The 110,989-nt window shown below is 69.0% G+C and carries 107 protein-coding genes and 2 tRNA genes (2 of these 109 only partly in view); 51 read left to right on the forward strand and 58 right to left on the reverse strand.

Annotated elements, in window-relative coordinates; all coding sequences use genetic code 11:
- Together JTJ31_RS01405 and JTJ31_RS01410 are read right to left on the reverse strand one after the other, a co-directional pair.
- On the reverse strand, positions 1-588 hold the 5' portion of the coding sequence (locus tag JTJ31_RS01405; protein ID WP_207536811.1) for a protein-methionine-sulfoxide reductase heme-binding subunit MsrQ. Its footprint begins 237 nt before the window's first position; only the first 588 of its 825 coding nucleotides appear in the window; its start codon is at positions 586-588; its stop codon lies beyond the left edge, outside the window.
- A 2-nt stretch (positions 589-590) separates the two neighbouring features.
- Positions 591-1,490 carry a mitochondrial fission ELM1 family protein gene (locus tag JTJ31_RS01410; protein ID WP_207536812.1) on the reverse strand — a complete coding sequence of 300 codons (900 nt, stop codon included), beginning with the start codon at positions 1,488-1,490 and terminating at the stop codon, positions 591-593.
- Positions 1,491-1,544: 54 nt separating this feature from the next.
- Between JTJ31_RS01410 and JTJ31_RS01415 the strand changes: the two genes are divergently transcribed.
- The 4 genes from JTJ31_RS01415 to JTJ31_RS01425 are packed head-to-tail and all read left to right on the forward strand — an operon-like array spanning position 1,545 to position 5,653.
- The gene (locus JTJ31_RS01415; RefSeq protein ID WP_207536813.1) at positions 1,545-2,270 is read left to right on the forward strand and encodes an orotate phosphoribosyltransferase; all 726 of its coding nucleotides are present in this window, start codon (positions 1,545-1,547) and stop codon (positions 2,268-2,270) included.
- A 16-nt stretch (positions 2,271-2,286) separates the two neighbouring features.
- Complete coding sequence (locus JTJ31_RS01420; protein ID WP_207536814.1) at positions 2,287-3,933, forward strand: peptide ABC transporter substrate-binding protein; 1,647 nt, start codon at positions 2,287-2,289, stop codon at positions 3,931-3,933.
- Positions 3,918-4,838, forward strand: a complete 921-nt coding sequence (locus JTJ31_RS24430; RefSeq protein ID WP_236019758.1) for an ABC transporter permease — start codon at positions 3,918-3,920, stop codon at positions 4,836-4,838. The genes JTJ31_RS01420 and JTJ31_RS24430 overlap by 16 nt, the downstream gene beginning before the upstream one ends.
- The gene (locus JTJ31_RS01425; RefSeq protein ID WP_328805634.1) at positions 4,835-5,653 is read left to right on the forward strand and encodes an ABC transporter permease; all 819 of its coding nucleotides are present in this window, start codon (positions 4,835-4,837) and stop codon (positions 5,651-5,653) included. Before JTJ31_RS24430 ends, JTJ31_RS01425 begins: the two co-directional genes overlap by 4 nt.
- Here the strand turns inward: JTJ31_RS01425 and JTJ31_RS01430 are convergent.
- A complete protein-coding gene (locus JTJ31_RS01430; protein ID WP_207536816.1) occupies positions 5,631-8,576 on the reverse strand; it encodes a bifunctional [glutamine synthetase] adenylyltransferase/[glutamine synthetase]-adenylyl-L-tyrosine phosphorylase in 2,946 nt (981 codons plus the stop codon). The two genes, JTJ31_RS01425 and JTJ31_RS01430, sit on opposite strands and share 23 nt — an antisense overlap.
- A 23-nt stretch (positions 8,577-8,599) precedes the next feature.
- Between JTJ31_RS01430 and JTJ31_RS01435 the strand changes: the two genes are divergently transcribed.
- Positions 8,600-12,172, forward strand: coding sequence for an AsmA-like C-terminal region-containing protein (locus JTJ31_RS01435; RefSeq protein ID WP_207536817.1), 3,573 nt, complete (start codon positions 8,600-8,602; stop codon positions 12,170-12,172).
- Positions 12,169-14,418 (forward strand): xanthine dehydrogenase family protein molybdopterin-binding subunit, encoded by a 2,250-nt coding sequence (locus tag JTJ31_RS01440; protein WP_207536818.1) that lies wholly within the window; start codon positions 12,169-12,171, stop codon positions 14,416-14,418. The genes JTJ31_RS01435 and JTJ31_RS01440 overlap by 4 nt, the downstream gene beginning before the upstream one ends.
- On the opposite strand, the gene JTJ31_RS01445 is transcribed toward JTJ31_RS01440, so the two are convergent.
- From JTJ31_RS01445 to JTJ31_RS01455, 3 genes are read right to left on the reverse strand one after another with little or no spacing between them, the layout of a single operon-like run.
- On the reverse strand, positions 14,384-15,247 hold the full coding sequence (locus tag JTJ31_RS01445) for a transglutaminase family protein (protein ID WP_207536819.1): 864 nt from the start codon (positions 15,245-15,247) through the stop codon (positions 14,384-14,386). The genes JTJ31_RS01440 and JTJ31_RS01445 overlap by 35 nt on opposite strands.
- 8 nt (positions 15,248-15,255) lie before the next feature.
- Complete coding sequence (locus tag JTJ31_RS01450; protein ID WP_207536820.1) at positions 15,256-17,688, reverse strand: circularly permuted type 2 ATP-grasp protein; 2,433 nt, start codon at positions 17,686-17,688, stop codon at positions 15,256-15,258.
- Entirely contained in the window at positions 17,678-20,998 is a 3,321-nt protein-coding gene (locus JTJ31_RS01455) for a transglutaminase family protein (RefSeq protein ID WP_207536821.1), read from the reverse strand. The genes JTJ31_RS01450 and JTJ31_RS01455 overlap by 11 nt, the downstream gene beginning before the upstream one ends.
- 116 nt (positions 20,999-21,114) lie before the next feature.
- On the opposite strand from JTJ31_RS01455, the gene JTJ31_RS01460 reads away from it, so the two are divergent.
- Positions 21,115-22,128 carry an aminotransferase class V-fold PLP-dependent enzyme gene (locus JTJ31_RS01460; protein WP_207536822.1) on the forward strand — a complete coding sequence of 338 codons (1,014 nt, stop codon included), beginning with the start codon at positions 21,115-21,117 and terminating at the stop codon, positions 22,126-22,128.
- Here JTJ31_RS01460 and JTJ31_RS01465 read toward each other — a convergent pair.
- Complete coding sequence (locus JTJ31_RS01465; RefSeq protein WP_207536823.1) at positions 22,115-22,891, reverse strand: enoyl-CoA hydratase/isomerase family protein; 777 nt, start codon at positions 22,889-22,891, stop codon at positions 22,115-22,117. The genes JTJ31_RS01460 and JTJ31_RS01465 overlap by 14 nt on opposite strands.
- Before the next feature lie 105 nt (positions 22,892-22,996).
- On the opposite strand from JTJ31_RS01465, the gene JTJ31_RS01470 reads away from it, so the two are divergent.
- Entirely contained in the window at positions 22,997-23,536 is a 540-nt protein-coding gene (locus JTJ31_RS01470) for a GNAT family N-acetyltransferase (RefSeq protein ID WP_207536824.1), read from the forward strand.
- Here JTJ31_RS01470 and glpD read toward each other — a convergent pair.
- Genes glpD through phnD form a run of 5 tightly spaced genes read right to left on the reverse strand, consistent with a single transcriptional unit; the run spans position 23,520 to position 28,383 of the window.
- Entirely contained in the window at positions 23,520-24,983 is a 1,464-nt protein-coding gene (gene glpD, locus JTJ31_RS01475) for a glycerol-3-phosphate dehydrogenase (RefSeq protein ID WP_207536825.1), read from the reverse strand. The two genes, JTJ31_RS01470 and glpD, sit on opposite strands and share 17 nt — an antisense overlap.
- Positions 24,984-24,993: 10 nt before the next feature.
- Positions 24,994-25,794, reverse strand: a complete 801-nt coding sequence (phnE, locus tag JTJ31_RS01480) for a phosphonate ABC transporter, permease protein PhnE (RefSeq protein ID WP_207536826.1) — start codon at positions 25,792-25,794, stop codon at positions 24,994-24,996.
- Positions 25,791-26,558: a phosphonate ABC transporter, permease protein PhnE gene (phnE, locus tag JTJ31_RS01485; protein WP_236019759.1), complete on the reverse strand. Its 768-nt coding sequence runs from the start codon at positions 26,556-26,558 to the stop codon at positions 25,791-25,793. Before phnE (JTJ31_RS01485) ends, phnE (JTJ31_RS01480) begins: the two co-directional genes overlap by 4 nt.
- The gene (gene phnC, locus JTJ31_RS01490) at positions 26,555-27,313 is read right to left on the reverse strand and encodes a phosphonate ABC transporter ATP-binding protein (RefSeq protein WP_328805635.1); all 759 of its coding nucleotides are present in this window, start codon (positions 27,311-27,313) and stop codon (positions 26,555-26,557) included. The genes phnE (JTJ31_RS01485) and phnC overlap by 4 nt, the downstream gene beginning before the upstream one ends.
- On the reverse strand, positions 27,310-28,383 hold the full coding sequence (phnD, locus tag JTJ31_RS01495) for a phosphate/phosphite/phosphonate ABC transporter substrate-binding protein (RefSeq protein WP_207536827.1): 1,074 nt from the start codon (positions 28,381-28,383) through the stop codon (positions 27,310-27,312). Before phnD ends, phnC begins: the two co-directional genes overlap by 4 nt.
- 140 nt (positions 28,384-28,523) lie before the next feature.
- Between phnD and msrA the strand changes: the two genes are divergently transcribed.
- The 5 genes from msrA to JTJ31_RS01520 are packed head-to-tail and all read left to right on the forward strand — an operon-like array spanning position 28,524 to position 32,366.
- Positions 28,524-29,093 carry a peptide-methionine (S)-S-oxide reductase MsrA gene (gene msrA, locus JTJ31_RS01500; RefSeq protein WP_207536828.1) on the forward strand — a complete coding sequence of 190 codons (570 nt, stop codon included), beginning with the start codon at positions 28,524-28,526 and terminating at the stop codon, positions 29,091-29,093.
- 3 nt (positions 29,094-29,096) lie between these two features.
- The gene (gene msrB / locus JTJ31_RS01505) at positions 29,097-29,516 is read left to right on the forward strand and encodes a peptide-methionine (R)-S-oxide reductase MsrB (protein WP_207536829.1); all 420 of its coding nucleotides are present in this window, start codon (positions 29,097-29,099) and stop codon (positions 29,514-29,516) included.
- 50 nt (positions 29,517-29,566) lie between these two features.
- Positions 29,567-30,679, forward strand: a complete 1,113-nt coding sequence (locus tag JTJ31_RS01510; RefSeq protein WP_328805637.1) for a YVTN family beta-propeller repeat protein — start codon at positions 29,567-29,569, stop codon at positions 30,677-30,679.
- Positions 30,676-31,413, forward strand: a complete 738-nt coding sequence (locus tag JTJ31_RS01515; RefSeq protein WP_207536831.1) for a polysaccharide deacetylase family protein — start codon at positions 30,676-30,678, stop codon at positions 31,411-31,413. The genes JTJ31_RS01510 and JTJ31_RS01515 overlap by 4 nt, the downstream gene beginning before the upstream one ends.
- Complete coding sequence (locus JTJ31_RS01520; protein WP_207537286.1) at positions 31,413-32,366, forward strand: sterol desaturase family protein; 954 nt, start codon at positions 31,413-31,415, stop codon at positions 32,364-32,366. Before JTJ31_RS01515 ends, JTJ31_RS01520 begins: the two co-directional genes overlap by 1 nt.
- On the opposite strand, the gene JTJ31_RS01525 is transcribed toward JTJ31_RS01520, so the two are convergent.
- Complete coding sequence (locus tag JTJ31_RS01525) at positions 32,361-33,611, reverse strand: chromate transporter (RefSeq protein WP_207536832.1); 1,251 nt, start codon at positions 33,609-33,611, stop codon at positions 32,361-32,363. The genes JTJ31_RS01520 and JTJ31_RS01525 overlap by 6 nt on opposite strands.
- Positions 33,612-33,765: 154 nt before the next feature.
- Between JTJ31_RS01525 and JTJ31_RS01530 the strand changes: the two genes are divergently transcribed.
- Complete coding sequence (locus JTJ31_RS01530; RefSeq protein WP_207536833.1) at positions 33,766-34,716, forward strand: LysR substrate-binding domain-containing protein; 951 nt, start codon at positions 33,766-33,768, stop codon at positions 34,714-34,716.
- Positions 34,717-34,723: 7 nt separating this feature from the next.
- On the opposite strand, the gene JTJ31_RS01535 is transcribed toward JTJ31_RS01530, so the two are convergent.
- Genes JTJ31_RS01535 through JTJ31_RS01570 form a run of 8 tightly spaced genes read right to left on the reverse strand, consistent with a single transcriptional unit; the run spans position 34,724 to position 40,365 of the window.
- Positions 34,724-35,005: a hypothetical protein gene (locus JTJ31_RS01535; protein WP_207536834.1), complete on the reverse strand. Its 282-nt coding sequence runs from the start codon at positions 35,003-35,005 to the stop codon at positions 34,724-34,726.
- 35 nt (positions 35,006-35,040) lie between these two features.
- Positions 35,041-36,762, reverse strand: a complete 1,722-nt coding sequence (locus tag JTJ31_RS01540; RefSeq protein WP_207537287.1) for an L-aspartate oxidase — start codon at positions 36,760-36,762, stop codon at positions 35,041-35,043.
- The gene (locus tag JTJ31_RS01545; protein WP_207536835.1) at positions 36,762-37,373 is read right to left on the reverse strand and encodes a fumarate hydratase C-terminal domain-containing protein; all 612 of its coding nucleotides are present in this window, start codon (positions 37,371-37,373) and stop codon (positions 36,762-36,764) included. Before JTJ31_RS01545 ends, JTJ31_RS01540 begins: the two co-directional genes overlap by 1 nt.
- A gap of 2 nt (positions 37,374-37,375) precedes the next feature.
- Positions 37,376-38,263, reverse strand: a complete 888-nt coding sequence (locus JTJ31_RS01550) for a fumarate hydratase (protein ID WP_236019760.1) — start codon at positions 38,261-38,263, stop codon at positions 37,376-37,378.
- A gap of 10 nt (positions 38,264-38,273) precedes the next feature.
- Positions 38,274-39,005 carry a sulfite exporter TauE/SafE family protein gene (locus JTJ31_RS01555; protein ID WP_207536836.1) on the reverse strand — a complete coding sequence of 244 codons (732 nt, stop codon included), beginning with the start codon at positions 39,003-39,005 and terminating at the stop codon, positions 38,274-38,276.
- Positions 38,995-39,330: a succinate dehydrogenase, cytochrome b556 subunit gene (gene sdhC / locus JTJ31_RS01560; RefSeq protein ID WP_207536837.1), complete on the reverse strand. Its 336-nt coding sequence runs from the start codon at positions 39,328-39,330 to the stop codon at positions 38,995-38,997. The genes JTJ31_RS01555 and sdhC overlap by 11 nt, the downstream gene beginning before the upstream one ends.
- Positions 39,323-39,658, reverse strand: coding sequence for a succinate dehydrogenase (locus tag JTJ31_RS01565; RefSeq protein ID WP_207536838.1), 336 nt, complete (start codon positions 39,656-39,658; stop codon positions 39,323-39,325). The genes sdhC and JTJ31_RS01565 overlap by 8 nt, the downstream gene beginning before the upstream one ends.
- Positions 39,655-40,365: a succinate dehydrogenase/fumarate reductase iron-sulfur subunit gene (locus JTJ31_RS01570; RefSeq protein WP_207536839.1), complete on the reverse strand. Its 711-nt coding sequence runs from the start codon at positions 40,363-40,365 to the stop codon at positions 39,655-39,657. Before JTJ31_RS01570 ends, JTJ31_RS01565 begins: the two co-directional genes overlap by 4 nt.
- A gap of 96 nt (positions 40,366-40,461) precedes the next feature.
- On the opposite strand from JTJ31_RS01570, the gene JTJ31_RS01575 reads away from it, so the two are divergent.
- Positions 40,462-42,075 carry a thiamine pyrophosphate-binding protein gene (locus JTJ31_RS01575; protein ID WP_207536840.1) on the forward strand — a complete coding sequence of 538 codons (1,614 nt, stop codon included), beginning with the start codon at positions 40,462-40,464 and terminating at the stop codon, positions 42,073-42,075.
- Positions 42,072-42,770 carry a GntR family transcriptional regulator gene (locus JTJ31_RS01580; protein ID WP_207536841.1) on the forward strand — a complete coding sequence of 233 codons (699 nt, stop codon included), beginning with the start codon at positions 42,072-42,074 and terminating at the stop codon, positions 42,768-42,770. The genes JTJ31_RS01575 and JTJ31_RS01580 overlap by 4 nt, the downstream gene beginning before the upstream one ends.
- Before the next feature lie 5 nt (positions 42,771-42,775).
- Here JTJ31_RS01580 and JTJ31_RS01585 read toward each other — a convergent pair whose 3' ends face one another.
- From JTJ31_RS01585 to hemF, 5 genes are all read right to left on the reverse strand, one after another.
- A complete protein-coding gene (locus JTJ31_RS01585) occupies positions 42,776-43,063 on the reverse strand; it encodes a hypothetical protein (RefSeq protein WP_207536842.1) in 288 nt (95 codons plus the stop codon).
- Positions 43,064-43,125: 62 nt separating this feature from the next.
- Positions 43,126-43,755: a tyrosine-protein phosphatase gene (locus tag JTJ31_RS01590; protein WP_207536843.1), complete on the reverse strand. Its 630-nt coding sequence runs from the start codon at positions 43,753-43,755 to the stop codon at positions 43,126-43,128.
- A 39-nt stretch (positions 43,756-43,794) separates the two neighbouring features.
- Complete coding sequence (locus tag JTJ31_RS01595) at positions 43,795-44,061, reverse strand: hypothetical protein (RefSeq protein ID WP_207536844.1); 267 nt, start codon at positions 44,059-44,061, stop codon at positions 43,795-43,797.
- Positions 44,062-44,163: 102 nt separating this feature from the next.
- On the reverse strand, positions 44,164-45,141 hold the full coding sequence (locus JTJ31_RS01600; RefSeq protein WP_207536845.1) for a Bug family tripartite tricarboxylate transporter substrate binding protein: 978 nt from the start codon (positions 45,139-45,141) through the stop codon (positions 44,164-44,166).
- 247 nt (positions 45,142-45,388) lie between these two features.
- Positions 45,389-46,258, reverse strand: a complete 870-nt coding sequence (hemF, locus tag JTJ31_RS01605) for an oxygen-dependent coproporphyrinogen oxidase (RefSeq protein ID WP_207536846.1) — start codon at positions 46,256-46,258, stop codon at positions 45,389-45,391.
- Between the two features lie 183 nt (positions 46,259-46,441).
- Here hemF and petA point away from each other — a divergent pair, with 183 nt between their 5' ends.
- The 4 genes from petA (at position 46,442) to JTJ31_RS01625 (ending at position 50,041) form a co-directional block, all read left to right on the forward strand.
- Complete coding sequence (gene petA, locus JTJ31_RS01610; protein ID WP_207536847.1) at positions 46,442-47,008, forward strand: ubiquinol-cytochrome c reductase iron-sulfur subunit; 567 nt, start codon at positions 46,442-46,444, stop codon at positions 47,006-47,008.
- 13 nt (positions 47,009-47,021) lie between these two features.
- Positions 47,022-48,308 (forward strand): cytochrome b, encoded by a 1,287-nt coding sequence (locus JTJ31_RS01615; RefSeq protein ID WP_207536848.1) that lies wholly within the window; start codon positions 47,022-47,024, stop codon positions 48,306-48,308.
- Positions 48,309-48,312: 4 nt separating this feature from the next.
- Positions 48,313-49,074, forward strand: a complete 762-nt coding sequence (locus JTJ31_RS01620; protein WP_207536849.1) for a cytochrome c1 — start codon at positions 48,313-48,315, stop codon at positions 49,072-49,074.
- Between the two features lie 82 nt (positions 49,075-49,156).
- Entirely contained in the window at positions 49,157-50,041 is an 885-nt protein-coding gene (locus JTJ31_RS01625; protein WP_207536850.1) for an S-methyl-5'-thioadenosine phosphorylase, read from the forward strand.
- 20 nt (positions 50,042-50,061) lie between these two features.
- On the opposite strand, the gene JTJ31_RS01630 is transcribed toward JTJ31_RS01625, so the two are convergent.
- Complete coding sequence (locus tag JTJ31_RS01630; protein WP_236019761.1) at positions 50,062-50,265, reverse strand: hypothetical protein; 204 nt, start codon at positions 50,263-50,265, stop codon at positions 50,062-50,064.
- Positions 50,266-50,503: 238 nt separating this feature from the next.
- Between JTJ31_RS01630 and JTJ31_RS01635 the strand changes: the two genes are divergently transcribed.
- Positions 50,504-50,785 (forward strand): accessory factor UbiK family protein, encoded by a 282-nt coding sequence (locus tag JTJ31_RS01635; protein WP_207536852.1) that lies wholly within the window; start codon positions 50,504-50,506, stop codon positions 50,783-50,785.
- Here the strand turns inward: JTJ31_RS01635 and JTJ31_RS01640 are convergent.
- On the reverse strand, positions 50,762-51,481 hold the full coding sequence (locus JTJ31_RS01640; RefSeq protein WP_207536853.1) for a DUF1028 domain-containing protein: 720 nt from the start codon (positions 51,479-51,481) through the stop codon (positions 50,762-50,764). The two genes, JTJ31_RS01635 and JTJ31_RS01640, sit on opposite strands and share 24 nt — an antisense overlap.
- Positions 51,482-51,587: 106 nt before the next feature.
- On the opposite strand from JTJ31_RS01640, the gene JTJ31_RS01645 reads away from it, so the two are divergent.
- Positions 51,588-52,568 carry a Bug family tripartite tricarboxylate transporter substrate binding protein gene (locus tag JTJ31_RS01645; protein WP_236019762.1) on the forward strand — a complete coding sequence of 327 codons (981 nt, stop codon included), beginning with the start codon at positions 51,588-51,590 and terminating at the stop codon, positions 52,566-52,568.
- 31 nt (positions 52,569-52,599) lie between these two features.
- A complete protein-coding gene (locus tag JTJ31_RS01650) occupies positions 52,600-53,358 on the forward strand; it encodes an NUDIX hydrolase (protein ID WP_207536854.1) in 759 nt (252 codons plus the stop codon).
- 4 nt (positions 53,359-53,362) lie between these two features.
- Here JTJ31_RS01650 and mazG read toward each other — a convergent pair whose 3' ends face one another.
- From mazG to JTJ31_RS01695, 9 genes are all read right to left on the reverse strand, one after another.
- Positions 53,363-54,166, reverse strand: a complete 804-nt coding sequence (mazG, locus tag JTJ31_RS01655) for a nucleoside triphosphate pyrophosphohydrolase (protein WP_207536855.1) — start codon at positions 54,164-54,166, stop codon at positions 53,363-53,365.
- 169 nt (positions 54,167-54,335) lie between these two features.
- On the reverse strand, positions 54,336-55,139 hold the full coding sequence (locus JTJ31_RS01660) for an MBL fold metallo-hydrolase (protein ID WP_207536856.1): 804 nt from the start codon (positions 55,137-55,139) through the stop codon (positions 54,336-54,338).
- A 39-nt stretch (positions 55,140-55,178) separates the two neighbouring features.
- Positions 55,179-55,952 (reverse strand): TatD family hydrolase, encoded by a 774-nt coding sequence (locus tag JTJ31_RS01665; protein ID WP_207536857.1) that lies wholly within the window; start codon positions 55,950-55,952, stop codon positions 55,179-55,181.
- Positions 55,949-57,457 (reverse strand): methionine--tRNA ligase, encoded by a 1,509-nt coding sequence (metG, locus tag JTJ31_RS01670; protein WP_207536858.1) that lies wholly within the window; start codon positions 57,455-57,457, stop codon positions 55,949-55,951. Before metG ends, JTJ31_RS01665 begins: the two co-directional genes overlap by 4 nt.
- 11 nt (positions 57,458-57,468) lie before the next feature.
- Positions 57,469-58,464 (reverse strand): DNA polymerase III subunit delta', encoded by a 996-nt coding sequence (locus tag JTJ31_RS01675; RefSeq protein ID WP_207536859.1) that lies wholly within the window; start codon positions 58,462-58,464, stop codon positions 57,469-57,471.
- Positions 58,454-59,056, reverse strand: coding sequence for a dTMP kinase (tmk, locus tag JTJ31_RS01680; RefSeq protein WP_207536860.1), 603 nt, complete (start codon positions 59,054-59,056; stop codon positions 58,454-58,456). Before tmk ends, JTJ31_RS01675 begins: the two co-directional genes overlap by 11 nt.
- Positions 59,053-60,261 carry a D-alanyl-D-alanine carboxypeptidase family protein gene (locus JTJ31_RS01685; RefSeq protein ID WP_207536861.1) on the reverse strand — a complete coding sequence of 403 codons (1,209 nt, stop codon included), beginning with the start codon at positions 60,259-60,261 and terminating at the stop codon, positions 59,053-59,055. The genes tmk and JTJ31_RS01685 overlap by 4 nt, the downstream gene beginning before the upstream one ends.
- A 22-nt stretch (positions 60,262-60,283) precedes the next feature.
- Entirely contained in the window at positions 60,284-61,162 is an 879-nt protein-coding gene (locus JTJ31_RS01690; protein ID WP_207536862.1) for a septal ring lytic transglycosylase RlpA family protein, read from the reverse strand.
- On the reverse strand, positions 61,159-62,124 hold the full coding sequence (locus JTJ31_RS01695) for a lytic murein transglycosylase (protein ID WP_207536863.1): 966 nt from the start codon (positions 62,122-62,124) through the stop codon (positions 61,159-61,161). Before JTJ31_RS01695 ends, JTJ31_RS01690 begins: the two co-directional genes overlap by 4 nt.
- A 48-nt stretch (positions 62,125-62,172) precedes the next feature.
- Here JTJ31_RS01695 and JTJ31_RS01700 point away from each other — a divergent pair, with 48 nt between their 5' ends.
- The 12 genes from JTJ31_RS01700 (at position 62,173) to JTJ31_RS01755 (ending at position 71,498) form a co-directional block, all read left to right on the forward strand.
- Positions 62,173-63,639, forward strand: a complete 1,467-nt coding sequence (locus JTJ31_RS01700) for an MmgE/PrpD family protein (RefSeq protein ID WP_236019764.1) — start codon at positions 62,173-62,175, stop codon at positions 63,637-63,639.
- A gap of 44 nt (positions 63,640-63,683) precedes the next feature.
- Positions 63,684-63,773: transfer RNA gene (locus JTJ31_RS01705), tRNA-Ser, on the forward strand.
- Positions 63,774-63,801: 28 nt separating this feature from the next.
- Positions 63,802-64,632, forward strand: a complete 831-nt coding sequence (gene mepA, locus JTJ31_RS01710; protein WP_207536864.1) for a penicillin-insensitive murein endopeptidase — start codon at positions 63,802-63,804, stop codon at positions 64,630-64,632.
- 51 nt (positions 64,633-64,683) lie between these two features.
- Positions 64,684-65,457, forward strand: coding sequence for a prolipoprotein diacylglyceryl transferase (gene lgt / locus JTJ31_RS01715; protein WP_207536865.1), 774 nt, complete (start codon positions 64,684-64,686; stop codon positions 65,455-65,457).
- Entirely contained in the window at positions 65,457-66,428 is a 972-nt protein-coding gene (locus JTJ31_RS01720; RefSeq protein ID WP_207536866.1) for an SAM-dependent methyltransferase, read from the forward strand. The genes lgt and JTJ31_RS01720 overlap by 1 nt, the downstream gene beginning before the upstream one ends.
- On the forward strand, positions 66,425-67,156 hold the full coding sequence (gene pgeF / locus JTJ31_RS01725) for a peptidoglycan editing factor PgeF (protein WP_207536867.1): 732 nt from the start codon (positions 66,425-66,427) through the stop codon (positions 67,154-67,156). Before JTJ31_RS01720 ends, pgeF begins: the two co-directional genes overlap by 4 nt.
- A complete protein-coding gene (locus JTJ31_RS01730; RefSeq protein WP_207536868.1) occupies positions 67,153-68,016 on the forward strand; it encodes a hypothetical protein in 864 nt (287 codons plus the stop codon). The genes pgeF and JTJ31_RS01730 overlap by 4 nt, the downstream gene beginning before the upstream one ends.
- Positions 68,017-68,085: 69 nt before the next feature.
- Positions 68,086-69,018: a ribose-phosphate pyrophosphokinase gene (locus JTJ31_RS01735; protein WP_207536869.1), complete on the forward strand. Its 933-nt coding sequence runs from the start codon at positions 68,086-68,088 to the stop codon at positions 69,016-69,018.
- Between the two features lie 68 nt (positions 69,019-69,086).
- Positions 69,087-69,707 (forward strand): glutathione S-transferase family protein, encoded by a 621-nt coding sequence (locus tag JTJ31_RS01740; RefSeq protein ID WP_207536870.1) that lies wholly within the window; start codon positions 69,087-69,089, stop codon positions 69,705-69,707.
- Positions 69,707-70,327 carry a glutathione S-transferase family protein gene (locus JTJ31_RS01745; protein WP_236019765.1) on the forward strand — a complete coding sequence of 207 codons (621 nt, stop codon included), beginning with the start codon at positions 69,707-69,709 and terminating at the stop codon, positions 70,325-70,327. Before JTJ31_RS01740 ends, JTJ31_RS01745 begins: the two co-directional genes overlap by 1 nt.
- Positions 70,324-70,938: a glutathione S-transferase family protein gene (locus JTJ31_RS01750; protein WP_207536871.1), complete on the forward strand. Its 615-nt coding sequence runs from the start codon at positions 70,324-70,326 to the stop codon at positions 70,936-70,938. Before JTJ31_RS01745 ends, JTJ31_RS01750 begins: the two co-directional genes overlap by 4 nt.
- The gene (locus JTJ31_RS01755) at positions 70,935-71,498 is read left to right on the forward strand and encodes a histidine phosphatase family protein (protein WP_207536872.1); all 564 of its coding nucleotides are present in this window, start codon (positions 70,935-70,937) and stop codon (positions 71,496-71,498) included. Before JTJ31_RS01750 ends, JTJ31_RS01755 begins: the two co-directional genes overlap by 4 nt.
- Here JTJ31_RS01755 and JTJ31_RS01760 read toward each other — a convergent pair.
- A complete protein-coding gene (locus tag JTJ31_RS01760) occupies positions 71,495-72,619 on the reverse strand; it encodes an anhydro-N-acetylmuramic acid kinase (RefSeq protein WP_207537292.1) in 1,125 nt (374 codons plus the stop codon). The genes JTJ31_RS01755 and JTJ31_RS01760 overlap by 4 nt on opposite strands.
- 54 nt (positions 72,620-72,673) lie before the next feature.
- Here JTJ31_RS01760 and tyrS point away from each other — a divergent pair, with 54 nt between their 5' ends.
- From tyrS to JTJ31_RS01775, 3 genes are read left to right on the forward strand one after another with little or no spacing between them, the layout of a single operon-like run.
- Positions 72,674-73,885: a tyrosine--tRNA ligase gene (gene tyrS, locus JTJ31_RS01765; RefSeq protein ID WP_207536873.1), complete on the forward strand. Its 1,212-nt coding sequence runs from the start codon at positions 72,674-72,676 to the stop codon at positions 73,883-73,885.
- Between the two features lie 36 nt (positions 73,886-73,921).
- Complete coding sequence (locus JTJ31_RS01770) at positions 73,922-75,619, forward strand: N-acyl-D-amino-acid deacylase family protein (RefSeq protein WP_207536874.1); 1,698 nt, start codon at positions 73,922-73,924, stop codon at positions 75,617-75,619.
- Positions 75,616-77,295, forward strand: a complete 1,680-nt coding sequence (locus tag JTJ31_RS01775) for an N-acyl-D-amino-acid deacylase family protein (RefSeq protein ID WP_207536875.1) — start codon at positions 75,616-75,618, stop codon at positions 77,293-77,295. The genes JTJ31_RS01770 and JTJ31_RS01775 overlap by 4 nt, the downstream gene beginning before the upstream one ends.
- Here JTJ31_RS01775 and JTJ31_RS01780 read toward each other — a convergent pair.
- Positions 77,279-78,247, reverse strand: a complete 969-nt coding sequence (locus JTJ31_RS01780; RefSeq protein ID WP_236019766.1) for a Gfo/Idh/MocA family protein — start codon at positions 78,245-78,247, stop codon at positions 77,279-77,281. The two genes, JTJ31_RS01775 and JTJ31_RS01780, sit on opposite strands and share 17 nt — an antisense overlap.
- 71 nt (positions 78,248-78,318) lie before the next feature.
- Here JTJ31_RS01780 and secD point away from each other — a divergent pair, with 71 nt between their 5' ends.
- Positions 78,319-80,904: a protein translocase subunit SecD gene (secD, locus tag JTJ31_RS01785; protein WP_207536876.1), complete on the forward strand. Its 2,586-nt coding sequence runs from the start codon at positions 78,319-78,321 to the stop codon at positions 80,902-80,904.
- Positions 80,905-80,907: 3 nt separating this feature from the next.
- Entirely contained in the window at positions 80,908-81,963 is a 1,056-nt protein-coding gene (locus JTJ31_RS24435; protein WP_207536877.1) for an EAL domain-containing protein, read from the forward strand.
- Here JTJ31_RS24435 and JTJ31_RS01795 read toward each other — a convergent pair.
- From JTJ31_RS01795 to JTJ31_RS01840, 10 genes are all read right to left on the reverse strand, one after another.
- Positions 81,939-83,108 (reverse strand): iron-containing alcohol dehydrogenase, encoded by a 1,170-nt coding sequence (locus tag JTJ31_RS01795; protein ID WP_207536878.1) that lies wholly within the window; start codon positions 83,106-83,108, stop codon positions 81,939-81,941. The genes JTJ31_RS24435 and JTJ31_RS01795 overlap by 25 nt on opposite strands.
- Complete coding sequence (locus JTJ31_RS01800; protein ID WP_207536879.1) at positions 83,105-84,160, reverse strand: ABC transporter ATP-binding protein; 1,056 nt, start codon at positions 84,158-84,160, stop codon at positions 83,105-83,107. The genes JTJ31_RS01795 and JTJ31_RS01800 overlap by 4 nt, the downstream gene beginning before the upstream one ends.
- On the reverse strand, positions 84,157-85,143 hold the full coding sequence (locus tag JTJ31_RS01805; protein ID WP_207536880.1) for an ABC transporter ATP-binding protein: 987 nt from the start codon (positions 85,141-85,143) through the stop codon (positions 84,157-84,159). Before JTJ31_RS01805 ends, JTJ31_RS01800 begins: the two co-directional genes overlap by 4 nt.
- Positions 85,140-86,573, reverse strand: a complete 1,434-nt coding sequence (locus JTJ31_RS01810; RefSeq protein WP_207536881.1) for an amidohydrolase family protein — start codon at positions 86,571-86,573, stop codon at positions 85,140-85,142. Before JTJ31_RS01810 ends, JTJ31_RS01805 begins: the two co-directional genes overlap by 4 nt.
- 5 nt (positions 86,574-86,578) lie before the next feature.
- The gene (locus tag JTJ31_RS01815; RefSeq protein ID WP_207536882.1) at positions 86,579-88,186 is read right to left on the reverse strand and encodes an ABC transporter substrate-binding protein; all 1,608 of its coding nucleotides are present in this window, start codon (positions 88,184-88,186) and stop codon (positions 86,579-86,581) included.
- A gap of 20 nt (positions 88,187-88,206) precedes the next feature.
- Positions 88,207-89,061 (reverse strand): ABC transporter permease, encoded by an 855-nt coding sequence (locus JTJ31_RS01820; protein ID WP_328805640.1) that lies wholly within the window; start codon positions 89,059-89,061, stop codon positions 88,207-88,209.
- Positions 89,062-89,069: 8 nt separating this feature from the next.
- Positions 89,070-90,011 carry an ABC transporter permease gene (locus JTJ31_RS01825; RefSeq protein WP_207536883.1) on the reverse strand — a complete coding sequence of 314 codons (942 nt, stop codon included), beginning with the start codon at positions 90,009-90,011 and terminating at the stop codon, positions 89,070-89,072.
- Positions 90,011-91,606, reverse strand: coding sequence for an amidohydrolase (locus JTJ31_RS01830; RefSeq protein ID WP_207536884.1), 1,596 nt, complete (start codon positions 91,604-91,606; stop codon positions 90,011-90,013). Before JTJ31_RS01830 ends, JTJ31_RS01825 begins: the two co-directional genes overlap by 1 nt.
- A 139-nt stretch (positions 91,607-91,745) precedes the next feature.
- On the reverse strand, positions 91,746-92,243 hold the full coding sequence (locus tag JTJ31_RS01835) for a thioesterase family protein (protein ID WP_207536885.1): 498 nt from the start codon (positions 92,241-92,243) through the stop codon (positions 91,746-91,748).
- Positions 92,230-92,934, reverse strand: a complete 705-nt coding sequence (locus tag JTJ31_RS01840) for an RraA family protein (RefSeq protein WP_207536886.1) — start codon at positions 92,932-92,934, stop codon at positions 92,230-92,232. Before JTJ31_RS01840 ends, JTJ31_RS01835 begins: the two co-directional genes overlap by 14 nt.
- A 117-nt stretch (positions 92,935-93,051) precedes the next feature.
- Here JTJ31_RS01840 and JTJ31_RS01845 point away from each other — a divergent pair, with 117 nt between their 5' ends.
- From JTJ31_RS01845 to hemN, 4 genes are read left to right on the forward strand one after another with little or no spacing between them, the layout of a single operon-like run.
- A complete protein-coding gene (locus JTJ31_RS01845; RefSeq protein ID WP_207536887.1) occupies positions 93,052-94,437 on the forward strand; it encodes a carbohydrate porin in 1,386 nt (461 codons plus the stop codon).
- The gene (locus JTJ31_RS01850) at positions 94,391-95,059 is read left to right on the forward strand and encodes a DNA-3-methyladenine glycosylase family protein (protein ID WP_207536888.1); all 669 of its coding nucleotides are present in this window, start codon (positions 94,391-94,393) and stop codon (positions 95,057-95,059) included. The genes JTJ31_RS01845 and JTJ31_RS01850 overlap by 47 nt, the downstream gene beginning before the upstream one ends.
- A 25-nt stretch (positions 95,060-95,084) precedes the next feature.
- Positions 95,085-96,227, forward strand: a complete 1,143-nt coding sequence (locus JTJ31_RS01855; protein ID WP_207536889.1) for an aminotransferase — start codon at positions 95,085-95,087, stop codon at positions 96,225-96,227.
- Between the two features lie 45 nt (positions 96,228-96,272).
- Positions 96,273-97,598, forward strand: coding sequence for an oxygen-independent coproporphyrinogen III oxidase (gene hemN / locus JTJ31_RS01860; protein ID WP_207536890.1), 1,326 nt, complete (start codon positions 96,273-96,275; stop codon positions 97,596-97,598).
- Positions 97,599-97,605: 7 nt separating this feature from the next.
- Here the strand turns inward: hemN and JTJ31_RS01865 are convergent, their stop codons facing one another.
- The 5 genes from JTJ31_RS01865 to JTJ31_RS01885 all read right to left on the reverse strand — a co-directional run bounded on the left by JTJ31_RS01865 (position 97,606) and on the right by JTJ31_RS01885 (position 101,248).
- The gene (locus JTJ31_RS01865) at positions 97,606-98,247 is read right to left on the reverse strand and encodes an MBL fold metallo-hydrolase (RefSeq protein WP_328805642.1); all 642 of its coding nucleotides are present in this window, start codon (positions 98,245-98,247) and stop codon (positions 97,606-97,608) included.
- Positions 98,248-98,307: 60 nt separating this feature from the next.
- Positions 98,308-98,673, reverse strand: coding sequence for a hypothetical protein (locus tag JTJ31_RS01870; protein WP_207536891.1), 366 nt, complete (start codon positions 98,671-98,673; stop codon positions 98,308-98,310).
- A gap of 103 nt (positions 98,674-98,776) precedes the next feature.
- Positions 98,777-99,157, reverse strand: coding sequence for a hypothetical protein (locus JTJ31_RS01875; RefSeq protein WP_207536892.1), 381 nt, complete (start codon positions 99,155-99,157; stop codon positions 98,777-98,779).
- Between the two features lie 41 nt (positions 99,158-99,198).
- Positions 99,199-100,524 carry an ATP-binding protein gene (locus JTJ31_RS01880; protein WP_207536893.1) on the reverse strand — a complete coding sequence of 442 codons (1,326 nt, stop codon included), beginning with the start codon at positions 100,522-100,524 and terminating at the stop codon, positions 99,199-99,201.
- 4 nt (positions 100,525-100,528) lie between these two features.
- Complete coding sequence (locus JTJ31_RS01885; RefSeq protein WP_207536894.1) at positions 100,529-101,248, reverse strand: response regulator; 720 nt, start codon at positions 101,246-101,248, stop codon at positions 100,529-100,531.
- A 97-nt stretch (positions 101,249-101,345) separates the two neighbouring features.
- On the opposite strand from JTJ31_RS01885, the gene JTJ31_RS01890 reads away from it, so the two are divergent.
- A tRNA-Leu gene (locus JTJ31_RS01890) sits at positions 101,346-101,431 on the forward strand.
- Between the two features lie 7 nt (positions 101,432-101,438).
- On the opposite strand, the gene JTJ31_RS01895 is transcribed toward JTJ31_RS01890, so the two are convergent.
- Positions 101,439-101,951 carry a Crp/Fnr family transcriptional regulator gene (locus JTJ31_RS01895; RefSeq protein WP_207536895.1) on the reverse strand — a complete coding sequence of 171 codons (513 nt, stop codon included), beginning with the start codon at positions 101,949-101,951 and terminating at the stop codon, positions 101,439-101,441.
- A gap of 807 nt (positions 101,952-102,758) precedes the next feature.
- Here JTJ31_RS01895 and JTJ31_RS01900 point away from each other — a divergent pair.
- The 5 genes from JTJ31_RS01900 (at position 102,759) to JTJ31_RS01920 (ending at position 107,292) form a co-directional block, all read left to right on the forward strand.
- Positions 102,759-103,049: an acyl carrier protein gene (locus tag JTJ31_RS01900; RefSeq protein ID WP_207536896.1), complete on the forward strand. Its 291-nt coding sequence runs from the start codon at positions 102,759-102,761 to the stop codon at positions 103,047-103,049.
- Positions 103,050-103,052: 3 nt separating this feature from the next.
- A complete protein-coding gene (locus tag JTJ31_RS01905; protein WP_236019767.1) occupies positions 103,053-103,496 on the forward strand; it encodes a 3-hydroxyacyl-ACP dehydratase FabZ family protein in 444 nt (147 codons plus the stop codon).
- Complete coding sequence (locus JTJ31_RS01910; protein ID WP_207536897.1) at positions 103,493-104,512, forward strand: beta-ketoacyl synthase N-terminal-like domain-containing protein; 1,020 nt, start codon at positions 103,493-103,495, stop codon at positions 104,510-104,512. The genes JTJ31_RS01905 and JTJ31_RS01910 overlap by 4 nt, the downstream gene beginning before the upstream one ends.
- On the forward strand, positions 104,509-105,723 hold the full coding sequence (locus tag JTJ31_RS01915; RefSeq protein WP_207536898.1) for a beta-ketoacyl synthase N-terminal-like domain-containing protein: 1,215 nt from the start codon (positions 104,509-104,511) through the stop codon (positions 105,721-105,723). Before JTJ31_RS01910 ends, JTJ31_RS01915 begins: the two co-directional genes overlap by 4 nt.
- Before the next feature lie 105 nt (positions 105,724-105,828).
- Entirely contained in the window at positions 105,829-107,292 is a 1,464-nt protein-coding gene (locus JTJ31_RS01920) for a sensor histidine kinase (protein ID WP_207536899.1), read from the forward strand.
- Here JTJ31_RS01920 and leuB read toward each other — a convergent pair.
- Genes leuB through JTJ31_RS01935 form a run of 3 tightly spaced genes read right to left on the reverse strand, consistent with a single transcriptional unit; the run spans position 107,230 to position 110,308 of the window.
- On the reverse strand, positions 107,230-108,324 hold the full coding sequence (gene leuB / locus JTJ31_RS01925; RefSeq protein ID WP_207536900.1) for a 3-isopropylmalate dehydrogenase: 1,095 nt from the start codon (positions 108,322-108,324) through the stop codon (positions 107,230-107,232). The two genes, JTJ31_RS01920 and leuB, sit on opposite strands and share 63 nt — an antisense overlap.
- Entirely contained in the window at positions 108,321-108,920 is a 600-nt protein-coding gene (gene leuD / locus JTJ31_RS01930) for a 3-isopropylmalate dehydratase small subunit (RefSeq protein ID WP_207536901.1), read from the reverse strand. Before leuD ends, leuB begins: the two co-directional genes overlap by 4 nt.
- Entirely contained in the window at positions 108,917-110,308 is a 1,392-nt protein-coding gene (locus JTJ31_RS01935; protein ID WP_207536902.1) for a 3-isopropylmalate dehydratase large subunit, read from the reverse strand. Before JTJ31_RS01935 ends, leuD begins: the two co-directional genes overlap by 4 nt.
- A gap of 70 nt (positions 110,309-110,378) precedes the next feature.
- Between JTJ31_RS01935 and JTJ31_RS01940 the strand changes: the two genes are divergently transcribed.
- A protein-coding gene (locus JTJ31_RS01940; protein ID WP_207536903.1) for an SDR family NAD(P)-dependent oxidoreductase crosses the window boundary here: on the forward strand, positions 110,379-110,989 show its 5' portion. The gene runs 142 nt beyond the window's last position; only the first 611 of its 753 coding nucleotides appear in the window; its start codon is at positions 110,379-110,381; its stop codon lies beyond the right edge, outside the window.

The raw sequence follows: 110,989 nt of genomic DNA on the forward strand, positions 1-110,989 counted from the left end.
CCGCGCCGGCAGGAAACGCCACGCCACGAGCCACAGGAACAGCCCCGCCATCAGCACCGGCTGGGAAGTGTCCGCCTTGCTCTGGATGAAGGCATGCAGCAGGGCGATGGTGGCGATGGGAAAGACCAGCTTGTGCAGCTTCTTCCAGCGCCGCCCGAGCCGCTTCATCCAGCCATCCGTGCTCGTCCAGCCGAGCACCGTGAGACCCAGCAGCGCCGTGAAGCCCAGGGCGAGGTAGAAGCGCGATGCGATTTCCAAAGCTGCGCGCCAGATCACCCAGTTCTGGTCGGCCACGTACAGTGAAAGGTGCAGCACCGCCCAAGCCAGCGTCCCCAGCCCCAGCATCCGCCTGATCGTGAACAGCCGCGGCCAGGAGAGCGCCCGCCCCAACGGCGTGACGGCGAGGGTGATGACGAGGAAGCGCAACGCCCAGCGCCCCGTCTCATGCATGGCCTGGTTCAGCGGCTCCGGCCCAAGCCCGTGCGAGAGGGCAAGGTACAGGATCCATCCGGCCGGCAGCACCAGAGCCAGAAGCGTCGCGATCCGCAATGGCGAGACGCGCCCCGCCCGGTCGCGCCAGGGCGCCATGGTCACAGCCAGTTCCGCATCAGGATCGCGTGCGCGACGCGCCCTGTTTCATCCAGCGGTGGGCGGGGCGGCGGAGGCTCGGCGCCAAGTGGAGCGGCGAGGCGCCGTGCGTAAAGTTCGGCGAGCAGGCGGCGGTGGCGCGGCCCAAGCCCAGGTGGCTCAGCCACGAAGAGCGGCGCGGGGGAGAGCAGGGATTCCGACAGCATAGAAATTGAGTCTCCCGTCACGACCAACCGCCCTGCCTGGGCCAGGAGGGAAAGGTATGGATTCGGCCCATCCGCGCCGAAGCGATGCAGGTGGTGCGGCGTGCCGCGAAGGGCCTCCTCCACCGCGCTTGCCGCTTCCTCGCCCGTGCGGCGGGAAGTGGTGACGAAGAGGAAGCCGCCAAGCCCAGCCGCTCCGCGTGCGAAACGAGCGGCGAGGGCAGGGTCCATCCCCTCGCCACGCACAGGACCGCCGAGCAGCAGCGCCACGTCGCAATGGGGAAGACGCGGCGCGGCCGCCAAGGTCTCGGGTGTGACGCGGTGGGTGGAACCAAGTATTTGCAGTTGGTTACCGGCCTTTTTTGCGCCGTCATGCGAGCCGACCACCAGCAGGTCAAAATCGTCCGCGCCCAGCCGCGGCCACATGCAATGAATCGTCCGCACCCCGCGCCGCCGCAGCCAGCGCGAGACGGGCACGGCACGGCGTCCGGCGGAAATGGCGATTCGGGGCCAGGGCGGAGCGAAGGCGGCAGTTTCGGAAACGCCTAGAAGTGTCGGAAAAGGCAGCGGAAGCGACGCCCAGCGCGACCAGACCAGCTTCACGCGCCGGAACGGCACGCCCAGCCGCTCGGCGATGCCCAGGGCCTGCGCGCCGGTGCCCGCGCGCGGATCTTCCAACACCCAGACGGGTTCGGTCATTGTCGCGCCACCTGTGCACGGCTATCGGGAGAATGGCTTTCCCGGGGTTCCAGCATGACCATCCACCACGATTCCGGCTTCGACCGCGACGCCGCCCTGACCACCGCGCGCATCCTCCTGGAGATCAAGGCCGTCAACTTCCGGCCGGAGGACCCCTATACCCTGACCAGCGGCTGGAAGAGCCCCGTCTATATCGACTGCCGCAAGATCATCTCCTACCCACGGGCTCGGGCGCGCATCTGCGACCTCGGCGTGGAGAAGATCAACCGTGCCGTCGGCTTCGAGACAATCGAGAGCATCGCGGGTGGCGAGACGGCGGGCATCCCCTTCGCGGCCTGGATCAGCGACCGCATGAACGTGCCCATGGCCTATGTTCGCAAGAAGCCCAAGGGCTTCGGGCGCAACGCTCTGATTGAAGGTGACGTCCCGGTCGGCAAGGAAACCCTGCTGGTCGAGGATCTGACGACGGATGGCGCCTCGAAGATCCGCTTCGCCCAGGCGCTGCGCGAGGCGGGGGCGAAATGCGCCCACACCTTCGTCGTGTTCTATTACGGCGTCTTCCCCGGATCCTTCGAGCAGATGAAGGCCATGAACCTGTCGCTGCACCACCTCGCCTCCTGGTGGGACGTGCTGGAGGTGTGCCGCGAGCGCGACTACTTCCCCGAGGCCTCGCTGGCGGGGGTACGCCGCTTCCTGGAGGATCCGGTGGGATGGAGCCGTGCCCATGGCGGCGTCGGCAGCCTGGACGAGGCGCTGGCCCACAAGGGCAAGGGCCCCTGACGGGCGAGGAGGGGACATGAAGCGCTGGCTCATCGCCTTTCTGTTCCTCGTCTTGCCGGCGATGGCGCAGGGCCGCGACACGCTCACCATCGGCATCACGCAGTACCCCTCCACCTTTCACCCGAACATCGACAGCATGGCCGCGAAGTCCTACGTGCTGGGCTTCGCGCGCCGCCCTGTCACCGCCTACGACGCCGAGTGGCGCGTCACCTGCCTCCTCTGCGAGACGTTGCCGACGCTCGAAAACGGCCTCGCGGTGCGGGAGCGTACGCCGGACGGCAAGGACGGCATCGCCGTCACCTGGGTGCTACGCGAAGGCCTTCGCTGGGGCGACGGCACGCCCCTCACGACCGAGGATCTGCGCTTCGCCTGGGAGGCGGGGCGCGAGTCAACGACCGGCTTCGGCCCCGCCGAGTTCTACCGCTCCGCCTATGAGTTCACTGCCCATGACGCGCGGCGCTTCACCATCCGCTTCGACAAGGTAACCTTCGAGTTCGCCAGCCTTGGCGATTTCGCGCCTCTGCCCGCGCATTTGGAGCGCGAGCGCTGGCGGGCTGACCCGCGCGCCTATCGCAGCCGCACGCTCTACGACACGGAGCCGGCAAATCCCGGCCTCTGGAACGGCCCCTACCGCATCACTGCGGTCCAGCCCGGCGCCGGCGTGACGCTGGAGCGCAACGAGCACTGGTCCGGACCTCCCCCGCACTTCCGCCGCATCCAGGTCCGCACCGTGGAGAACACAGCGAGCCTGGAGGCGCAGCTTCTCGCTGGGCAGGTGGACATGGTCGCCGGCGAGCTTGGTCTGCCGGTGGAGCAGGCCTCGGCCCTGATGCGCCGGACTGGCAGCCGCTTCCATGTCGAATACAAGCCCGGCCTGATCTACGAGCATGTGGACCTTCGCCTTGATCATCCCGCGCTCTCTGACCGGCGGGTGCGGCAGGCGCTGCTGCATGCGTTGGACCGGCCGCAGATCGTCGCGCGGCTCTTCGAGGGGCGGCAGACCGTGGCGCACTCCACCGTGAACCCGCTCGACTGGGTGCATGAGGCAGCGACCCGCCAATACGCGCATGACCCGGCCCGCGCTGTTGCCCTGCTGGAGGAAGCCGGCTGGCGCCCCGGCCCCAATGGCATCCGCGTGAATGCTTCTGGCGAGCGCCTATCCTTCGAACTGATGACCACCGCGGGCAATCGCTCGCGCGAGGCCGTGCAGCAGGTGATCCAGGCGCAGTGGCGCGCGGTGGGTGTCGAGGCGCGCATCCGCAACGAACCGCCGCGCGTGCTGTTCGGTGAGAGCCTGTCCCGCCGGCGCTTCGGTGGCGCCGCCATGTATGCCTGGATCTCCGCGCCCGAGGGCGTGCCCCGCACCTCCCTCCACTCGGAGGAGATTCCCTCCGCCGAGCGGAATTGGGCCGGCCAGAACTACACGGGCTTCCGCAATGAAGAGATGAACGCGCTTCTGGAAGCGCTGCCGCAGGAACTGGACCGCGAGAAGCGGCGCGACATGTGGCGACGCCTCCAGGCCGTCTATGCCGACGAACTGCCGGCCCTGCCGCTCTGGTTCCGCCAGGACGCACATCTCTGGCCGCGCTGGCTCGAAGGGGTACGTCCGACCGGGCACCTCAATTCCTCCACGCTCTGGGCCGAGGAATGGCGGGCGCGCTGATCCTGCGCCGCCTCGCGCAGATCGCGGTGACCACCGCGATCCTGTCGCTCTGCGCCTTCCTCTTGATCGGGCTGATGCCGGGTGACCCGATCGACCTCGCCATCGCCGGCGACCCGCGGCTTTCCGCCGAGGATGCGGCGCGGATGCGGGCGCTGCACGGCCTGGATCAGCCCTTGCTTGCCCGCTACCTCGCCTGGGCGCAGTCCGTGCTCGGCGGAAATTTCGGCCATTCCCGGCTCTTCGCGCAGCCCGTCTCCGCGCTGCTCGGCCCGGCGCTGCTCTCGACGCTGGAGTTGCTGGGCCTCGCTCTGCTGCTGGCTGTGGGGGCAGGGGTCGGACTTGGGGCGCTGGCGGCGCTGCGGCCGCGCTGGTCAGGCCCGGTGCAGGCCCTGGCGCTGGCGGCCCAGGCCATGCCCACCTTCTGGCTCGGCCTCCTCCTTATCATCCTATTTGCCGTCACGCTCGGCTGGCTGCCGGCGGGTGGGGCGGAAGGCGGCTGGCGTTTCCTCCTCCTGCCGGTCGTCACCCTGGCCTTCGCCAACCTCGCTGCCTACACGCGCCACTCAGCCGCCGCGCTCACCGCAGCTCTGGCCGAGCCGCATATTCGCACCGCCCGCGCCAAGGGTGCATCGGAGGCACGCGTGCTATGGCGCCATGCCTGGCCGAACGCAGCCGTGCCCGTCATCGCCGTCGCAGCGCTGGATGCCGGGGCGCTCGTTTCTGGGGCGCTGGTTACGGAGACGGTCTTCGCCCGGCCCGGCATGGGCAAGCTGATCTTCGACGCCGTGATGGGCAGCGACTTCAACCTCGCCCTGCTTGCGCTGCTGGTCGTCGCGGTGGTGACCATGCTGGCGACGCTCGCCGCCGATCTGATCCAGCGCTGGCTGGATCCGCGCCTCGCGTGAAGTCGGGGCTTCTCATCCTCGGCGCGCTGGCCCTGGCGGCGCTGGCTGCACCAATTGCCTCCGCCGCTCTCGGGCATGACCCGTTCCTTCCCGATCTGTTCAATCGCTTCGCGCCGCCTTCCGCCGCGCATCCGCTCGGCACGGACGAGCTGGGGCGGGACGTGTTGCTGCGCCTCCTGCACGGGGCGCGGGTTTCGCTTGCGGTCGGGCTGGCCGCGGCGATGGCCGCGACGGTGGTCGGAACGGCGGCGGGGCTGCTCGCCGCCTGGAAGGGCGGCTGGGTGGATGCGGCGCTGATGCGCCTCGCCGACGGGATGCTGGCGCTGCCGGCGCTGCCGCTCCTCGTCATCCTGGCGGCGCTGGATCCGGCGGCGATCGGCCTTCCGCGCGGCGAGGCGCTGTCCGACATGATCCGCATCGCAGGACTACTGGCCTTGTTTGGCTGGGTGGGGGTGGCCCGGCTGGTGCGGGCCGGGGCGCTCTCCGTGCTGGCGCGAGACTTCGTGCGCGCGGCGAGGGCGATGGGAGTGGGCGAGGGGCGCATCCTTCGCCGCCACGTCCTGCCGGAGCTTGCGGCGCCGATTGCCATCGCGACGGCGCTCGCGGTTGGCGGCGCCGTGCTGGCCGAAAGCACGCTCAGCTTCCTTGGCCTCGGCATCGCGCCGCCCGCGCCCTCCTGGGGCAACATGCTTGCCAATGCGCAGGAGGTCGCGTTTCAGGCGCCGCTCGTCGCGCTCTGGCCGGGGCTTGCCATCCTGCTGGCGGTGCTGGGCTGCAACCTCGTCGCCGACGCTATTTCGCGGAAGCGGCGCTGAAGGCGCCGATCCGGCGCGCGAAACTCTCCTGCACGGCGGAGGCATGATCCTCCATGACCCGACGCAGTGTGCCGAGGTCCGGGATCTCCCGTCCCACCAGCGCGCCCGCGACGTCGCGCATCGCCTCCTCCGCGGTGGGAGGCAGCGCTGCCTCGCGCCACTTGCCGACCGTGAGGCGCAGCAGGCTGAGCAGGGTCCGCCACAGCCGCTCCGCCTGGATCAGCGTCTCGGCCTCGCGCTCATCCAGCAGTCCCTCGCGGCCGAGAGCGCGCAGTACCTCACGCGTCGTGCCGCGGAGGAGCCTCGGGTGGGTGCGGGCGTGGGCCACGCTCATGGCCTGGGCGATGAACTCGACCTCCGTCAGCCCGCCCTGCATTCCCTTGATGTCCCAGGGACCGTCGGGCGGCAGGTCGCGAAGCAGGCGCGCCCGCATTGCGGCGGCGTCGGCCAGCACGGCCTCGACGTCGCGCTGCTGGGTCAAGGCAGACCGCACCGCGTCGCGCACCGCGCGCGACAGTGCCGTGGGGCCGGCGATGACCCGTGCCCGGGTGAGGGCCATGCGCTCCCAGGTCCACGCCTCCTCGGCGTGGTAGCGCTGGAAGGAGGCGAGGCGCACCGCCACCGGACCCTTGTTGCCCGAGGGGCGCAGCCGCATGTCCACCTCGAAGGCGCGCCCCTCCGCGCCCGGCGCCGTTAGCGCCGCAACGATCTGATGCGCGAGCCGGATGAAGTATTCCGACGGCGCGAGAGAGCGTGGGCCGCCCTGGCTGCCCTCCGCCTCCGGGTCGCAATCATAGATCAGGATCAGGTCGAGGTCGGAGGCGGGCAGCATCTCGCGCCCACCCAGCTTGCCGAGCGCCAGCACCGCCATGCCACCGCCCGGCACCTCGCCGAACCGGCGGGCGAAGTCTGCCTGGACGGCCGGCAGCAAGGCAGAAACGGCAGCGTCGGACACGGCGGAGCGGCATTCGCCCGCGCTGTCTGCGTCCATCCGTCCTTCCAGAGCAGCCGCATCCACCTCGAACATGCGCTCGACCACCATGCGGCGCGTCGCCTCCAGCGCATCGTCCAGGTCGCGCGCCTCGCGCAGCAGGGCGGGCAAGGTGGCGAGTGGCTTCTCGCCCGGCGGAGCGTGGGTGCCGGCCAGCAGTCCTTCCAGTGCGGCCGGTCGCCGGGCCAGATGATCGGCCAGTGTTGGCGCGGCACCAAGCAACCCCGCCAGGCGAACCAGCAGGCGCGGATTGCGGTGCAGCACCGAAAGGAACTGCACCCCGGCCGCCAAACGGCCGAGGAGGGAGTCGAGCCGCGCCAGCGCCGCTTCCGGCTCCCTCTGCCGCGCGAAGGCGGCCAGCAGGGCGGGCATCATCTCCGTCAGCAATTCGCGCGCCCGTTCGGAACGCGTGGCGCGCGGACGGCCATGGTGCCAGCCGCGTACCATCGCCGCGACGGAGGAGGGATCCCGGAACCCCATGCCACGCAGCGTCTCCAGCGTTTCCGGGTCGTCCTCGACGCCCGTAAAGACGAGGCTGCCGCCTTCGCCTTCGCTGGCGGAAAGCCGGGGCGCTGCCTCGAACATGGAGGCGTAGTGGCTCTGCACCCGCAGCTGATGCTCGGTCAGCACGGCGGAGAAGGTCTCGGCATCCGGATAGCCCATGAAGCGGGCGATGCGGGCGAGTTCCTCAGGTGCCTCGGGCAGCCTGTGCGTCTGCCGGTCCGCCACCATCTGCAGGCGATGCTCGGTGTTGCGAAGGAAGACGTAGGCGTCGGCGAGATCGGCGGCGGCGCGGCGGTCCATCTTGCCCGCCCCGGCCAGCGCCGCCAGCGCGCCAAGCGTCGTGGGATCGCGCAGCGCCGGATCGCGCCCGCCCCAGATCAGCTGCAGGACCTGCGCGGTGAATTCGATCTCGCGGATGCCGCCGCGGCCGAGCTTCACGTCATGCCCCGCCACGGCGATGGTTCCACCCGCACCCCTTTCCCCCTTGTGTCGGTGGATCTGGCGCTTGATGGAATGGATGTCGGCGACCGCCGCGAAGTCGAGGTGCCTGCGCCAGACGAAGGGGCGCAACTCCTTGAGGAAGGCGTCGCCGGCCGGGCGATCCCCAGCGACGGGGCGCGCCTTGATCATCGCCGCCCGCTCCCAGTTCTGGCCCAGGCTCTCGTAATAGGTGAGCGCCATGGGGACAGAGACGCAGAGCGGCGTCGCAGCCGGATCTGGACGTAGGCGAAGATCGGTCCGAAAGACGTAACCCTCGCCAGTGCGTTCCTCCATTAGCCGCACGAGGTCGCGCGCCAGCCGCACATAGGGGGCGGCGCCGTGCTCCTCGTGGTAGGCTGCCGAATCGGGATCATGCAGCAGCATCAGGTCAATGTCGGAGGAATAGTTCAGCTCCCTCCCACCCAGCTTCCCCATGCCGAGCACGATGAGGCCGGAGCCGCGGGTGATCGCGCGCGGCTCGCCCTTGGCGCGGGGGAGGCGGATCTGACCGCGGCGATGGGCGTCCAGCAGCAAATGGGCGCAGGCGAACTCGATCGCGTTCTCCGCGAGGTCGGAGAGGGCGCCGGTCACGCGGTCCAGGCTCCACATCCCCGCGAGATCGGCGGCGGCCGCGACCAGGGCGCCCTGGCGCTTGGCGCGGCGCAGCAGCGTCGCAACCGCTTCGCGCGGCGAGGCGGGATCGGCCTTGGACAGCGGCTCCAGCGCGCAGGCCATCGCATCCTCCGCCCCGCGATCCAGCAGGCGGATGAGGCTCGGCGCCTCCCCGACGGCGAGGTCGGAGAGGAAGGGGCTGTGGCCGCCGATGCGATCCAGCAGGGCCTGCGCGTCAGGACGCTGGGCAAGGGCCTGGCGGGCCGCATCGCCCTCGGCGAGGCGGGCGCGCAGCGCTGCGGCGGCCGCGGGGTCGTGGATCGGGCTCTCGGGCATCGGGACAGAGGGAAGGCCCGGCGATGATCGGGGGTCAAGCCCTTCGCCGCCACCGATGGCTTCGTTGGTTTCTCGCCGTGCTGGTCGCGATCCCCCTTCTGGGTGGCGCGGCGACGGGTGCATTGCTCTGGCGGCTGGGGCAGGGGCCGCTCGTAGTGCCGATGCTGGCCCGGCAGATCGAGCAGCAATTGACGCCGGATGGAGGCAGAGGGCGCCTTTCCGTAGCCGAGGCGCGCCTTGCCTGGGACGGGTTCCGGGGCACGGCGCCGATCGAGGTGCAGATCTCAGGCGTGACGCTGCGCGACGAGGCGGGGCGCATGGTCGGTTCCTTGCCGGACTCCTCGCTCTTCCTGGCGCCGAGGCCCCTCCTGCGTGGCAGGCTGGCGCCGACCGAGATTGCCCTGCGCGGCCCAGAGGTTCGGCTGCGGCGGGAGGAGGATGGGCGGATCCACCTTGACCTCCCAGGTGAAGGAGAGGCGCAGGAAGCAGGCCCAGCCGACGCCACCGGCGACTTGCTGGCCGGGCTGATGCGTCCGGATCCAGGCGACAGCCCCATCGCCGACCTGCGCCGCCTCCGCATCCGCAGCGGCCTCGTCACCGTGCAGGACCAAGCGATGGACCGCGTGTGGCGGTTACAGGGCGTGGAAGTCGAGATCCGCCGTTCCTCCGAGGGCGTGCTCTCGGCAGATGGCGAAGCCGAACTGGTCACGGCGGGCGCCACCGTTCCGGTGCATGTGTCGGGGGAGGGCCGCGGTGAGCCCTGGTCCCTTACGGCCCGGCTCGGCCTGCCCGTTCTTCGCCCAGCCGAAATCGGCCGTATCTTTCCCGCGGCCGAGGCGCTCACCGCGCTCGACGCGCCGCTCGCCCTGGAAGCCGCGGCATCCTTCGACAAGGAAGGGACGCCGCGTGGCGTCTCCGTCTCGCTCTCGGCGCCCGAGGGTGGCCGCATCGCCGGCCTTCCTTTCGCGGCGCTCGACGCACGGCTGCACGCGACCGAGGAAAGGCTGGACCTCGAGGAGGCGCGGATCCGCGTCGGTCAGCGGTCTCTTTCCGCCCAGGGCGTGCTGTTGCGCCATGATGCAGGCTGGCGAGGCCGCCTGAACCTCGGCGCAGAAGCGGTGGAGGCGGAGGATTTCGCCGGGCAATGGCCAGGCACGCTCTGGCCGGAGGCGCGCGCTGTCGTGATCGGCGCCTGGCCGCGCGGGCGGGTTGAGGCGCTTTCTCTCGGCCTGGACGTGATGGCAGACGGGGCGCTTCGCGAATGGCGCGTGGAGAGTGGCGAGGCCCAGGCCCGCGCAACCGGGATGACACTGACCCTCGAAGGGCTGGGGCGCATCAACCTGGATGCCGCCGAACTAGACGCCGCCGCGACCCGGGGCGCCCTGACCCTGCGGCGCGCAGAGATCCGGCTGGAGCCTGTCGCGCCGGGCGCGCCTGGCCCGGTCCTGCAGGCCTCGGGCGCCGCGCGAAGCGAGGCGGGGAAGTGGCGCGGCAGTGCGGAACTCGCGCTGGACCGCGTCAGAATCGCGGACCTTCGCACGCTGTGGCCCGCCGGCCTGGGCGGGCCTGAGCGGATCTGGATCACCGAAAACCTCACGGCCGGCGAAATCCGGAACGGGCGCTGGACCGTGGAGGCGGAGGCGGCAGGCGACTTCTCCTCCCTCACGCCCCTTGCCTTGAACGGCGAGGCAAGGGTGGAGGGCGCCACGGTGCACTGGCTTCGCCCCGTGCCCCCCATTCGCGGGGTCTCGGCCACCGTGCGCTTCGGGCTGGAGGAGGTGACGGTCTCGACGCGCGGCGGTCGGCAGGAGCGCGATGGCGGCGAGGTCGGTGCGCTCGAAGTCCGCGATGCCAATCTGCGCTTCCTGCTGCCCGCCGGGCGGATCCCGCGCACTGAGATGACGCTGAATCTCGCAGGGCCGGTCGCGGACGTGGTCGCCATCGTGCGCCACCCGCGCCTGCACCTGTTCGACCGCCGGCCCTTCCCGGTGACGGTGGCGGCGGGCGCGATGGAGGGGACGTTGAACCTGTCCTTCCCGCTCATCGCCAATCTCACCACCGACCAGCTTCGCCTGCGCGCCGAAAGCCGGGTCCGCGGCGGGCGCCTCACGCGCCTTCTGCTGGAGCGCGACCTGGACGAGATTAATGCCGAACTGACGCTGGACACGGAATCGATGCGCGTCGCCGGCAATGCGAGCTTCGCCGGAACGCCGGTCCGGGTTGGGGCCGAGATGGATTTCCGCCAGGGCCCCGCCACGCAGATCGTGTCACGCGAAACGGCGAGCGGACGCTTCGACGCACGCGTGCTGGCCGAGCTGGGCTTCGACGCGGGTGGGATGCTCTCCGGCCCCGTGGCGATCGAGGCGCGCACGGAGCGGAGGCGCAACAGCCAGGGCACCGTGGCATTGCGAGGCGATCTGCGCGATTCGGTGCTGCGCTTTTCGCCACTGAAATGGGTGAAACCGCGCGGCACACCGGGCAGCGCCGAAGCGTCGCTGCGCCTGAATGGTGATTCGCTAACCAGCATCGAGAACATCCGCATCGAGGCGCTGGAGCTTGCGCTGCGCGGCCGTGCGGTGGCGCCTCGCGGCAGCCGGATTGAGCGTGTGGAGTTCGCCGAGAGCTTGTTCGGCGGCAGCCGCTTCGTGGGCGAGGCCCGTGCATCCGCGCAGCGCGACGGCCCTTGGAGCGTGGCGCTGCGCGGACCCGTGCTTGACCTTCGGCCGGTCTTCGGTCCCACCGGACATGTTTCGGGCGGTGCGGCGCGCGACCGGCTGGCGCCGAACGAAGCGGAGGGCGATGCGCCGCCGCTGTTGCTCGACCTGCGCTTCGACCAGGTGCTGATGGGCGAGCGGCGTGACGTGTTCGGTGTGGTCGCACGCGGCGCCACCGACTCGCAGGGTGTGATCCGCGAGGCCACGCTGCGCGGAGCGACGGCGCGGGGCGCGGGCGGGTTCGAACTCACCCTGGCGCCGCGTGGTCAGGCGCGCCTCCTGCGCGGCACCGCCGACGACGGGGGCGCGCTGCTGAACGCGCTCGGCATCACCTCATCCGTGCGCGGAGGGCGAATGTCGCTGTCGGCACAGTATGCGGAGAACCGGCCCGGCGCGCCGCTCAGCGGCACGGCGGAACTGGAACAATTCGTGATGCGCGACGCCCCGGCCCTGGGCAAGGCTTTGCAGGCAATGACACTCTACGGGCTGGTCGAGGCGATGCAGGGCGGGACCGGGCTTGCCTTCGCCCGCGCCATCGTGCCCTTCACACTGACGCCTGAGGAGGTCCGCATCGCCGACGCGCGGGCTTTCTCCGCCTCGCTCGGCGTAACAGCGCGAGGGCGTTTGCTGCGGGAGCGGAGCGTGCTGGACATGGAGGGGACGATCGTGCCGGCCTATTTCTTCAACTCGCTTCTGGGGAACCTGCCCCTGATCGGCCGGCTCTTCTCGCCCGAGGCAGGAGGTGGCCTATTTGCCGCGACCTTCCGCGCCCAGGGCGACGCGGATGATCCTCAAGTGACGGTAAATCCCCTGGCCGCGTTGACGCCGGGCTTCCTGCGCGGGCTGTTCGGCCTCGCCGAGAGCGGGGCGCCGAGGCGGTGACCCTGTTTGGCGCGCCGCTCCGGCGCTTCGAGGATGCGCGCTTCCTGACCGGGCGCGGCGACTACGTGGCTGACCGCGCGCCTTCCGGTGCGCTTCGGGCCGTGTTCCTCCGTTCGCCTCACGCGCATGCGAACCTGCTCTCGGTGAATGTGGAGGCGGCGCGGGCGATGCCGGGTGTGCGCCTGATCCTCACGGGCGCTGACCTCGCCGCCGCTGGCATCGGTTCGCTGCGCTGCGCCAACACGCTTGCGGGGGCCGAGATCCCGCTGCGCGAACCGCCGCGCCCATGCCTTGCCACGGATCGCGTGCGCCATGTGGGCGAGGCGGTAGCGCTGGTCGTCGCCGAAACCGAGGCGCAGGCGCTGGACGCCGCGGAGTTCATCGCGGCGGATTACGACGCCCTCCCTGCCGTCACGGACCCCCTGGACCCTGCTGGACCTGCGCTGCACGACGTCGCGCCCGACAATATTGCCTTCCTCTGGGGAAAGGGTGATTCCGAAGCGGTGCGGGATGGCTTCGTGCGCGCGGCTCGTGTGATCGAGGCCGCCATTCCCAACCCGCGCGTCACCTGCGCGCCCATCGAGCCGCGCGCCGCCCTGGCCTGGGAGGAAGGCGGGCGGCTGCACCTCCTGTGCAACGGTCAGGCGGTCCATGGCATGCGGGCGCAGATCGCTTCCGCCATGGCGCTGGAGCCGGACAGGCTGCGCGTCGTCGCGCCTGACGTGGGTGGCGGGTTCGGTGTGAAGAACGTGGCCTTCCCGGAGCACATCGCGCTGCTGCACGCCACGCGCCTTCTCGGCGCACCAATCCGCTGGATTTCGACCCAGGCAGAGGATTTCGCCGCCTCCGCCCATGGCAGAGCCCTGCACGGCACGGCCCGTCTCGCCCTCGATGCCGAGGGGCGGATGCTGGCTCTGGATGTACAGGCCGTGGCGGAGATGGGTGCCTACCTGTCGCTGCACGGCCCGCATTGCCCGACCAATGCGGCCTCGACCGCCATGGGGGGCTGCTACGACATCCCGGCCATCCGGTTTTCCGTGCGCGGCGTCTTCACCAACGCCGCCCCGATCGAGGCCTATCGCGGCGCCGGCAAGCCCGAGGCCAATTTCCTCATCGAATCCCTGATCGAACAGGCAGGCGAGGAGCGCCATGCGCTGCGCGCCCGCAACCTGATTGCCAGCCATCCGCACCGCACCGCGCTGGGCATGAACATCCTCGAGGGTGCCTTCCCCGAGCGCCTGCAGGAGGCCGAGCGCCTCGCGGACCGCGCCGGCTTCGCGGATCGCCGCAAGGAGAGCGAGGCGCGCGGCAGGCTGCGCGGTTTCGGCCTGACCTGCTTCCTGGAGACGGCACGCGGCACGCCCGGCGAATGGGCGCGGCTGCGGATGCAAAAGGATGGCAGCGTGGAGCTTGCAGTCGGGACGCAAAGCAACGGCCAGGGCCATGAGACCAGCTTCCCGCAATACGCCGCCACGCTGCTGGATTTGCCGCCCGAGCAGTTCCGCTACGTCCAGGCCGACACGGATCGCATCGCGCGCGGCAACGGCCATGGGGGCGCCCGTTCGCTGCACATGGGCGGCGAGGCCATCCGGCTGGCCGCCGCGGCCATGCTAGCCTCCGCGCGCACCGCGGCGGCCCGCCTGCTGCAATGCGACCCGAACGCGCTGCATTACGCCGCCGGCCGCTTCACCCTCACCGATTGCCGCGGCCTCGAACTTGCCGAGGTGGCGGCGCTGGAGGGAGCGCTGGAGGGAGAGGCGGCGCATGGCGTGGACCTCGTCACCTTCCCCAACGGCGCTCACGCCGCCGAGGTCGAGGTGGATCCCGAGACGGGGGAGGTGGTGCTGCTCTCCTACCTCGCCGTGGATGACTACGGGCGCGTGCTCAATCCGTTGCTGCTGCGCGGAAGCGTGCAGGGCGGGCTGGCGCAGGGCATCGGGCAGGCCCTGATGGAGCGCATCGCCTATGACGGCGACGGCCAGCTGCTCTCGGCCGGGTTCTCCGACTATGCGATGCCCCGCGCCGCCGATCTTCCCGATCTGCGCGTGGAGCTGCGCGAGGACCATCCGACCGAGGCGAATGGGCTGGGGGTGAAGGGGAGCGGCCAAGCCGGCTGCATCGCCGCGCCCCAGGCGGTGATGGCGGCAATCCGCGACGCGCTCGGGGCCGACATCACCATGCCCGCCAGCCCGGAGAAGATCTGGCGGGCGATCAATTCTCGCCCTCGGGCACCAGATCCACGTTGACGGTGAGGCTGTGCGCGCCGCCGCCCAGCAGCACCCCGCGGAGCGGCGACACGTCGGAAAAATCCCGCCCCCAAGCGAGCAGCACGTGCTCGTCCCGCACGACGATGCCATTGGTCGGGTCGAGCTGGGCCCAGCCGAGGCGCGGGCCGAGCCAGGCCTGCACCCAGGCATGGGACTGGTCGGCCCCGCGCCTTCGCGGCTCGCCCTGCGGCGGACGCGTCCGCACGTAGCCGGAGACGTAGCGTGCCGGCAGGCCCAGCCCACGCAGCGCCGAGAGCATGACCTGCGTGAAGTCCTGGCACACGCCGCGTCGCGTCCGCATCACCTCGGCGATGGGAGTGGTGATGCTGGTCACGCCCGCCTGGAAGGTGAAGTCGCGCCGGATGCGGGCATTGAGGTCCATCAGGCCGAGGAGCACGGGGCGGCCCCGCGGGAAGGAGGGCGCGGCGTAATCGCGCGTCACGGGGAGCAGCGGGATGGACGAGGTGGGCAGGATGAACTCGGCGGCCTCCGCGTCGTGCGCGGCGCTGCGCGCTGCTTCCCAGGGTGGCGTCTCCGCAGGTGGGGCGTCGAAGCTCACCTCGACCAGACTCTCCGCCGTCACCTCGAAGGCCGTGTGCGGCGCGGCCAGGAAAAGTCGCGTCGCCGGATTGCCGAAATGGTCCGGCGCCTCCGTGTGATGGTCGGGAGCAGGCAGGCAAGTGATGCGCGTCGAAACGACCCTCTGCCCTGGCATTTCGCGCGGGCGCAGATGGAGGAGGTGCGAAGCGAGGTCCACCGGATACTGGTATTCATAGGCGGTGCGGTGGCGCAGCCAGTAGGTCGGCATGGGCACGCTCAAGCGCCGAGGACCAGCGCGTCGCCGCCCGTGTCCACCCCGACGGCACGCGGCGCGGGCAGCAGCGCGAAGTAGCGCCGCGTCACCATGTCCGACAGGACGCCGACCTCGCTGGCGATGTGGCGCAGCAGCGGTGGCAATTCCGCCGCCGCGCGTGACTGGTCCGCCGCGTCGAGCAGCCGCGGCGTGATGCCCTGGGCAAGGGAGAGCAGCCGCCCAGCCTCCTGCGCCGCCGCGTCGTTCCGCTCCGTGGACACCTCGCCCAGCGCGGTGGCGACGCCGGCAAGCTGGAAGGCGAGGCCGCGCGGATTGGACGGGTCGGCCAGGACGAGGTCCAGCGCCGGGGCAGGCTGCAGCACGTTCAGGTAGCGCGAGCGATAGGTGATGGCGCTGTCGCAAAGCTCCAGCACGAGACGCAGCCCGGCCTCGATGCGCTGGGGCGGGCCGTCCAGCGCCGTTGCGATCTCGGAGGCGATGGCTTGGCCGCGCTCGATGCGGCGGCCCAGTTCCAGAAAGAGATGGGCGCCGCCTCGCACCATGTTCTCCGCCGCCATGCCGGCCACCGCATTGGCGAAGCGCAGCGATGGAACGAGCGCCCGCGCCAGTTCCGGCAGGTCGGGCGGCGCGGCGTCCAGTGACGCTTCCGCCGCGCGCAGCGTCTGGGTGAAGGTGGCGTGCATGTCAGCGGTCAACCGGTCGCGCACGGATTCCACAAGCTGTCCGATCCGATCCTGCAGGTGCCGCATCGCGGGCGCGGCCTGCCGCCGCAGCGCATCCGCCAGCGGCGAAAGGCTGCCGGTCGAAGGCTTGGCCTCGCGCCCCAGCAGCGCCGCCTCGTTCAGGCAATGGGCGAGGACCGAAAGCTCCACCATCTCGCGCGGGAGGAGGGCACCGCGCCGGATCCGGGCGATGCTGGCGCGCATCAGCCTCGCGCCGCGATCCAGCCGCTCCACGTAGCGGCCCAGCCAGAACAAATTATCGGCGACGCGCGAGGGAATGGCGCCCGCGGTGCGGCGGATGGGCAGGGGCGGCGCGACATGCGCGGCCGGGCCGATGATCGCCTCGGATGGGTCGGGAGGGACCCAGACATCCTTGCACCAGCCCGCGCCCGGCAACCGGCCGGTGAGCGGGGCACCCGGACCCACCAGACGTGCGATCCCACCGGGGAAGCATTGCCACTTCTCGCCGTCATGCACGGCGAAGACACGCAGGACGAACGGCACCGGCGCGAGGGTCCCATCCTCCAGCGCGGGCGCCATGGGCAGGGCCGGCAGGGCCACCGCGGCCTCCACCCGTGCAGGGTCGCGGTGGCGCCGCTCCCCGGCGCGGCCATCCCCCGCCGGGCGGAACAGCCAGGCGGAGGCATCGTCCGGCAGGCGCGGCGGCGCGTCTCCGGAAGCAAGGAGAGTGGTGGGGAGGGAGGGCAGCTCCAGCGCCTCGCCGATAAGGCGTGGCGCAAGCTTGTCCAGGAAGGCTGCAAGCGCCGGCATCTCCCCCAGCGACGCGCCGGGCCGGTTCACGCAGGACAGTGCCCCGTGGCGAAGCGCGTCGAGCAGGCCTGGTACGCCACGCCCGGCATCCGCCTCGGGCTGGTCCAGCGGGTCGATCGTATGGGCATCGAGCCGCGACAGCAGCACGTCGAGGCGCTGGAGGCCGGCCAGCGTCTTGAGGAACAGCGCGCCATTGCGCACCGAAAGGTCGCCCGCCTCCACCAGCGCGCAGTTGAGTTCCCGCGACAGGACGACATGCTCGTACCAATGCGGGTCGCCGATACCGGGGGAAAGCAGGGCGATCGCCGGTTCCGCCTGGGCCCCCGTCGCGAGGCGCGCGAGGGATTCCTGCCAGAGTTCGAAGAAGGGCGAGAGGGATAGCGGCGCGGCGGCGCGGAACGCCTCCGGCATGGCGGAGGAGAGCAGGCGCCGGTTCTCGAGCGCCTGACCGAGGCCGGAGGCGCGGCCGGTCCGGTCCTGCAGGACACGCCATGCGCCATCCGGCCCGCGGACCAGGTCGGCCCCATAGAGATTCAGCCACGGACCCGGAGCCGGGCCGCGCATGGGGCGCAGGAAATCGGGGCTGCCCAGGACCAGTGGCGCTGGGAGGAGGCCCTCGGACAGCAGTTCCTGCCGCCCGTAGAGGTCCGACAGAACCGCATCCAGCAGCCGGGCCCGCTGCGCGACCCCGCGCGCCAGCGACTCGAACTCGGCGCCATCCAGGGGCAGTGGCAGTGGGTCCAGCCGCCAGCCCGACCGCGCGCCCGGAAGGAGCGAGGCCGGCCCCTCTTCCTGCATGGCGCGCGACAGGCGCTCGCCGCGCTCGGCGAGGGCCGAGCGGTCGAGCGAACCAACCGCGCCCATGACCCCGCGCCAATGTGACCGCAGCCGGCCGTCGCCCGAGACCATCTCGTCCCGGCCGGCGGTGAACTCAGGAAACATGTGCGCGCAGGTCGAGCGTGCAGGGATGCTCGAGGCTGGGGGCCGGAACCGGGCGCGGCATGGGACCGGGGGTGTGGCCATGGGCGAAGAAGCGGGCGCGGCGACGGGCCTCCGCCTCGTTCGCGTTGACCGGGAAGGTCTGGTAGTTGCGCCCGCCCGGATGCGAGACGTGGTAGGTCAGGCCGCCGACCGCGCGCCCCGTCCAGGCATCATGCACGTCGAGCACCAGCGGAGTCTGCGCCCGCACCGTGGGATGCAGGGCAGAGGGCGGATCCCAGGCCTTGAAGCGGATGCCCGCTACGAACTCGCCGGCCTGGCCCGTCGGATGCAGCGGCACGGCGGCTCCATTGGCGGCAAGGGTGTAGCGCTCTGGAACCCAATTGGTGACGCGGGCCTGCACGCGCTCGACGCTGCTGTCCACGTAGCGCACCGTGCCGCCGCCGCCCGTCTCCTCGCCCAGCACGTGCCAGGGCTCCAGGGCATGGCGTAGCTCGAGTTCCATTCCCGCTGCTTCCACCGTGCCGAGGCGCGGAAAGCGGAACTCGAAATGCGGCGCGAACCAGGCGGGGTCGAGCGCGAACCCCATCTGCCCCATCTCCTCCAGCGCGCTACGGAAATCCTCTTCGGCATGATGGGGAAGCATGAAGCGGTCATGCAGTGCCGTGCCCCAGCGCACGAGCGACCGGCGATAGGGCTGTCCCCAGAAGGCGGCGACGGCGGCGCGCATCAGAAGCATCTGCGCCAACGACATCTCCGCGTGGGGCGGCATCTCGAAGGCACGGAACTCGACCAGGCCGCGGCGCCCGCCCGGGCCGTTCGGGTCGTACATCTTGTCGATGCAGAACTCCGTCCGGTGGGTGTTGCCGGTCATGTCGGCGAGGAGGTTGCGGAACAGGCGATCGGTCAGCCAGGGCGGCACCGGCCCCCCGGCGCGCATGCGGTCCAGTTCCCGGAAGGCGATCTCCATCTCCCGGATCGCATCCATCCGCGCCTCGTCCACGCGCGGGTGCTGCGAGGTGGGGCCGATGAACAGGCCGGAGAAGAGGAAGCTCAGAGACGGATGGTTGTGCCAGAACGAGACCAGCGAGCGCAGCAGGTCCGGCCGCCGCAGGAAGGGGCTGTCCTCCACCGTCGCGCCGCCCATGACGACGTGGTTGCCCCCGCCCGTGCCGACATGGCGGCCATCCAACATGAACTTCTCGGTGGCGAGGCCGACCTGCCGCGCCTCCTCGTAAAGCTGGGTCGTGCGCTGTTCCATCTCCGTCCAGGAGTGGGCGGGGTGGATATTGGCCTCGATCACGCCAGGATCGGGCGTGACGGAGAAATTGTTGAGGCGGTCATCCTCGGGCGGCAGGTAGCCCTCGATGACCACGGGACGGCCACTCTCCTCCGCCGTCGCCTCGATGGCCGCGAGGAGCGACAGCCAGTCCTCCGCATCGAAGAGCGGCGGGCAGAAGATGTGCAGCTTCCCGTCGCGCGGCTCGACGCACAAAGCAGTGCGCACCTGGGCAGGGTCATTCATCCCCACCTCGGGCGGCGGCTGCGGCACGGGGCGCTGGTTCACCGGCAGATCCACACCGGAGACGGAGGCGCGCAGCTGGTCGAGCAGGGGGAGGGGCTGCTTTGGCGCGAAGGGGTCGGGCTCGAAGGGTCCCTCCATCGCCAGATCCTCGGGCGAGAGCCAGGGCAGGGAGGCCAGGGGCAGACGCAGCCCCATCGGCGCGTCGCCTGGGGTCAGGAACAAGGCTTCGTCGCGGAAGAACCAGCGGCCCGATTGCCAGCGCCGGTCCCCATTCATCCGGACACGGCGCAAGGGCAGCACGGAGCCGACCGGCGAGCCGAGGCCGCCGCGGAACAGCCGGGCGAAGCGCGCCCGCTCCAGCGGATCAAGCAGCTTGCTGTCCTCGGCCGCCACGTTTGCTGGGAGCCGGTTCTCGCGCCACAGGTAGTAGTGCACGTCCTCATGCGCGTCCCGCACCAGCTCGGGTGGGACTTGGAGGCGTTCGGCCAGGCGTTCGGCGAAGCGCGCGGCATCCTTGGGCGTCGCCCCGCCCGGCGTGTCGTCCGAGGCGAGGAGGCCAGGGTCGCTCCAGATCGCCTCGCCATCGCGGCGCCAGTGGCAGGAAAGGGCGAAGCGGGGCAGGGGCTCGCCCGGATACTGCTTGCCCTGGCCTGTGTGCAGCACGAAGCTCGGCGCCCAGAGCGGCGCGAGGCGGCGGATCAACTTCTGGGCGTAGAGGCGCTTGGTCGGCCCCAGCGCATCCGTGTTCCATTCCGGCGCGTCGCGGTCGGAGGCGGCGACGAAGGTTGGCTCACCGCCCATGGAGAGCCGCACATCCTGCCGCGCCAAGGCCCGGTCCACCTCTCGCCCCATGGCGGTGATCGCGGCGCATTGCTCAGGTGTGTAGGGCTTGGTGACGCGCGGCCGGTCCTCGATGCGGCGGATATGCATCTCGAAGCCGAACTCCACCTCCGCCTTCTCGACGAGGCCGGAGATCGGGGCGGCGGATTGCGGCTCCGGCGTCGAGGCCAGAGGGATGTGGCCTTCGCCGGCAAAGAGGCCGGAGGTGGCATCCAGCCCGACCCAGCCCGCACCGGGCAGGTACACCTCGGCCCAGGCATGGAGGTCGGTGAAGTCGGCGCTCGGCCCTTCCGGTCCCTCGACCGGCTTCACGTCCGCGACGAGCTGGATCAGGTAGCCGGAGCAGAAGCGCGCGGCGAAGCCCAGATGACGCAGGGCCTGGACCAGCAACCAGGCAGAGTCGCGGCAGGACCCGCGCGCTTCGCCCAGGGTTCGCTCCGGCTCCCACACGCCCGGCTCCATCCGGACGATGTAGGCGATGCGACCCTGCACCGCCTGATTGATGCGCCACAGGAAATCCACCGTCGCCTCGCCCTCGCGCGGCGCGACCTCGGCGAGGAGGGAGCGGAGCATCGGCCCGGCCGGAGCCTGCTTGCGGAAGGGGGCAAGCTCCTCGCTCAGCACCGGGTCATAGCTGAAGGGGAACTTCTCCGCCTCCGGCTCCAGGAAGAAGTCGAACGGGTTGATCACCGCCATGTCGGCGACGAGGTCCACCGTGACGGTGAACTCCTTCACCTTTTCGGGGAACACGACCCGGGCCTGGAAATTGCCCTGTGGGTCCTGCTGCCAGTTCAGGAAGTGCTTCGCCGGCTCGACCTTGAGGGAATAGGAGAGGATTGGCGTCCGCGCATGCGGCGCCGGGCGGAGGCGGATGACCTGCGGGCCAATGCTGACCGGCCTTTCGTAGCGATAGGTGGTGCGGTGGGTCAGCGCGGCGTGGATGGACATGGTTCCCCGTCAGCAAGCGGCGCGCCACTATAGGGGCCATGCGTCCCCTCTTCGACCCCGGTGAATTCACGATCCCCGCTGGGGTGCATCATCTCTGTGCAGGCGGGAAATCCGCGGTGCTGCGTTGCACGGAAACCGCGCTGCTGCGGTTCCTCCAGGACAAGACGGGCGGAAAGGAGGGCGACATCCGGCAGGAAGCGGAGGTGGAACGCCTCACTACCCGCCTAGCCAGGTTCTGGTCCGTGCCGGATGGCGATGTCGGGCTCTGCTCCTCCGTGGCGGAGGGTGTCTCGATCCTGGCGGAAAGCTGGGATTGGCGGCCGGGCGACAACGTCGTGGCGGTGGCGCATGAATACCCCTCCCTCGCGGCGCCCTTCGCTGCCCTGCCGGGGGTGGAACTGAGGGTCGTGCCCGACCTCGCCGCACTGCGCGCCCGGGCCGACTCGCGCACTCGCATGGTGCTGGCGAGCCATGTGAGCTTCCTCGACGCCGAGCGGGCCGATCTCCCCGGCCTGCGCGAGGCGGCAGACCGGGTGGGTGCGGCGCTGGTGCTGGACCACACGCAGGCAGCAGGCTGGTGCCGCATCGGCGCCGGGATCGAGGATTTCGGCCTTGCCGCCTGCTACAAGTGGATGCTCGGCATCACCGGCATCGCCATCGCCCATTGGAACCGCGCTCGCCAGCCCGGCTGGGCGCCGCGTACGGCCGGGTGGCACAGCATCGGCGCCGAATGGCGGCCGGACTGGCCTGAACGCCCTCTGGTGCCCGGCGCCATGCGCTTCAACCGCGGCAACCCGAATCATGCCGGCGCCTATGCCCTCCACGCCGCGCTGGATTTCCTTGAGATTTACGATGCGGCCGCGCTGGAGGCCCATGTCCTCGCCCTTGCCGGCGAGCTGCGCGCCCGTTGCCTCGAAGCCGGGCTTCCGATGCTGACCCCTATCAACCATGGCGCCAGCGTCTGCCTGCCGCATCCGGACACGCGCGCGGCCATCGCCGCCCTGAACCAGCGTGGCGTCTGGGCTTGGGGCGGACGCGGGCGCATCCGCGTCTCCTTCCATGGCTACAATGGCGGCGCCGACCTCGACTCCGCCTTCACTGCGCTGCGCGAGGTGTTCAGCGCCCCTTGAACACAGGCACGCGCTTCTCCCGGAAGGCGGTGAGGCCCTCGCGCAGATCCTCGCTCGCCTGGCTTTCCTTGGCGCGCAAGATCGCAGCCGGCACATCGAACTGGCCGCGGGCGATCTCGTTCAGCGAGCGCTTCACCCCCTGGACCGCCAGCGGCGCCATGGCGGCAAGGCGATCTGCAAGCGCATCCACCCGCGCATCCAGCTGGTCGGCCGGGACCATTTCGGTCAGGTAGCCGATGGCCAGCATCTCCGGCGCGGCGATCTTCTCCGCGGTGAGGAAAAGCTTCTTCGCCGCGTTCAGCCCGAGGCGCGATACGTAGCGCACCATGCCAGACGGATAGTAGTGCAGCCCCAGCCGGGCGGCGGGCATGAACATCTCCGCAGTGTCCACGCCGATGCGGAAGTCGCAGCACAGGGCGAGGTCGGTGGAGCCGCCATACACCCCGCCGTTGAGCCGGCAGATCACCGGAGCCCGAAGATTCTCCAGCTTTTCCAGCATCTGCTCGAAGGACGCCTCGCCGGTCACCTCGGCCGCCGGCCGGGATGCAAGGTCGCCCAGATGGTAGCCGGAGGAGAAGGACCGCCCCGTGCCGGTGATGACCACAACACGGATCGCCGGATCGGCGTCGATCGCGGCGAAGTGGGCGATGAGGGTCTGCAGGTCCTCCGGTTGGATACGGTTATGCACCGACGGCCGGTTGAGCCGGATCGTGGCCCGCATTCCTGCGACCGAGAGGATGGGAGTGCCGCCGTCCTGGTCCATGTCCGTCCCTTTTGCCTATTCCGTGTGCCGTTCCGGTCCGGGTTAGCGACCTCCGGCCCTGTCGTCCATCTGTGCCGACCGGGGCTTTCCCCCTTCATTTGCGGAATGATCATCCGCGACAGTCGTCCCGAGGATATCCCAGCCATTGCCGCGATCTATGGGCATTGGGTGACGCACGGCCTCGCTTCTTTCGAGGAGGAGGCACCCGGCCCGGCCGAGATGGCGCGGCGCCGCGATGCGATCCTCGCAGGCGGCTTCCCCTACCTCGTCGCGGTGGAGGGCGGTCGCGTCCTTGGCTATGCCTACGCAGGGCCCTATCGCCCGCGCCGGGCCTATCGCTTCACGGTCGAGAACTCGATCTACGTCGCGCCCGGTGCCGGCAAGGGTGGAGTGGGGCGTGCCCTGCTGGCGGCGCTGCTGGCGCGCTGCGAGGAATCCGGCTTCCGCCTCGTCGTCGCGGTGATCGGCGACAGCGGCAATCAGGCCTCCATCCGCCTGCATGAGGCGGCAGGGTTCCGACACGCAGGGCTGCTGCCTGCGGTCGGATGGAAGCACGGGCGCTGGGTGGACTCCGTGCTGATGACGCGCCCCCTGGGTGAGGGCGCGGCGACGCCGCCGGAAGCCGCGCTCACTGCCGCGAAGTAAGGCTCTCCCAGGCGTCGCGGAAATCCTGCGCCTCCTGCGGCGAAAGATGCAGGCCGAGGCGCGTGCGGCGCCATAGCACGTCGTCCGGTGCCGTGGCCCACTCATGCTTTTGCATCCAGGCGGCTTCGCGCTCGGTCAGCCCCGCGCCGAAATGCCGGCCCAACTCGCCACCCATCACCTCGGGCAGTAGGGAGCCGTGGGTGCGGACGAGGCGCGGCAGCCATTCGTGCGGGATATGGGGCAGGGCGCGGGCCATTTCTTCCGTGAAGGCGGCGCGGCTCCTCCCGGCAAAGTCGCCGCCGGGAAGGATCGCGGATCCGGTCCAGGGCGTGCCGGCACGGCCCAGCGCGGCGCCGATCTGCCCGGCCGCCTCCTCGGCAAGGCGCCGGAAGGTGGTGATCTTCCCGCCATAGACCGACAGGAGCGGCGCGCCCGCCCGGTCCAGCTTAAGGACGTAGTCGCGTGTCACGGCGGAGGGATCGGCTGCTCCGTCGTCGAACAAGGGGCGGACGCCGCTATAGGTCCAGACGATCTCCTCCGGCGTCACCGCGCGGCGGAACTGGCGGGAGACGGCGGCACAGAGATACTCGGCCTCCTCCGGCGTGCAGCGAGCCTCGCCGGGGTCGCCCTCATGCGGAACGTCGGTCGTGCCGATCAGGGAGAAGCGGCCTTCATACGGAATGACGAAGACTACGCGCCGGTCGTCATTCTGCAGGATGAACGCGTGATCGCCCTCATACAGACGCGGCACGACGATATGCGAGCCACGGATCAGCCGGACCTTGCCGGGAGGCGGGGTGTTCGCCGCCTCCAGCGCCCGCTGCACCCAGGGTCCGGCGGCGTTGACGATGCCGCGCACCCGCGCCTCCTCGCCGCCCTCCAGGGTCACGATCCAGTGATCCGCGGCGCGGTGAGCTCGCGTGAAGCAGGTGCGTGGGCGGATTGTGGCGCCCCGGGCTCGCGCATCCATGGCGTTCAGCAGGACAAGGCGACTATCCTCCACCCAGGCATCCGAATAGCCGAAGGCGTGGGTGATCTCCGGCCGCAGCGGCGCGGCGCGCGGGTCGCCCGCGGTGCGGAAACTCTCGGCGCCAGGCAGGGAGACGCGGCGGGCAAGGTGGTCGTACAGGAACAGCCCGGCGCGGATCATCCAGCGCGGGCGCATCTCGGGCCGATGCGGCAGGACGAAGCGCAGCGGCCAGATGATGTGCGGCGCGGTCCGAAGCAGCACCTCGCGCTCGCCCAGCGCCTCGCGCACCAAGCGGTATTCGTGGTGCTCCAGGTAGCGAAGCCCGCCATGGATCAGCTTGGAGGAGGAGGAAGATGTGGCCTGGGCAAGGTCGCCCCGCTCCACCAACAGGACGGAATGGCCGCGACCCTGGAGGTCGCGCGCGATGCCGGCGCCGTTCACTCCGCCGCCGATCACCAGAATGTCGAATTGCTGCATGCAGAATGCTCTAGAGAAGCCGGGCGCGGATGCGGGTGACGAGGATCTCGGCCAGCAGGACCACCGCCAGGATGGCGAGGAGGATCGTCGCCACACGCTCCCATTGGAAGAAGTTGATCGCGTCGTCCAGCACCACGCCGATGCCGCCTGCGCCGACAAGCCCCAGCACCGCGGATTCCCGTAGGTTGATGTCCCACCGGAACAGCGCCACGCCCCAAAAGGCGGGCTGGACCTGTGGCCAGACGCCTTTCAGCATCCGCAGCGGCCAGGACGCGCCCGTGGCGGTCAGGGCTTCGACGGGGCCGGGATGTGCTTCCTCCAGCGCCTCGGCCATCAGCTTGCCGACGAAGCCGATGGAGCGGAAGGCGATGGCGAAGACCCCCGCCGCTGGTCCCGGCCCGAAGACCGCCACGAAGATCAGTGCCCAGACCAGCGAATTCACCGAGCGCGAGGAGACGAGAACCAACTGGGCCAGCGCGTTGAGAATGGCGCTGCGGCAGATGTTGCGCGCCGCCATCAGCGCAAAGGGCATGGCCAGCGCGATGCCGAGGATGGTGCCGAGCGTGGCGATGTGCAGCGTCTCCATCAGCGCCGCGTGCACCGAGGGATAGTAGTGTCCGAGGTCGGGCGGCCACATCCGCAGGAGCAGGTCGGCCATCTGTTCCGGCGCGTCGGTGAGGAACTCGGGAATGATCTCGACCGTGCGGATCGCCCAGACCAGCGCAGCCACGGTAAGCAGCGTGACAAGAAACCGCCCGAGGCGCTGGCCCGGCGTGTGCCGGACCCATTCGCGGTGCAGCGTCGCGCTCATTGCAATGCCGCCCGGATGCGGCCTGCGACGATCTCGGCTGCGAAGATCAACGCGATGATGGCGAGCAGGATGGCGGCGACGAAGTCGTAGTCGAAGCGCTTGAAGGCGGCGAAGAGCGTGCCGCCGATGCCTCCTGCGCCGACGATACCGACCAGCGTCGAATTCCGCAGGTTGGAATCCAGCTGGTATAGGGAGAAGCCGATGAAGCGCGAGGCGACCTGTGGCAGCACCCCATAGAGCAGCACGGCGGCGGGGCCGGCGCCCGAGGCGCGCACCGCCTCCACCTGCTTCATGCTGATCTCCTCGATCGCCTCGGCGAAGAGCTTGGCGACGAAGCCCAGCGAGGCGACGGTCAACGCGGCCACGCCAGCCAGCGCGCCGAAGCCGATCGCCTTCACGAAGAGTATGGCGACGATGACGTAGTGCAGCGACCGGCACACGGCGATAAAGCCGCGAGTCGGAGCGGAGAGCCAAGCGGGTGCCAAGTTGCGCGCCGCCATCAGCCCGAGGGGAAGGGACAGGATGATGCCGAGCGCCGTCGAGATCACGGCGATCTGCATGGACTCGACCAGCCCCTCAACCAGGAGCTCCCATCGGGTGAAATCGGGCGGCCACATGCGGGCCAGGAAACGCCCGCCCTCGCCAAGCCCGGTCGCCAGACGCTCCCCCGTGATCCCGAGCTGCGACGTGGCCCAGATGGAGTAGACCGCAAGGGCGAGAAGGCCGAGCCGCGCCGGCCAGTTGGGAGCGAAGGCGCGCCTCAAAGCCAGTCCTCGCCGCCGTAGATCTCGCTCAGGTGGTCGTTGCTGATGGCGTCAGGCGGCCCGTCGAACACGACGCGGCCGCCCGTCATGCCGATGATCCGCACGGCGAAGCGCTTGGCCAGTTCCACGTTGTGGATGTTCACGATGACCGGGACCCCCGCCTCACCAGTGAGGCGCGCCATCAACTCCATCACCTCGACGGCCGTTTTGGGGTCGAGCGAGGAGGTGGGCTCGTCTGCCAGCAGCAGGGCAGGGGACTGCATGAGGGCCCGGGCGATGCCGACGCGCTGGCGCTGGCCGCCCGACAGCGCGTCGGCGCGCCGCGTCGCCTGTTCTGGCAGCCCAACCGCGTCCAGCAAGGCAAATGCGCGGTCCAGATCCTCCCGCGGGTAGCGACGCAGCCAGGCGCGCCAGAGCGGCACGTAGCCCAGTCGTCCGGTCAGCACGTTCTCCATCACCGAGAGGCGTTCGACGAGGTTGTATTCCTGGAACACCATGCCGATGCGCCGCCTTGCCGCGCGGAGTGCCCCGCCGCGCAGCCGCGCCAGATCCTGCCCACCCATCATGATGGAACCCTGCGTCGGCTCCACCAGCCGGTTCACGCAGCGGAGCAAAGTAGACTTGCCCGTGCCCGAGGGCCCGATGATGGCGGTGATGCCCTGCGCGCCGATCGAGAGGTCGATGCCGCGCAGGACCGGTTTCCCAGGCTGGTATTCCTTCACCAGCCCACGGATCTCGAGGATAGGCTGCGTCACTGCGGGCGTTGCGGGGCAGGGGCAGGCTGCTGCTGGGCTGGTTGTTGTTGAGGCTGCTGAGCCGCGCGGCGCCGCGCCTCCGCTTCCAGCTCACGCCGGCTTTCGGCGTCGAAGGCGGCGCGCGTGTAGGGCGCGTTCACCGCATCGGCGACGGCGCGCACCGGCGCCCATTCGCGCAGATAGGTGGCGGGCCAGAAGCGGTCATTACCGCCCAGATCACGCCGCATCTGCTCGGGGAAACGGTAGTCGTAGAAGCATTGCCGGATGCGCTGCACCAGTTCGGGCTGCAGGTCATGCGCATGGGCGAAGCTGCTGGTGGGGAAGGGATCGCTCTGCCACACCGTCCGGAAGTTTTCGCCGCGCACCTGCCCGCGGCTGACCATGCGGTTGTACACGTCGCTCGCCACCGGCGCGGCGTCGTAGTCGCCGGCATTCACCCCCATGACGCTGCGGTCATGCCCACCCGAGTAGATGACGCGATAATCCGTGTCCGGGGTCAGTCCATGGGTCGGGAACATGGCCCGCGGCGCGAGGTTGCCGCTGTTCGAAGTGGCCGAGGTATGAGCGACCCGGCGGCCCTTAAGATCGGCCAGGGTGCGGAACTCGCTGTTCGCGCGGACGAGGGTGACGACGCGGTAGCTCTCGAACTCCCGCTCATTGCCCTTGATGGCGAAGGGCACGGCGCCGGCCAGGTTCACAGCGAAGGCGGTCGGGCCGGTCGAGAAGCCGGCGATATGCAGCCGCCCCGACCGCATGGCTTCGACCTGCGCCGCGTTGCTGGTCACCTGGAAATACACGACCCGCCGTCCGGTGCATTGCGTCAGATGCTCCAGCAGCGGCCGGAACTGCGTGGCGTAGAGGGCAGGATCCTCGACCGGGGTGTAGGCGAAGACGAGCGTGGAGGGGTTCCGGAACCGGCTCGGATCCCGCGGTGGGTCGGCGACGAGGTCGCGATCCTCGTCGCAATAGGCATCGTCGAGCGCGCCGCGATGAGTGCAGGCCGCCCCCTGCGCCTGAGCGAGGCTCGGCAGCAGGGCAAGGGCCGTGGCGGCGAGGAGCGGTCGGAGCATGGCATTTCCCTTGGACGTGGCGGTGATCTGTTCTTCGGCACCGCCTGACATTCCAGCCTGTAATGGTGTTTCTGCGCCAGGAAAACCGGTTGCCGGAGGCAGATCTGGCGGGAAGCGGATGGCAACCCCACATCCCTTCCATGAGCGACACAGCGACCGGGCAAGCCGCCTCCGAATACGCCACCCTGGGCGGTGGCTGCTTCTGGTGCCTGGACGGCGCCTACCGCGACGTGCGTGGCATCACCGAGGTGGTCTCCGGATATGCCGGCGGGCACGTCCCGAACCCCAGCTACCAGCAGGTCTGCGGCAAGGGCACCGGCCATGCCGAGGTGGTGCGGCTCCGATTCGACCCGACCGTGATCTCCTATGCGGACATCCTCCGCATGTTCTTCACCCTGCACGACCCGACCACGAAGGACCGCCAGGGCGCCGATGTCGGGCCGCAATACCGCTCGGTCATCCTGGCCGAGACGCCGGAGCAGATGGAGACGGCCCGTGCCGTAATGGCGGAGGTCCAGCAAGCCGGCATCTGGGGCGCTCCCCTGGTGACCGAGCTCGTTCCGGCCGCCGAATTCTGGCCCGCCGAGCCGGAGCACCAGGACTACTTCCGCCGCAATCCCTGGTCCGGCTATTGTCGGGCCGTCATCGCCCCCAAGGTCGCGAAGTTCCGCAAGGGCTTTGCCGGCCGGCTATCCCGCGCGGAGGCCTGATCCATGTTCTTCGGTCGCAAGCCCAAGGGCGAAGACTTCCCCATCCAGCGCACCGAGGCGGAATGGCGCTCCAGCCTCTCGCCCACGGCATACAAGGTCCTGCGCGAGCACGGCACCGAGCGGGCCGGCACTTCCCCCCTGAATGCCGAGAAGCGCTCCGGCAGCTTCCTTTGCGCAGGGTGTGGAACACCGGTCTTCGAGTCGGACTCTAAGTTCGAGAGCGGGACGGGCTGGCCCTCCTTCACCGCGCCGGTGGAGGGCAACGTGGCGACGGAGGAGGATAATTCCTTCTTCATGCGCCGGACCGAGGCGCATTGCGCGGCCTGTGGCGGGCATCTGGGCCACGTGTTCCCGGACGGGCCGGAGCCGACCGGGATGCGCTGGTGCATCAACGGCGCCGCCCTTGAGTTCAAGCCCGATTGAAACCCGGAGGCGTCCAGGCTTTTCTCACTGCTAGGGAAATTCTTGGAACATTGCCGGCCATGTGGCGCGCCCTCTTTTTTGTCATTGCCTTCTGGGCTGCGCCGGCGCGGGCCGACCTCGCCTATGTCCTGAATTCCGCCGATGCGACGATCAGCGTCGTGGATACGGCCACCCGGGCCGAGATCCGCCGAATCCCGGTGCTGCGCGAGGTGCACCACCTTGTCGTCACGCCGGATGGCCGGTCGCTGGTGGTCGGAGATAGCGGCGGCAACGAACTCATCTTCCTCGACCCCGAATCCGGCGCGGTGCAGCGGCGGGAGCGGATCAGCAATCCCTATCACCTGGAATACAGTCCGGACGGGCGATACCTCGTCGTCGCCAGCCTACGGCGCGACCAGGTGGACATCTACGAGGCTGCGTCCCTCACCCTGCTTCAACGCTTCCGCCAGCCCGACAAGCCGAGCCATGTCGCCTTCAGCCCCGACAGCCGCTGGGCTTTCGTGACACTGCAGGGCTCCGGCCAGGTCGCGGCGGTGGACCTCGAGGCGCGGCAGACCGCCTGGGTGCAGGATGTCGGGCCGGAGCCGGCAGGCATCATCTGGCACCGCGGCAGGCTGATCGTCGGGCTGATGGGCCGCGAGGATTTTGTCGCGCTTGACCCGACGACGCGCGAGGTTCGCCCCGCCTTCCGTGTCGGGCGCGGCGCGCACACCATCTTCCCGGCCCCGAACGGACGCACCCTCTACGCCACCTCCCGCGTCGAGAGCCGGATCGCCGAGGTGGATGCCGAGACGCTGGAAGTGCGGCGCATCTTCGAGATCGCGGGCGGGCCGGATTGCATTGCCTTCGACTCCGAGGGCCGGCTCTACGCCACGCTGCGCTGGACCGGGCGGCTGCTGGTCCTCGACACCGCGACTGGGGAACACGCGCAGATCCGCGTCGGCCGCTCGCCGCACGGGGTCTTCGTGATGCCTCGGCGGCCGGGACTCGACGCCGCCTTCGCCTTCCAGTCCCCGGGGGCGCAGAGCGGCACGCGGCCCATGGGCGCACCGCCGCCCAGGGGCCTCGCTGCGCTGCAAGGGACAGGTCCGGCTGTCACGGTGACGCCCGTGCGGGTCGAGGCCGGGTCTCCCACCTCGCGGCTGCGCGCGCCCTGGCGATGATCCGGCGCCGCGCCCTGGCCGCGGCGTTTCTTTCCGCCCCCGCGCTGGCGCAGGGCTGCGCCGGAACTCTCTACCTCACCATCGACACGGGCTGGTCGCGCGAGGCGGAGCTGATCGCCGACGTGCTGCGGCGGCGCGGCGTGATCGCGACCCTCTTCGTTGCCAATGAGCGCACGCACCGCGGCGACCGCCAGCTCGAGGAAGCCTGGGCCCCGTTCTGGCGGGCCCGCGCGGCTGAGGGGCATGTCTTCGCCAGCCACACCTGGCGCCATTGGTATTTCCGCGGCGATCCGTCGCCCGGCCGTGTCCAGTATGCCTCCCGCCAGGGCGAGGGGGCGGAGGTGCTGGACGGCGCGGCCCTGTGCTCCGAATTGCGCCGCCCGGTCGACGCGTTGCGCGAACTCGTCCCGGGGGCTCGCATCCTGCCGCTCTGGCGGGCGCCGGGCGGCATCGTCACGCCGGGGGCGCTGCGCCTTGCCGCTACCTGCGGACTTCGGCACCAGGGATGGAGCCGCAACGGCTTCCTGGGGGATGAGCTTGACAGCGCGGCCCATCCCAACGACGCGCTGCTGCGCCGGGCGCTGGCCAATATCCGCTCCGGTGAGGTTTTGGTAATGCATTGGGGCGTCCGCTCGCGACGGGAACCCTTCGGGCTGGTCTTCGACCGCCTGCTTGAGGGACTGCTCGGCCGCGGCTTCTGCTTCGCCCCGCTGCCCGAGGAAGGCATCGCGTGATGTGGGACTGGATCGTGGACCGCTACGACCTGTTCACGGGCTGGGCTTTCGAGGCGCTCCTGCAGCCCCTCATGTATCGGCTCGGCCTGATGGACTGGGCGGACGAGGCCTTCCTCTGGATGGATTTCCTGGTGTTCGGGCTTATTCAGGTCGTTGTGGTCGCGGTGGTCTGCCTGCCGCTCGAAGCCTGGCGGCCGGTGGAGCGCTGGGAAAGCCACCGCAAGGTGCTGACGGATGTCGCCTACACGCTGCTCGCGCGCCTCGGCATCCTGCCCATGATCGGCTTCGTGCTGTTCTTCGCCGCCCAGACCCGCATCGAGGCGATGATCGCCGATTCCGGCTGGGTGCCGCCCACGCTGGAGACCTTTCTTCCCTTCCTGCGGGAACAGCCTTTCCTCGCGCTGATCTTCTACATCGTCGTGCTGGATTTCGCGGCCTATTGGCACCACCGCTTCCAGCACCGCATCGGCTGGTGGTGGGCACTGCATTCCATCCATCACGCCCAGACGCAGATGACCTTCTGGACGGATGACCGGAATCACATATTAGACGACATCCTGGCGGCGGCGTGGTTCGGGGCTATCGCCGTGCTGATCGGCGTGCCGCCGGGACAGTTCCCCATCATCCTGCTCGTCCTGCGCCTCGCCGAGAGCCTGTCCCATGCCAATGTCCGACTGGATTTCGGCCGGGTGGGGGAGAGGCTCTTCGTCTCGCCGCGCTTCCACCGCGCGCATCACGGCGTACTGAGTGTCGGGGCCGAGGGAAAGAACTACGGCGTGCTGCTTCCGGTCTGGGACTGGATCTTCGGCACGGCGGATTTCCAGCGCGACCACTACCCCCGCACCGGCGACCCTTCCGCCCCACGCGCCTATGTCGAGGGCGGCTGGCTGCGACAGCAGGCCGCCGGCTTCCGCGAGATCTGGCGCGCGATCCGGGGGAAGCGCGCCTCATAGGGCAAGGCTCACGACGAGCCCCGCCACCGCAGTTGTGCCGAGTGTTGGCACCACCCCCAGCCGGGAGTGGAACAAGGCCAGCGCCGCTACGATGCTCAAGGCCAGCGCGTCCCAGCGCATCCCTGTGAGGGCGGGCCTGGGGCCGTCCGGCCCCGGGAAGCACACGCGCAGCCCGAACCGGAGGGCCAGATTGGCGATCACCCCGACCACCGCGGCCGTCACCCCCGCCAGCGCCCCGGACAGCTTGGCGTGGCCATGGAGACGCTCGACGAAGGGCGCGCCGAGGAAGATCCAAGCGAAGCAGGGAACAAAGGTAACCCAGACCGTCAGTGCCGCCGCCGCGACGCCGCCCAGAAGGCCGCCGTAGCGCCAGCCTGCGAGGAACCCTACGAATTCCAGGACCAGGATCAGGGGGCCAGGCGTCGTTTCAGCCAGGCCCCGACCCCCGAGCATCTCAGAGGGGGAAAGCCAGCGGTGATGCTCCACGGCCTCCTGCGCCACATAGGCCAGGACGGCATAGGCACCGCCAAAGGTGACGACCGCCATCTTCGAGAAGAACCAGGCGATGTCGCCATAGAGTCCGCCCTCGGCGCTCAGCAGCGCGACTGGCCAGAGCCACAGCACCAGAGCCAGCAGTCCAGCGCGCCGCGCCCCTGCGGTGAGTGCGGCGACCCGCCCCGGATCGGCTATCAGCAGGGCATCCAGCGCTGCCGGCGCGTCGGTCGCTTCGCCCTTATGCGCCGACGGGACAAAGGCGCCAGGCGCGGCCCAGCCAATCAGCGCCGCGCCAAGCACCACCGCGGGGAAGGGCACGTCGAAGAAGAAGAGCGGGACGAAGGCGGCAGCCGCCACCACCCAGGGAAGGAGGCCGTGCAAGGCGCGCCGCGCGACGCGCAGTAGCGCCTCAAACACCAGCACCTCGCCCAGCACGGCATAGATCAGCGACAGGGCGAGCAGGATCAGCGCCCCGGGCAGTACGAACAGCGCGCCGGCAACGACGCCGCCCTTAACCCCGTGCATCAGCCAGCCGAGATAGGTCGCCAGCTGGGTCGCCTCCGGCCCAGGCAGAAGCATGCAGAAGTTGAGGGCGTGGAGGTATCGCGCCTCGCCCACCCAACGGCGTTCCTGCACCAGCTCGCGATGCATCAGTGCGATCTGCGCGGCGGGACCGCCGAAGGACAGGAGACCGATGCGAAGCCAGACCGGGAAGGCCTCTCCGAAGCTCGGCAGCGAGGGTGAGTTCATGCTGGGATTGCGGTCGCGGGCCAGTTGTGGACTTCCTTATGCGCGTCGCGCCGCAGATTGGCCCGGAGCATGTCGATGGCGTCACGCGACTGTCAAGCGCATGGACCCCCTGCTGCGCCCCTGGGATACTCCCCGCCCGATTCGGGAGGGGCACATGAATCTCGCGGGCCTATCGTTGCGCGACCTTGAGTATGTGAGTGCGGTGGCTGAGCACCGGCATTTCGGCCGGGCCGCAGCGGCCTGCGGCGTGTCTCAGCCCACCTTGTCGGGACAGCTTCGGAAGCTGGAGGAGTTTCTCGGCCTCGAGATCTTCGAGCGTTCGCCGCGCGGCGTCCTTGTCACCGCACGCGGCGAGGAGGTGGTGGCCCAAGCGCGTCGAATCCTCAGCGAGGCGCGACGGCTCTTCGAGGTGGTCCGCACGGGCGCGGAGCCGCTGACCGGCGTGGTGCGGCTGGGCGTGATCTCGACGCTCGGTCCCTACCTCGTGCCCTTTCTGCTGAGGCCACTGCGTGACCGCTTTCCGCGCCTGCGCCTGCTGCTGATCGAGGGCAACACTCGCCCCTTGATCCGCCAGCTGGAGGAAGGGGAGCTGGATGCGGTGCTGGCCACCGGCCCGCTCGGGGAAAGCGACCTCACAGAACTGCCGCTGTTCCGCGAGGAGCTGGCGCTTGCCGTGCCGCGCGACCATGCCCTCGCGCAGGTTGAGGAGGTGCGGCCCGAGGATATCCCGGTCAGCGAGCTGATTTTGCTCAGCGAAGGCCATTGCCTGCGTGACCAGACGCTGGGCTTCTGCCCGAACCGCCTGCGCGAGGGTGACCACGCCCTCCAAGCGGCAAGCCTCGAGTCGCTGCGGCAGATGATTGCGGCCGGGAGCGGCGTGTCGCTCATCCCGCAGCTTGCGATCCAGGTGGGTGCGCTGCTGGACGACATGGTGGCCTACCGGCGCGTCGCAGGCGGGGTGTTCGGCCGCGACGTGGCGCTGTTCCACCGCCCCAGCTTCGGCCGTATTCGCGACATCCGCCTCCTTCGGCAGGCGATCGGCGAGATCCTCGCCGAGCAGAGCGGCGTGCGCGTGCACCGGCCCGGGATCCGTTTAGCAAGCTAGCGCGGCCTCAGCCGAGTTGACGAAGCAGGTCGTGCATCCGTCCGGCCTGCGCCTCCGCCGCCGCCTCGGCGCGGGCGATCGCCGCGGCCAGCCTTTCCGTCACGCCGCGCCGTCCCTGCCGCAACTCGGCCATCAGTGAGGTGGCTTCGCGCAGCACCTCCGTCACGTCGTGCACGCCGGAGGCCAAGCGTCCTGCCAATAGCGGCAGGTCCTCATCCGGGTGAAAAGGCGCAGCCACCTCATCACGCGTGGCGACGAGACGGGCATAGAGGGCGGCATCCGGTGTCATGCCGCGAGGCTGCGCCGGATGTCATGAAAGAAGAGTTAAGCCGCCTCGGTCAGCAGCGTCTCGCCGGGCTTCAGCCGCGTGAAGGCGACGTCGCGCCAGGACAGGCGCACGGCACTGCCATTCATCGTCACCACCGTATGGCGCAGTCCGCCACTCGCATCATCCGTCTGCGGAAAATCCTCGCGCCAATGAGCGCCGCGGCTTTCGGTGCGAGCCTCGGCAGCGGCGACGATGGCGCGGCTGACCAGGATCAGGCTCTCCAGGTTGAGCCAGTCAGACCAGGAGAGGTTGAAGCCGCGCGCTCCATCCGCGACGCCCGTGGCACGTAGCTCCGCCTCCAGCGCATCCAGCCCGCTCGCCGCCTCGGCGAGGCGAGGGCCGTCGCGCAGGATGCCGGCCTTGTCCCACATGAGATTCGCCAGCGCGTCGCGGATTGGCCCGAGGAGGCTGGGCTTCCGGGAAAAAGGCGCCTCGGCGGCCGCCCGAGCCGCGTCGAGCGCCGCAGGGTCGGGGTCCGCCCATTCGCCCTCCCGAGGAACCCAGCGCGCCATGGTATCACCCGCGATGCCACCAAAGACGGTGGAATTGGCGACGCCGTTGCCGCCGAGGCGGTTCGCGCCATGCACCCCACCCGTATCCTCGCCAGCGGCGAAAAGCCCGGGCAGGGCGGTCGAGCCATCGGCGGCGAAGGCGACTCCGCCCATCATATAATGCGCGGTCGGCACCACCGGCACGCGCCCGGCCGCGAGGTCGAAGCCCATATCGGCGCAGCGCTCCACCATGCCCTTGAACTGCTTGCGCACATTCTCGGGACCGAGATGCCCCATCTCGATCCACAGCCCGCCGGCTTCGTTCACGCGGCCAGCCTGGATTTCCCGCTCCATGGAGCGGGAGACGATGTCGCGCGTCGCACGCTCGTTGCGCGGGTCGTAATTGTGCATGAAGCGCTCGCCGTCGCCGTTGAGCAGGTAGCCCCCCGCGCCGCGCAGCCCTTCCTCGATGATAGTGCCGGTCATGCGCGTGCCCGGCCCGGCCAGGACGCCGGTCGGATGGAACTGCACCATCTCCATGTCGCGCAGGGCGAGCCCGGCGCGCAGCGCCATCGCCATGCCGTCGCAGGATTTGTCGCCCGAGGGCGTGTGGTACTTGTACATGGTCGGCCCGCCCCCGGTGCCGAGCAGAACGGCCTTTGCCTGCACGAAGACGAAGGCGCCGCGGCGGATGTCGAGCAGCAAGACGCCGGCAAGCCGCGATCCGTCCTTCGACCGCACCAGCGCAAGGGCACGATGCTCCTCCAGCCGGTCGATGCCGCGCGCCCAGGTCTGCTCGGCGAGGCGGTTGATGATCTCGATGCCGGTCAGGTCACCCTTGTGGACCGTGCGGTCGAAGGTCTGCCCGGCGAAGGCCTTCTGGTGGATGGTGCCGTCCGGATTGCGGTCGAAGAAGCAGCCCCAGCGATTCTCCAGCTCCCGGATGCGGGTCTGCGCCACGGTGACCAGCGTCCAGGCAAGGTCCTGGTCGTTCAGCCACTTGCCGCCGTCCAGCGTATCCATGAAGTGCCGCTCGGCGCTGTCATCGGCGGCGAGGGCGACGTTGTAGCCACCCTGCACCATGCGCGTGCAGCCCGATTTGCCGAGCAGACCCTTCACCGCGACCGTGACGGACAACTCCGGATTGGCGCTCTTTGCATGCAGTGCCGCGAGCAGCCCCGCCCCGCCGGATCCCAGGACGAGGATGTCGGTGCGGAAGCGCTCCATCACGCTGAGACTCCCATCCGCGCCAGCACCTCTGCGCGGCGTGCGGACACCTTGGACTGGACGTCGCGGTAGAGGCTGCCGCCATGGGCGTCCATGCCGACGATGAGCGGCCCGAAGCCCTTGATGGCGAAGCGCCAGAGCGACTCGGGGTTCAGGTCATCCAGGTCCACATCCTCGATCGCGGTGATCCAGGTCGTTTCCAGCGCCGCCGCCCCACCGATCACGGCCAGGTAGGCGCCGCCGAGCTCCGCGAAGGCCTTAGCGCTTTCCTCGCGCAACCCGCCCTTGCCGATGATGAGGCGCACGCCCTCCCGCTCCATCAGGGGTCGGGTGAAGCGCTCCATACGGTCGGAGGTGGTGGTCCCGATGCAAACCGCCTCGTACCCCGCCTGATTGGTGCCACTCCGCTCCACCTTCCGCACGTTGGGCGCGGTGTGGATGACCGCGTGTCCGTTGAGGTCGAAGCGTGTGCGACGTCCGCGATCGAACATGTGGATCTGCGTGGCGTCGCGGATGCCGAAGAGCGTGTCCTCCAGCGTCACCGTGTCGCCGACGCGAAGCGCCCGGACCTGCTCCTCGCCGGCGGGCATGTGCAGCACGTGATGGGCCATGGTCAGAATCCGATCTCGACGCCAGAGGTGGTGAAGGTCGCGCTGGCGCGGCGCGCCGAATGGCACTGCACGTTCACCGCCACCGGGTTCATGGTGATGTGCGTCGCCGCCAACTCCACGTGCACAGCGAAGGCGGTGGAGTCGCCGCCGAGCCCCTGCGGGCCGATGCCCAGGCTGTTCACGGCCTCGCCCAGTTCCTCCTCCAGCTTCGCACCTTCCGGATCGGCGCATCGCGAGCCGAGAGCGCGGGTCGCCGCCACCTTGGCGAGGTGCATGCACAGGTCGGAGGTGCCGCCGAGGCCGACGCCCAGGATGGTGGGGGGGCACACCTTCCCACCGGCGCGGATCGCCGCATCCACCACGAAGCGCTTGATGCCCGCGATCCCGTCCGCAGGGATCAGCATCTGCAGGAAGGATCCGTTCTCCGAACCGGAGCCCTTGGGCACCATCTCGATCCGCAGCACCCGGTCCTCTTCAGTGAAGTCGAGGTTGATGACCGGCACGTGCAGACCGCAGCTCGTGTGCTCGTTCACGCGGGTGAGGGGATGCACGACGGAGGAGCGGAGCGGGTGCTCGCGCGTCGCGCGCTCGGCGCCGCGACGGATGGCCTGCTTCAGCTCCCACCCATCGAAGGACACGTTGCGGCCGATGCTGATATTGTAGATCGGGATGCCGGTGTCCTGGCAGAGCAGGTTATCCGTCCGCTCCGCCACCGCGATGTTCTCGATCATGGTGGCGAGGACGGAGCGCGCCAGCCCATCGCTTTCCGTCGAATCCAGCCGCGCGAAGCCCTGCTTGATGTCGTCGGGCAGGACCTTGAGGGCGCGGATATAGAGGAGCTTCGCGGCTTCCTCCACGGCATCCATCGCGATGTGCAGCGTGTCGGTCATGGGCGTTCCCCTAGATGAGAAGCGAAAGGCCGGAGATCAGCAGCAGGCCGAGCAGGACGAGGCGGAAGCCCTGCTGTGGCAGACGCCGGAACGCCGCGAGGCCAAGCCACATGCCCGCCAGCATTCCCGGCAATGCGGCGAGGGACAGCCATAGCGCCTCCCGCGTGAAGAACCCGCCCAGCACGAGCGCGGGCAGGGTGAGAAGCTGCATGAAGACGATGAAGGGCTGAAGCAGCCCGCGCGTCGCCAGCTTGTCCAAGCCTTGTGCATCGGCCCACATGGCCGGCAGCGCGCCGACATAACCGCCGATGCCGCCGAGGATGCCGCTGGCGAAGCCCACGGCCCCATCCGCAGCGGGCCCGCCCTGGAGGGAAGGTGCCGGCAGGCGCAGACCGATGCGTGCCAGCATGTAGCCGGCATAGACCACCAGCAGCGCACCCACCCCCGCCGTCATCGGCCCTGCTGGCACATGCACGAGCAACCAGACGCCCAAGGGCATGCCCGGCAGGGCAAACAGCATCCAGCGCCGCAGCACCCGCCAATCCACATGATACCACATGGCCTTCAATGCGATGGATTGGACGACGAAGCTGCCCAGGACCAGCACGGGCGCCGTGGTCGCGGGCGGCAGGAACTGCAGCAGCAGCCCGGCGCCCACCAGCACGAAGGCAAAGCCCGCCATCCCCGCGCAGAAGGCCGCGACAAAGCAGGCCCCAGAAAGGAGCAGCGCGTCAGCCAGCATGGAGCAGGAACATCAGCCCCGCGCCGAGGGCAAAGCCGGCCGAAAGCGCGACGAGGTCCTTCTGCCTCGCCCGCCAGCCCAGGAACTCCAGCGCAAGCACGCGCAGCCCCCCGGCCAAGTGCAAGGCCAGCAGGGTGACGAGGCCCCATTCGCCCGTCTTGAAGGCCCAGTTATCCGTGAAGCGAAGGAAACCCTCCAGCGCTGCCTCGCCCTGGATGGCGTGGCCGAGTGCCCAGAAATGCAGCGGCAGGAACAGCGCAAGGCCGATCCCCGAGACCCGGTGCAGCACGAAACCCCAATAGGCCGGATGGCGCCGGTCACGCATGGTAGAGCCCCCAGGCGGCACGGATGCCGAAGGCGGCAGTCACCAGCCCGATACCCAGCCACAGCGCGTCGAAGCCGCGCCCCCGCCAGCCGAGCCACTCCCCCGCGATGTTGCGCATGCCGATGGCGCCGTGGATGCCGGCCGCCAGCGCGAAGACCGCATAGAAGGCCAGCCATCCCTCCGCCCCGCTCAGCCGTGCGACGATCTCGGCGGCGGACAGCCCGCCCCGCACGGCCAGCATGATGGTGGCGAGGTGGACGAAGACCGCGGCGGCCAGGACGAAAGCGGTGATCCGCTGCGCCGCCCAGAGGTGGACCTGCCCCCTCATGGCGCCAGCACGCCCCAGAAGATGGAGCGCTTGAGCCCCGCAATGGCCGAGGAAGGGTCGAGGTTCTTCGGACAGCGCTCCGTGCAGCCCTGGGTGGAGTGGCAAGAGTGGCAGCCGGCATCGCCCGCCACGGCGTCCAGCCTTTCGCGCCGCCCGCCATCGCGCACGTCGTTCACCAGGGTCCAGGCGCGGTTCAGCGCCGCGGGTCCCAGGTAGTCCGGGTTCCAGGACACCACATCGCAGGAGGCGTAGCAGACGCCGCAGCCAATGCATTCGATGCCCGCATCCGCCTCCTGCCGCTTCGGCGAGGATGGGGGGACGACCGCGAACTCGACCGGGACGGCGCCGTTCGGCGCGTCCTTGGGCTGGAATTGGCCGCGAGCCCGCGCCCACTTGTCGAAGAAGGGCTTCATGTCGGTGGCGAGGTCGCGAATGACCGGCAGATTGGCCAGCGGGCGCAGGGTAAGCGTCCCGTCCTCGGCCACCTTCCGGACATGGGTGCGGCAGGTCCAGCGGGCAACGCCGTTCACCTCCATGGCGCAGGACCCGCACATGCCGACCCGGCAGGCGAAGCGATAGGCAAGATCGGGCTGCTGCTCGCGCTGGATCTCCGTCACCACGTCCAGCACCGTCTGGTTCTCGCGCGCCGCCACGGCGTATTCCGCGATTCCGTCGCTGCGCTGGATGCGGACCTTCAGTTGCGCCATCCCATTCCCTCCGTTCCCGGCAGGATGCGCCCGGCTTGAGTCTTATACAAGACCAGGGCAGCATCGGCCCTGACGAAATGGATCGAGGGGGACACCATGCCCGACGGACGAGCGACCGAGGCGCGGCTGCGCGGGGCCGACCTGCTGTGGCGGGCGCTGGAAGCGGGGGGCGTGACGCGGGTCTTCTCCCTTTCCGGCAACCACATCATGCCGATCTACGATGCCGGGTTCGGCTCGAAGATCGAGATCATCCATGTGCGGCACGAGGCGGCGGCGGTGCACATGGCCGATGCCTGGGCGCGGCTAACGGGACAGGTGGGCGTGGCGCTGGTGACGGGCGGGCAGGGGCACAGCAACGCTGTCGCGGCTCTGCCCACAGCCCTGGCCTCGGAGACGCCGATCGTGCTGCTCTCCGGCCATGCACCGTTGAACGAGCTGGGCACCGGCGCCTTCCAGGAGACGCCGCAGGTCGAGATGGCGGCACCGCTCTGCAAGGGCGCCTGGCTGGCGCGCGACCCGGCCGGGCTGCCGGCGGAGATTGCCCGCGCCTTCCGCCTCGCCCGGTCAGGACGCCCGGGGCCGGTCCATGTCTCGTTGCCCACGGACGTGACGGAAGCCCATGCGAGCGCCGCCATGCCGGATCCGGCCGACTATCTGCCGATCGAGAGTGAAGTGGATGCCGCGCCGCTCGCGCGTTTCCTGGCCGGAGCCGAACGGCCGCTGATCCTGGCGGGACCGTCGCTGAACACGCCGGAAGGCCGCGCGACGCTGGCGATGCTGGAACGCGGCTCGGGCCTGCCAGTACTGCTGATGGAAAGCCCGCGCGGGCTGAACGATCCTTCGCTTGGCGACTTCGCAGCCCGCCTCGCGGAGGCGGATGCCGTGCTCCTGCTCGGCAAGCAGCTGGACTTCACCCTTCGCTTCGGACGCGGCACCGAGGCACGCTTCGCCCTGGCCGAACCGGATTCCGCCCTGGTGGCGCGGGCGGAGCGGCTGCTGGGGGACCGGCTGGCGCTGCGCCTCGATGTCGCCCCGCTTGCTGCCGCGCACGCCCTCGCGGGTACGGCAGCGGCGCACCCGGCCAAGGAATGGGCTGAGTCGGTGCGGAGCGCGGCCGCCTACCGGCCCGAGGCCTGGAAGGGCCTCGCCACGAGAGGCGGTGAGCCGATCCATCCTGCGACGCTTGGCGCAGCACTGCAGCCTTTCCTGGAGGATGCGGTGCTGGTCGCCGATGGCGGCGAGATCGGCCAATGGATGCAGGCCACGCTGCGCGCGCCGGAGCGCATCGTGAACGGCGTGGCGGGTTCCATCGGTGCCGGGCTGCCCTTCGCCCTGGCGGCGAGCGCGGCAAGGCCCGGCAAGCGCGTCCTGGCGGTGATGGGTGACGGTACTGCCGGGTTCCATATCGCGGAACTCGACACGGCGGTTCGTCACAACCTCCCCTTTGTCGCGGTCGTGGGCAACGACAGCAAATGGAACGCCGAGTACCAGATCCAGAAGCGCGACTATGGCGAAAACCGCGCCCATGGCTGCGAACTTGCCCCGGCGACGCGCTACGACCTCGTCGCCCAGGGCTTCGGTGCGCATGGCGAGTTCGTGGAGCATGGAGAAGACTTGGCTCCGGCGCTGGAACGCGCCTTCGCCAGCGGCCGTCCGGCCCTGGTGAACGTGATGATCGAAGGGCTGCCGGCGCCCTCGCTCAAGCGTTGACCGGACCGCTCTACGCCCGTGCCGAGGCGGCGCTGCGCGCGCGCATCGCCGCAGGAGAGTGGAAACCCGGCACCGCGCTGCCCACTGAGCCTGCCCTCGCCGGCGAGCTGGGGATCAGCCAGGGCACGCTCCGCCGCGCCCTTGCCGCGCTCGAACGCGCCCGCGTCATCGAACGCCGTCAGGGAGTCGGTACCTTCGTCGCCGAGGCGACCAGCGAGCGCGCACTCTTTCACTTCTTCCGGGTGGAGCGCCTGGACGGCACGCGGCCAGTGCCCACCAGCCGCGTCCTGTCGCTCACTCGGCGCCGCGCAACCGAGGCGGAGCGCCGCGCCCTGGGCCTCGCTACCGGTGCGGCCGTGCTGTTCATGGAGCGAGAGCGCCTCGTGGATGGCGAGCCGGCCATCCTGGAACGCGTGGCGATCCCGGCCGCTCTCTTTCCCGGATTGGCGCTGCCAATCGGTGTCGAGCTGAAAGACGAGCTTTACGTTCTCTACCAGCGCAGCTTCGGCCTGACCGTGACGCGGGTGGAGGAATGGCTCGCCGCCACGCCGGCGCCACCGGGGGCGCCCGTGCCGGAAGGGGCGCCGGTGCTGAACGTGGCGCGGCTTGCCTTTGAGCTCGGAGGGCGTGCGGTGGAATGGCGCCTGTCATGGCTGGACACGCGCCGTCTGCGATACGCCGTCACCCTGGCCTGAGCCGCTCAGTTGTCGTCATCGTCCCGGCGATGGCGGCGCGGCGGGTAGCGGCTGTCCCACCAGGCATCGGCGTGCCGGCGGTCCCGTTCCCGGTACCGACGCGGCGACTCCTCCCGCCAATGTTCCTCGCGCACCCAGCCGCGCCGCCCGCGCTGGTCCTCGACGACGAAGGAGCCGCGCTCGGTGCAGCGCCCGTTCGAGCAGTTCGAGGAGGAGTTGGAAGATTGGCTGCCCGCCCGGGCGGCGCCGGGAAGGGCGAGAAGACCCAGCAGCAATCCGCGACGCATGGTCATGGCGCGTATCCCTGTTCGACTCCTTCCATGAAAACGGCTGATCGTGGCGGGAGTTCGACGGGCTATTCGCGGCGCAGCACCCGGTCCGTGATCCAGCTTGCGACCGGGCGAGGGCGGAAGGCGGCGCGGAGCGCGGCCTCGTCGTATTCCTCGGTCAGCCAAGTCTCGAAAGGCACCCCGCGCGCTTCCGCCTTCGCGTATTCCTCAAAGAAAGCGTCGAGGATGCCGGTGCGGGCCGCAGCGACATGACCGTGCCGGAGGCTGAGTTCCCTCGCCGCATCGGCGGCAGTTCGCCCCTGCATCAGGTGCCAGATCCCGGCCGCCAGACCGGTGCGGTCGGCGCCCGACTTGCAATGGATCAGGATGGGCCGGGGCAGCGTCTGATACAGCTCCATCAGCCGCAGGATGCGATCCTTGTGCGGCGCGCCGCGGCTCTCGAAGGGCTGATCCGCGTGGACGAGGCCCAACTCGGCGGCGCGTTGCCGGCCCAGCGCGTCCGAGCCGCAACTGTCGCGACGGCCACGCAAGTTGATGACGCTCTGGAGGCCATGGCGCTTCGTGGCCTCGGCCAGCTGCCAGGGCAGGGGGTGGTTGGAGCGGTAGAGCGCCCCGCTCTCGACCACGCCCCAGTTCCGCCAGGGAATGCGGAGCAGGGCGTGGTCCACGAAAAGGCTGTTCACCCAATGCGGCATGGCGGGGGCTATGCCCCCGATCCACGCCGCCGCAAAGGGTCAGCGCATTCCGGTGGCGGCAGAGCCCTGGCCGGCCGCCGTGGAGCCGCGCGCCGCGGTGCCCGGGCTGGTCACCATGCCGGTCGAGGTGTTGCCGGTGGATTGCGGCGCCGTGGTCTGCGGCACGGCCGAGCCGGTCCCCGAGCGAGCGCCGCCTGCGGCTGCCGTGTCGGAAGCGGGCATGGCGGTCGGGCCACTGCCCATGTGCTGCTGGCAGGCAGCCAGGGCGAAGGGAGCGAGAAGCAGGGCGAGACGAATCCGCGTCATGGTCATTCCTTCCGGGCAAGGTGCGGCCGGAAATGGCCGCCGCCACGCCGGGGCAACACGCATGCCCCGGAAAAGGTTGCCCTGCCCGGAAAGGGAAAGCCGCTATTCGAGCCGCGCGCCGGAGATCCTCACCATTTCCTGCCAAAGCGGCCGCTCGCGGCGTGCTCGCTCCAGCACGCCCTCGGGGCTTGACCACACGGCCTGGGCGCCCGTGCGCAGGAAGCGCTCCTTCACCGCCTGGTCCTCGGCAATGGCCTTCATGGTGGCATTGGCGCGGTCCACGATCGGGCGCGGCACGCCGGCTGCGAAGGACATGGCGCACCAGGAGGTGACGACGAAATCCTCCAGCCCGGCCTCGCGCATCGTTGGCACGTCCGGCAGGGCCGGGTGACGCTCGGCCGAGGTGACGGCCAGCGCACGCATCCGCCCTTCCTGGATGACCGGCACGTATGAGGCGAGGTTGTCGATGGCGAAGTTCACGTCGCCCGCCAGCATGGCCGGAATCGTCTGGGCGGCGCCGCGGAAAGGAACGTGCTGCGCGTCCACGCCCTGCCGCGCGGCGAAGAGCGCGCCCGAAAGATGCGGCGTCGTGCCGACTCCAGGGGAGCCATAGGCCACGCCCTGGCGTCGTGCCTTGGCCCATTCCACGAATTCGCGCACGTTGCGGGACGGGACGTACTGGGCCGGAACCACGAAGACGTTCGGCAGCTCCCAGTGCATCGAGATGGGCTGGAAGTCGCGATCCGGATTATAGGGCAGGCGCTCATAGAGATACTGGCCGATGGCCCAGACCGTGAGCGTCATTGGGCCCATCGTGTAGCCATCAGGCGTGGATTTCGCGACGGCGTCGGCGCCGATGTTGCCGCCTGCGCCCGGGCGATTCTCCACAACGAAGGATTGGCCAAGGCGGGCCTGCATCTGCTCGCAAAGAATGCGGCACAGAACGTCGGTGGATCCGCCCGGCGGCCAGGGCACGATCACGCGAACCGGTCGCTCGGGCCACTGCGGCTGGGCGATGGCAGGCAGGGCGAGTGGTGCGAGCGCGCTTGCGCCCAGAAGGGCGCGTCGGGTGGGCTTCATCCCGTTTCCTCCAGTCAATTTCTTGGTGGTGCGGAGAGGATGCGCGATCCCTGGCAGCCCGGCAATCTTTCGGTCGTTAGACCGCGCCACGGTCCCGCCACGATAGCGCCATGCCGCCGCCAGTCCGCGTGACTTCCATCAGCAGAAGCAAAGTGGAGGCCCCGGATGCTTGAATGGCTTTCTCGCCGAATCCGCCATTGGCTCGGCTACCGGCCGGAACGCCGTTACATGCGTGGCTCGCGCTGACTCACCAGCCTGCCAGGGGCGGCAGGGACATCAGAATTGCATCCACATTGCCGCCGGTGCGCAGCCCGAACAGCGTGCCGCGGTCATGCAGCAGGTTGAATTCGACATAGCGTCCGCGGCGGTGAAGCTGGATGGCCGTCTCTTCCGCCTCGAAGGCTTCCGCCATGCGGCGGCGCAGGATGGTGGGATAGGCTTCCAGGAACGCCAGGCCCACATCGCGGGTGAAGGCGAAGTCGGCCTCCGCACCCTTGCCCGGCGTCCGGTCGCCCAGCCAGTCATAGAAGATGCCTCCCAGGCCGCGGGTCTCGTTCCGGTGCGGGAGGAAGAAGTACTCGTCGCACCATTGGGAGAAGCGTTCGTAGTAGCCGGGATCGTGCCGGTCGCACGCCGCCTGAAAGGCCCTGTGGAAGAACGCCGCGTCCTCGCGTGACCACGGCGCATCCTTGTCCATTGGCGTGATGTCGCCCCCGCCGCCAAACCAGGCGCGGGACGTGACGATGAAGCGGGTGTTCATGTGCGCCGTCGGGCAGCGTGGCGAGCGCGGATGCACCACAAGCGAAACGCCAGTGGCCAGGAAGCGCGGGTCCTCCTCCGCGCCTGGGATCTGCTTCCGAAATTCGGGCGAGAACTCGCCGAAGACGGTGGAGACGTTGACGCCTGCCTTCTCCAACACGCGGCCGCGCATGAGCCCCATCGTGCCGCCACCGCCGCCAGGACGCTGCCAGGGGGTGAAGGTGAAGCGGGACGGGGATTCGCCTTGTGGCGTCGCGTCGGCCTCGATGGCCTCAAAGGCAGCGCAGAGGCGGTCACGCAGGGATTCGAACCAGCTCTGCGCCGGTGCAGCGAGGGGATGGGCAGGGGGTTGTGTCATCGGGGGCGCAGAGTAGCGCAGAATGGCGCTTCCGAGATGGGAACGGAGGCGCAACCGCGGTTGCCACGCAGCGGAACCGACCCTAATAGGCAGGACGGCGCGGAGCGGGGCGCGCAGCGTGTCCCGTGCCGCCCGCGAGTTCAGGGCCGTCGCCTGCCGGCCCCTTTGCGAGGTTTGGACGGAATGGCTGATTCCATGGCGCCGCAGATGGCCCAGGCGGCCCCGGGCGATACGCCCGGGACCACGAAGCGCGACTTCCTGATGCTCACCACCGCGGCCTTCGCCGCCGTCGGCGTGGGGGGCATCGTATGGCCGTTCGTCTCGTCCATGGCGCCCGCGCGCGACGTGCTGGCGCTCGCCTCGACCGAGGTGGACATCTCGCCCATCGCCGCCGGGCAGTCCGTGACGGTGATGTGGCGCGGCAAGCCGGTCTTCGTCCGCAACCGCACGGAAGAGGAGGTGCGCGAGGCGCGCGCCGTCCCGCTGTCCGAGCTGAAGGACCCGGCGACCGACGAGTCCCGCGTGAAGAAGGACAACTGGCTGGTCGTGGTCGGCGTCTGCACGCATCTCGGCTGCGTGCCGCTCGGCCAGAAGCCGACCGACGCCAAGGGCGACTACAACGGTTGGTTCTGCCCTTGCCACGGCAGCCACTACGACACCTCCGCGCGCATCCGCCGCGGACCGGCGCCGTCGAACCTGCTGGTGCCGGACTACGCATTCACCTCCGACACCATGATCCGAATCGGCTGAAAAGGACCCTCCAATGGCCATCGGCCTTCACGACTCAGATGTGAAGAACCCGGTCCTGCGCTGGATCGACCAGCGCCTGCCGGTCATCACCATGATGCAGAAGGAGTACGGGACCTTCCCGACTCCCCGCAACTTCAACTATTTCTGGAACTTCGGCGCCCTGGCCGTGATCACGCTGACGATCATGATCCTGACGGGCGTGTTCCTGGCGATGAGCTACACGGCGCATACCGCCCACGCCTTCGAGAGCGTGGAGCGCATCATGCGCGACGTGAACTACGGCTGGCTGATCCGCTACGTTCACATGAACGGCGCCAGCATGTTCTTCATCGTGGTCTACATCCACATCTACCGCGGCATGTACTACGGCTCCTACAAGGCGCCGCGCGAGCTGCTGTGGATCCTGGGCGTCGTCATCTTCCTGCTGATGATGGCCACGGCCTTCCTTGGCTACGTGCTGCCTTGGGGCCAGATGTCCTTCTGGGGCGCCACCGTCATCACCAACCTGTTCAGCGCCTTCCCGCTGATTGGGCCGGAGATCGTGACGTGGCTGTGGGGCGGGTTCAGCGTGGACAATCCGACGCTCAACCGCTTCTTCTCGCTGCACTACCTGCTGCCCTTCGTGATCACGGGCGTGGTGTTCCTGCACGTTGCGGCGCTGCACGTGACCGGCTCGAACAATCCGCTGGGCATCGAGCCGAAGGGCCCGCAGGACACGCTGCCCTTCCACCCCTACTATACGGTGAAGGACTCGGTCGGCATGGTCGCCTATTTCGCGGTCTTCGCCTTCCTGGTCTTCTTCATGCCGAACTACCTGGGCCACCCGGACAACTACATCCCGGCAAACCCGCTGGTGACGCCCGCGCACATTGTGCCTGAGTGGTACTTCCTGCCCTTCTACGCGATCCTGCGCGCGGTGCCGGACAAGCTGGGCGGCGTGCTGATGATGTTCGGTTCGATCATGGTCTGGTTCGCGCTGCCTTGGCTCGACACCTCCAAGGTGCGCTCCATGCGGTTCCGCCCGGTCGCCCGGATCTTCTTCTTCCTCTGGGTCATCAGCTTCTTCGTGCTGATGTATGTGGGCGGCAAGCCGGCTGAGCAGCCCTACGTCATCATCGCGCAGCTCGCCACCGCCTACTACTTCCTATGGTTCCTCGTGATCCTGCCGCTGCTTGGCAAGTTCGAGAGGACGCTGCCCCTGCCGGAGAGCATTGCTGCCGCCGTGCTCGGACCCAAGGCCAGCACGGGTGGCGGACCGCTTCCCGCTGCCGCGACCGCCAAGCCGATGGAAAAGGCCTGAACCGATGAAGCTCCTCAAGGCCCTCGCCGTCGCCGCCGCCGTCGCGGCGTCCTCCCCCGCCCTTGCGGCCGGGGAGGCCCCCGCGCCGCCGAATGCGCGCTTCGGTTTCAACAGCTTCTTCGGCTCCTTCGACCGGGCAGCCCAGCAGCGCGGCTTCCAGGTCTACAAGGAGGTTTGCGCCGCCTGCCACGGCATGCGACTGCTCTCCTACCGCAACCTGCTCGACCTCGGGCTGAGCGAGCCGGCGGTGCGTTCCATCGCCGCCAGCGTCAACGTGCAGGACGGGCCGAACGACGAAGGGCAGATGTTCGAGCGTCCTGCCCGCCTGTCGGACCGCTTCCGCAGCCCGTTCCCGAACGAGCAGGCGGCGCGTGCGGGGAACAATGGCGCCCTGCCGCCTGACCTGTCCGTGATCGTCAAGGCGCGGCATGACGGGGCGAACTATGTCCGAGCCCTGCTGACCGGCTATGTGGAGCCGCCTGCGGGCGTCACCGTGGCGCCGGGCATGCACTACAACGAGTATTTCCCTGGCCACCAGATCGCCATGCCCAACGTCCTGAACGACGGACAGGTGGAGTTCGCGGATGGCACGCGCGCGACGGTCGATCAGATGGCGCGCGACGTCACCACCTTCCTCGCCTGGGCGGCTGAGCCGGAAATGGAGCAGCGCAAGCAGATGGGCGTGAAGATCCTGATCTTCCTGGCCATCCTGGGTGGCCTCGTCTACGCCACCAAGCGCAAGATGTGGGCCGCGGTGAAGCACTGAGGGACGCCACCCGGCTCCGATCGGAGGCGTGATCCGGCCCCCGCCACCAGCGGGGGCCTTTTTCTTGCGAGGAGGTCGCCGCATGGCGGAAATGATCGAGCCGGTGATCGGCATGATCGGGGGCTCCGGCCTCTACGACATCGAGGGGCTCGAGGAGCGCGAGTGGCGCCGGATCGAGACGCCCTGGGGCGAACCCTCCGATGAGCTGCTGTTCGGCCGCCTCGCCGGGATCCGCTGTGTCTTCCTGCCGCGCCACGGGAGGGGCCATCCGCGCCCGCCTTCGGCGCTGAACTACCGCGCCAACATTGACGCGCTGAAGCGTGTGGGCGTGACGGATGTCATCTCCCTCTCTGCCGTGGGCTCCCTTCGTGAGGAGCTTCCGCCCGGCCACTTCGTGATCGTGGACCAGTTCATCGACCGGACCTTCGCGCGGGAGAAGAGCTTCTTCGGCACCGGTTGCGTCGCCCATGTGAGTGTCGCCCATCCGACGTGCCCGCGTCTGTCCGACGCGATCGAGGAAGCGGGAAGGGAGCTGGCGCTGCCGATGACACGTGGCGGCACCTACCTGGTGATGGAGGGGCCGCAATTCTCCACAAAGGCTGAGTCGCTGCTCTACCGGCAATGGGGCTGCCACGTCATTGGCATGACCAACATGCCCGAGGCGAAGCTCGCCCGCGAAGCGGAGCTCTGCTACGCCTCCGTCGCCATGGTCACGGATTATGACTGCTGGCACGAGGAGCACGACCACGTCACGGTGGACCAGGTCGTGAAGGTGCTCTTCTCTAATGCGGACAAGGCGCGCGCTCTGGTGAAGGCGCTCGTCCCGCGCATCGGCGCGCCGCGCGGCGCCTGCCCGGCAGGCTGCGACCGGGCGCTGGAACATGCGTTGATCACCGCGCCGGAGAAGCGCGACCCGGCCCTTCTGCAGAAGCTGGACGTCGTGGCGGGCCGCGTTCTTCGTCGGTGAGGGGCAGGGGCGGGGCGCCCTCAGGCGTGACCGACGGCCGCGTTACCGTCCAGCCCGGTGGCACGGACCACGTAGGCGAAGAGTCGGAGGGCCTCCGGCCCACCGCGGTCAAGCAAGGTGCCAGCCTCCATTTCGACCGCTAGCACCTCTGCATGTTCAGCCAGTGTCCTGGCGGCGCAGCGGAGGGCTTCGCGCGCCAAGGCCAGTTGCAGCTCGTCCGGCATGTCCTGCCAAGGGGGGGTATGCATCGGCCGGGGGACCCATGTATCGCCGTTCTGGCGTCAGGCACGCCGGTTTGGGGATGAGCCCGGCGCTCCGGCGGTGTGCCGGCCTGCAGGGCAATAAGCCTTGGCCGATTAACGGAGGCTTACGATGCCGGACGTCCCCGGATCCAGGATGAGGTGGCGCGCCAAGGCGTGCTTCCTATATCGAGACGAAATGGCAGAGGATCGGAGCGAATCCATGTTCAAGGACGGACGGCAGAGGATGGATGACTTGGCCGGGGTGGCCGGGGGAGTGATGTCGCTCCTGGGCGGGGTCAAAGCGGAGTTCGAGGCGGCTGCCCGCGCCCAGGCCGAGGCGCTGGTCAGCCGCCTGGATCTTGCCCGCGCCGAAGACCTCGACGCCGCTATGGAAGTCGCGCGCCGCGCCCGGGAGCAGGTCGAAGCGCTGGAAGCGCGCGTCGCCGCGCTGGAAGCGAAGCTGGCAGCCGCCCAGCCGTCACCGCCGGAAGTGGAGGTCTAGCCCCTTCGCGGCCCAGGCGGCTTCCATCGCTGCCATATCTGTGTCGCCGGACGGGTTCGCGCGCCGCGGCGCCCGCCTGAGCATCGGCTCTCGGTCGCGGCGCCACAGGCGCAGGAGGCGCTCCAGCTCGTCCAGCGGGGCCTGGTGGTCGTCCACGCGCAGGTCCAGGTCCGGGAAGTCCTCGTCCGTCACCAGCTGGATGGCGGCGGACTGGCGGCCGCGCCGGTCGCCCCCTGCGGTCTCCCCGGCCTGAAGGGCGCGAAGCATCCGCTCGGGCAGGGGCAGGGCGGCGTGGGCCAGGAAGGCGTCGCGCGTCGCGATGAGGGTTGCGGGGCCGGACAGCATGTTGCCCGCAAGCGACCAGCCCTCGCCCGTCAGGGAGCCGCACCAGTCCACGCAGTTCTGGCCCGTATGCGCCGCGGTCCGTCCCTTGGCGTCGAGGGCATGGACCTGCCGCAGGCCGCGCCCCCCGTCTCCGGCCAAGGCGGCCTCAAGGGCGGCGGCCGGTGCTAGGCCGCGTTCCATCGCATCCAGCGTCGCGGGTCCGAGGTAGCGATTGGTGATGGATTGCGTCGAGACCGCGCCGACGCCGCGGCGGAGGAAGGGGCAGGAAGCGCCGACGGCCAGGGCGTAGGTGGTCACGGCCACCGCGAAGGCGCCCGTTTCGGGCTCATGGGCGAGCAGGGACCAGGTCATGTGTGGACCGCCTCCATTTCCGACATTCCCTCTTGGCCATGCTTCCTGCTTGTCTGCAAGGCGTCAGACGGGCATGGCTGGCGGTTGAAGAAAAAAGGAGGAGACGATGCAGCACAATCTCTCGCGACGCGGGCTGGTTCTTGGAGGCGCGGCCGTGCTCGCGACGCCTGCGCTCGCCCAGTCGCCCTGGCCAGACCGGCCCATCCGCCTGATCGTTCCCTTCGGCCCGGGTGGCGCCGTGGACACGCTGTCGCGCAATGTCGCGTCCCGCTTTGGCGAGCACACCAACGGGCAGACCTTGGTGGTGGAGAACCGGCCAGGGGCGGGCGGCACGATCGCCGGTGCCTTCGTGGCGACGCAGCGCCCGGACGGGCAGGTGCTGATGATGGCTGACATGGGGGCGAATGCGATCGGTCGCCTTCTGTACCCGGGTTTGCCCTATGACCCGCTGACCGCCTTCACCCCCATCATCCATCTGGTGAATCTGCCCGGCGTGCTGATGGCCCACCCGTCCGTGGCGGAGCGGAGCGTCGACGAGATCGTCAGGGCGGCCAAGGCGCGGCCAGACGGCTTTACCTATTCCTCGGCTGGGACAGGCAATGGCTCCCACCTGTTCATGGAACTCTTCCTGAAGCGTGCGGGCATCCGGATGGTGCACGTGCCCTACCGCTCGGGCGCCGAGATGGTGACCGCTTTGGTCCGCGGTGACGCACAGTTCGGCTTCCCGACCGTCTCCTCTGGCCTCTCAATGATCCGCGACGGGCGTGCGCGCGCAGTCGCGGTCAGCGAACCGGCCGGATCACAGCTTCTGCCGGGTACGCCGGCCCTCGCCACGACGCTGCCGGGCTTTGACCAGTCCGTGTGGCACGGCATCGTCGCGCCGGCCGGGATGGACCGGGGCCTCGTCCAGCGCATCAATGAGGTATTCGGGCGGATCGCTGCCATGCCAGAGGTTCAGGAGGCTGTGTTCCGCCAGCAGGCGGGGCGCGTGGTCGGAGGGACGCCGGAGCAGTTCACGGCGCATATCCGCAAGGAGTACGAAACTTGGGAGCCGGTGATCCGAGACGGCAACATCAAGGCGGATTGACCCGAGCGGCACCGCGCGTAGCGTGGCGGGCATGAGCACGCCTGCCCCCGTCACGCCCCGCCCCGCTGCAACGATCCTCCTGATCCGGGATGGGGAATCGGGCCTGGAGGTGCTGATGGTCTGCCGCGCGCGGGAGATCGAATTCGCCTCCGGCGCGCTGGTCTTTCCGGGCGGACGGGTGGAGGAGGCGGACTCGCAGCTTGCCCCGGACGGCGATCCGCTGGGCGCCTTCAAGGTCGCCGCGATCCGCGAGGCCTGGGAGGAATGCGGCATCCTGCTGGGCCGCGCGCCCGCGCCGACCTTGCTTCCCGCTGGCCCATTCGGCAACGCATTAGGGGAACGGGGCGTCAGCCCGGATGTCGAGGCAGTGGTTCCCTTCGCCCATTGGATCACCCCCCATTACAGCCCCAAGCGCTTCGATACCCATTTCTTCCTGGCGCAGGCGCCGGGTGACCAGGAAGCCGTCCATGACGGCTATGAGGCGGTCGAGGCCGTCTGGGTTCGCCCGGCCGAAGCGGTGGCGGAGGCTGAGGCCGGCAAGCGGCGCCTCGTCTTTGCCACGCGGCTGAACCTGCTGCGTCTTGCGAAGCATGGAAGCGCCGCCGAGGCCCTGGCTGCGGCGAGGGAATGCCCCATCGTAACCGTGACGCCAGAGCCCGTGCCGGATGGGGCAGGGGGCGTGATGCTGCGCATTCCGGAGGAAGCGGGATATGGCGGAACGCTGTTTCCAGCGAAAGATCTACCCGCGATGGGCGGACGGTGGCTTGGTCAAACAGGATCGCGAACCTAGGAATTCAGGCTTTCCGCTCGCTGTGCTTCGCGGCGCGCCATAGGTCTTCCATCTCATTCAGTGTTGCTTCGGCCGGGCTTCGGCCTTTGGCGGAGAGCGCCGTTTCGATCGAAGTGAAACGGCGTTCGAACTTTGCATTGGCGTCTGCAAGGCATCGCTCCGGATCCAGTTCCAGCTTGCGGGCGAGGTTAGCGAGGACGAAGAGTAGATCCCCGACCTCGTCCTGCAGCCGGGCCCGGTCTGCCGCGCCGAGTTCAGCCCGAAGCTCCTCCGCTTCCTCCTCAAGCTTAACCAGGACAGAGGCGGCATCGGGCCAATCGAAGCCGACACGGGCGGCACGTCCGGTCAGCTTCGCGGCGCGCGTGAGGGCGGGCAGGGAGGACGCTACCCCCGACAGGGTTCCGGTCTCGGCCCGCTTCGCCCGTTCGGAAGCCTTCTGACGCTCCCAGGCCTCGGTCTGCGTGCTGGCGTCGCGCTTTTCCTCTTCGCCAAAGACGTGCGGATGCCGGCGGATCATCTTTGCAGCGATGGAAGCGGCAACGTCTCCGAAGGCGAACCAGCCACGCTCCTCGGCCATGCGGGCGTGGTAGACGACCTGGAAGAGTAGGTCGCCCAACTCCTCGAGCAGCGTCGCTGGGTCTGGGCCAGCCGAGATCGCCGAGGCGACCTCATAGGCTTCCTCGACCGTATAGGGCGCGATCGTCGCGAAATCCTGGACCTGGTCCCAGGGACAGCCGGTCTCCGGGTCGCGCAGGCGCGCCATGACATCCAGCAAGCGAGCGAGTTCGGCTTTGGGGTCTGGCCTCATGGCCCTGGGTGTAAATGGGGAAGGGATGGGCCGAAAGCCCTGGATTTCCGGGCTATCCACCGGTCATCCACAGGGCAGTTTCCCGGATAAGATAGATTATGGAAAAAGATGGTAGTGGAAAACCGGTGGGAAAACTGCGGGGCTCTTGCCCTCGCTCTCTCCCCCGCCTTCAGGCCTCTCCGTCGAGCTCCATTCCGTCGTGACCTGGCTCGATACCCGTGGGCAGCTCTCGGCGCAGGGTCTCCCAATCCATGGTCGAACCCATATGTGTCAGCACGACCCGGCGCGGTCCGATCGCCTCAGCCCATGCCAGCACCTCGCGGAGGCCCGCATGCACCGGGTGGCTCGTCAGTCTGAAGCACCCCAGGACCAGCGTGGCGACGCCGCTCAGCGCCGCCAGAGTTTCGGGCGGCATGCGGACCACATCCGTGCAATAGGCGATATTTCCGCATCTTAGGCCCATCGTCCTCATGACGGCATGGTCCTGAACGCAAGCTCGTAAGGATAAATGTCCTAGGACAAAGGTCTCGCATGGATCTACTTCCCGGCTCTCGAGCGCGGGGCGGAAGAAGCCGGGCGTTGCCTCACGGAAGGCGTAGGCGAAGCGCCCCTGCAGTTCGCGGAGCGTTTCGGGAAAGCCGAAGGCTGGGAGAACCTGTCCAATGTTGCGGTTCACCTGCCGCAGCTCGTCTATGCCCATGACGTGGTCTGCATGGGCATGGGTGAAGACCACGCCATCCAATCCGGAAGCCCCGGCCGACAGAAGCTGCTCCCGGCAGTCGGGGCCGGCATCAATGAGGATGCGCGTTCCCTTGCAGGTCAGCAGCGCCGACGTGCGGCGCCGCCGGTTGCGGGGCTCGGACGGGTCACAGCTGCCCCAGTCCCCTCGCCCGTCGGACCCCCCGATGGCGGGCACGCCTTGGGAGGGGCCGGTGCCGAGCAGGGTGAGGCGGACGCGCTTCTTCAGGGACATGCCCTGCGTGATGGCAGGGCGGGCCGGATTCGGGGAGGCTCAGAAATCGGCGCGTGGGAACAGGCGGCGAAAATTCGCGGTCGTCGCCGTGGCAATCGCCTCCATGCTCATGCCGCGGGCCTCGGCGAGGACCTTCGCGGTCAAGGCGGTGAAGCCTGGCTCGCAGAGCTTGCCGCGATGCGGTACGGGCGCGAGGTAGGGCGCGTCGGTTTCCACAAGCAGCCGATCCTCCGGAAGTTCCGCCGCAAGGTCCCGCAGGTCGCCGCTGCGTGGGAAGGTCAGGATGCCTGAGAAGGAGATATAGCCACCCATGGCGACCGCCTCGCGCGCCAGATCTGCACCGGAGGAGAAGCAGTGCAGGAGAAAGGCAAAGTCGCCCCCTTCCCGCTCCTCGCGCAGGATGGAGGCAATGTCCGCATCCGCGTCGCGGGCGTGGACCACCAGGGGCAGCCCGGCCGCGCGGGCCGCGCGGATGTGACGGCGAAACCCCTCGCGCTGCACGTCGCGCGGAGATTTGTCATAGAAGTAGTCGAGGCCGCTCTCGCCGATGCCGATGACGCGCGGGTGGTCCGCCAGGGCGACGAGCTCCTCCACCGTGGGCATGCGCCCCTCGCCAGCCCGGTGTGGATGCACGCCAACCGTACCCCAGACCTCGGGATGCCGCTCGGCCAGAGCCTTCACGGCCGCGGCCTGCTCCACATGGGTGCCGATGGTCACCATGCGGGTGACGCCGGCTTCGGCGGCGCGGGCGATGATGCCAGGAAGCTCGGCGTCCTCGAAATAATCCAGGTGGCAGTGGGAATCGACGATCACGCTTCGATCTTCCGGAAGAGCGGCACAGGGGGAGGCAGGGTGGCCCCCTCAGGCAAGGGCTTGGCGAGGGATGCGAGGCCGCGCGCCTCGGGCGGCACGCCGAGTTGGTCGAGCATCGCGGCCATCGTACCCGGCATGAAGGGCTGGAGCACCGTCGCCAGCACGCGTAGCGCGTCGTGGAGGCGGCGGAGCACCTGCGCCATGCGGGCTGGGTCGGTCTTTCGCAGCGCCCAGGGGGCCTCGGTGGTGATATAGGCGTTGGCGGCACGGGCGGCGGCGAAGGCGGCTTCCAGAGCGAGGTGGAACTCCTGGCGCTCGAGATGCTGGCCGATCCGCTCCGGAAGGTCGGCAAGTAGCGTGCCCAGCTCGCCTTCAGGCGCGGCCGGCGCGGGCAGCTTCGCCTCGCAATTCTTCTGGATCAGCGTCAGTGTCCGGTTGGCGAGGTTGCCGAGCACGTCGGCCAGTTCCCCGTTGGTCCGGTTGGCGAGGGCGGCGCGCGAGAAATCTCCGTCCTGGCCGAAGGGCACCTCGCGCAGCAGGAAGTAGCGCACGGGGTCCAGCCCGTATTCCTCGACCAGCGCGACCGGGTCGATCACGTTGCCCAGGGATTTTGAGATCTTCTGCCCCTCATTGGTCCACCAACCATGCGCAAAGACCCGCTTGGGCGGCTCTAGGCCAGCGGCCATGAGGAAGGCGGGCCAGTAGATGGCGTGGAAGCGCAGGATGTCCTTGCCGACGAAATGCACGTCGGCCGGCCAGAACTTCCAGGCCTCGCCCTCCTCGGGCCAGCCGAGTGCCGTGATGTAGTTGGTCAGTGCGTCCAGCCAGACATACATCACGTGCGCGTCGTCGCCCGGCACCGGCACGCCCCAGCGGAACGAGGTGCGGCTGATCGAGAGATCGGAAAGCCCGGATTTTACGAAGGCGATGACCTCATTGCGCCGGCTCTGCGGGGCGATGAAGTCCGGATGCTCCTCGTAGAAGCGCAGCAGCCTTTCCTGCCAGTCGGAGAGGCGGAAGAAGTAGCTGGGCTCCGTTACCCATTCCACCGGGGCGCCCGAAGGAGCGTACTTCACGCCGTCGCGCTCCGTCAGCTCATCCGGGCCGTAGAAGGCTTCGTCGCGCACTGCGTACCAGCCCTCATACCCGCCTAGGTAAATCTCGCCGCGGTCGGCGAGGCGCTTCCAGAGTTCCTGGCAGGCGTGGCGGTGACGCTCCTCGGTGGTGCGGATGAAGGCGTCGTTGCTGAAGCCCATCGTCGCCGTGAGGTCGCGGAAGGCGGTAGAGACCCGGTCGGTGAAGCCCTGTGGGTCCATCCCGGCATCGCGGGCCGCCTTCTCGACCTTTTGCCCGTGCTCATCGGTGCCGGTGAGGAAGAACACCTCGTCGCCCGACAGGCGGCGCCAACGCGCCAGCACGTCTGCCGCCAGCGAGGTGTAGGCATGGCCGATATGAGGCTTGTCGTTGACGTAATAGATCGGCGTGGTGAGGTAGCAGCGGCGCATGGCGCCTTCTGCTACCCCCTGCGGAGCGTGTCCAGCGCCACCAGGACAGCCTGCCGGCGGTCCAACGACAGGCGCTCGGCTTCGTCGACCTGCCGACGAAGGGAGGAAGCGGCCTCCACCCAGGCCGGCAGCGGACGGAGGGCGAGCCACGGCGGTGCGGGCTGGCCCCGCGCCGCGTCGCGCAGCGCCGCCTGAAGCTCCCGAGTCAGCGCGTCAAAGAAGGGCGCGAAGCCCGCCGCGTCGCGGCCCGCGATTCGGTCAGCCAAGGCGTGGGCCTCGGCGGCGCCGGATTGCGGCAGGGCCTGCAACGCCGCGCGAGCTAAGCGCGCCAGCTCTACTCCCTCCCCCTCCGCCAAGGCGAGGGCGCGGCCGGGCGAGCCGTTAGCGAGCGGGGTCAGGGCTGCCGCATCGGCGCCCGGCGCCAGGAAGCCCAGCGCCTTCCGCATGATTTCCGTACTCAGGGGGGCAAGGTCGAGGCGGCGGCAGCGGGACCGGATCGTGGGAAGCAGACGCCCTGGCGCGGCGGTGACGAGCAGGAGAACAGTCCGCGGTGGCGGTTCCTCCAGTGTCTTGAGGATGGTGTTGGCGGCGGGGGCCTCCATCGCCTCCACCTCATCCATGATGACGATGCGCCAGCCGCCCTCGGCGGCGGTGAGCGACAGAAAGCGCCGGGCTTCCCGCGCTTCATCCACCTTGATGATCCGCCGCTTGCCGGCTTCCTGCGCCGGGGCAAGGAGAAGGACATCCGGATGGCCCGAGGCGCTGACGCGCCGAAAGACTGGGTCCGACTCTGGCAGTTGGAGCGGCACCTCGCCTTCGGCGTCCCGCGGCATTCCGGCGAGCAGCCAGCGGGCGAAGCGCCAAGCCAGGGTCGCCTTGCCCACGCCCGGCTGGCCGGTCACGAGCCAGGCATGGGCCAGGCGCCCGGAGCGCGCCCCAGCCGCCAAGGCTTCGGCCGCGCCGTCATGACCGAACAGCATGGGGTTGGCGCGCGGCTCAGGTGCCATGGAGCACGCGACGCAGCGCCGCTTCCGTCACCTCCGCCAGGGGCCGGGTCGCATCCAGCACGGCGATGCGGCCCGGTTCGGCCTCCGCGCGCTGGAGGAAGCCCTGGCGGACCCGCGCATGGAACTCGGTCCCCAATGCCTCGTAGCGATTGGCGTCGCGAGCGCGGGACAGCCCGGCCTGCGGGGGAATGTCGAGCAAGAGGGTTGCGTCCGGAACGGCATCCGCGACCAGGGCGCGGCGCAGCGCCTCGAAGGCGGCGGCGTCGCCCCCCTGCCCGGCCACCTGATACGCGAAGGTGCTGTCGTGGAAGCGGTCGCAGATCACCGTGACCCCTGCCTCCAGCGCCGGGCGGATCAGCCGCGCCCAGTGCTCGCGGCGGGCCGCGAAGTGGAGCGCCATCTCGGCCAGCGGATCCCAGCCGCCATGGGACAGGATGAAGCCGCGCAGCGCCTCGGCACGCAGGGACCCGCCGGGTTCGCGCGTGCGCAGTACCGGGAGGCCGCGGGCGCAAAGCGCAGCGGCAAGCCGCTCGCCTTGAGTCGTCTTGCCCGCCCCCTCTCCGCCTTCCAGCGTGACGAAGCGGCCTTTCAAGCGCCCCCGCCGATCATGCGGCCCAGCACGGCCGGGATTCGCGAGACGAGACCGAGCCGCTCCACATCCGCGCCGGCGTAGAGCGGCAGGCTCATCTCCGGCACGCCGCGCCCGGATACCTCAAGGCGACCGAGCTCCTGACCCTTCGCGACTGGCGCGGGCACGGGCGCGTCATATCGCAGCCGCGCCTGCATTCCATTGCGCCATCCCCGCGGCAGCGTCGCCACCACGTCGCGCCCGCCCACCAGCGGCACCGTGCGGCGCCCGCCGAGGTGCACCGGCACCTCCTCGATCGTGTCCTCGGCACGGAACAGCACGACGTTTTCGAACTCGCGGAAGCCCCATTCCAGGAGGCGCTCGCTCTCCTCGGCCCGCGCGCGCATCGTGGGCAGGCCGGAGACGACGAGGATCAGGCGTCGGTCGGCGCGCTTGGCGCTCGCGGTCAGGCCGTATCCCGCCTCCTCCGTGTGGCCGGTCTTCAGCCCGTCGCCGCCCGCGACGCGGCCCAGGATGGGGTTCCGGTTCTCCTGGGTAATGTTGTGCCAGCGGAAGGAGCGCTCGGAATACAGGCGGTAATGGTCCGGGAAGTCGAGGATGATGCGCCGCGCGAGCGTGGCGAGATCGCGCGGGGTCATCCGGTGCTCCGGGTCCGGCCAGCCGGTGCTGTTGCGGAAGTTCGAGCCGGTCAGGCCGATCTCCCGCGCCTGCTGGTTCATGAGGTCGGCGAAGGCGCGTTCGGAGCCTGCGATCGCCTCGGCGAAGACGACGCAGGCGTCGTTGCCAGACTGGATGATGACGCCGCGCGCCAGGTTCTCGACGCTCACCGTGGTGTTCAGGTCGACGAACATCTTAGAGCCACCCATGCGCCAGGCTGCCTCGCTGACGGGCAGAAGCTGGTCCATGGCCAACCGGCCTTTGCGGATCATGTCGAAGACCACGTACATGGTCATCAGCTTCGACATGGAGGCGGGGGGCATGGATTGCTCCGCCCCCTTCTCCAGCAGCGTCGCGCCGGTCTCGAAATCAATCAGCAATGCGAAGCGTGCCGCCGTGTCCACCGGGCCGAGCGGCGAATTCGCAGGCGTGGTCGGCGGGGGCGCCGATCCGCGTGCGGCGGGGCGCTGCGGGCCGCCGCGTTGCTGCGCGAGGGCCGGCGCGGCAAGCGGCAGGGAGAAACCGGCGAGGAGGAGGCGGCGGGACGGCATGGCGGAGGCTTACGCCGCCCGGCTACTCCACCACAAGTCGGAGATCTTGCTGACCCGCACGCAGGGCACGGGCGAAGGCCTCATCGGCTTCCGGCAGCGTGGCATAGGGGCCGCCGCGAACGCGCCAGACCTGTTGCCGGCCCGGCAGGCCGAAGGGTTCTGCCCGCATGCCGAGGCGCGCAGCCTGGGTCCGGGCGAAATCGGCGCGGAAAAAGCTACCAGCCTCGACCCACAGCCGGCCGGGCATGGGAACGCCCTGGGTGACCTGTTCGGGTAGGCGCTCTGGCGGCGAGGCCGTGGCGGCCGCTTCCGTGGCAACGGCGGGGCGGATGGTCTCGGCGCGCGGCGCGGCCACGCGAGCGCCCTCCGGCGCGGCCAGGGATTCCCGCTCGACGCGGCCGACCGGCGCGGTGGCGATGGCCAAGGCGGGCGCATGCCCCTCCAGCCCGGATCCTGCGAGGCGGGAGGCGCCCTGGTCCGCCGTCACCCGCGCCTGGAACAGTCCGCGGGCCCCGAGGAGTTCCGCCGCGCGAGGCGACACGGCGATGACGCGCCCTGCCCGTTCCGGACCCCGGTCATGGACGCGCACGCGCAGGCTTCGCCCGTTTTCCAGGTTGGTGACGGTCACGATGGACGGCAGCGGCAGGGTGCGGTGGGCCGCCACCAGCGCGGTAGCGTCGTGCCGTTCGCCATTCGCGGTCAGCCCGGAGCGCCGCGGCATGATCTCGGCGATTCCGGCTTGGTCGAGGCTCCAGTCCTCCCGTGGGTAGGACCACTGCCCGCCGAGGCTGTAGCCCTCGCCGACCACGTAGCGCGGACGGGGCTCAGGCCCGGGCGGCGGCGTCCGGCCGCAGGAGGCCAGGAGCGCGAGTGCGGCGAGCCCCGCGATTCGGCGCCTCATCCCACGCGGTCCGCCAGCATCCCTACCGCGGTCGCGTAGAAATTCGACGGATTGTAGCGCCGGATGGCCATGAAGTTGCGACCGACGATGAAGCTCTGCCCCTCGCCGCGCGAGTAGCCGGGAACCACCAAGGCCCACTCTCCTTCATATCCTGGCAGCAGGCTGCCATCCCATTGCCGTACCCCGACGCGCGCCCAGTCCACCATGGTCCGCATGGTGCGGTGGTCCAGCCCCTCGACGCTTAGGCTCTGCGGGACCGCGACCTCGAAGCCCCAGGGCTCGCCGTCTCGCCAGCCGGAGCGGGACAGGTAATTGGCAATGGAGCCCAGCGCGTCGGCGCGGCTGTCCCAGATGTCCTTGCGACCGTCTCCATCGAAATCCACCGCAAGCCTCTCGAAGGAGGTCGGCATGAACTGCGGGTGTCCCATGGCGCCGGCATGGGAGCCGCGCATCCGCTCCACGCTGATGTTGCCGGCATCCAGGATGCGAAGGGCAGCAAGGAGCTCAGCACGGAAGAAGGCGGCGCGGCGGCCTTCCCAGGCCAGGGTCGCAAGCGCCTCGATCACGTTGAAATTGCCGGTGAAGCCCCCGTAGGAGGTCTCCATCCCCCAGATGCTCACCACCGCGCGCGGATCCACCCTGAAGCGGGAATGGATGGCCTGGAGAAGGGCCCGGTTCTCCGCGAAGGCGCGGCGGCCATTCTCGATCCGCGTCGTTGAGAGGCGCGCGTCACGATACTGCGTCCAGGTCTGGGTGAATTCGGCCTGGCGGCGGTCCAGCTCCAGAACCCGGTCATTGGGACGGAGATTGGCAAAGGCGCGGTTGAGCGTCTGCTGCGAAACGCCGGCGCGCCGCGCCTCGGTGCGCACGCCCTCAAGGAAGGATGCAAAGGAGCCCTGGGCCAGGGCGGGGCTCGCCGCCGCCGCCAGGGGAAGGGCGGCCAGGGCACGTCGGGTCAACATGGGGCGACTTCCTGCCACGCTCCGGCGAGGGCGGCAACGGAACACTGCATGGCGCACGTGTTGATCTCCGGGCAGGGCTGGCGCACCTTGCGCGGCGAACGGAGGAACCCGCCCATGGTCGCGCTCACGCAACGTTTCGCCGCCTATGCTGCCGGCATCGGCCACGCCGACCTCCCGGCCGAGGTGGAGGCGCGGACTCGCTTCCTGATCCTCGACCTCGCGGGAAATATGCTGCGGGGCCGGCACGATGCGGAGAGCAGTGCCCCTCTCCTCGCCGCGGCGCGCGCGATGGGGCTGATGCAGGGCCAGCACGCCGTGCTGGGCGAGGCCGCGCGCGTCTCGCCGCTCGGCGCCGCGTTGCTGAATGGCGCATTCGCCCATTCGTTGGATTTCGACGACACGCATGCGGCCGGGACGCTGCACCCGGGCGCCCCGGTCATCCCGGCGGCGCTGGCGGCGGCCGAGATCTCCGGCGCGAAGGGTGCGGATGTCATCGCCGCCGTGGTGGCAGGGTATGAGGTGACCAACCGCCTTTCCGTCGCCATGCCGGCGGGTGACCACTACGACCGCGGCTACCACCCCACCGCGACCTGCGGCGCCTTCGGCGCGGCCGCCGCGGCGGGGCGCGTGCTCGGGCTTTCCGCCGCGCAGATCGAGGATGCGCTGGGCATCGCCCTGTCCCAGGCGGCCGGATCGTTGCAGTTCCTGGCCAATGGCGCCTGGACCAAGCGCTTCCAGGTGGGTTGGGCCTCGATGGCCGGGCTGGCCGCGGCTCTGACGGCGCGCGAAGGCTTCCGCGGCGCCGCCGAGGCGCTGGAGGGCAAGGCCGGCTTCCTGCGCGCCTACGCCCCGAACCCCACCCCGGAGCGCGCGTTGCGCGGCCTCGGCGAGGAGTACGAGCTGATGGAGACGGCGGTGAAGCCGTATCCGTCCTGCCGCTACGGCCATGCCTGCGTGGATGCCGCCCTGGCGCTGCGCGCCGAGCACGGGCTGAAGGCGGACGAAATCGAGTCCGTCACCATGGGCCTTCCCAACAAGGGCATGCTGCTGGTTGGCGCTCCGCTGGAATACAAGCAGCACCCTAAGAACGTAGTGGACGGCCAGTTCTCCGGTCCATTCGTCGTGTCCTGCGCCCTGGCGCACGGGCATTTCGGCTGGGACAGCTATGCGCGCATGGATGAGGCCGAGCTTCGCACCCTGATGCCCAAGGTCACGACCGAGGAAGATCCGGAGGTGCAGGCCGAGTTCCCGGCAAATATGTCCGGCAAGCTGACGGTCCGGGCCCGCGGCCAAGTCTTCACCAAGTTCGTGAAGGTGCCGAAGGGCGAGCCGTCGAACTTCCTGACGGAGGAGGAGCTTCGCGCGAAGTTCCATGGCCTCGCGGATGCCGTGCTCGGGCATGAGCGCGCGGTACAGCTGGCCGATGCGATCCTGACCCTCGCCACCGCGCCAGATGTGCATGCGATGCTGCGCCTGGGCGCGCCGTTGCAGCCCGTCCGCCTCGCGGGGGAGTAAGGGGCCTGGGCAGGACGCGCGCAGCGTCCTAAGCCTTCGCGCCTGGGCAGGTGGCCGAGCGGTTTAAGGCACCGGTCTTGAAAACCGGCGTGGGTTCACGCCCACCGTGGGTTCGAATCCCACCCTGCCCGCCAGACCGCTCTCGCCCGAGGCCCTTCCCCCATGCGTCCCTTCGCCCTCGCCCTGATCCTGGCTCTTGCGGCGGGGCCAGCCTTTGCCCAGCCGGCCTCGTCCTGGGCGGCGCACCAGGGACCTTCAGCCGGTCCAGCGCGGGTGATCGGAACCACCTCACTCGGCTGCCTTGCGGGTGGGGAGGCGCTGCCCACGGAGGGGCCGGGCTGGCAGGCCGTGCGCCTGTCGCGCAACCGCAATTGGGGCCATCCCGAGACGATCCGCTCCATCCGCACCCTGGCGCGACGGGCGCGGAGCGTCGGGCTGCCGGATCTGTTGATCGGCGATGTCGCGCAGCCCCGTGGTGGCCCGCTTCCCTACGGCCACGCCAGCCATCAATCCGGGCTGGATTTCGATGTTTGGCTCGACGTCAACCCGCGCGCGCCTCTCTCCCGCGCGCAGCGTGAGGATTGGCCGGTCGCGTCGCTTGTCGTTCCGGATCAGTCCGGGGTGGACCCGAATCGCTTCACGGCGGCCCATGCTAGGCTGATCCGGCTGGCGGCTGAGCTGCCCAACGTGGACCGGGTGCTGGTGAATCACGGCATCAAGCGTTCGCTCTGCGCCGTCCATGGTGGAGAGACGTGGCTGCGACGGGTGCGGCCTTGGCGCGGACATGACAGCCACATGCATGTCCGCATGCGCTGCCCCGCAGGGAGCGCGGAATGCCAGGAGGCGCCACCCATTCCCGCCGGGGATGGCTGCGACGCCTCCCTGGACTGGTGGCTGAGCGATGAGGCGCGCCGTCCCCCTTCCCCGCCTCGTACACCCGGCCCGCCCCCTGCCCTGCCAGCTGCCTGCGGTCCCGTATTCCGCGCACGCTGAGGCCGGGCGCGGCTTCCTCCCAGGACCGGACCGGGCTACGCCTGCCCGCGCATGATCGACCCCGTCGCGCTCCAGATCGGACCCTTCGCCATTCGCTGGTATGCGCTGGCCTATATCGCCGGCATCATCATCGGCTGGCGCGTGGCGCGGCGCCTCGTGGAGGCTGAGCCGCGTGCAGCCACCGCCCAGCAGCTGGACGATTACGTGACCTGGGTCACAGTCGGTATCATCCTGGGTGGGCGTCTCGGCTACGTTCTGTTCTACCGTCCCGGCTACTACCTTCAGAACCCGTTGGAAGCGCTGGCGCTCTGGCAAGGCGGAATGAGCTTCCACGGCGGCGCGCTGGGCGTGATCATCGCGACCTGGATCTTCACCCGCCGCAACAAGCTGGACATGCTTCTCTTCACCGACCGGGTCACGGTGGTCGTGCCCATCGGCATCTTCTTTGGCCGGCTGGCGAATTTCGTAAATGGCGAGTTGTGGGGCCGGCCCTCCGACGTTCCATGGGCGATGGTGTTTCCGCATGACCCGCTCGGCGTTCCCCGCCACCCCTCGCAGCTTTATCAGGCGGGGCTGGAAGGGCTTGCCCTGTCTGCCGTGCTCTGGGCGCTCTGGTTCACGCCCGGCATCCGTGCCCGGCGCGGCTTCCTGTCCGGCGCGATGGTGGCCGGATACGGCGTCGCGCGCTTGGTCGGTGAGATGTTCCGCGAGCCGGACGCGCATCTGGGCTTTCTCATCGGCGGCGCGACCATGGGCCAGCTCTTGTCGATTCCCATGGTCGCGGTCGGGCTCTTCCTGATGCTCCGCGCGCGGCGTGTCGATTGATGGAGCGGCTGGACGCATTCCTCGCCCGCGCCTCCGCGGCCTATTACGGCCATGGCGCCGGGATTGGCGCGGACTTCACCACTGCGCCGGAGATGACCCAGGCTTTCGGCGAGTGCCTTGGCCTTTGGTCCGCTCTTGCGTGGGAGGCGATGGGGCGGCCCGCGCGCGTGGTGTGGGCGGAATGCGGCCCCGGCCGCGGCACGCTGATCCAGGATGCCTTGCGCGCCGTCGGGCAGATGGTCCCCGCCTTCGCCTCGGCGGCCGAGATCCACTTGGTCGAGACCTCGCCGGTGCTGCGGGCCATGCAGAAGGGCCGCCTCGGGGCCCGCATCGCTGCCTTTCACGACCGGGTCGAGGATCTGCCGGGTGGTCCGCTGATCCTGCTGGGCAACGAGTTCCTGGACGCGCTTCCCATCCGCCAGTTCATCCGCCGCGGTCGCACCTGGATGGAACGCTGGGTCTCCGAGGGCCGCTTCATCGAACGCCCATCCGAGGAAGATTGGGGCGAGGCGGCGGAAGGCAGCGTGAAAGAACGCTGCGAACCGGCCCTTTCCATCGCTGCCCATCTTGGCGCACGGCTGTCGCGCGAGGGCGGCGTGGCGCTCTTCATCGATTACGGCCCAGCCGAAAGCGCGTTCGGGGACAGCCTCCAGGCGATGAAGGCTGGCAAGCCGTCCGACCCGCTCGCTGAGCCCGGGGCCGTGGACGTCACGGCCCACGTGGACTTCGCCGCCTTCGCCGCGGCAGCGGTGGGCGCGAAGGCGCAAGGTCCAGTCCCCATGGGGCTGTTTCTCCAGCGGCTCGGCCTTGTCTCACGTTCCGCCATGCTGGCGCGTGCCGAGCCCTTCCATGCCCGCAACCTGCTCGGTGCGGCGCAGCGCCTCGTTGCGCCGGAGGGCATGGGGCGATTGTTCAAATCCTTGGCCCTGACTCACCCGGGCCTGCCACCCCTGGAGGGGTTCCACGAGTGACACTCGAGTTCCTGACCCATCCCTCTCTTTCCAGCTTCTCTCATGGGTTTTTCACCCGACGCGGCGGGGTTTCCACGGGTGCCTATGCCAGTCTCAATTGTGGTCTCCGAAGCGAGGATGACCCGGCGGCGGTCAGGGAGAACCGGGAAAGGGTGCGCGTCGCCCTCGGGGCCGGTGCGCTGAGGGCGCTGCGCCAAGTCCATGGCGCTCGCGCCGTGGATGCCGCATCAGGCTGGGACGTGGTGCCCGAAGCCGACGCGATGGTTTGCGCCGAGCCGGATGTGGCGCTTGGCGTCATAACAGCCGATTGCGCGCCGGTTCTGCTCGCGGACCCGGAGGCGCGGGTGGTTGGTGCCGCCCATGCCGGCTGGCGCGGTGCCGTGGGCGGCATCCTGGAGGCCACCTTGGCCGCCATGGAGGAACTTGGCGCCCAGCGCGCCCGCATCCGCGCCGTGGTCGGCCCCTGCATCGCTCAGCCCTCCTACGAGGTGGGGCGCGACGTGTACCAGGCAGTCGGAAGCCTCGAATTCCTCGCTTCCGGCCGCGATGCGGACCATTGGCAGTTCGATCTGGCGGGATACTGCGCGTCGCGCCTCGCCGGCATCGCGGACGTGGCGCTGATGGGAATGGACACGCTGACCGACGAGGCGCGGTTCTTCTCGCATCGCCGCCGGACCCTGGCGGGTGGCGGGCCGCTCGGCCACCAGATCTCGGCGATCATGGCATGAGGCGCGCCTTTCTGCTGAGCGCGCTGGGCGTGCTGGCCGCCTGCGCCGATATTCCGCGCCCCCATCGCGGTCGGCCGGGCGGGCTGGCGCCGCGCCTGTCCGTCCCACTGGCCGTCCGCATCGCCGTGCCTCCTCCGCCTGAGGCGATGTTGAGCGATGCCGGAGCGCGGCTTGTCGCCGAGGAACTTGCTTCGGCCCTGCAAGCGCAGGACGTGCCGGCGGCGGCGACCGAAACACCGCTTCCACTGGATTGGCGGCTCATGGTGCGCGCGGAAGCATCGGGGGGTACGGTGCGGCCGCGCCTCATCGTCACCGATGCCGATGGGCGGGAGCAGGGCGCCGTCTCCACGACCCCGGTTCCTACGCGCGATTGGGCCGCGGAGGACACCGCTACCCTTCGCGCGATCGCGGCCCAGGGTGCCCCCCGGGTGACCCAGATCCTCCTCGGCATCCAGGCGGCGCGAGCCAGCGCCACGCCGGACGCCATCGCAAGCGGACCGCCCCGTCTGCGCCTGATCCCGGTGCGGGGCGCACCGGGCGATGGCAACAACGCCCTGACCAACCGGGTGCGGGAGTTCCTGTCCTCCCGCGGCTATGTCGTGCAGGACGTGGCAGAGGGTGCGAACCACGCCGTCACGGCCGAGGTCTCGGTGGTTCCCGGCACGCCCGGCAACCAGCGAGTGGAGATCCAGTGGATCGTCTCCCGCCGGGACGGGCACGAACTAGGACGGGTTCTTCAGTTGAATGAGGTCCGCGCCGGATCTCTCGACCGCTTCTGGGGCGATGTTGCCTATGCGGCCTCTCAGGAGGCTGCCGGCGGCATCCTGGAGATTATCCGCAATGCTTCGTCCCCCGGTTGAAGGCCCGGCGCGGCGCCTGTATCCGTCCGCCGTGCCGCCCGAGGCCCCGCAAGGAAAAGCGCCCACCCGATGAAGATTGTCGCCTGCAACAGCAACCGGCCACTCGCACAGGCCGTCGCCGACATACTCGGGCTGAAGCTGACCGACGCCTCGGTGCGCCGCTTCGCCGACATGGAAATCTTCGTGGAGATCCACGAGAATATCCGCGGCGAGGACGTGTTCGTCATCCAGTCCACTTCCTATCCCGCCAACGACCACCTGATGGAGCTGCTGATCACGCTGGACGCGCTGCGCCGCTCCTCGGCGCGGCGGGTGACGGCGGTGGTGCCGTATTTCGGCTACGCTCGGCAGGACCGGAAGAGTGGGCCGCGCACCCCGATCAGCGCCAAGCTCGTTGCCAACCTCGTCACCCAGGCCGGGGCGGACCGGGTGCTGACCCTGGACCTGCACGCGGGGCAGATCCAAGGCTTCTTCGACATCCCGGTGGACAATCTCTACGCCGCGCCGCTCTTCGCGCGCGACATCCAGAGCCGCTATGCGGGGCGCGACCTGATGATCGTCTCGCCCGACGTGGGCGGCGTGGTCCGTGCCCGCGTGATCGCCCAGCGCCTGAATACCGACCTTGCGATCATCGATAAGCGGCGCCCGCAGGCGGGCGTTTCGGAGGTGATGAACGTGATCGGCGACGTGTCGGGCCGCGACTGCATCATCATCGACGACATTTGCGACAGCGGCGGGACGCATTGCAATGCCGCCGCGGCGTTGATGAAGAACGGCGCCCGCTCCGTCTCGGCCTATGTGACCCATGGTGTGCTGTCGGGGGCTGCCGTGCAGCGCATCGCCGATGCGCCGATCGAGGCGATGGTGGTGACCGACTCCATCGCGGCGACCGAGGCGGTGCAGCAGGCGGAGAACATCCGCCAGATCCCCATCGCCCCGCTTCTGGCCGAGGCGATGCGCCGGATCAGCGAAGAGGCCTCCGTTTCCTCGCTCTTCGACTGAGGCCCGGCTTCCGCCCCCGCGCCGGGACGGCTATGGCAGGTTGAGGGTTTCGGAGGCAGCAGCGGACCATGAAGCTCTATTATTCGCCGGGCGCCTGCTCGCTCGGGATTCACGTCATCCTGGAAGAAATCGGCAGGCCGTTCGAGACCGAGCTGGTCTCGACGCGCGACGGGTCGAACCGGAAGCCGGAATATCTAACCATCAACCCGAAGGCCAAGGTTCCGGCGCTGAGGCGCGACGACGGGACGGTCCTGACTGAATGGCCGGTCATCGCTTGGTGGCTCGCCAAGGCGAACCCGATGTCCAACCTGATCCCTGTGGAGTTCGAGGCGGAGACGCGCTGCCTCGAATGGATGGACTACCTGTGCGGCACGGTCCATCCGCAGGGTTTCACCCGCATCCTCCGCCCCAGCAACTTCGCGCGCGACGCCGAGGACGAGGCGCGAATCGTCGCCAAGGGCAAGGAGCTCGCGACCGGCTACCTGGAGACGATCGAGAAGATGTGGAAGGGCGGTACTTGGCTGCTGCCCACCGGCTACAGCATCGCCGATTGCGCGCTGTTCTTCATCGAGAACTGGGCGGCGGGCCGCGCAGGGTTGGAATTGCCGCCCCGCCTCAAGGCGCATTTCAAGGCCATGAAGGACCGCCCGGCTGTCGAGCGGGCGATGAAGCGCGAGGGAATTACCTAATGATGAAGCTTTACTACTCGCCCGGCGCGTGCTCGCTCGGCATCCATATGCTGCTGGAAGAGATCGGCGCGCCCTTCGAGGCAGTGATGACCAATCTCCGCGAGGGGGCGCAGTTCAAGCCCGAGTTCACCTCGGTGAACCCGAAATCCAAGGTGCCGACCCTGGCGCGCGAGGATGGCTCGGTCCTCACCGAGTTTCCGGCCATCGCCTTCTGGCTGGCTGCCAGCTACCCGAAGGCCGGTCTGATGCCGGACAGCGCCGACGCGGTGGCACGGGCGATCGAGGCGACGGATTACGCCGTGGCCACGGTGCACATGCAGGGCTTCTCCCGCATCTTCCGCCCGGTGAACTTCGCGCCGAGCGAGGCTGATCACGAGGCCGTGAAGGCACGCGGGACGGAGATCTTCACCAAGGGGCTGAAGAACCTCGACGCCGCGCTGGAGGGCCGGGACTTCTTCGCCGACAGCTTCTCCTTCGGCGATGCCGCACCCTTCTATATCTCCTTCTGGGCAGCGGAGCGGCTCAAGATGGAGCTTCCGGGCCGTCTGGCAGCGCATTACGCGTCGATGCGGGCGCGTCCCTCCGTCCAGCGCGCCCTGCAGCGCGAGGGCTTGGCTTGATCCTTTGGGTTTCGCCGCGCACCTCCTCCCTCGCCGCGCGCCTCGCCTTTGCGATGTGCGGCATGCCGGGGGAGGTGCGGGAGATCAGCCTGCGCGCTGGCGACGCCCGAAGCCCCGAGTTCATTGCCCTGAATCCCAAGGGACAGGTGCCCGTCCTCGAGCTTGAGGGCGGGATGGCTCTGACAGAGACGCCCGCCATCCTCATGGCGCTCGGCGAGATGTTCCCGGACTCCAACCTCCTCGGCACGTCTCGCGCGGAGCGCTGGCAAGTGATGGAGTGGCTCGCTTGGGTTGCCTGGACGGTTCCAGGCGCCTTCCTGCCAGGGTTCGACCCTGGCCGCTTCGGCCCGGCGCCCGCTGAGGAAGGCATTAGAAGCGCTGCCCTTGCGCGCGCCGACCTCGCGCTCGTCTATGCCGGTTCTCGCATCGAAGGGCGGGGCTGGGCGGTGGGCGGCACGCCAACCGCAGCCGATTGCTCGCTCGCCTTGCTGACAGTGCTGGGGGGCTTTCTGGGCATCGCACCGCCCGAAGCGCTGATGGCGCATCGCCGCCGCTTCTTCGCCCTGCCCGCCCTGCGGGACGCCCTGACCGCCGAAGGATTCGCCACGTGAGCCTTAACCCTGTCCCCTTCTGGTTCCTCCGCCACGGCGAGACCGACTGGAACGCCGAAGGCCGGTCTCAGGGTCAGACCGACATCCCGCTGAATGAGATCGGGATGTTGCAGGCGGAGCGCGCGGCCCGCGCGCTGGTGGGGCAGGGCATCGTCACGATCGTCTCCTCGCCCCTTTCCCGCGCCCGGGTCACGGCAGAGGTGGTGGCGAAGGCGCTCAACCTACCCATCGGCGCCCTGGACCCTGAACTGATGGAGGTCGCCTTTGGGGAGCAGGAGGGGCAGCCGATGGGCGATTGGTACGATGACTGGATCCGGGGCGACTTCACGCCCGAGGGATGCGAGCCCTTCGCTGACCTCCGCGCCCGCACGGCGCGGGCGATCAACCGTGCCACCGCCCTTCCCGGCCCCGTCCTGGTGGTGGCGCATGGCGCGCTGTTCCGCGCCTTCCGCTACGAGGCGGGGCTGGAGCCCAATGTCCGCACGCCGAACGCCTTGCCACTATGGTGTGAACCGAACGGGAATGGCTGGCGCCTCAACCCAGCCGACCTCTCGGGCTAAAGCAGGCCGCCCAGGATCCTTCCGCCCCTCATCGGCTCAGGTGCGCCGGTCGTGCCGGGAAAGCTGATCGGCAGGCCGCGTGCCGTGCGGGCCGCCAGCACGGCGAAGCATTGCGCCTCCAGCGCATCGCCGTTCCAGCCCGCGACCTCGACGGGCCGCACAGGCTCGGCCAGGGTAGCGGCAAGGGCGCGCATCATGGCCGGGTTGCGGCGCCCGCCGCCGGCTACCAGCCATTGCAGAGGCGGCTCGGGGAAATGCCGTGCGGCAGCAGCGACGCAGATCGCCGCGAAGGCGACCAGGGTAGCGGCACCATCCTGCGGTGACAGTTCATGCGCTCCGGCATCGCGCAGCGCGCGGTCGAAATCCAACCGATCCAGGGACTTGGGCGGGGGCTGGGCCAGGAAGGGATGGTTCATCAGCCGCCCCAGCACTGCACCATCCGCCTGCCCGGCCAAGGCGAGGTTCCCGTCCCGGTCGTAGTCCCGCCCGGCCGAACGCCGCGCCCAGTCATCGAGCGGCCCGTTCGCCGGCCCCGTGTCGAAGGCGAGGAGCGTGCCGTCACTGCCCAGGAAGGTGACATTGCCGACCCCGCCCAGGTTCAGCACCGCGAGCGGCTTCGGCAGGGCATGGGCCAGCGCTGCGTGGGCGATTGGCACCAGCGGCGCACCCTGCCCGCCCGCCGCCACGTCCGCCGAGCGGAAATCATGGGCGATCGACAGGCCGGTCAGGCGGGAGAGCGCGGCGGCATCGCCGATCTGCCAGGTGCGACCCTCTGCCCCATCAGCGTCGCCCGGCTGGCGCGGGCGGTGCAGGATTGTCTGGCCGTGGAAGGCCGCCAGTTCCGGCACCAGCAGCCCTGCGCGCTGGCCATCCAGGGCGATGCGGTTGATCGCCGCGGCGTGGCGCTCGGTCAGCCGCGCCTCGCAGTCGCGCAAGAAGGGGTCACCGGGCGAAAGGCCGGGCGCCAATTCGAGGAGGCGACGCAGGTCGCGGCGCAGGGCAGGCTCGTAGGGGACTGTGATGGCGGGGCCAAGCTGGGCGACTTTTTCGCCGTTTGTCTCGACCCAGGCAGCATCCACCCCGTCCAGCGAGGTGCCGCTCATCGTCCCGATGATTCTCAGCATCCCCGCATTGTGCTACCGCCGCGGTCTTTGCGCCATCGGGCGGGGTTTGGAATGAGCGGGCAGGATTTTCTCGACGTCGTGACGGAGCGGGGCTTCGTCCATCAGGTTACGGATGCGGAGGCGCTGCGGGCGTCGCTGCGTGCTGGCCCGGTGACGGGGTATATCGGGTTCGACGCGACGGCGGACAGCCTGCATGTCGGCCACCTCGTCCAGATCATGCTGCTGCGCTGGCTGGCCAGGACGGGCAATCGCCCGGTGGTTCTGATGGGCGGGGGCACGACCAAGATCGGCGACCCCTCGGGCCGCGACGAAACGCGGCAGATCCTCACCGAGGAACGGATCGAAGAGAACAAGGCGGGCATTCGCCGCGCCTTCGACGGTTTCCTCGAATTCGGCGAGGGGCCGGGCAAGGCGATCATGCTCGACAATGCCGAATGGCTGGACGAGCTGCGCTACATCCCCTTCCTGCGCGAGGTCGGGCGGCATTTCAGCGTCAACCGGATGCTGAGCATGGACAGCGTGCGGCTGCGGCTGGAGCGCGACCAGCCGCTGTCCTTTATCGAATTCAACTACATGCTTCTGCAGAGCTACGACTTCGTGGAGCTTCACAAGCGCCACGGCGTGACGCTGCAGATGGGCGGCTCCGACCAATGGGGCAACATCGTCATGGGCGCGGACCTCGTCCGGCGCATGAACAACACGGTGGTCCACGGCCTCACCGCGCCGCTCATCACCACGGCGTCGGGCGCCAAGATGGGCAAGACGGCGGGCGGCGCGGTCTGGCTGAACCCCGACCGGCTGAGCCCCTACGACTACTGGCAGTACTGGCGCAATGCCGAGGATGCTGATGTCGGCCGCTTCCTCGCCCTCTTCACCGACCTGCCGATGGCAGAGGTCCGGCGCCTGGGCTCGTTGAGCGGCGCGGAGATCAATGAGGCGAAGAAGGTCCTGGCGACGGAGGCCACCGCCCTTCTGCACGGCCGCGCCGCGGCGGAGGAAGCGGCGGAGACGGCACGGCGTGCCTTCGAGCAGGGCGAGGCCGCGGAAACCCTCCCCAGCATCACCCACCCCCTGCCCGCCCCGCTGCTCGACCTGCTGGTCGAGGCGAAGCTCTGCGCCTCGAAGGGCGAGGCTCGGAGGCTGATCGCCCAGAATGGGGTCCGCCTGGACGACGCGCCGATTTCCGATCCGGCGCTGATCGTGGAGGGGCCGGCCAAGCTCTCGGCCGGGCGCAAGCGGCACGTTCTGGTGAAGGCGGGCTAAAGGGGTCTATCCTCCGGCCAAAGTACCGGAGGAAACATGGAGCCGACTCTCGTGATCCGGGGCGGAACGCTGGTGGATGGCACCGGTGCGCCGCCCTACGACGCCGATATCGCGCTTTCGGGCGACCGCATCGCTGCCATCGGCCGGAACCTGTCCATCCCGCGCGGCGTGGAGGTGATCGAGGCCAAGGGACGCCTGGTCACCCCTGGCTTCGTGGACATCCACACCCATTACGACGCCCAGGCCACCTGGACCTCGAAGATCCTCTCCTCCTCCCTGCATGGCGTCACCACAGCGCTTCTCGGCAACTGCGGCGTCGGCTTCGCGCCCTGCCGGCCCGAGCATCGCGACATGCTGGTCGCCCTCATGGAGGGGGTTGAGGATCTGCCGGAGGTGGTGCTGACCGAGGGCCTGCCCTGGAACTGGGAAAGCTTCCCCGACTACCTCGACGCGCTCGATTCACGCCCCTACGACATGGACATCGCCGCCCAGGTTCCGCACGCAGCGCTCCGCGTGCACGTGATGGGACGGCGCGGCTTCGAACGTGAGCCTGCCACCGAGGCCGACCGCGCCGAGATGGCACGGCTGGCGCGCGAGGGCATTGCAGCAGGGGCGCTGGGTTTCTCCACCTCCCGCGCCATCGCCCACAAGACGCTGGCAGGGGAGCCGACCCCCACCCTCGGCGCGGCCGAGATCGAGCTGGCTGAGATTGGCAGGGCCCTCGGCGGCGGCTGGCTCCAAGTCATCTCTGATTTCGATGATCCAGCGGAGGAGGAGTGGGAGCGCCTGACCCGTGTCGTGCGGCTGGCGGGGCGCCCCATGACTTTCTCGCTCCTCCAGCGCGAATCCCGTCCCGATTTCTGGCGCTGGCTGCTGGACCGCGTTTCAGAAGCGAATGCGGAGGGCATTCGCGTCACCGGCCAGGTCATGGGCCGGCCGGTCGGCCTGATGTTCGGCTGGGAGCTGTCGCAGCACCCCTTCCTGACCCGCGCTGGTTATCGCGAGGTCGCCCATCTTCCAATTGACCAGCGCGTCGCCGCCTTGCGCGACCCGGCGCGCCGCGCCCGCATCCTGGCCGAGCAGACCGAAGATCCGGCGCTGCGTTCGCGCCTCAACAACTACGCCCGCATCTATCGCCTAACCCCGGATTACGAGCCGCCCCCCGAAGCTTCGGTGCTGGAGACTGCGCGGCGCGAAGGACGCGACCCTGAAGATCTCTGCTATGACTGGATGCTGGAGGAGGACGGCCGCGCCATCCTGAACCGGCCTCTGCTGAACTATGCGGACGGCAACCTCGACGCGATCCGCGAGATGGTAACCCACCCGCACACGCTGCTGGGCTTAGGCGATGGCGGGGCACATGTCGGCTATATCTGCGACGCCTCTGCGCCCACTCACCTCCTCACCCACTGGGTGCGCGACCGCGCGCGCGGGGGACGCCTCCCGGTGGAGTTCGCAGTGAAGCGCCTTTCTGCCGACAACGCCCATGCCATCGGTCTCCGCGACCGAGGATTTCTCAAATCCGGACTGAAAGCAGACCTCAATATCATTGATTTTGAAACATTGTCGCTGCATCGACCCGAAATGCGGTACGACCTCCCGGCCGGAGGCAAGCGGCTGGTGCAGGGTGCAACGGGCTATGATGCAACAATCGTTTCTGGGGCCGTCACGCGGCGCCATGGCGAGGAGACCGGGGCCTTGTCCGGCAAGCTGGTGCGGGGGACACGCGCATGACCCATAACCTTGTGATCCGCGGCGGGACCGTGATGGACGGGACCGGCGCCCCTGGCTTCCGCGCCGATGTGGCTGTGAAGGATGGCATGATTGTCGCGGTGGGCGACGTGCCGGGCCGAGGCGAGACGGAGATCGACGCTAGCGGCCATGTTGTCTGCCCCGGCTTCGTTGACCTTCACACGCATTATGATGGGCAGGCGGTGTGGGATTCTCACCTCGCCCCCTCCTCTTGGCACGGCGTCACCACCGTGCTCATGGGGAACTGCGGTGTCGGCTTCGCCCCTTGCCGCGCCGAGGACCGGGAGACGCTGATCCGCCTCATGGAAGGCGTGGAGGACATCCCCGGCCCCGTGCTGCACGAGGGGCTGAACTGGTCGTGGGAGAGCTTCCCCGAATACCTGGATGCGCTGGAGGCCCGCCCGCGCGATGTGGACACGGGCGTGCTGCTGCCGCACGCCGCAGTCCGCGTCCACGTCATGGGGGAGCGTGCCCTGGCGTTGGAGAACGCCACCGAGGCGGAAGCGGAAGCCATGGGCCGCATCGCAGGTGAGGCGATTGCCGCCGGCGCTTTCGGGGCCTCGACCAGCCGCACCATCAGCCACAAGACCCTCGCCGGCGATCCGACGCCGACGCTGCGAGCGCAGGAGTCCGAGTTGCTGGCGCTGACCCGAGGCATGGGCGGCGGCCTGCTGGAAGTGATCTCGGACTGGAACGAGCCGGATCCTGCGACCGAATTCGCCATGGTCCGCCGCATTCATGAGGCGTCCGGACGCCCGGTCCTATTCAGCCTGACCGCGCGACATGATCGCACGGAAGCGTGGAAGGAATTGCTGGCCTTGTCAGACGGCGCGGCGAGCGACGGGCTTTCCATCCGCCCGGTCTTTCCGCCGCGGCCCATCGGCATTCTGCTCGGGCTTCAGGGAAGCCAGAACCCGTTCTCGGGCTGCCCGTCCTACAAGGAGATCGCCCACCTTCCGCCCGAGCAGCGCGCAGCGGCGATGCGCGACCCGGACCTACGCACCCGCATTCTGTCCGAAGACCGGGTTACCGGTTCCAGCTTCCCACTGATCACCAGATTGTCCTGGGCGCGCATGTTTCCCTTCGGCGATCCCCCTAACTATGCGCCGCCACGAGAGGCCAGCCTGGAAGCTCAAGCAGCACGCGAAGGACGCTCACCGGAGGAGGTAGCCTACGATCTGCTCGTCTCCGGCGGATGGATCTTCGCGCCGCTGACGAACTTTGCCGACTATACCCTTGATGCATCGGCAGAATGCATGCGGCACCGCAATGCCATCATCGGGCTTGGCGATGGCGGCGCCCATGTCGGGTTCATTTCCGATGGGAGCTTTCCGACCTACGTCCTTGATTATTGGGCGAAACAAGGCTTTGCGCTTGAGGAACTGATCCGGCGTCAAACCTCCGACACGGCTCGTGCTATCGGCCTAATAGACCGTGGCGTGGTCACACCCGGCATGCTGGCCGATCTGAACGTGCTGGACCCATCGCGGCTCGGACTGGAGGCACCCTTCATGGCCCACGACCTACCGGCCGGGGGCAAGCGGCTCCTACAACGGTCGCGCGGCTATCGCGCCACGATCAAGCGAGGCCGTGTGACCTACCGGGACGGCCGTGCCACGGGCGAACTTCCCGGGAAGCTGCTCAGGCGCGGACGCTGAGTGCGGCTTCTACTCGCAGCGCGGCGTCCAGCGCCGCGCGCCCGGCCCTCCCATCCGCTTCATAGGGGTGCGCCCCAGCGATGGCGGCACGGAAGGCGTCGTGCTCGGCCTCCAGACTGTCATGCTCGACCCATGACCGGCTGGTGACGCCCCAGCCGGGAAGTTGCTCCATGGGCTGGGCGCCGCCAGGCGCGACGAAATCGAGGGTGCGGGCCAGGAAGTCCACCCGAAGTTCACCTTCGGGTCCGAGGGCGCGGAGGCGCCGCTCCAGGCCGACAGCGAGGCGGCTTGCCGTGACGGTCGCCCGCGTCCCGTCAGTAAGAAGGAGATGGGCCACGGCCCAATCCGTCTGCTCGCTCACTGCACGACCGCCTACTGCCTCGACCCCCGCCAGCTCCGCGCCCGTGAGGGCCAGTACCAAGTCGAGGTCATGGATCATCAGGTCCAGCACGACCGACACGTCCAGCGAGCGGGGCCGGAAAGGCGCAACTCGCACCGCCTCTAGGGCACGCAGGCGCCGCCCCGCGCATTCGGCCCGGAGGGTGCGAATCGCCGCGGAATGACGCTCGATCTGCCCGACCATGAGGACGAGACCCTTGCGCGCTGCCAGGGCGATCAGCGCGTCTGCCTCCTCAAGCGTTGCAACAATGGGTTTCTCCACCAGCACGTGGCGTCCGGCCTCCAGGGCGCGGCTGGCAAGGGCGAAATGATGGGACGTCGGGGCCGCGACGATTACAGCGTCAGATCGGTCGATCAGCGCGTCCAGGGCCAGTGCCTCTGTCCCCGCCTCGCTAGCCACGAGGGCGGCGCGGGATGGGTTCGGGTCGTGGAGGCCGGACAGGCCGCGGCCCTTCAGCTTCAAGGTGTGGAAGCGGCCGAAATGGCCAGCGCCGATCACGCCGATGCGGGGATTCATGTCCCCCCGGTAGCCGAAAGGGGACCGGGCTTGCATCCCCCCCCTCCCCTCGTCATGTTCCGCCCGAATCCCGGACGCGGGAGACCCCAAGGGGATATGGTTCGGTCATGATGTATTTCGCGCGGTGGAAGCAGGCCGCGATTCTTCTCGTCTGCCTCCTGGGCATGCTGGTGAGCCTGCCCAACCTGCTGCCGCGTGCCAGTTTCCCCGACTGGTTCCCGGTACGGCAGGTCGCGCTCGGCCTCGACCTTCGTGGTGGCTCCTACCTGCTGCTTGAGGTGGACACCTCCGTCCTTCTGCGCGAGCGGCTTGAGGGCCTCGTCGAGAGTGCGCGCCGCGGACTGAACCAGGCCACTCCCCGCGTCGGCTACACGGGGCTTTCCGCCAATGCGGACCAGCGTCGGGTCCAGCTTCGCCTGACCGATCCCGCTCAGCGCGACGTCGCGCTCCGCGTGCTGCGTGACATGGCCAATTCCGTGAATGTCGGCGGCGGCGCGACGCAGCCCGATATCGAGGTCGTGGCCGCCGCGGACGGGCTCATCACCGCGACGGTGACCGAGGCGGGGCTGCGCGCCAAGGCGACCAACGCGGTGGAGCAGTCCATCGAGATCGTCCGCCGCCGCATCGACGAGACAGGCGTGGTCGAGGCGCTGATCGCCCGCCAGGGCGCGAACCGCATCCTGGTCCAGCTGCCTGGTGTCGAGGATCCTGCGCGCATCAAGGATCTGCTGGGCCGCACGGCCCGCATGACCTTTCACCTTCTGGACGACACGGCGAACCTTTCCGCTGCGACGCCGCCGCCGGGTGTGCTGTTCCTGCAGGGTGAGCGCGCTGGTTCGGAGGAGCGCTACGCCGTGCGCCGCCGCGTGGAGGTGGATGGTGCGAACCTCTCCGATGCCCGCGCCGCGCAGGATTCGCGCACGGGTGAGTGGGTGGTGAATTTCACCTTTGATGGCGTCGGAACCCGTCGCTTTGCCGAGGTGACGCGGCAGAATGTGGGCCGCCCCTTCGCCATCGTCCTCGATGAAAAGGTGATCACCGCCCCCGTGATCCGCGAGCCCATCACGGCCGGGCGCGGGCAGATCAGCGGTTCCTTCACTGTTCGCACCGCGAACGACCTCGCTGTGCTGCTGCGCGCGGGTGCCCTCCCCGCCCCGCTCACCGTGATCGAGGAGCGGACCGTCGGGCCGGAGCTCGGCGCGGACGCGATCCGTGCCGGCATGATCTCCATGGCTGTCGGCACGGTGGTGGTGTTCCTCTACATGGGTCTTGCCTACGGCCTGTTCGGCTGGTTCGCGAACATCGCACTGCTCTTCAACATCGTGCTGCTGATCGCCTGCCTGACCCTGCTGGAGGCGACGCTGACCCTGCCGGGCATTGCCGGCATCGTTCTGACGCTCGGCACGGCGCTCGATGCCAACATCCTCATCAATGAGCGCATCCGCGAAGAGGTGAAGCTCGGTCGCTCCCCGATCAATGCGCTGGAGGCCGGCTACACCAAGGCATCCGGCACCATCCTGGACGCCAACCTCACCAACCTGATCGCCATGGCCTGCCTCTACGGCTTCGGCTCCGGTCCGGTGCGCGGCTTCGCCGTGACCGTGGCGATCGGCACGATCGTGCAGATGTGGACCGCGACGGTGCTGACGCGCCTGATGGTGGTGTGGTGGTATCGCGCCCGCCGCCCGAAGGAACTGCCGGTGATCGAGCGGCCTGGCCTGTCCCTGGGCCAGCGCCTCGCCCGGCCGCTCTTCCGGCTGGTCCCCGACATCACCCGCATCCCCTTCATGAAGGGCGCACGCGTGGGCCTGATGGTCTCGGCCGTCCTGTCCCTCGCCTCGCTGGCAGGCGCCTTCTATCCGGGGCTGGAGAAGGGCATCGACTTCAAGGGCGGCATCGTGATGGAAGTGCGGACCGAGCAGCCTGCCGACCTCGCGCGGCTGCGCTCCGCGGTGTCGGCCCTCAATGTGGGCGACGCGGGCCTGCAGCAATTCGGCGACGACCGAACCATCCTGCTGCGGCTGCCCGCCCCAGAGGACGAGGCGCAGACCCAGCCCGTGGTGAACCGCGTGCGTGGCGCCCTGGAGGAAGCCAGCCCAGGGGTCCGCATCCTGCGCGTCGAGGCGGTGGGCAATCGCATCTCTGACGAGTTGTTCCGGGGCGGGCTGATCGCGCTCGGCATCAGCCTTGTCGCGATGCTGCTCTACATTTGGGCGCGGTTCGAGTGGCAGTTCGGCGTGGCCGGGATCATCACGCTGATCCTCGACACCACCAAGACCATCGGCTTCATGGTTCTGTTCCAGGTTGAGTTCAACCTGACCACCATTGCCGCCATTCTGACCGTCGTGGGCTTCAGCGTGAATGACAAGGTCGTGGTCTTCGACCGGATGCGCGAGAACCTCCGCAAGTTCAAGACGATGCCATTGCGCGACCTCGTGGATCTCTCGATTGACGAGACGCTGAACCGTTCGCTCGGCACCTCCATGACCCTGCTGCTTTCCGCGCTTCCGCTCGCGCTGTTCGGCGGTGAGACACTGGCGGGCTTCGCCTGGGTGATGGTGTTCGGCATCGTCGTGTCCACCTCCTCCTCGGTGTTCATCGCGGCACCCATCGTGCTCTACACGGGGCGCCGGTCGCTGCGACGTGCCGAGGCTGATACTTCCCGTCCGGGCGCCGCTCCGGCGGCTCGCTGAATCGTGGGGACAGGCGGCACCGTCATCGTCGCCTCCAGCCCCGCCCTGCGCGAGGCGGCTATCCTGGCGGTGCGGCGCAGTGGTCTGGCGGACCCTGTCCTGCTCGGCGATGACGCGGCGCTGCTCCGTGCCGTCGTCGCACAGATCGGGGGGTTCGGACGCATCCTCATCGAGCGGGGCCTGCCGGGCTTCGGCGCCGAGTTAGTCGATGCGCTGGCCGAGGCATCACCGCAGGCCGTGATCTCGGTCCTGGAGTCGGATGCAGGTCCGGAAGCGGTGACGACACTGCTTGCCAGTTCCAATACGCCGGAGGAGCCACCCACCCCACCCCTGCGCCCTGGTGGTCTGATGCTGCGCTACCAGCCCATCGTGTCGCTGCGCGATGGGCGGATCGAGATGGTCGAGGCCCTGGCTCGCTGGGCGAGCGAACCGGTTGCGGTGACGCCTAATCACTTCGTCCCGGCCATCGAGTTCATGGGGCTGGGCCGCGTCCTGGCCAGGGCGGTCACGCGCCTTGCAACCCAGGACATGGCGCGGATGCCCTGGCCCGTCTGCGTGACTGTTAATCTCTCAGTGGCGGAATTCGAACGGCGCGACGTCGCCTCCTGGCTTGCCCTGGAGTCGCGCCGCGCCCGCCTTCCCGCGTCGCGGCTTGCCATCGAACTGACCGAGGCCACTCCGGTGCGTGACGTGTCACGTCTTGCCCACGCCCTGCGTCGCCTGCGCGCGGCAGGGCATGAGGTTCTGATGGACGACGTGATCCTGGATGATCCGCGCCGCCGCCTGCTCCACCTGCCATTCACCGGGGTAAAGCTTGACCGCAGCCTGACGCGCCTCGCCCGCACCAGCGCTCGGGCCCGCAACCAGATCCGGTCCCTGTGCGGAACGGGGCTGGCCGTGACGGCGGAAGGGATATCGTCGCGCGGCGAGGCACGATTGCTCCGCGCCCTGGGCGTCAGGCGCGGCCAGGGCTTCTGGCTGGCGCGACCCTTGCCGGCCCAGGCCCTGGCGGCCTGGGCGCAGCGCAGCGTCAGTCAGCCGCGGAAAGCGCGGCCGTAGAGCTCCTGGATTTCCCCGGCATCCGGCACGCGTGGATTATTGGACGGTGACCCGGAGGCAAGCGCCTGCTCCGCCATGGTGGGCACCAGAGCATTCCACCGCGCCTCCTCGATCCCCCAGGCGGCCGGGCTCGGCACTTCCAGCTCCCGGTTCAGGGCGCGCAATTCCTCCAGAAGGCGGGATCCCGCCACTTGGTCGGCATCTGTGCCCGAGGCGACGCCCATGCAGCGCGCTGCCTCGGCATAGCGCGTCAGCGCGGAGTTCAGGCCGAACTCCGTCACGGCGGGAAGGAGCATCGCGTTCGAAAGGCCGTGCGGCACGTGGAAATGCGCGCCGATGGGCCGCGACATGCCATGCACCAGCGCGACCGACGCGTTCGAGAAGGCAAGCCCCGCCAGCGACGCGCCGAGCATCATGTCCTCGCGCGCCTTCGCGTCGTCCGGGCGATGCCACACGTCGCGCAGGCGGGGCCCGATCAGCCGCATCGCCTCCCGCGCATACATGTCGCTCACAGGATTGGCGCGGCGGGAAACGAAGGCCTCCAGCGCATGCGTCAGGCTGTCGATGCCGGTATCGGCGGTAATGCGCGGGGGCACCGTAAAGGTCAGCTCGTAATCCACTATGGCGGCGAGCGGCAGCGCACCCAGCCCAGCGATCAGCATCTTCTCGTCGCGCTCAGCATCGGTGATGACCGTGAAGCGAGTCGCCTCGCTGCCCGTGCCGGCCGTGGTGGGAACGCAGACAATGGGCAGCGCCCAGCGATCAGCGGCGAAGGGCACCTTGAACTCACGCATCTTCGCGCCCTCGGGCGCGGCCGCCAGGATCGCCATGGCCTTGGCCGTGTCCATCGGGCTGCCGCCGCCGAAGCCCACCAGCACGTCGAAGCCGCCGCTGCGCAGCAGTGCCACACCAGCTTCCACCACCGTGTCGGTCGGATCGGGCACGGTGTCGCTGAAGACCTCGGGCGCCATGCCGGCGGAGCGCAGCGGGGCCAGCAGCTTCTCCACAGTGCCGGAGCGGACCATCCAGGGATCGGTCACCACCAGGGGCCGAGAGAGTCCAAGCTGGCGCAGCAATTCGCCAGCGCGCGAAAGGCTGCCGCCGCCGACCAGCATCTGGCGGGGGGCGACGATGGCAGTGGTCATGGCGTTCCCTGTCTCCGTCCCGCCTCGGCAAAGAGGGCGAGGCGGCGCGCCGCATTCGGCGCGAGGCCGCCGGAAAAGTCCAGCCCGGCCGGGGGAAGCTCGTCGCGGAAATGGCACGCCACGCCATCTTCCAGCGCTGGGTCCTCCTTCGCGCAGATCTCCTGTGCGAAGGGGCAGCGCGTGCGGAAACGGCAGCCCGAAGGCGGGTTCAGCGGTGAGGGCAAATCGCCGCCCAAAGGCACGATGCGCCCGCGCCGCGCCGGGTCGGGATGCGGGATCGCCGCCAGCAGGGCGCGGGTGTAGGGATGGCGCGGATTGCGGAACAACTCGTTCTTTTCCGCCACCTCGACGATGCGGCCGAGATACATCACCGCCACGCGGTCCGCGACGTGCTTCACCACCGCCAGGTCGTGCGCGATGAACAGGTAGGCCAGGCCGAGGCGGCGTTGCAGATCGCGCAGCAGGTTCACCACCTGCGCCTGGATAGAAACGTCGAGCGCCGAAACCGGTTCGTCGCACACCACCAAATCCGGCCCGGCCGCCAGGGCCCGAGCGATGCCGATGCGCTGCCGCTGCCCACCCGAGAACTCATGCCCGTATCGGGCGGCATGGTAGGGCGCCAAGCCCACGAGGGAGAGCAGCTCCTCCACCCGCGCCTTGCGGCTTCGCCCGTCGCCGATGCCGTGCACCTCCAGTGGCTCGCGCAGCGTCTCCGCCACAGTAAAACGCGGGTTCAGCGAGGCGTAGGGATCCTGGAACACGATCTGGGCGCGACGGCGGAAGGCGCGCAGCGCGGCGCGGTCCAGCGTGGTGATGTCCACCCCGTCGAAGCGCACATGGCCGGCGCTAGGCTCGATCAAGCGCAGGACCAGCCGCGCGGTAGTGCTCTTGCCGCACCCCGACTCGCCGACCAGCGCCAGCGTCTCGCCCTTGCGGACCGAGAAGGAAACGCCGTCCACCGCGCGCACCGTGCCGACCGTCTTGGCACGGATGAGGCCTTGGCGGACCGGATAATGCTTGGCAATGCCTTCGGCTTCCAGAAGCGCCGTCATGCCGCGAGGGCCTTCTCAATCGGCGCACGGATGCAAGCCGCGCCATGTCCCTCGGCCACGGGAAGCAGGGGCGGCTGGGCTTCGTTGCAAGCGGCGATGGCGAAGGGGCAGCGCGGCGCGAAGCGGCAGCCGGGCGGTAATGCGAAGGGCGGCGGCACCGCGCCACGGATGGCGAGCAGGTCTTCCCGCTCCTCGTCGAGACGCGGAATGCTGCCGAGAAGCCCGAGCGTGTAGGGGTGTTGCGGGTCGTCGAACAGGCGACGGGCGTCTGTCTGCTCCACCACCTTCCCCGCATACATCACTGCTACGTCATCGGCCATTTCCGCCACGACGCCGAGGTCGTGGGTGATGAGGATAACCGCCATGCCGGTCTCGGCCTGCAACTCGCGCAGGAGGTCGAGGATTTGTGCCTGTACCGTCACATCCAGCGCCGTCGTCGGCTCGTCCGCGATCAGCAGCTTAGGCCTCCCGGCCAGAGCCATGGCGATCATGACGCGCTGGCGCATGCCTCCGGAAAGCTGATGCGGATACTCGTCGAAGCGTCGCTCCGGCGACGGGATGCGGACGCGGCGCAGCGCCTCAATTCCCCGGGCACGCAGCTCGGCGGCGGAGAGCCCTGGCTCGTGCGCGCGCACGCCTTCGGTGACCTGGAAGCCGACCGTGTGCACCGGGTTCAGGCTGGTCATCGGCTCCTGGAAGATCATGGCAATGTCGCGCCCGCGCAGGTCGCGCATGGCAGCGGGCGAGAGGGTGGTCAGGTCCTTCCCTTCCAGACGCACGCTGCCGGCGGCAATGCGCCCAGGATGCGCAACGAGCCGCATGATGGAAAGCGACAGCACGGACTTGCCGCAGCCGCTCTCGCCCACGATGCCGAGGGTTTTGCCACGCTCCACCGAAAGGGAGACGCCGTCCACCGCCGGTACCTCCCCCGCACTGGTGCGGAAGACGGTGCGGAGACCCTCGACCTCCAGAAGCGGCGTCATAGCCACTTGAAGGTCGGCGCGGCGATGCGGTCCACAGGCCGGTGCGCCCAGTCCTGCGTTGGAGCATTGCCCACCACGCGCTTCTGGGCCTCGGCGAGATGAGCCGCTGCCTGCTCGAAATCGATGGTCAGCACCTTGCCGTCGCCCACGACCTTCTCGCCATCCACGTAGACATCCTTCACGGCGCGATCGCCCGCGGCGTAAATCAGGCTGCGCACCGGGTCATGGCGCGGCTGCATCCGGGGGTGGGCCGCGTCCACCAGCACGATGTCGGCTCGGCAGCCAGGCGAGAGGCGCCCGATATCATCGCGCCCCAGCGCGCGCGCGCCACCGATTGTGGCGGCGTCGAACACATCCGTCGTGCTCATGGTTCGCGGATTGCCCGCCTGGGTGCGTGCCAGATACGCAACCAGTCGCAGCTCATCCAGCATGTTGTGCGGGTATGTGTCCGTGCCGATGCCGAGATTCACGCCACCGCGCCGGTAGCGTCCAAAATCCTTCAGCGTGATGCCGCGCCGCGCGAAGACGGTCGGGCAATGCGCGACCGTAGCCCCCGTCTCGGCGAGGATGCCGAGGTCGCTGTCGGTGTGCCAGCGCGTGGAGGGATGGTCGTCCAGGAAGATGCCGTGGCCGATGATCGCCTTCTCGTCCAGCAAACCCATCTCGTGGAGCCACTGGATGGGGGTGAAGCCGTGGCGCCGGGTGATCTCGTGGAACTCGACCACGGACTGCGCCGCGTGGATCTGCCACGAGATGCCGCGCGCCCGCGCCTCGGCCCGGCTGTCACGCAGGAGCTCGGGCGAGCAGGTGTCGATCTGCGCCGGGCAGGCCATTCCGAAGAGGCGGCCGGACGGGTGCTGCTCCGCCCGCTGGATGAGGTTGAAGGCCTCGTCCATCGCCTTCACGCCGGCCTTCTCATCCCATTCGTATTCGACGACATGGCCATTCTTCGTGAACCAGCGCGCCGAGCGGAACATGGGGGCGATGCAGACACGCATTCCTGCCTCGGCCAGAAGATCCAGCCAGCCGGGATGCGCCACGGACAGGTCGGCGAGCGTTGTCACGCCTGACAGCAGAAGTTCCGACAAGGCGACGCGCACGCAATCCGGCACCGCCTCCGAGTCCGCGCGGAAGATCGGCATGAACTCGTAGAGCGAGGAATTGTAGAGACCGGGCGAGCCGATCTCGTCCAGCAGCCCCTTGTTCATCGGCTCGCTGCTCGGGTGGGAATGGATGTTGACGAGGCCGGGCATGACCATGAGCCCGGCCCCGTCGATCTCCGTATCCGCTGGCCCGTCATAACCCCGCCCGACGAAGCGAATGACGCCGTCCTCGAAGGCGAGGTCCGCGTCCGGCATGTAGGCATGCCGCTTCTCGGACGCGTCCCACGCGACGATGAGTTCCGCATTGCGGATGAGAGTGGCGGGCATGGCGATTACCTCACAGTCCGGATGTCGAGGCCCTTGTAGACCCCTGCCCCATAGAGCCCATGGGCGCGCGCACCCTGGATGCGGTTGGAGGCGAAGAGGTTGAGCTGCGTCCGCGCAACGGTCAGCCACGGCGCCTGCTCAGCCAGCTGACGCTGGATCAAGGCGGCGTAACGGGCGCGGTCCTCTGGGTTCAAGGCGGAGCGCGCTGATTCCAGCCACTGATCGGTCTGCGGGTCGGCCCAGTTCATGCGGTTCGGCGTCGGGCGGTTGCGGCTGTGCCAGTAAAGGCTCAGCGCGTCCGTCGCGGAGACATACGGGTAGCTCAGGAAGAAGGCGTCGAACTCCTGCGTCGCCAGCCGCCCCCAGGCCACGGTCGCATCGAAGAGCTGAATCCGCATCTCGATGCCGACCTGCCGCAGCGCCTGCTGGATGATCTCGCCCATACGCTGGTTGTCGAGGGTGTTGATCGCGTAGAGCAGGAAGGTCGCTCGCTGCCCGTCCTTCACCCGGACGCCGTCAGGGCCAGCGCGCCAGCCCGCCTCTTCCAGCGTGCGGATCGCCGCGGCGCGGTCGAAAGCGGGGACGAGGCGGTCCGACTCTGCGTCGTAGTCCAGCGCATTCGGATTCACGATGTTGCGAGCGGCCTCGGCCTGACCGGCCCAGACCGCGCGCACCAAGGCGGCCCGATCCACGGCCATGTGCACGGCACGGCGGATGGCGACGTCGTTCGCCACGGGCTTGTCCACCTTGAAGCCCATGAACACGTCCCAGAAGTAGTTGGGCTGGCGCAGGCGCTGCACCGTTGGGACGCGTGACAGAGGCTCGACGAAGGCGGCCGGGATGTACTGCGTTATATCGGCCTGGCCAGCCTGAAGCGCCGCCACGCGGGACGCCGCTTCGGGGATCACACGCCAGGTCACGCGCTCGATCTGGGCGGGGCCACGGTTCTGGTAGAATTCAGGACCCCAGCGGTAGTTCTGGTGCCGGGTCAAGACCAACTCGTTGCGCGGGGTCCAGTTGCCCCAGCAGAACGGACCGGTGCCATTGAAGCCTTGCACGCCGAAATTGTCTCCCAGCCGCTCCACCGTCGCAGGATCGATCGCAGAGGCGAAGAACAGCGTGAGCTGGGACAGGAGTTCGCTGAAGGGCTGGTTCAGCTCGTAGCGCAGCGTGTGGTCGTCCACCGCGCTGATTTCCTTCACATCGCCCGCGCGCCAGGCGACGGGCGAGGTGATGCGCGGCTGGGTGCGGCCGATCCAGCGATTGAGGCTGAAGGCCATGTCGCGTGCGGTGAAGGGCTTGCCGTCGCAGAAGGTGACATCGCGCCGCAGGTGGAAAGTGTAGACGAGCCCGTCCGGCGAAACGTCCCAGCGCTCGGCGAGGAGCGGCCGGATGGTCCGCATGTCGAAATCCATCGCGACCAGAGTGTCAGACAGCATGGTCATAACCTCGCCGGTGGCGAGGGCGGTGGAGCGGTGCGGATCGTAGCGGTCGGCGTCGATCTCCCGCATGATGACGACTTGGTTTCGCGCCGGCGCCTGGGCCTGGGCGACGCCACCAAGGCCGATAGCGGCAAGCCCGGCGAGGGTGGCGCGTCGAAGCATCGCTCTCATCTCTTGGTCTCCCTGCGGATTCAGATTCTGAGCCGGGGGTCGAGCGCGTCGCGCAGCGCATCCCCCAGCAGGTTGAAGGCCAGCACGATCACGAAGATCCCGACGGAGGGGATCACGCTGATATGCGGCGCGATGAAAAGGAAGTTCCTTCCTTGCGCTGCCATTGCCCCAAGCTCTGCGAGCGGCGGCTGCGCGCCGAGCCCCAGGAAGGACAGTGCCGAGCCCAGCAGGATCACCTGTCCAAGCCGCAAGGTGGAAAAGACGAAGATCGCGGAAAGGCAGTTGGGAGCTAGATGTCGCCAGATCAGCCGCGCATCGCTCATGCCGATCGCGCGCGCCGCCTCAATATAGTCGAGCCCCATGACGACGAGGGCCGAGCCACGCACGATGCGCGCCATCAGCGGGATCGTGGCGATGGAGAGGGCGATCACCACGCTCGTTTCGCCAGGTCCGAAGATGGCCGCGAGCGCCAGGCCGAACAGGATGGCTGGGAAGGACAGGAGAATGTCCATCAGCCGCATCAGCGTGCCGTCGGCGCGGCGATAGAAGGCGGCGCAGAACCCGACTACTGCACCGATCACACCACCGATAATGAGGGACGCGAGCCCCATCGCAAGGGTGACGCGCAGCCCGTAGAGCATTCGCGCCAGGATGTCCCTGCCCTGCCCGTCCGTGCCGAGCCAGTAGATCTCGTTCGGCGGTTGCATGATCGCCAGCAGGTCGGTCTCGTACGGGTCGCGGGGAGAAATCCAGGGCGCCACCAGCGCGACCAGCAGGATCAGCACGACGAGGACGAGGCTGATCGTTCCGCCCACGTCGCGCAGCAGCATACGAAGCACGGAGGGCTTGCGCGGCGCCTCGGTCGCGGTCGTCACGGCGGCGCTCACGACTGCCGCACCCGCGGGTCGAGCGCTCCGTAAAGCAGGTCAACGACCAGGTTGATCACGATGAAGCCCGCCGACAGGACGATGATGGTGCCCTGCGCCATGGGAAAGTCAGAGGAAAGGATCGCGCCCACGGCGAGCCGCCCGACCCCAGGCCACGAGAAGATCGTCTCCGTGACCACCGCCCCGCCGAGGAGGAAGCCGATCTGCAGACCGATCAGCGTGACGACCGGGATGAGCGCGTTCCGCAGGGCGTGGCGCCGCACGACAATGCCTTCGTTCAGCCCTTTGGCGCGGGCCGTCCTGACATGCTCGGCGGAGAGCGCGTCCACCACGGCGGTGCGCGTCATGCGCGCGACCGGCCCGACGAAGACGCCGCCCAGGGTGATCGCGGGCAGGATCACCGCCAGGATGCCATCCAGCGTCCAGAGCGGCCCACCGCGTCCAGTGAAGGGAAGAAGCTGCCACTGGAAGCCCACCAGCCAGATCAGCAGCAGCCCCAGGAAAAACACCGGCACCGACACGCCGGCCACGCTGAACGCCATGACGATGCGGTCAATGAAGGAGCCGCGCCAGTAGGCAGCGACCGTCCCCATCGCAATGCCAAGCGGGATCGACCAGATCAGCGACGCGAACATCAGCTCGAGCGTCGGCCCGATCGTGCTGCCCAGTTCCTGGCTGACCGGCACGTTGTTGATGATGGACACGCCCAGATCGCCCTGGGCGAGGCGTGCGACGTAGAGCACGAACTGCTTCCAGATCGGCTCGTCGAGCCCGAGCTCGGTGCGGATGGCGGCCACCACCTCAGCGGTGGCCTGGGGGCCGGCGCGCACCGTCGCAGGGTCGGTAGGGACCACCTGCATCAGCAGGAAGCCGATCAGCAGCACGCCGAACAACACCGGCAGGGCAAGGAGGAGGCGTTGCGCGGCGTGGCGGAGCATCAGCCCATCTCCCTGTGCCGGTCGTGGATCACCGTGCCGCCATGCAGAGTCAGGTCGCAGCGCGTGGCGAGGATCTCCGCAGGGTCTGCCGTCAGGATGTCGCGGTCCAGGACCGCGATGTCGGCATCCATTCCCGGCTCGAGCGTGCCTCGGCTGCCTTCGGCGAAGGTGCTGTAGGCGCCGCACCAGGTATAGGCATGCAGCGCCTCCTCGATCGTGAGGCGCTCCTCCGGACCCATCACGCGGCCCTGCGCCGTTTCGCGCGTGACCATGACGTGCAGGTTGCCGAACGGGTCCACATTCGACACCGGGCTGTCGCTGCTGGCGCTGGGATGCTGACCCTCATCCATCCAGGTCTTCATCGGATAGGCGCGCATGGCGCGCTCCGGACCGAGGACCTTCAGGTAGGTCTCGCCGAACTCGCGCATGAAGACAGGCTGCGGAACGGGCAGGATGCCGCGCGCCTTCATGCGGCGGCGCTGGTCGCGGGTCACGAAGCCACAATGTTCGATGCGGTGGCGGCGCTCCGGCGTCGCGCCGGCTTCCTCCATGGCGGAAAGCACCTGCTCGATCGCCGCGTCGCCGATGGCGTGGATGTCGAGCTGCCAGCCCTGCTCATGATAGCGGGAAAGGAGTTCGCGCATCGTAGCGTCGGGGAAGGTGAAGACGCCGGTGCCGCCGGGCAGGTACGGGTCGAAGAAGGCGGCGGTGAGGCCGCCCGCGCTGCCATCGGCGAAGACCTTCACCGCACCGTAGCGCAGCATCTCAGCCGCATCGCCGCCCGGAAGCCAGGGACGCAGGCCGGATTCCCACGCCTCAGCAGCGATGCCTTCCGGGTTTCCGGCCAGGACCATCCACATGCGCTGCACGACCCTGGCACGGCGATAGGCCGCCAGCTCGGCCATGCCGCCGGACATGCCCACGTTCATGTCGGTCGCCGAGGCGAAGCCGAGCGAAGCAAGGTGCTGGCCCGCCGCTTCAATTGCCTCGGCCATGACGGCTTCATCCGGGGCGGGCATGGCGCGCTTTACCATCCCCATCGCGCGTTCCTGGATGAGGCCAGTGAGACGCCCCTTCTCGCGCACGATGACGCCGCCCTCGGGATCGGGGGTGTTGTGGCCGATGCCCGCGAGACGCAGCGCGGCGCTGTTCGCCACGCCCATATGGCCGCAGGTCCGCGTGATGAAGACCGGGTGATCCGGCACGGCCCGGTCGAGTTCGGCCACGTCGGGGTGGCGGCTGATGTCGAGCGCTGTGTGGTCGTAGCCGGTCCCGAGCACCCACTGCCCCTTGGGCGTCCTGGCCGCCGCCTCGCGCAGGCGTGTCAGCACCTCGTCGAGCGAACGCACCTCTTCGGCGCGGAGGCGGACCTGCCGCAGCCCCAACCCGAAGGGGAGGAGATGCATATGTGCCTCGTTGAAGGCTGGAATCAGCAGCCTTCCCCCGAGATCCACCACCTTCGTGTCCGGTCCCGCCAGGTCGCGCGACCCGCCAAGCGCTACCACCTTGCCCCCAGCGATCGCGATGCCATCGGAGACGCCGCCCGCGAGGCCACGGAACACCTTGCCGTTCGTGAAGAGTATCTCGGCTTGCACGCTAACCTCTGTTCCCGGACGGGTGAATGCTCATGCGATGATGAAGCCGCGTCAACTCTGACGACATGTCGGGATACCGGAAGCGCCGTCCTTTCTGCCTCCGCAACGGGCCGTCCTGCCCGCACGGAAGGCAGGAGGATCAGCCGCGGCCGCGGGTGAGCGCTAGGCGCTGCGGCGGGGTGCCAGTCGCAGCCGATGCGAGGCGCTGCCGCAGCGCCTCCGGCCATGGGGTGACGCGGCGGCGATGGAGGTCCACGCAGAGGTAGAGCACCTCATGCGCGCTCGCGGTCCAGCCTTCCTCCCAGTGGAACATGCGGTGACGGACCAGGAGGCGCTTTTCGTCTGCGGCGAGCACCTCGCTCTCTGCCCCGATCGGCATGCCCTCGGTCATCTCGCGCTGGTAATCGAGCCACGCTTCGGCAGCGAAGGTGCCTAGGCCGGATTCGCGCAGCGCGGTGCCCAGGCCGAGATGCGGCCAAAGCCGGTCGGTCTGGGCGTCGTAGGTGACCAGATAGTAGCCCATGTTCAGGTGGCGATACCCATCAACCCATTCGGGCTTCACCCGAGTGAGGGGCTGGCGCCACCGGAAGATCCCGTTCTCGACCTCCGGGACGGGGCCATCCTCAATGAATGTCATCGCTCTTGGCCAGGGCCTCGCGCAGCTTGGCGATGTCGAAATCCGAACGCTTCGCCATGTCCAGGATCACCGCTTCCTTGCGGCTGAGGAGGTCGATGGCCGCAGGGAGCTGCTTCACCGCTTCCGCAGGGATCGTCACGGCGCCGTGGCGGTCGGCGTGGATGATCTCGTCGTGCTGGACGCTCATGCCGTGGATGCTGACCGGGCGCCCCCAATCCACGATGTGCACGAAGGCGTGGGACGGATTCACAACGCCCAGAAGCTGGAAATCGGGCGCGATCATGTCGAGGTCGCGGAAGGAGCCATTGGAGACGCAGCCCAGCGCGCCGAGCCCCTTGTGGACGTTGGTGTTCACCTCGCCCCAGAAAGCGCCGGTGCCCGGCACGTCATCCAGATCCTGCAGCGCCACTATCACCGGCAGATCATGCTCGGCGACGTACTCGTACCAGCCGATGCGGGCGGTGCGGTCCATCTCCTTGGTACGCCCGGAGGGGTGCGCGGCGCGAATCGTCCCGGTGCGTGCGGGGCCGCAGATCGGCGCCATGGAGGGGAAGGCCACATCGAAGCGCCGCACCGTGAAGCCGTGCGAGCGGCGTGCCGGCACCACGATTTCCAGCGCGTTGCAGATGGTGGGCGTGTCCCAGGCGCAGAGCGCGTCGAGATCTTCCTTGGTATAAGGGCGCTGGGCCATGCGTCGTCTCCTCCGAACCCGCGCATCGAAGAACGGCGCGGCCCGGACGGCAAGTCCGGCTGGTGACATTTCCGACGCAACGATTGTTCGCGGGCGGGCGTCTTGATAGGCAGACGCATGAGCCTCCCGCGCCTCTTCCTGGCCTTGCTCGCCCTGGCGCTACCGGGTGCCGCGGCCGCCCAGACGGGCCGCTTCCAGTCAGCAGGCGCCCCTAATGCCGGTCCGCCGGAGCTCGCGCTGTTTCCCGGCTTGGCCGCGCTGCAGGACCGGCTGGAAGAGCAGGGATGGCTGATCCGCGGCCAGGCGACCTTCATCCTCCAGGGCCATCCACGCTTCCGCTCACCCTATCGCGGCGAGGCTTCGCTCAGCCCTGCGCCTAATGCCCGCAACACCTTCTCGTCCGACCTCGTAGTCGGGCGGCGGCTGTGGCACGGGGCGGAGGTGATCGTGAATGCGTCGGTCACGCGCGGCTTTGGCGTGTCCAACTCGGTGGGCGCCGCTGCCTTCCCGAACAACGAGGCCTTCCGCCTCGGCAGCACGGAACCGTATTTCTTCGTGCCCCGCGCCTTCTTCCGGCAGACCATCGCCCTGTCCGGCGACACGGTGCCCCCCGACGACGACCCGCTCCGCTTCACGGAAAGCCTGCCCCGCGAGCGCATCACCATCACCATCGGCAAGCTCAGCGTCTGGGACATCTTCGACGACAACCGCTACGCCCATGATGCGCGCACCCAGTTCCTCAACTGGGCGCTGGTGGGCGCGGCCGGGTTCGACTACGCCGCCGATGCGCGCGGCTGGACCAACGGCATCGCGGTGGAGTGGGAGAATGGAACCTGGGCGGTGCGCGCCGGCGTGTTCCAGGTGGCGCGCCGGGCCAATGGCCTGTTCCTCGATCCCTCAGTCACCCGCGCTTTCCAGGCCCTCGTCTCGCTGGAGCGCTTCTGGGAGGTGAGCGGGCGCGAGGGCGCGGCGCGGCTGATCTACGGCTATTCCCGCACCCGCCAGTCCAGCTGGAACCAACTCTTCCGCAACGGCTTCGACACCTTCGAGCAGAACCCCAATGGCTACGAGGGCAAGCACAACCTCGCCTTGTCCTTCGACCAGCAGATTACGGGGGATCTCGGCGTGTTCGGGCGCCTGTCCTGGAATGATGGCCGGACGCAGAACTGGATGTTCACCGAGACGGATCGCGCAGTTTCGGCCGGCGTTTCCATGCAAGGCACGCGCTGGGGCCGCCCGCGGGACACGGTGGCGCTGGGTGGCAATGTGGGCTGGATCAGCGCCGGGCGCCGCCGCTACCTGGAGGCCGGCGGGATTGGCTTCATCGTCGGCGACGGACGGCTGAACTATGCGCCCGAGGTGGCGATCGAGACCTATTACAACATGCACGTTGCCGCCGGGATCGACGTGGCGCTGAACTACCAGGCTATCGTGAACCCGGCCTACAACCAGGACCGTGGACCCGTTCACCTCTTTGCCCTCCGCTTCCGCACCGCCTTCTGAGCCACCCTGGTTCCGCGAGGGCATCGCCGCGCTGATCGCCACCGAGCCGCGCTTCGCGCAGATTGCCCTGCCCGTTCCCTTCGTGGCGCGGGAGGGCGGGTTCCGTGGCCTGCTGCGAACGATCTGCGGCCAGCAGGTGAGCCATGCCGCGGCCGGCGCGATCTGGCGGCGTCTCTCCGCAATTCCCGGCGCGCTGGACCCGGCCATCCTGCCCGAGATGGATGACGACACGCTGTGCGGTCTCGGCGGGCTGACCCGGTCCCGGGCGGCCCATGCGAGGGCCCTGGCGCGGGCGGTGCGAGACGGGGCGCTCGACTTCGCCGCCCTGGCGCGCCTTGGGGACGACGCGGCAGTGGCGACGCTGACGGCGGTGAAGGGCATCGGTCCATGGACGGCCGAGACGCACCTAGTTCTCTCCGAACTGCGCACCGATGTGTTTCCAGCCGGGGACATTGCACTGGCCGCGGGAGCCGCTCACCTACTCGATCTTCCCGCGCGACCTTCCCCTACGGCGCTTCGCGAGATCGCTCTCGGCTGGGCACCCTGGCGCGGGGTGGCAGCGCGGATGTTGTGGCACCATTGGCTGCTGGTGACAGGGCGTCCGGTGTGGGACCGGGATTGATCGAGAGCCGGACGGGTGCCAAGCCATGGCGATGTTCGCGCCCACCATCCTCGGCACCGCAGAGCCCCCGATCCCCGCCGCGCGCCAATGGGCCTCGCGCTATGATGGGGCGCAGGGGCCGGCTCTCGACCTGACCCAGGCCGTCCCGGGCTACCCGCCTCACCCCGAGATGCTGCGTCGTCTGGGCGAGGCAGCCTCCCGCGCCGATCTGGCCGGGTACGGGGCGATCGAGGGGGATTTAGCCCTGCGCGAGGCCCTGGCCGAGGATTTGTCGCTCCTCTATGGCGGGACGGTCGGTGCTGATGAGGTCGCGATCACCGCTGGCTGCAACCTCGCCTTCGCCATGGTGATGAAGGTGCTGGCAGCGCCGGGCGACAACGTACTGATCCCGACGCCCTGGTACTTCAACCACGAGATGGCGTTGCGCATGGCCGGAGTGGAGGCGCGCCCCCTGCCCTGCGAAGCGGATGCGGGCTTCCTCCCTGACCCCGATCGGGCTGAATCCCTGCTGGACGGGCGCAGCCGCGCTATCCTGCTGGTCACGCCCAACAACCCGACCGGCGCCGTCTACCCGCCAGAAATCATCGCTGCTTTCCAGGAACTGTGCGAAAGGCGTGGCATCACCCTTGTGGTGGACGAAACCTACCGGGACTTCCTCGACACGAGGCCGCACGAGCTCTTCGCGGAGGGGCGAGACTTCGTCCACCTCTACAGCTTCAGCAAGGCGTACTGCATCCCGGGGCATCGCCTGGGTGCCGTGGCCTCAACGGCCGCCTTCCAGGAGCAGCTTCGCAAGGCACTGGACACGCTTCAGATCTGCCCGGCGCGTCCTGGCCAGGCGGCGCTGTCCTGGGCGATCCCTTCTCTGCGCGAATGGCGCGCGGGGAACCGGCGGATCATGGGGGGTCGCGCCCAAGCGTGCCGCGAGGCGCTTTCTTCGCACCGGATAGACGCCATGGGAGCCTATTTCGCCTATCTCCGCCTACCCAGAAGCGCGCCGGACGCGGTCGAGGCGGCACGCCTCCTGGCGGAGAGGAACGGTCTCCTAGTCCTGCCTGGACCATTTTTTGGGCCAGGGCAGGAGCGTCACCTCCGACTCGCCTTCGCCAATGCGGAGGCGGAACGACTGGGAGAACTGCCGAAGAGACTGCTCTGGGCGGAGGCTTGATCCAGCGCAAGGCGGGGTAGCGCACGCTGAGGCATGGATGTCGCCATGGACCTCGCCGCCTACGCCACTGCCAGCCTGCCGCGCTACACCTCCTACCCGACGGCGCCGCATTTCCAGCCACTGACTCCCGCTGAACACGCGGCCGGGCTGGCGCGCATCGGTGCCGGGGACGCGCTGTCCCTCTACCTCCATGTCCCATTCTGCCATGCGCTGTGCTGGTATTGCGGCTGCCACACCACGGTGACCCGGCAGGAGGAGCGGATCGAGCGATACGCCCTCGGCCTGGTGCGGGAGGCACAGCTTCTGGCCGAGGCCATGCCGGCGTCGCACGGCCCGGTCACGCATCTTCATCTCGGCGGCGGCACCCCCTCCGCGCTAGGCGCCGAGCGCCTGGCCGGGGTCGTTCGCCACCTGAAGCGCCTGTTTCCTTTCGCCACCGGCGCGGAACTTTCGGTGGAGCTCGACCCGCGCACCCTGACCGAGGACGTGGTGGAGGCGCTGGCGGAAGCCGGCTTCAACCGTGCCTCGCTCGGTCTGCAGGACGCGAATGACAAGGTCCAGCGCAAGATGGGCCGCATCCAGCCCGTGCAGCTGGTGGAGGAGGCGATGCAGCGCCTTCGTGCGGCGGGGATCCGGCGCATCAATCTCGACATGATGTATGGGCTGCCCTGCCAGTCCGTGGCCCATGTCGTCGCTACGGCACAGGTGGCGGCGCGCCTCGGGGCGGATCGTGTGGCCGCCTTCGGCTATGCCCACGTGCCCTGGATGAAGCCTGCCCAGCGCGCCATCCGCGGCAAGGAACTGCCCGGCGCTGTTGAACGTCTCGACCAGGCAGCGGCGGCACATGAGGCGCTCTTGGCGCATGGCTACGAAGCGGTGGGCCTCGATCATTTCGCCCTTCCCGAAGACCCAATGGCCATCGCCGCGCGTGAGGGGAGGCTCCGACGCAACTTCCAGGGTTACACCACCGACGCGGCCCCGGTGCTGATCGGCATGGGCTGCTCCGCGATTGGCGATACACCTTCCGGCTACGCTCAGAACATCGCGGATGAGCGCGGCTGGGTGGAGGCAGTGGAGGCCGGCATCCTGCCCGTCGCGCGCGGCCTTGCCCTCAGCGAGGAGGACCGGCTGCGGCGCGCCGCGATCGAGCGGGTCATGTGCGACCTCCGGCTCGACTTGGCACTCCTGCCCTTGTGCATGCGGGCACGCGCGCTGCCGGGGCTGCGGGCGCTGGCGGAAGACGGGGTGGTGGCGCTGGAAGGCGACGTGGTTCGGGTGACCGAGTCGGGGCGCCGCTTCCTGCGGCACGTTGCCGCCTGCTTCGACACACGGCTTGGAACGGGTCCCGGGCGGCACTCCGTCGCGGTTTGAGCGGCGCTCACCCGCGCAGGAAGGGGTTGGTCCGCCGCTCCGTCCCGAAATCGCTCCCTGCCCCGTGGCCGCAGATAAAGCGGATATCATCGCCGAGCGGCAGGAGCTTGGTCGTGATGGCGTTGATCAGCGCAGCATGGTCGCCATAGGGGAAATCGGTGCGGCCGATCGAACCCTGAAAGAGCACGTCGCCGACCACGGCGAAGCGCAGGGCTGAGGAGAAGAAGACGACGCTCCCCGGAGAGTGCCCGGGGCAGTGCAGCACGGAGAAAGTCTCGCCGGCGATCAGCACCTCCTCGCCTTCATTGAGCCAGTGGTCGGGGGTGACATTCCGTGCGCCATCAAGCCCATAGGCGCGGCCCTGCTCAGCCAGATGGTCGAGCAGCATGCGGTCCGCCTCGTGCGGGCCGATGATCGGGACGCCCCCTGCGCGCTCCTTCAACTCGGCCGCGCCACCGGCGTGATCGATATGGCCGTGCGTCAAGAGGATCTCGGCGACGGTCAGGTGCTCGCGCTGAAGCATCGCGAGGATCACGTCCACGTCCCCGCCGGGATCGATCACCGTCGCCTGACACGTCCCATCATCCCAGAAGATCGAGCAGTTCTGGCCAAAGGCCGTGACCGGAATGATGCTGGCCTTCAGGGGCATGGGGTCCTCGCGCGTGTTGCGACGGATTAGCGGAAAATGGTGCGCGAGAAAAATTATACCTTACCAACGTCGGTCAAGTGAGCGGCGCTCGGCCTCCAACTCTCGCCGGCGCTCCTCCAGGCGACGCTCGCGCTCGGCAAGGCGCCGCTCCTCGTCGCGCAGGGCGCGGCGCTCATCGCGGTAATCGTCCCGGTGCGAGCGGCCCTCGTCACCGTAGGCATCGCGGCGCACCCGACGCTCCTCCCAGTCGGGGACGCCGTTGCGGTTGCGGTCATCCTGAGGGTGGAGTTGCGGCTGTGGTGCCGTTTGCTGGCCCAGAAGCGCCGGGGCAACTTGCTGGATAATGGTGCCCAGGTCCTGGGCATTCGCCGGGACCGCAAGGGCAAGGCCGGCGAGAACCGGCGCACAGAACATGATGCGGGTCATGATTATTGAACATCTGGCCACCCGGACCGTTGCCAATCTAAAGCGAAGCGCCCCGGCCTTTCGGACCGGGGCGCCCATGCGCATTGCGGAATGTTAGCTCGGCTCAGCGCTGCTGGGTGGACGGCACGCCGTGCCCGCGTCGGATCAGCTCGGCCCGGTCACGCTCCCACGCCTGCCGTTCCTGCTCGCGCAGCATCTCGTAATTCATGCGGTCGCTGGCGGAAGGCTCAGGTACCGGGACCACCCGGCCGGTATAGCCCGGCGGCGCGGGCTGGCCGACGCCATAGCCTGCGCCCATCGTTGCGGGGCCGTGGTCCATCGGCACCATCTGGCTCTGGCCCGGGACAATGACGGTTGCGCCGGGGACGACGACGGTCGCGCCCGGCGCAATTGCGGGGCGATCCATCATCTGGGCAAGGCCCGCGACGGGGCCGAGGAGGGCGGCGCCGGCCACGGCCGGCGCAAGGAATCGCAGGGTCTTCATGCTCCTTCCAACGGCCCGCATCCCTTGGAGTTTCTGCAATGTCAGGCAGGAAGCCGCAGTTCCGCGCGGAGGCCCCCCTCCTCGCGGTTATGGAGGCGGATATCGCCGCCGCCGGCGCGCGCGATGGATCGGGCGATGGTCAGGCCCAGGCCGGAACCGCCGGTTTCACGGTTCCGGCTTGCTTCCAGGCGATGGAAGGGGCGGAACACGGTCTCCATCTGCTCCGGCGGGATGCCGGGCCCATCATCTTCGACGGCCAGCACCACCTCGCCCTCCTCATAGCCCAGCGATACCCGCGCGGTGCCGCCATAGAGCAAGGCATTATTCACGAGATTTGCGACGGCTCGCTTGGTCGCGACAGGCCGCAACGGCAGAACCAAGCGGTCCGGGCCTTCATAAGAAACCGAAGCCGATTCCCGCGCGTCGGCCGCTTCGTCCGTCACAGTGCGCGCCAAGGCAGCGAGATCCAGCGGAACCGCCGCTTCCTGGGCCGCATCGTCGCGGGCGAAGGTGAGTGTGGCGCCGATCATGGCCTCCATCTCCTCAAGGTCACGCAGCATCCGCTCGCGCAGCGCGTCATCCTCCATCATCTCGGCGCGGAGGCGCAGCCGGGTGATGGGCGTGCGGAGGTCATGACCGATCGCCGCAAGCATTTGCGTCCGATCGGCAACGAAGCGGCGGATATTGCCCGCCATGGTGTTGAAAGCGGCTGCTGCCGTCGCGACCTCGCGAGGACCGGTCTCCGGCAGGTCGGGGGCATTCACGTCACGCCCAAGCCGCTCTGCCGCCGCCGCGAGGTCGCGCACGGGGCGTGTGAGGCGCCGCACCGCCCAGAGGATGAGCAGGGCCGCCGCCATCGACATGGCGACAAAGGCCGCAAGGAAGGTGTCCGAATGCCAAGGACGCACCCGAGGCGGCGCGATGGACAGGTTCAGCCAGCCCGTGTCCGGGAATCGCAGCGAGACGCGTAGCTCGCCCCGCTCCACGCCCGACAAAACCTCAAGCGGGCGGAAGCGGCGGGGCCCGGGAGGACCCGGTCCGTCCAGCCGGAACATCCGCGACAGGCGTTCCGGAACCGGCCCGTTGGATTGCGTGACGAGAGGCGTGTCGCCCAGCGAAGCCTGCAAGCCGGACGGAAGCTCGGCGTCAGCCAGGATGGCGGCGCGGCGATCTGGCGTCTGCGTCACGAGGCTGCGCCAAAGCGCGAGGCCGCGGAGCGACACTTCCCGCGCCTCAGCCCGACGCTGCAGATCCACCCGGTCCAGCGCGTGGATGGTGAGGCCAGCGGCCTGCACGACCATGAGGGCCAGGATGAGCACGAGGGCAGTGCGCCCGGCGAGGCTGGAGGGCCAAAGGCGCCGCAGCATGGCGTCAGGCCCGCTCGACCGGCGCCGCGAGCACGTAGCCGCCGCCGCGCACGGTCTTGATGACACTGGGATTGCGCCCGTCATCCTCCAGCTTGCGCCGCAGCCGCGACACCGCGACGTCGATCGCGCGGTCAAAGGGGCCAGGTTGCCGGTTGTGCAGCAGGTCCATCAGCATGTCGCGCGTGAGGACGCGGTTCGGCCGTTCGACGAGGATGGTCAGCAGGTCGAATTCGCCGCCGGTCAGCGGGATCTCGACACCTTGCGGGCTCAGCAGGCGCCGCCGCGCCGTCTCCAGCGTCCAGCCTGCGAAGCGGAACATGCGCTCCGGCGGCCCGCCGGGGACCGTCTCCGCCCCCTCCGCGCGGCGAAGCACGGCGCGGATGCGGGCCAGGAGTTCGCGCGGGTTGAAGGGCTTTGCCATGTAGTCGTCGGCGCCAAGTTCGAGGCCGACGATGCGGTCCGTCTCCTCGCCCATGGCGGTGAGCATGACGATGGGCACCGGGGACTGGCTGCGCAGCCAGCGTGCGACATCCAGTCCGGATTCGCCCGGGAGCATCAGGTCCAGCACGACGAGGCTGTATTTCGCCAGGGGCCAGACCCGCCGCAACTCGCGCGCGTCGCGGGCCAGCGTGACGCGCATGCCCTGACGCTCCAGGAACTGGCCGAGGAGCTCACGGATCTCACGGTCATCGTCGAGGACAAGGATATGCGGGGAGGATTCCATCTTCGCTTCAGGATAGAGGGGATTCATGTAACCGAACGAAACGGAGTGTGGCGTCTCGCCCTGCGGTGGCTGGATGTGCTATGCAGCCGCGCCCGGTGGGGGCGTGCCGGAACGGTAGACGGACTCGGCTCAAAATCGAGCGGCCTCGCGGCCATGGGGGTTCGAGTCCCCCCGCCCCTACCAATTCCCTTCATGCGCTCCGAACGGAGGGGCATTCTTGGGCGCTTGGGTAGACACCTGAAAGCACCTCCTGGAAATGCTGCTTCACCGCCTCGTTGCACATGCACGAAGTGGCTCGCAGCGCCTTCGGGTCTTGGATGACGAGGCGACCACGCCTCGTCGCGACCACCCCGGCCTCCCGCAGGTCGCGTAGCACGCGGCTCACATAGGTCCGGCCCACCCCCAGCATCCCGGCCAGCTGCTCCTGGGTCAGCTCGACCTCGGGGGAGTTGGTCCGATCCAGCGCCGCGAGAAGCCACTTCGCCGTCCGGGCCTCAATCCCATGGACGGCATTGCAGGCGACGGACTGGAAGATCTGCGCTAGGAGGCAGTCGGCATAGCGGGCAAAGACATTGCGGAGCGGGGCGGATCGCTCCTTGGCTGCTTCGAGCCGAATGCATGGCATTCGTAGGAAGGGGCCTCCCACGCGAACCACGGCTCTCGCATAGGCGGGCAGGCGGCCCTGGCTGACGATGCCGCCCATGGCGCCTTCCCGCCCAATCAGCGCGGTTTCGACCGGCGCGCCATTCTCCAATGTCACGGCAAAGGAAGCGAGCGAGGAGCCGCATGGAAAATGGACAAACTCAACATCGTCGCCTGCCTCGAAAAGCAACATGCCACTAGTGAAGACTACCAATTCCAGCGAGGGTTCCAGTAATTTCCTATCCTGCGGTCGCAAGGTCTGGAGGAGATTGTTCGAAAACTGTTCTTCCATCACGCCCCCGCTCGCCTAACGCGCCGCATTTTGTTCCGCCCTTTGTCGAATTGTGGACAGAAGTCGGAGGTCTTTTGCGCCCATAACATTGCCGCAATGGACCTGAGGGAACAAGTTTGCTGAACGGCGATGGACGCGGTGGGTGGAGTATCCTGGCTGGCGTCCTCGGTTCGGAGGTGGCGCTGAAGTTGGAGGGCGCGGAGCCCATGCTGGGGCCGGTTTCCGCCGCATGGCTGACCTTGCAGGCGCATCAGTTGCGGGACCGTGCAAGGATGAAAGGAGCACTGTCCGTCCGCGGCGGCTCGGCGTCCCTGGAGGCGAGCGTGGATGAAGCGCATTTCATCCTATGGTGGTTGGAGAGCAATGGCCCGGCGGGAGATCCAGGGCCGGCCGCGCTTCGGTTGCTCGCGCCACGCGCGATGCAAGCGGAGCGCGGGGCGGGGGAAAGCGGACCATCCCTCCAGATCCGGGTCCCCGCCGCCTCCCTTCTGGAATAGCCGCTTTCCGGCACCCGCTGGACAGCGCCCGGCGTTCGGGCGAAACCGCCCACTCCGTCATTCCCTGGGAGCCCCTCGCATGGCCTCGGCCGACCCGACCTTCGAGACCATCGCCGACATCATCGCCGAGACCGCCAATGTCGAGCGCGCGAAGATCACGCCCGAGGCCCATGTCATCAACGACCTGGGCATCGACAGCCTCGACTTCCTCGACATCGTGTTCGAGATCGACAAGCGCTTCGGCGTGAAGGTCCCTGTCGAGGCGTGGACCGAACAGGTGAACAGCGGCAAGGCCCCGGCGGACCAGTTCTTCGTCATGGGCAGCTTGGCGCGCCGCATTGACGAGCTGGTGGCCGCGAAGCAGGGCTGAGACTTGCGCCTGGAAACCTTCGAGATGCTGGACCGCGTGACCGAACGCACGGAAACGCGGATTGCCACCGCCTGCCGCGTTCCGGAGGAGAGCCCTGTCTTTGACGGTCACTTCCCGGGCTACCCGCTTCTGCCTGGCGTGCTGATGGTCGAGATCATGGCGCAGACCGCGGGCTGGCTGATGGTGGAGCGGTCAGGCCGCACAAGGATGGCAGTGCTCGCCAAGGTGGGCGAGGCGAAGCTGCGCGGCCAGGTGCGACCCGGCGCTTCCCTCACTGCGGTCGCGGAACTGGTCCATGACGGATCCGGCTACGCCGTGTTGCGCGGCGAGCTGTTCGAAGGCGCGCAGAAGGTGGCTGAGGCCGAGTTGACGCTGAAGACCTTCCCCTTTCCCGTTCCCGAACTGCGCGAAGCGGTGGTGCGGCGCGCCGAGGTGCTGGGTCTGTGACTTGGCGGTCGGTTCATGTGCTGGGTCTGGGGGTTGCCTCCTCCCTGGGCGACGGCGCGGAGGCGCATCGCGGCTGGCAGGATCTGACGCCCGTGATGGACGAAGCGCGCTTCGCCCCTCATCCAGTACACCCCCTCGCACCCCTGCCCTTCGACAAGACCATTCCGCGGCGGGAGTCGCGGCAGATGGAGAACTGGCAGCGCCTTGGCACACACGCCGCCGGCCTCGCCATTGCTGATGCCGGGCTGGCCGACCGCGTGGCCGAGATGGACCTGATCGTCGCGGCGGGCGGCGGCGAGCGCGACGCGGCGCTGGATGGGCAGATCCTCGCGTCGCGGCCGGATGAGGCCGGGCTGCATGCCGCGCTGATGAACGGCCTGCGGCCCACCCTGTTCCTCGCACAACTTTCCAACCTTCTCGCCGGCTCGATCTCCATCGTCCATGGCGTCGGCGGCTCCTCCCGCACTTTGATGGGCGAGGAGATCGCTGGGGCCGAGACGATGCGTATGGCCTGGGCGCGGGTCGCCGCGGGGAGCTCGACGCTGGCCCTCGCGGGTGGGGCCTTCCTAGCAGAGCGGCCCGAGATCATGCTCTTGCATGCGATGGGCGGTCGCCTTCACCGCGGCCCATGCGTGCCCATGGACGAGCGGGAAGGAATGGTCCTTGGCAGCGCCGCTGCCTTTCTCCTGCTCGGCACGGGTCCTGGCATGGCGCGGCTCGCCCATGTCGCGACGGATCAGGGTCCGCCGGAGGGCAGCGAAGCACGGTTGGACACGCTGCTCGCCGCCGCTCCGCCGGCGCGTCCGGGCGCCATCGAGATCTGGGCCGGGCCCTTCGGGACGCTTCGCCCTGGCTTGCGGCTCGCCGACCGTTTCGGTCATTCGGTCGAGGCGGCCTTCCCCCTCGCTGTCGCGCTCGGAGCCATGATGGTGCGCGACGGGGCGCCGGAAATCCGCATCGCGATGCGGGGAGCGTTCCGTGGCGAGGCCGTGGCTGTGCTGGAGCCTTCGGAATGAGGATCGCCGTCACCGGAATCGGCATGGTCACCGCCCTGGGCTGGGGCGCAGAGGCCAATTGGGAGGCGATGCTGGCCGGGCGGTCCGGCGTCCGTCCGATCACGCGCTTCGACACGACCGGAATGCGAACCCGCTTCGCCGCCTGCGTGGATTTGCCCGAAGACCGGCCGGGGTACCCCGTCTCTGTTGCCGAACGCTCGCGCCGCCTGGGTGAGGCCGTGATCGCCGAGGCATTGGCGCAGGCCGGGTTGGATGCGCCTTTCCCGGGCCCGCTCTGCATCGGGCTGCCTCCAGTGGAAATCGAGTGGCCGCAGCGCTTCGGTCTCGGCGCCGGCGACTATCCTGGCTTGATCGAGGCAGCCTCCGGGCGCCTGGACCTCCAAGCAGAGTTTCTGTTCGGCGGAACGGCGACGCGTCTTGCCGAGCGCTTCGGAACGCGTGGCGTGCCTCAGACCGTCACCACCGCCTGCGCCAGCGGATCGAGTGCCATCCAGATGGCGATCGAGGCGATCCGGCGCGAAGAAACGGATTGTGCCATCGCTGCCGGAGCCGAGGCGTCCCTGCAGCCGGAGACGCTGATCCGCTTTTCCCTTCTCCAGGCCCTGTCCACCCGAAACGACGCGCCGGAGCAGGCATCGCGCCCCTTCACCCTCTCACGCGACGGCTTCGTCATGGCCGATGGCGCGGGTGCCCTGATCCTGGAGCGCGAGGACCATGCCCTTGCACGCGGCGCTGCCATCCTCGGCTATGTGCTCGGCGCAGGCGAGGCAGCAGACAACTTCCACCGCACCCGCTCCACGCCCGACGGCTCCGCCATTATTCGCGCCATGAATCGCGCCATCGCCGATGCGGGGCTCGAGCCAAGCGCGATCGGCTATGTCAACGCCCACGGCACCTCCACCCCCGAGAACGACAAGATGGAGGCGCTTGCCTCCCACGCCGTGTTCGGAGAGGAGCCGCCACCGATCTCCTCCACGAAAAGCATGATCGGGCACACTCTTTCCGCGGCTGGTGCCATTGAGGCTGCCGTGTGCCTTCTGGCTCTGCGGGACCAGATGCTGCCGCCCACCATTAACAACGACGACCCGGATCCGGAACTTCATCTCGATACCGTGCCGGTTGCGCGAAAGCACCGCTTCAGCGCGGCGCTGTCCAATTCCTTCGGCTTCGGCGGACAGAACGTATCGGTGGTGCTGGGTCGCGCCGACTGACCTGCGTCTGCGAGGCGGGCAAGGCATTGACCCGCCGGCGCTGCCCGCGCTTGTGTTCGTGCGGCGTCATACTCCCTGCTTTTCCCGACGCGCTGGAGCACCCCTATGGGCAACTACCTGCGGAGTTGGTTTGAGCCATCCGCCTTCTCGCCACACGGCTTCTGTCTGCTCTGGGAGCCTGGGCTGATCTGGCTGCATGCGGTATCCGACGCACTGGTGGCGGTCGCCTATTTCTCGATTCCCGTGGCGCTCATCGCCTTTCTCCGCCGACGGCGCGACTTCGAGTTTCCGCAGACCGGCTGGCTCTTCGCCGGCTTCATCCTGCTGTGCGGGCTCACTCACATGATGGGCGTCGTAACTCTCTGGCAGCCCTGGTATTGGCTCGAGGGGCTTGTGAAGGCCGCGACGGCGATCGTGTCGCTGCTGACCGCCATCGTGCTCTGGCCTCTCATTCCGAAGGCGCTTTCCCTACCCTCCCCTTCCTCCATGCGGGACGCCAATGACCGGCTCGCGCGCGAGGTAGAGCAGAAGAACGCCTTGGTCCGTGCGCTTGAGGTGCGGGAGGCCGAGCTAAAGGAACTGACCGCATCGCTCGAACGCCGGGTGATGGAACGCACCGAGAGCATTGCGCAGATCAATCGGCGCTTCGACGCCGCGCTCAGCGCCGCTGACGTCACCGTGTTCACGCAGGATGAGAAGCTCGCCTATACCTGGATCAGCAAGCCCGAGCTGGGGCTGACCGTCGAGGAGATCATCGGCCGCACGGATGAGGAGCTGATGGGCGACGCGGCCCTTCCCATCGTCGCCGTGAAGCGTCGCGTGCTGGCAACCGGAAAGCCTGAGCGGATGGAGGCGAAGGCAAACGGCCAGTGGTGGCAAATGTCCATCGAGAAGCTGCACGACGCCCCCGGCATCATCTGCGGCGCCATCGAGATCACCAGCCGAAAGCGGGATGAGGCACGCATCCGTTTCCTCTTCGACGAGGTGAAGCACCGCGTCGGCAACCTCCTTGCCATTGCCCAGGCGATCCTTCGCCAGACGGCCGCGAGCTGCGAGACGGTGGATGAGGTGGTGGAGCGCTTCGGCCTCCGGCTCCGCGCGCTCGGTGGCTCGCATCAGCTCCTGGTCCGCGAGGGACCGCGCAGCGCAAACCTGCGCGAAGTGATCGAGAGCCAGCTCGGCCATCACGAGGCCTCGCGCTTCATCATCGAAGGGCCGGAGGTGCGCCTCGACGACGCGGCGGTTCTCCATATCGGCATGGCGCTGCACGAGCTCGCAACCAATGCAGTGAAGTTCGGCGCCTTGTCCGTGCCAGGCGGAATGATACGCATCTCCTGGACCGAGGAGGACGGCCAGTGCACCCTCCGCTGGCGCGAGATGGGCGGCCCGCCCGTGCGCCCGGCCAACCGTCGCGGCTTCGGACGCGAGGTGATCGAGTGGGCCGCCGCCCAGGCTGTGAACGGCGAGGTCTCGCTGGATTTCCCGCCGGAAGGCCTGCGCTGGGAGCTACGCTTCCCCTTGAAGGAGCGAAAGCTCGCGGAGGACGGCGTCGCCCATTCCGCTGGTTGAGACGGCGGGTTCGCCCGGCGCTGCGATGTCCGCCGTCCGGGCTCCGGCGTCCAGCGCCCGGTCCACCGCCCGCTCCAGCATTGCCGCATCCTCCGGCTGCTTCGCCGACCAGCGGAGGAGCAGCGCGGCGGAAAGAATCGCACCGAGCGGATTGGCGATGCCCTCGCCCGCGATGTCGGGCGCGGAACCGTGCACCGGCTCATACAAGGCCTGACCCCGGTCGTTCACCGAAGCCGAGGGCAGCATGCCGAGCGAGCCGAGGATCGCCCCACCCGCATCCGATAGGAGGTCGCCGAACAGATTGTCGGTCACGATCACGTCGAAGCGGCGCGGGTCGCGAGCGATCTGGATGGCGCAGTTATCCGCCAGCATGTTTTCCAGTGTCACGTCGGGAAACTCCTCCCGCGCGACGCGGCCAGCCACCTCGCGCCAAAGGGCTCCCGCTTCCATCACATTTGCCTTGTCCACAGAGGTGACATGGCCTCGTCTTTCGCGGGCCAGCCGGCAGGCGAAGCGGATGGCGCGGGCGATCTCGCCTTCCGTGTAGCTGTGGGTGTTCACGCCGCGTCTCGTGCCATCAGGCAATGTCTCCACGCCGCGCGGCGTCCCGAAATACATTCCCGCCGTCAACTCGCGCAGGATCACAAAGTCGGCGCCCCGCGCCACGCGCGGCTTTAGCGGCGATGCCTCCAGCAGCGCCTCGGGCAGGCGGATCGGCCGGATGTTAGCATAAAGGTCCAGGCCCTTGCGCATCCGCAGCAGGCTGCCCTTCCGGCGCTCCTCCGGCGGAATCACCGCCTGCTGGTCGAGCGAGCCGACGGCACCGAACAGGATGGCCTCCGCCTCCTCGATGCGGGCCCAGGTCTCATCCGGCATCAGCGTGCCGTGGCGCTCCCAGTTCACCAGGCCAAAGCCACGCTCCGTCACTTCCAGCGTGAGGCCGCGATGCTCGGCGAACCAGCGAAGGATCCGCAGCGCCTCCGCCGTGACCTCCGGACCGACGCCATCGCCGGGCAGAACGAGCAGCTTCATTGCCAGGGCCTTTCGGTCTGCGCGCGGTCCCGGAAGGCGGCGATCGACTCCGCATGCCGCAACGTGAGGGCGATGTCGTCGAGGCCCTCCAGCAGTGCCTCACGCTTGCGCGAGTCCACCTCGAAAGGAATGGCCTCGCCATCCGGCGCGATGACGACACGCCGCTCCAGGTCCACCGTCGTGAGCCCGTTCGCACCCGACAGCGCGGCGATGCGGCGGATCGCCTCCATCGGGAGCCTCACGGGCAGCAGGCCATTCTGGAAGCAATTGGCGTGGAAGATGTCGCCGAAGGAGGGGGCGATGACGCAGCGCACGCCCATCCCCATCAGCGCCCAGACCGCCCCCTCGCGCGAGGAACCGCAGCCGAAATTCTCCCCGGCCAGCAGGATGGGAGTCCCTCGCCATGGTTGCTGGTTGAGCAGGAAATCCGGGTTCTCCGTCCCGTCGGCTCGGTAGCGGAGCCGGGCGAAGGCCTGTCCGCCCAGGCCGTCCTTGCCGGTCCCGACCAGGGCCTGGATCGGGATGATGACATCCGTATCCACATTGGCGGCGAGAAGCGGCGCAGCCGGGCCGGTGACGCTGGAAAATGGGGTCATGCGCGCGGATCCGTGATGGCGCCCTCCAGGGCGGAGCGGGCGGCGGTGGCGGGGCTGGCAAGGTGGGTGCGCGAGCCAGTCCCCTGACGGCCCACGAAATTGCGGTTGCTGGTGGAGACGGAGCGCGCGCCTGGCGGCACCGACTCGCCATTGGCAGCGACGCAGAGGGCACACCCGGGCTCCCGCCACTCGAACCCGGCATCCAGGAAGAGGCGGTGCAGACCTTCCGCCTCGGCCTGCGCCTTCACCGCCTCGCTGCCCGGCACCACCCAGGCGGTGACGTGCTCCGCGCGCTTGCGCCCGCCGAGCACGGCGGCTGCGGCGCGCAGATCCTCGATGCGCGAATTGGTGCAGGAGCCGATGAAGACCCAGTCCACCTTGGTGCCCGCCAGTTTCTGGCCCGGCTCCAGCCCCATGTAGTCCAGCGCGGCCCGCCAGGCCTCGGACTCGGCGGGGCTGCGCGCCTGTTCCAGAGTCGGGACGGAGCCGTTGATGGGCGCCACCTGCTCCGGGCTGGTGCCCCAGGTGATCTGCGGCGCGACATCCGCCATCGAAATGGTCTCGTCGCGCGTGAAGCGAGCATCCGGATCGCTCGGCAGGCCGCGCCAATCGGCCAGGGCGCGGTCCCACAGCGCCCCCTTCGGCGAGAAGGACCGGCCTGCAAGATACTGGAAGGTCGTATCGTCAGGCGCGACCATGCCAACGCGCGCGCCCATCTCGATGGAGAGGTTGCACAGCGTCAGCCGCTCCTCCACCGACATGGCGCGCACGGCGGAACCGGCGTACTCGAGCGCCATCCCGGTGCCTGCGGCAGCACCGAAGCGGCCGATGGCATGCAGGATTATGTCTTTCGCTGTCACCCCCGGCGCGCGGGTTCCCTCGAAGCGGATCCGGAACGTGCCGGGCCGGCGCTGCGGCAGGCAATTCGTCGCAAGGGCCTGGGTGAGCTCACTGGACCCGATGCCGAATGCCACCGCACCGACGCCGCCATTGGTGCAGGTGTGGCTGTCGCCGCAGGCCAGCGTCGCGCCCGGAAGGACGATGCCCTGCTCCGGCGCGACGACATGGACGATGCCATTCTCCCGCGTGCCCAGGTCGAATAGGCGCACCCCCTGTTCGGCGCAGTTCCGGCGCAGGCTGTCCAGAAGCTGGGCTCCGCGCGGAAAGGTGGCGGCCGTACGGCCCGGGGCGCTGCTGACCGCATGGTCCGGCGTGGCGAAGACGCGGGAGGGTTCGGCCACGCGCAGCCCGCGCTCCGCCACCTCGCGTAGGGCACGTCCGCCCGACAGGTCATGCAGCAGGATGCGGTCGAGCCACAGAAGGTCCCATCCGTCACCCAGCGTCGTGACGACGTGCCGGTCCCAGATACGATCGAACATGGTGGGCATGGCCGCCTCCTTCCCTTCACCCATGGTGGCGCAGCTTGATGCCGGCGCGAAGCCCGCTAGGCTTCGATGCATGGGAGTGGAAACCATATTCCGCCTGGACGGGCGGCGCGCGCTGATCACGGGGGCTTCCGGCGGGCTCGGCGCGCATTTCGCGGGGGTCCTGCACGAGGCGGGTGCGCAAGTCATCCTCGCCGCGCGGCGCCTCGAAAGCTGCCAGGAACTGGCGGAAGACCTCGGGAGCGGTGCCCAGGCCCTGGCGCTCGACGTGTCTGACCCGGCCAGCATTGCGGCCTGCCTGGCCTCCGCGGGCCCGGTGGACATCCTGATCAACAATGCCGGCATCGCCGCGACCCGGCCCTTCCTGGACCAGACCACCGAGGATTGGGACCGGGTGCTGGGCGTGAACTTGCGCGGGGCCTTCATGATGGGCCAGGCCGTGGCGCGGGGCATGGTCGCGCGCGGCACAGGCGGCGCCATCGTCAACATCGCCAGCATCCTGGGCGAGCGCATCATCCCCGGCGTAGCGGGATATACCTCGGCCAAGGCGGGGCTCATTCACCTCACGCGGCAAATGGCAGTCGAGCTGGCGCGCCACAACATCCGCGTGAACGCCCTTGCGCCAGGCTACATCGCCAGCGACCTCAATGCCGGCTTCTTCGAGTCTGAGCCGGGCAAGGCGAT

The organism is Sabulicella rubraurantiaca, from assembly GCF_017355885.1.
In the GTDB taxonomy this organism is placed as follows: Bacteria; Pseudomonadota; Alphaproteobacteria; order Acetobacterales; family Acetobacteraceae; genus Roseococcus; species Roseococcus rubraurantiacus.

Coding starts and splice junctions, on each gene's coding strand:
- JTJ31_RS01745 (WP_236019765.1), top strand. CDS start 69,707: ATGATGAAGCTTTACTACTCGCCCGGCGCGTGCTCGCTCGGCATCCAT.
- msrB (WP_207536829.1), top strand. CDS start 29,097: ATGTTCTTCGGTCGCAAGCCCAAGGGCGAAGACTTCCCCATCCAGCGC.
- JTJ31_RS01570 (WP_207536839.1), bottom strand. CDS start 40,365: ATGGCGCAACTGAAGGTCCGCATCCAGCGCAGCGACGGAATCGCGGAA.
- metG (WP_207536858.1), bottom strand. CDS start 57,457: ATGCGCCGCTGCTACCTCACCACGCCGATCTATTACGTCAACGACAAG.
- JTJ31_RS01585 (WP_207536842.1), bottom strand. CDS start 43,063: ATGACCATGCGTCGCGGATTGCTGCTGGGTCTTCTCGCCCTTCCCGGC.
- JTJ31_RS01695 (WP_207536863.1), bottom strand. CDS start 62,124: ATGTTGACCCGACGTGCCCTGGCCGCCCTTCCCCTGGCGGCGGCGGCG.
- JTJ31_RS01845 (WP_207536887.1), top strand. CDS start 93,052: ATGAGCCTCCCGCGCCTCTTCCTGGCCTTGCTCGCCCTGGCGCTACCG.
- JTJ31_RS01525 (WP_207536832.1), bottom strand. CDS start 33,611: ATGAACTCACCCTCGCTGCCGAGCTTCGGAGAGGCCTTCCCGGTCTGG.
- mepA (WP_207536864.1), top strand. CDS start 63,802: ATGCGTCCCTTCGCCCTCGCCCTGATCCTGGCTCTTGCGGCGGGGCCA.
- JTJ31_RS01600 (WP_207536845.1), bottom strand. CDS start 45,141: ATGAAGCCCACCCGACGCGCCCTTCTGGGCGCAAGCGCGCTCGCACCA.
- msrA (WP_207536828.1), top strand. CDS start 28,524: ATGAGCGACACAGCGACCGGGCAAGCCGCCTCCGAATACGCCACCCTG.
- sdhC (WP_207536837.1), bottom strand. CDS start 39,330: ATGCGTGACCGGCGCCATCCGGCCTATTGGGGTTTCGTGCTGCACCGG.
- mazG (WP_207536855.1), bottom strand. CDS start 54,166: ATGAGGCCAGACCCCAAAGCCGAACTCGCTCGCTTGCTGGATGTCATG.
- glpD (WP_207536825.1), bottom strand. CDS start 24,983: ATGCAGCAATTCGACATTCTGGTGATCGGCGGCGGAGTGAACGGCGCC.
- JTJ31_RS01730 (WP_207536868.1), top strand. CDS start 67,153: ATGAGGCGCGCCTTTCTGCTGAGCGCGCTGGGCGTGCTGGCCGCCTGC.
- JTJ31_RS01555 (WP_207536836.1), bottom strand. CDS start 39,005: ATGCTGGCTGACGCGCTGCTCCTTTCTGGGGCCTGCTTTGTCGCGGCC.
- JTJ31_RS01660 (WP_207536856.1), bottom strand. CDS start 55,139: ATGTCCCTGAAGAAGCGCGTCCGCCTCACCCTGCTCGGCACCGGCCCC.
- JTJ31_RS01625 (WP_207536850.1), top strand. CDS start 49,157: ATGGCGGAAATGATCGAGCCGGTGATCGGCATGATCGGGGGCTCCGGC.
- hemF (WP_207536846.1), bottom strand. CDS start 46,258: ATGACACAACCCCCTGCCCATCCCCTCGCTGCACCGGCGCAGAGCTGG.
- JTJ31_RS01855 (WP_207536889.1), top strand. CDS start 95,085: ATGGCGATGTTCGCGCCCACCATCCTCGGCACCGCAGAGCCCCCGATC.
- JTJ31_RS01635 (WP_207536852.1), top strand. CDS start 50,504: ATGTTCAAGGACGGACGGCAGAGGATGGATGACTTGGCCGGGGTGGCC.
- JTJ31_RS01455 (WP_207536821.1), bottom strand. CDS start 20,998: ATGTCCATCCACGCCGCGCTGACCCACCGCACCACCTATCGCTACGAA.
- JTJ31_RS01590 (WP_207536843.1), bottom strand. CDS start 43,755: ATGCCGCATTGGGTGAACAGCCTTTTCGTGGACCACGCCCTGCTCCGC.
- JTJ31_RS01645 (WP_236019762.1), top strand. CDS start 51,588: ATGCAGCACAATCTCTCGCGACGCGGGCTGGTTCTTGGAGGCGCGGCC.
- phnD (WP_207536827.1), bottom strand. CDS start 28,383: ATGCTCCGACCGCTCCTCGCCGCCACGGCCCTTGCCCTGCTGCCGAGC.
- JTJ31_RS01825 (WP_207536883.1), bottom strand. CDS start 90,011: ATGCTCCGCCACGCCGCGCAACGCCTCCTCCTTGCCCTGCCGGTGTTG.
- JTJ31_RS01875 (WP_207536892.1), bottom strand. CDS start 99,157: ATGAAGACCCTGCGATTCCTTGCGCCGGCCGTGGCCGGCGCCGCCCTC.
- JTJ31_RS01420 (WP_207536814.1), top strand. CDS start 2,287: ATGAAGCGCTGGCTCATCGCCTTTCTGTTCCTCGTCTTGCCGGCGATG.
- JTJ31_RS01700 (WP_236019764.1), top strand. CDS start 62,173: ATGGCGCACGTGTTGATCTCCGGGCAGGGCTGGCGCACCTTGCGCGGC.
- JTJ31_RS01540 (WP_207537287.1), bottom strand. CDS start 36,762: ATGGAGCGCTTCCGCACCGACATCCTCGTCCTGGGATCCGGCGGGGCG.
- tyrS (WP_207536873.1), top strand. CDS start 72,674: ATGAGCGGGCAGGATTTTCTCGACGTCGTGACGGAGCGGGGCTTCGTC.
- JTJ31_RS01800 (WP_207536879.1), bottom strand. CDS start 84,160: ATGACGGCGCTTCTGGAAGCCGAAGGCATTGCCAAGCATTATCCGGTC.
- JTJ31_RS01895 (WP_207536895.1), bottom strand. CDS start 101,951: ATGGGCGGCATCGTCAGCCAGGGCCGCCTGCCCGCCTATGCGAGAGCC.
- JTJ31_RS01870 (WP_207536891.1), bottom strand. CDS start 98,673: ATGACCCGCATCATGTTCTGTGCGCCGGTTCTCGCCGGCCTTGCCCTT.
- leuD (WP_207536901.1), bottom strand. CDS start 108,920: ATGACCCCATTTTCCAGCGTCACCGGCCCGGCTGCGCCGCTTCTCGCC.
- JTJ31_RS01545 (WP_207536835.1), bottom strand. CDS start 37,373: ATGGCCCATCACGTGCTGCACATGCCCGCCGGCGAGGAGCAGGTCCGG.
- JTJ31_RS01865 (WP_328805642.1), bottom strand. CDS start 98,247: ATGCCCCTGAAGGCCAGCATCATTCCGGTCACGGCCTTTGGCCAGAAC.
- JTJ31_RS01520 (WP_207537286.1), top strand. CDS start 31,413: ATGTGGGACTGGATCGTGGACCGCTACGACCTGTTCACGGGCTGGGCT.
- JTJ31_RS01720 (WP_207536866.1), top strand. CDS start 65,457: ATGGAGCGGCTGGACGCATTCCTCGCCCGCGCCTCCGCGGCCTATTAC.
- JTJ31_RS01880 (WP_207536893.1), bottom strand. CDS start 100,524: ATGCTGCGGCGCCTTTGGCCCTCCAGCCTCGCCGGGCGCACTGCCCTC.
- petA (WP_207536847.1), top strand. CDS start 46,442: ATGGCTGATTCCATGGCGCCGCAGATGGCCCAGGCGGCCCCGGGCGAT.
- hemN (WP_207536890.1), top strand. CDS start 96,273: ATGGACCTCGCCGCCTACGCCACTGCCAGCCTGCCGCGCTACACCTCC.
- JTJ31_RS01640 (WP_207536853.1), bottom strand. CDS start 51,481: ATGACCTGGTCCCTGCTCGCCCATGAGCCCGAAACGGGCGCCTTCGCG.
- JTJ31_RS01565 (WP_207536838.1), bottom strand. CDS start 39,658: ATGAGGGGGCAGGTCCACCTCTGGGCGGCGCAGCGGATCACCGCTTTC.
- JTJ31_RS01795 (WP_207536878.1), bottom strand. CDS start 83,108: ATGACCACTGCCATCGTCGCCCCCCGCCAGATGCTGGTCGGCGGCGGC.
- JTJ31_RS01415 (WP_207536813.1), top strand. CDS start 1,545: ATGACCATCCACCACGATTCCGGCTTCGACCGCGACGCCGCCCTGACC.
- phnE (WP_207536826.1), bottom strand. CDS start 25,794: ATGAGCGCGACGCTGCACCGCGAATGGGTCCGGCACACGCCGGGCCAG.
- JTJ31_RS01780 (WP_236019766.1), bottom strand. CDS start 78,247: ATGCAAGCCCGGTCCCCTTTCGGCTACCGGGGGGACATGAATCCCCGC.
- JTJ31_RS01685 (WP_207536861.1), bottom strand. CDS start 60,261: ATGCCGTCCCGCCGCCTCCTCCTCGCCGGTTTCTCCCTGCCGCTTGCC.
- JTJ31_RS01550 (WP_236019760.1), bottom strand. CDS start 38,263: ATGACCGACACGCTGCACATCGCGATGGATGCCGTGGAGGAAGCCGCG.
- JTJ31_RS01435 (WP_207536817.1), top strand. CDS start 8,600: ATGATCGGGGGTCAAGCCCTTCGCCGCCACCGATGGCTTCGTTGGTTT.
- JTJ31_RS01650 (WP_207536854.1), top strand. CDS start 52,600: ATGAGCACGCCTGCCCCCGTCACGCCCCGCCCCGCTGCAACGATCCTC.
- JTJ31_RS01430 (WP_207536816.1), bottom strand. CDS start 8,576: ATGCCCGAGAGCCCGATCCACGACCCCGCGGCCGCCGCAGCGCTGCGC.
- leuB (WP_207536900.1), bottom strand. CDS start 108,324: ATGAAGCTGCTCGTTCTGCCCGGCGATGGCGTCGGTCCGGAGGTCACG.
- JTJ31_RS01770 (WP_207536874.1), top strand. CDS start 73,922: ATGGAGCCGACTCTCGTGATCCGGGGCGGAACGCTGGTGGATGGCACC.
- JTJ31_RS01620 (WP_207536849.1), top strand. CDS start 48,313: ATGAAGCTCCTCAAGGCCCTCGCCGTCGCCGCCGCCGTCGCGGCGTCC.
- JTJ31_RS01465 (WP_207536823.1), bottom strand. CDS start 22,891: ATGGACCAGGACGGCGGCACTCCCATCCTCTCGGTCGCAGGAATGCGG.
- JTJ31_RS24430 (WP_236019758.1), top strand. CDS start 3,918: ATGGCGGGCGCGCTGATCCTGCGCCGCCTCGCGCAGATCGCGGTGACC.
- JTJ31_RS01530 (WP_207536833.1), top strand. CDS start 33,766: ATGAATCTCGCGGGCCTATCGTTGCGCGACCTTGAGTATGTGAGTGCG.
- JTJ31_RS01810 (WP_207536881.1), bottom strand. CDS start 86,573: ATGCCCGCCACTCTCATCCGCAATGCGGAACTCATCGTCGCGTGGGAC.
- JTJ31_RS01615 (WP_207536848.1), top strand. CDS start 47,022: ATGGCCATCGGCCTTCACGACTCAGATGTGAAGAACCCGGTCCTGCGC.
- JTJ31_RS01515 (WP_207536831.1), top strand. CDS start 30,676: ATGATCCGGCGCCGCGCCCTGGCCGCGGCGTTTCTTTCCGCCCCCGCG.
- JTJ31_RS01735 (WP_207536869.1), top strand. CDS start 68,086: ATGAAGATTGTCGCCTGCAACAGCAACCGGCCACTCGCACAGGCCGTC.
- JTJ31_RS01690 (WP_207536862.1), bottom strand. CDS start 61,162: ATGAGGCGCCGAATCGCGGGGCTCGCCGCACTCGCGCTCCTGGCCTCC.
- JTJ31_RS01675 (WP_207536859.1), bottom strand. CDS start 58,464: ATGGCACCTGAGCCGCGCGCCAACCCCATGCTGTTCGGTCATGACGGC.
- JTJ31_RS01775 (WP_207536875.1), top strand. CDS start 75,616: ATGACCCATAACCTTGTGATCCGCGGCGGGACCGTGATGGACGGGACC.
- JTJ31_RS01885 (WP_207536894.1), bottom strand. CDS start 101,248: ATGGAATCCTCCCCGCATATCCTTGTCCTCGACGATGACCGTGAGATC.
- JTJ31_RS01575 (WP_207536840.1), top strand. CDS start 40,462: ATGCCCGACGGACGAGCGACCGAGGCGCGGCTGCGCGGGGCCGACCTG.
- JTJ31_RS01935 (WP_207536902.1), bottom strand. CDS start 110,308: ATGCCCACCATGTTCGATCGTATCTGGGACCGGCACGTCGTCACGACG.
- JTJ31_RS01445 (WP_207536819.1), bottom strand. CDS start 15,247: ATGCCGACCTACTGGCTGCGCCACCGCACCGCCTATGAATACCAGTAT.
- JTJ31_RS01915 (WP_207536898.1), top strand. CDS start 104,509: ATGAGGATCGCCGTCACCGGAATCGGCATGGTCACCGCCCTGGGCTGG.
- JTJ31_RS01740 (WP_207536870.1), top strand. CDS start 69,087: ATGAAGCTCTATTATTCGCCGGGCGCCTGCTCGCTCGGGATTCACGTC.
- JTJ31_RS01535 (WP_207536834.1), bottom strand. CDS start 35,005: ATGACACCGGATGCCGCCCTCTATGCCCGTCTCGTCGCCACGCGTGAT.
- secD (WP_207536876.1), top strand. CDS start 78,319: ATGATGTATTTCGCGCGGTGGAAGCAGGCCGCGATTCTTCTCGTCTGC.
- JTJ31_RS01450 (WP_207536820.1), bottom strand. CDS start 17,688: ATGTTTCCTGAGTTCACCGCCGGCCGGGACGAGATGGTCTCGGGCGAC.
- lgt (WP_207536865.1), top strand. CDS start 64,684: ATGATCGACCCCGTCGCGCTCCAGATCGGACCCTTCGCCATTCGCTGG.
- JTJ31_RS01595 (WP_207536844.1), bottom strand. CDS start 44,061: ATGACGCGGATTCGTCTCGCCCTGCTTCTCGCTCCCTTCGCCCTGGCT.
- JTJ31_RS01805 (WP_207536880.1), bottom strand. CDS start 85,143: ATGACGCCGCTTCTGGAGGTCGAGGGTCTCCGCACCGTCTTCCGCACC.
- JTJ31_RS01630 (WP_236019761.1), bottom strand. CDS start 50,265: ATGCCGGACGAGCTGCAACTGGCCTTGGCGCGCGAAGCCCTCCGCTGC.
- JTJ31_RS01815 (WP_207536882.1), bottom strand. CDS start 88,186: ATGAGAGCGATGCTTCGACGCGCCACCCTCGCCGGGCTTGCCGCTATC.
- JTJ31_RS01835 (WP_207536885.1), bottom strand. CDS start 92,243: ATGACATTCATTGAGGATGGCCCCGTCCCGGAGGTCGAGAACGGGATC.
- JTJ31_RS01920 (WP_207536899.1), top strand. CDS start 105,829: ATGGGCAACTACCTGCGGAGTTGGTTTGAGCCATCCGCCTTCTCGCCA.
- JTJ31_RS01410 (WP_207536812.1), bottom strand. CDS start 1,490: ATGACCGAACCCGTCTGGGTGTTGGAAGATCCGCGCGCGGGCACCGGC.
- JTJ31_RS01840 (WP_207536886.1), bottom strand. CDS start 92,934: ATGGCCCAGCGCCCTTATACCAAGGAAGATCTCGACGCGCTCTGCGCC.
- JTJ31_RS01470 (WP_207536824.1), top strand. CDS start 22,997: ATGATCATCCGCGACAGTCGTCCCGAGGATATCCCAGCCATTGCCGCG.
- JTJ31_RS01900 (WP_207536896.1), top strand. CDS start 102,759: ATGGCCTCGGCCGACCCGACCTTCGAGACCATCGCCGACATCATCGCC.